Origin of the sequence: Bacillus cereus group sp. MYBK14-1 (genome assembly GCF_051916885.1) — a bacterium.
Taxonomy (GTDB): domain Bacteria; phylum Bacillota; class Bacilli; order Bacillales; family Bacillaceae_G; genus Bacillus_A; species Bacillus_A cereus.
On sequence record NZ_JBQAHM010000007.1, the window covers coordinates 57,259 to 172,601 of the forward strand.

Consider the following 115,343-nt stretch of genomic DNA (forward strand, 5'->3'; position numbering starts at 1 on the left):
CCTAACTTCTTTGCTCTAACTGGATTTTGAGGTGAGAGTCTTATTGCCCGTTCATGCGGGATAAAGTGAAACTGTAATAGGAGGGCATCCTCGACAATTATTAGCCTTCACCAATCGAGATAAAACGGAACCTTTGCGTAGTCTTAGCGTAATGACACGTATTTATGATATGATTATACGATGTGATAGCGCTGAAAGGGGAAGAACGATGATCTATTTTGATAATAGTGCGACGACGAAGCCATATCCAGAAGCTCTTCAATCGTATGTGACGGTTGCTGGGAAATATTTTGGTAATCCTTCTTCTATTCATTCGCTTGGAGGAGAGGCAGAGCGTCTATTAACACAATCAAGAACGATTGCAGCGCAGCTTCTTCGTGTTAAACCTTCTGAAATTATTTTCACATCAGGTGGAACAGAAGGGAATAACCTTGCGATTAAAGGGATAGCGATGAGGAATCGTTCGCGCGGCAAACATATCATTACAACAAATATTGAACACGCGTCTGTGTTTGAGGCATATAAGCAATTAGAAGAACTCGGGTTTGATGTAACATATTTACCGGTTAACGAGCATGGTGTTGTGTCGGTAGAAGATGTGAAACGAGCACTTTGTGAAGATACGATTCTTGTGTCAATTATTCATGTGAACAACGAAACTGGAGCAATTCAGCCCGTTGCTGAAATTGGAACGTTATTATCGAATCATCCGAAAATAAGATTCCATGTAGATCATGTACAAGGGATAGGGAAAGTACCGCTTGATTTATATGCTTCTCATATTGATCTTTGCTCAATATCTGGACATAAATTCCACAGTGTAAAAGGAACGGGTCTTCTTTATGTACGCGATGGCGTAAGATTAGATCCGATTTTATCAGGTGGTCAACAAGAGCTTAAGTATCGCTCTGGTACAGAGAATTTACCTGGCATTGTAGCGATGGTGAAAGCACTTCGCATGACAATGGAACAAGTGAAAGAAAAGGTAGCTCATTTGCAAAGTTTACAAGCAGAGCTTGTTCGTTTCTTTAAAGAGATGGAAGATGTAACGATTAACACGTCGCTTGCATATGCAGCACCGCACATTTTAAATGTATCATTTGTTGGTTTAAAACCAGAAGTAGTCGTTCATGCTTTAGAAGAACACGGTGTATATGTGTCAACGAAATCTGCTTGTTCTTCAAAAGCAAATGAAGTGAGCAGAGTGTTAGTGTCAATGGGAGTACCGCATGCAGCAGCTGCAAGCGCTATTCGTATTAGTTTGGCACCAGAAAACACAATGGAAGAAGTAAAACAATTTGAAGGTATTGTAAAAGAGACGATGCCAAAATTATATGAAGTGATGAGGTAAAGAAATTATGTTGAAATATGAATATATTTTAGTGCGTTACGGAGAAATGACGACAAAAGGTAAGAACCGTTCTAAGTTTGTAAGCACATTAAAAGATAACGTGAAGTTCAAACTGAAAAAATTCCCAAATATTAAAATCGATGCAACACATGATCGTATGTACATCCAGTTAAATGGTGAAGATCATGAAGCAGTCTCTGAAAGATTGAAGGATGTATTCGGTATTCATAAATTTAACTTAGCGATGAAAGTACCATCAGAATTAGAAGACATTAAAGAAGGTGCATTAGCAGCTTTCTTACAAGTAAAAGGTGATGTGAAAACATTTAAAATTACTGTACACCGTTCTTATAAGCATTTCCCAATGAGAACGATGGAATTATTACCTGAGATTGGCGGACACATTCTAGAAAATACAGAAGATATTACAGTAGATGTTCATAATCCAGATGTAAATGTACGTGTAGAGATCCGCAGTGGCTATAGCTATATCATGTGCGATGAGCGTATGGGAGCTGGCGGTTTACCAGTTGGCGTTGGCGGAAAAGTAATGGTACTTCTTTCTGGTGGTATTGATAGCCCAGTAGCAGCTTACTTAACGATGAAACGCGGCGTATCTGTGGAAGCAGTTCACTTCCATAGTCCACCTTTCACAAGTGAGCGTGCAAAACAAAAAGTAATCGATTTAGCGCAAGAGTTAACGAAGTATTGTAAACGAGTAACGCTTCACCTTGTTCCGTTTACAGAAGTGCAAAAAACGATTAATAAAGAAATCCCATCTAGCTATTCAATGACGGTTATGCGCCGTATGATGATGCGTATTACAGAACGTATTGCTGAGGAGCGTAACGCACTTGCAATTACGACTGGTGAAAGTCTTGGACAAGTAGCAAGCCAAACGTTAGATAGTATGCATACGATTAACGAAGTAACAAACTACCCAGTTATTCGTCCGCTTATTACGATGGATAAATTAGAGATTATTAAAATCGCTGAAGAAATCGGCACGTATGATATTTCAATTCGTCCATATGAAGATTGCTGTACTGTATTCACACCAGCAAGCCCAGCGACGAAGCCGAAACGTGAAAAAGCAAATCGTTTTGAAGCGAAATACGATTTCACACCATTAATCGATGAAGCTGTAGCGAACAAAGAAACAATGGTGTTACAAACGGTAGAAGTAGTGGCGGAAGAAGAAAAATTTGAAGAACTTTTCTAAAACCATAAATTACCATATCTAAAACGTGTATGAAGTCATGTTATTTATCACACTCTATACTCACAAGGAGGTGATATAACATGTCACGTAGCACAAATAAATTAGCGGTTCCTGGTGCTGAATCAGCATTAGACCAAATGAAATACGAAATCGCTCAAGAGTTTGGTGTTCAACTTGGAGCTGATGCAACAGCTCGCGCTAACGGTTCTGTTGGTGGTGAAATCACTAAACGTCTAGTTTCACTAGCTGAGCAACAATTAGGCGGTTACCAAAAATAATCCCATATGATGGCTTAGAAAGAGCGGGTTCTCCCGCTCTTTCTTTTTTGTGTTGTGTCGCTATTTGTCGGTAAGTCGATGTAATTTCGTTTACTAATTCGACAGAACTGAAAAATTTGTCAAAAGAAGAGGGTTCAAAATTAACTGAAAATTCTTTATTATATAAAGGAGGCATAAAGAAAAGGGAGGATATTTTATGAAGCGAGAAGAATTGTTGGCGCCACCGTCTTATAATTTAGTTTCTGAAATAGAGAAATATACAGGTGATAAAGGGAAGTTAGCTTTAATTTGGCAAGATGATAAAGGGAATCGAAGGGAAGTTACATACGCTGAATTAATGCAAGGTGCGAATAAAATTGGAAACGCTTTTATAAAAAGTGGTTTGCAAAAAGGGGACAAGCTTCTCATTATGATGCCGCGTTTAATTGAAGCGTACATGACGTATATTGCTGCTATTAAAGCAGGATTTGTCGTAATTCCAAGCTCGGAAATGTTACGTAAAAAAGATATAGAATATCGAATTGGACATGGAGAAGTAAAAGCGATAGTAAGCTATGAGCCGTATATTAGGCAGTTTGATGATATAGAAGCGATGGAATCTCTTCGAAAATTTGTCCTGAGCGAGCAGTCAGTAGATGGATGGGTTAATTTAAAAACAGCGTTAGAAACAGAGAGTGACATGTTAGAAATGGCGAAGACAGATAAAGAAGATATGGTCTTTTTATCTTACACGTCAGGAACGACAGGAAATCCAAAAGGTGTCGTTCATACACATGCGTGGGCATACGCTCATTTACGTACGAGCGCTCCAAATTGGCTCGGAATTGAAGAGAATGATATTGTATGGGCAACAGCTAGTCCAGGCTGGCAAAAGTGGATTTGGAGCCCGTTTTTAGCAACTTTAGGATCAGGGGCAACAGGGTTTGTATATCACGGTAAGTTTGAACCGAAAACGTACCTGAATTTATTAGACGATAATAAGGTGAATGTGCTTTGTTGTACACCGACTGAGTATAGATTAATGGCAAAGGTAGAAGATTTAAGTCAGTACAATTTAGAGGCATTACATAGCGCTGTATCCGCAGGAGAACCGTTAAATAGAGAAGTCATTGAAACATTCCAAAAGCACTTTCATATTACAGTAAGAGACGGCTATGGGCAAACGGAAAATACATTACTTGTTGGTGTAATGAAAGGGATGGATATTAGACCAGGATCAATGGGGAAACCAACGCCAGGTAACCACGTCGATATCGTAAATGAGGAAGGTACTCCAGTTAAAGTAGGCGAGGTTGGTGATATTGCAGTTCACATTGAAACGCCAGCCCTCTTTAAACAATATTACAAAGACGATGAACGTACAGCGATGCAATTCCGCGGTGATTATTATATTACAGGGGATAAAGCGAAGAAAGATGAAGACGGCTACTTCTGGTTTGAAGGGCGCGGTGATGATATCATTATTAGTTCTGGTTATACAATCGGGCCGTTTGAAGTAGAGGATGCTCTTGTAAAACATCCGTACGTAAGAGAATGTGCAGTTGTCGCAAGTCCTGATGAAATTCGTGGAAGTGTCGTGAAGGCATTTATCGTATTAAGAGAGAATATAGAAAAGAACGAAGAAACATTAATTCCAACACTCCAACAACACGTCAAAGAACTCACTGCACCATATAAATACCCTCGCAAAATTGAATTTGTAGATGAACTACCAAAAACGATTTCTGGAAAAATTCGCCGTATTGAACTTAGAAAACAAGAGATGGAGATTCCGTCAAAATAATTTTGAAAACAGTGAAGTAAATAGTTGAATGAAATGCAAAACAATGATAATATAAAAACGAACACAAGTTCGATTTTATAAACTTAAAAAAGAGGTGTCCGTATGATTTTAGGTATTAATCCGTACTTAGTTTTAGATGGTAGTGGGCAAGAAGCTGTACAGTTTTATAAAGAGGCTTTAGATGCAAAAGTAGAAGTTATGCAAACTTTTGGTGACATGCCTGAAAATCCAGAATACCCGATTCCAGCTGAAGCGAAAGAGCGCGTTTTACACGCTACTTTAAAAGTTGGTAATACGGATCTTATGATTTCTGATACATTCCCAGGTCAAGGGCATGCAATCGGATCTCAAGTAACAATCGCAATTCAAATTAGTAATGCAGAAAAAGCAAAAGAAGTATTCAATAAGTTACAAGAAGGTGGAGAAGTTATCATGCCACTTCAAGAAACATTCTGGAGCCCAGCATACGGACAAGTAAAAGATAAATTTAATATTGAATGGCAAGTTACAACATCTACTACTGAACAAAAGTAATTTTTAGAAAAGCACCATGTTTTGAAATGGTGCTTTTTTTTATACAATAAAAAATAAAGGAGATGGGATATATGGGAGAAATTTGGTATGGCGGCACCATTTACACAGTGAGAGAAGAAAATGAAAAAGTGGACGCTGTTTACATTGAAAACGGTACGATCGTTGATGTTGGAAGTAAAGAAGAGTTAGAAAACCAATATGCCGCGGTTACATTGCACGATTTAAAAGGCAAAACGATGATTCCAGGTCTCGTTGATAGCCACATGCACCTTATTGGGCATGGGGAGAGATTGCTTCGTTTAGATTTATCAAATTGCACATCTTATGGCGAAGTGCTTACTCTTGTTCAGAAGCGAGTGGAAGAAGCTCCAAAGGGCTCTTGGATTATTGGAGAAGGATGGAATGAAAATAACTTTACAGATACAAAAGATGTTCACGCGCGTGATTTAGATGAAATTTCGAAAGAACATCCCATTTTATTAAAGCGAGTTTGTCGTCACGTTACATGGGTGAATGCATACATACTGCAAGAAGCGAATATAACAGCAGCGACAGAAGATCCAAAAGGCGGGAAAATTGGTAGGGATTCATCAAATAAGTTAACAGGGCTTTTATATGAACAAGGGCAAGAATTAATTAAACATGTTCAGCCAGAAATTGATGAAGCTTATTTACAAAGAGCTCTGCAAACAGCGATTAAAGATTGCTGGAAATACGGACTTGTTGGCGGGCATACGGAAGATTTAAATTATTATGGTGGTTTTAGAAAAACATATAATGCGTTTTCTCACGTTATAAAAGAAATGCCATTTAAAGCCCATTTGCTCGTTCACCATGAAGTAGCACATGAACGAAAAGAATATGAAAATGAACATTGTATTGAATTTGGAGCAATGAAAATTTTCTCTGACGGTTCTTTTGGCGGAAGAACAGCATTATTAAGTGAACCATATGAAGATGCGAAGGAAACAAATGGAGTTGCGATTTTCTCACGTGAAGAACTTGCGGAATTAGTAAAGAAAGCACGAGATCTACATATGCCAGTTGCGATTCATACTATCGGTGACTTATCGCTTGAATATGTCATTGATGCACTCGAATTATATCCACCAGCAGAAGGGGTGCGTGACCGCATTATTCATTGTCAGCTTGCTCGTGAAGAGTTGATAGAAAGAATGAAAAACTTGCAAGCCATTATCGATATACAGCCAGTCTTTCTTTCATCAGATTTTCCGTCAGTCATTGAAAAACTAGGCGAGCACCGTCTTCGTTATGCGTACGCTTGGAAGACGTTACTGGAGGCAGGATTACACTGCAACGGTGGCTCAGATGCTCCCATTGAACAAGTAAATCCGTTTCTAGGCATATATAGCGCTGTTACACGTAGAAGTTTTATTGACGGTATATGCTATATGCCTGAGGAAAGATTAACGGTATATGAGGCTGTTTCTTTATTTACAACAGGAAGTGCCTATGCAATCGGAAAAGAAGCGAAGCGAGGGCAAATTACAAAAGGATATGAAGCAGATTTTACAATATTAGACCGCAATATTTTTGAAATTGAGGCAGAAGAAATAAAAGAAGTACAAGCAGAAATGACCGTAATAGATGGCCAAGTTGTCTATAGAAAAGATGCGTAAAAATATATGAGCGGTTTTCGGAATATATCGAATTACCGACAAAAACTGACAAGAATAACGGCCGGATAGTAAGAGAGTATTGTTCGCGTCAATCGGGGTAAATAAATAACCGCAGAATTATGGAATTCCATAATTCTGCGGTTATTTTAATCTTATAAAAACGTTCTCTGTACTTTTTCCCAGAAAGAATTGTTTTTTAATTTAACTGTTTTAATTTGTTTATCGCTTAAGCGTACAACAGCTTTTTCCACTTGTTTAATGCTAAGCGCTTCGTTATCCATGCCGATAACAGGATAATCGTTACCGTCTGGTCTTAGTTTTAAAGTTAATGTACGTTCGTGATTTAAAATGAAAGGTGAACCGAGCGTACGGTAAGTGTTGTTGTTTAAAGATGCTAGTTCGCTTACTTGGAAACATGGGATAAGCGGGTCAACAACTGCACCATGCAATGATTTATTGTAAGCAGTACTTCCTGTTGGGGTAGAAACAACTAAACCGTCCCCTCTAAATGTTTCGAAATATAAATCATCAACATGAACATCTACAACGAATGTTTTAATAATGCTAGAACGTAATGAGAACTCATTTAAACAATGGAAAGATGTACTGCCATCTACATCTACCTGAATTGTTGGATATTTTCGCACTTCAATTTCATTTTTTGTAATTTCTTGAAGGGCTGTATCAACGTGATCAATATGGAAATCGCAGTAGAACGAAATTTCATCTTTCGTAGAAATCCCTGCATATAAGCAATCTTCCCTAAAACCAGTTTTACGAACGGCTTGTAAGAAGGTTGCATCATCTCCAACACTGACGATAGCGTTTGCATTTTTTGGATGATCTAATATGGTAAATCCATTCTCTTCTAAAATACGATAGATTGGTTTCATTTTTTCAACGAGCGTTGCTTTGTCATCACCATAAAAGAAAAATAAATTGCGACGATCTGCCATTATGTATCCCTCCACTGCAGTTAAATTTTCTGTTTTTCGTGCTACATATCATTAGAGTCCGTTCCCTGATGATATGTTCAAATAATATATTTCGATATAAATTGTCAAAATACCTTTTTATTTTTAGAAAAATTTTTATATTCAATCTTATAAAACTCTGTTTAACGATGAATAAACTTGTCGATAATGGGTACGGAGTGAAAGGATGATACGTATGAAGTGGCTCGTAATTGGAATAATAATTCTTCTTCTTTTTATTTTGTTTATACTATTGTCGAAAATAAAGCTTAAGGTGACATTTTTATATTCAGAAATGGAAAAGCAATGTTTGCTTCAAGTGAAAATATGGATGATTCGATATACATTTGATGTGTTGGAAAGAATTGAAAAACAGCAGAAAAAGACAGGACAGAAAATCGAAAAAGCTGAAGAGGACGGCGGACTCGATAATAAAATTATGGCGCAACTTGACAGCATTGGTGAACTGATAAAAAAGCTTCAAGAAGTTCATACTATTGTTAAAGATTTTCTCAAACGAGTGAAAATCAATGGTTGGAAATGGCATACACAAATTGGAGCAGGCGATGCAGCTAGTACTGGAATTGTCACTGGATATGCATGGGGGACAAAAGGTATGGCTGCTGGAGTTGTCGGACAATATATGCATATTGTCGACGTACCAGAATTTGAAATTACCCCAGTTTTTCAAGGGAAAGGATTTGCATCAAGATGCGAGTTAACAGCATCTTTTCGTATATTCCGCGCTATAAAAACTGGCGTCAAATTACTCGTATTTATGAGAAGACAAAGATCTGGTATGACAGAAAAATCTGTTCAAGCATAGGGGGGATATAGAATGGACCATCCAATTCAAGGTTTAATGACAACAGCAATGCAGCATTTAAAACAAATGACTGATGTAAATACAATTGTTGGTGACCCGATTAAAGCGGCAGATGGAAGCGTAATTCTTACAGTTTCGAAAGTAAGTTTCGGATTTGCTGCTGGTGGAAGTGAATTTGGTAAAGTAGAACATTCAGGCCGTCATCCATTTGGCGGGGGAAGTGGTGGAGGAGTTTCTATTAATCCTGTTGCCTTTCTTGTTATAAATGGAGATGGTGTGAAAGTATTGCACTTAGATAAACAAACACACGTCATCGATAAAATAATTGAATTAGCGCCACAAGCTGTTGATAAAGTGAAAGAAATGATGGATAAACGAAAAGAAGATGATCCTGAATTTCAAATTTAACGAATAAAGAAGCTAATCAATAGGTTAGCTTCTTTAATTTTTTTGTAAATAAAGCGATTTTATTTGCATTATCGATAGGGACAAACTATCATTTACATTGTACATATTTTGTTTAAATAAGGGAGGATTTTCAAGTGGCAAACGTAACTTTTAAAGGTAATCCAATGACTTTAGTTGGAACAGAAGTTAAAGTTGGCGATCAAGCGCCAAACTTCCAAGTATTAGCAAACGACTTATCTCCAGTAAGTTTAGAAACATACAAAGGTGAAGTGAAATTAATTAGTGTTGTACCTTCAATCGACACAGGTGTGTGTGATGCACAAACACGTCGTTTTAACCAAGATGCAGCAGGTATTGAAAACGCGAAAGTATTAACAATTAGCGCTGATTTACCATTCGCTCAAAAACGCTGGTGTGCAGCAAACGGTTTAGAAAATGTTGTTACACTTTCTGACCACCGCGACCTTTCATTCGGTGAAGCTTATGGCTTAGTAATGAAAGAGCTTCGTTTACTTGCTCGTGCAGTATTCGTAGTAGATAGCAATGACAAAGTAGTTTACGCAGAATACGTAAGCGAAGGTACAAGCCATCCAAACTATGAAGCAGCATTAGAAGCAGCTAAATCTGCGAAGTAATGTGATGAAAATGACCTCTTATAAAGAGGTCGTTTTTTCTCATATATTGCTCTGTAACAGCATCGATATATGAGAAAAAACGTTATATCATATATAACTAAAGGGGAGCTCTTGATAGGAGGTCGCTTTTTCTTTTTGGAAAAAATCACTTTGTGGTATGATATAAGTTATGTGTAAAAAAGAGAAGGAGGAATGTACGTGAGTCAGACAGTAGAAACATTATTTTCTATTTTTGATTCTTCTGCGGTAGTTTTACGTAAAGAATTAGATGTAACATATTTAGAGGCGCTTGTAGAGACAGGTGATAACTTGTTTGAGGGAGCGATTTTACAAGAGGAATTATCCGAATCAGCAATTGAAAGGCTGAATCGTGAATATAGTACGTTTAATGAAGAAACATATAAAGGTGAAGAAATTCGTAAAGCATTTCAGTTAGCCATCTTAAAAGGAATGAAAGAAGGCGTACAAGCGAATCACGAAATGACACCTGATGCAGTTGGAATGTTCATGAGTTACTTATTCCATAAATTTATGCAAGGTCAAAACGAGATCACAGTTTTAGATCCTGCAATTGGAACAGGTAACTTAATGACTACAGTGTTTAATAGCGCCAAAGAAGGACTAACAATGAGTGGATTTGGTGTAGAAGTGGATGAAGTGCTAATTAAACTTGCTTTAGTAAATGCAAATTTACAAAAGCATGCAATCGAATTCTTCCATCAAGATGGACTAGCACCACTTTATATCGATCCTGTTGATGCAGTCGTTTCAGACTTACCGGTTGGTTATTATCCAAACGAAATCGGTGCAAGTGAATATAAATTAAAAGCAGATGAAGGAATGTCGTATGCCCATCACTTATTTATTGAACAAAGTGTGAAACATACGAAAGAGGGCGGTTACTTATTCTTCTTAGTACCAAACTTCATTTTTGAAAGTGACCAGGCACCAAAATTACATGCATTTATTAAAGAAACATGCTTTATTCAAGGGTTATTACAGCTTCCTGTTTCCATGTTTAAAAACGAGAAAAATGCAAAAAGTATATTTGTTCTCCAAAAGAAAGGCGCTAATGTAACAATGCCAAAACAGGCGTTATTAGTGGAGTTGCCTAAATTCTCTAACATGAAGGCGATGGAAGACATTATGGATCAATTAAATACTTGGTTTGCAACACATAAATAAAGCTGGGTATATGTAACAGCATTAGTGATTCATGTAGTACAGTTTTATATAATATGTCATATTTTTAAATATATACAAGATTTAACTGAATTTTTTTGAAATCTGTAATATATATTTTTTCTTGGTGTTACAATTTTTTCACTTGAAATATATGTCGGACGATGTTTAAATTAAAATCGTGAGTATAAAATTTGCTAATGATGAAACGTTTTCATATTTGGTGAATTTGATCAGATAAAATCGAGCGGTTTGTGGAAACATCCACACAACTACCAAGAGAAAAAGGGGCGAAAGACTAGATGTCAAAAATCATCGCGATTAACGCAGGAAGCTCTTCCTTAAAGTTCCAATTATTTGAAATGCCAAGTGAAACAGTATTAACAAAAGGTTTAGTAGAACGTATCGGTTTAGAAGATAGTATCTTCACTATTACTGTAGATGGCGAAAAACAAAAAGAAATTACAAACATTCCAGATCACGCAGTAGCAGTTAATATGCTTCTTAAAAAGTTAACTGAAAACGGAATCGTTAAATCTCTAGATGAGATTGGCGGTATCGGTCACCGTGTTGTTCACGGCGGCGAAAAATTTGCTGACTCTGTTTTAATTACTGATGAAGTATTAGCTGATATCGAAGAATTAAGCGATTTAGCACCACTTCATAACCCAGCAAACGTTGTTGGTATTAAAGCATTCCAAGAAGTATTACCAAACGTACCAGCAGTAGCAGTATTCGATACAGCATTCCACCAAACAATGCCGGAATCTGCATTCCTATACAGCTTACCATATGAGTACTATGAAAAATTCGGCATCCGTAAATACGGTTTCCACGGAACTTCTCATAAATATGTAACTGAGCGTGCGGCTGAATTATTAGGTCGTCCAATTGAAAGCTTAAGCTTACTTTCTTGTCACTTAGGTAACGGTGCAAGTATCGCAGCAGTAGAAGGCGGTAAATCTATCGATACTTCTATGGGCTTCACACCACTTGCTGGTGTAACAATGGGTACACGTTCTGGTAACCTTGACCCTGCGTTAATTCCATACATCATGGAAAAAACAGGCCAAACAGTAGAAGAAGTGGTTAACGTATTAAACAAGAAGAGTGGTATGTTAGGTCTTACTGGTTACTCTAGTGACCTACGTGACATCATTGCGAAAGAAGAAGAAGGCGACCACCGTGCGAAAGTAGCACTTGATGTATTCGTAAGCCGTATCCACAAATACATCGGTTCTTACACTGCTCGTATGAAAGGTGTAGACGCAATCATCTTCACAGCTGGTGTAGGTGAAAACAGTGCGATTATTCGTGAGCGCGTATTAGAAGGCCTTGAGTACATGGGCGTATACTTCGATGCAAAACGTAATAACGTATTCGGTGAAGAAGCATTCATCAACTTCCCACACTCTCCAGTAAAAATTATCGTAATTCCAACTGACGAAGAAGTTATGATTGCTCGTGACGTACTACGTCTTGGAGATATTGGTTAATATATGAAAAGAAAGACGAGATCCTATAGGATTTCGTCTTTTTTCTTTTGGATGTATTTTAAAACTCCATCTGGATATAATATTTTTTCTTTCTGAATGAATGCCGTAATAGGAATCCATTTCGCATACGCTACTGTTTCTTCATCTTGTATATTTAATATTTTCATTTCATATAGTGACGTGTCTAATAAACGCAAAGAATATAGTTGAATGATTTCATGACCAATGTCTCCATCGAGATGAAAGACATTTTCTAAACACCCTAAATAATTGGTGATTTCTATCTCCGTATGAAGCTCTTCTTTAAACTCCCGAATAACAGTATGTGCTGATTTTTCACCAAGCTCAATTGAACCGCCAAGAGGACGATAATATATTTCGCCTTCTGTATAATATTCTTGTACGAGAAGGCGATCTTGATGTACAGCAAGACCGAAAGCTTTTGCACGTGGATACATATAGAATCACTCCTTATTTGTTTTGTATAAGGACGATTATAATGTATGGTGTGATAAAAGTATCGTGTATTTAAGTGTGCGGTCTAACTGTAATTCCATCAAATAAGTCTTTCCAAAATGCTTCATTGTATTGGTATACATCCATAATAGGACATTTCATAACGCAAATACGTTGTAATCCCCAATCTTCTTGGGTGATAGTTGGTATATCGGCAGGAATTAGTAACAGGACAGAGAATGTATGTGTAACGATTTGAGATAAAATTTGTTCTAGGGAACATGCTTCTTCATATGTTCCTCCAGTTCGAATAAATAATATGGATTCTGCCGTTTCAATTGTAGCTAGAAAACGATTAATACGATGTTCATAGTTTAACTTAATTTCTGTATAAGAAGGCCAAGAAGTTGGTGTATTTACATCTGTTTTAAAGTCATGACAGGAGTCAATTTCATAAAGGTTGTCCCTTAATCTTAATTTTGCATCATCATCCCAAAATGAGATGAAGGATAAATTTTCGAAATTTAAAAAGCGGTCAAATCGATTTTGTAATAATACATTCACTTTTTCTAATGAGGGACTTAGCATAAAATCAATAACGCCAAAAAATGGTGATAATTCTAATTGATATAATGCCCAAGCGGGCCAGCAGTTTTGTCCTAAGCTGAATACCGCATTATATTCTTTTTTTATATCGGATAGATTCATGTGATTTATCTCATCCTTTTTGTTAATATTTTATGCCATTCAAAAATGGTATGTGAATAAAGATAGACAAGCATATTTGCAAAGAATAAGCAGAAATATGTTACAATAGAAAAAAATCGAACGAGGTGGTTGTTACGATGCGATCGAAGCGAGAACAAGCCATTTTAGACAATATAAAAGAATGGGAAGCGCAATTAGTTGAGCAAGAAGCGACCGATTTTCAAAAAGTGTTTGATAAATGGTTACATGCTACAGTTGCGAAATTACCTGAGAAAAAGCGAAAAGAATTCTTCACGAAAGCAGATGGATGGCTCTTTCATTTGCATGCATTTATTCAAAGTTCACAAGCACAGTTAGATGCACGTAATCGGATTTTAGGAACATCAAGGTTATTTGATGAATCGATTGAACAGCTTGAAGATTTGAAAGCATTATCTATTGATCAATTGACATACATAGCAGAGCAGCAAACAGCACGTCATCGTCTATATTCATTTGTACAAGGTGGGGCAACAGGTGCTGGAGGTTTATTATTATTAACGGCGGATTTTCCGGTTATGATCGCGTTAAATGTGAAGGCAGTCCAACTTATTGCAACATCATTTGGACATGATGTGAACAAGCCGTATGAAATGATGCTTGCGTTAAAGGTGTTTCATGCGTCATTACTACCAGGAAGACTTCAGCAATATGCATGGTACAATTTATTGCAAGAGCTGGAGCAAGAAGATTCGTTCTTTTACGAAGGAGACGAAGCAGTGCTACAAACAGCTTCTACTGAGGTTGTGTTAAAACAAATTTTGAAGACATTTTCGATTTATGCTCTTCGTCGTAAATTATTCCAAGGTATACCGGTAATTGGAATGGCAATTGGATCTACAGTGAATTATCGTTTAACAAGAAACGTTACTGAATTTGCAAATAGATTTTATCAAGTGCGCCATATAGTCGAGAAAGAAAAAAGAGCATAAAAAAAGCGAGAGGCCGAAGCCTTTCGCTTTTTTAATTCGTTGCATGTTTTTTGGACATTGGAACAGATACTGGCTGCTTTTCTGCTGTTTTTTCTGTTTTTGGATAATAAATTAAATCCAATGTTTTTGCCTGTACGGCAATCGAAAGAATAGTAAAAGCAATTTCTGTCCAATTTAAATAATATAATGAAAGCGCAAGAACAATCGCGTCAAAAACGAAGAAAATTTGCCCAATTGTAAAACGAGTTCGTTTACTTAATACAATTGTTAAAATATCGTCTCCACCGGTTGCACCGCCAAATCGTAATATAAAACCGAGTCCAATACCAGCTAACGCACCGCCAACTGCTGCAGCTATAAATAAGTTATTTGATAAATCTACCGTAAATGGAGAATAATTTTCCATAAAGGAATAAAATACTCCGAATGAAATTGAACCTAGGAATGAATAACCAACCATTTTTCTACCTAAAAATGAAGCGCACAGTAAAATAATTGGGATATCCATTAATACAGTTGAAATAGATGGTGAAATATCATAAAAGTTTTGAATGAATAGTGCAATTCCTACAAATCCACCTTCTGTTAAGTGGTTTTGGAAGTGAATGTGATATAGCGCTGCTGCTAAAATAAATGAACCGATTAAAACCATAAAAATTTCTTTAATAATTTGCCGACTTTGGATGTTCCTCATCGTTATTCCTTCTTTCCGTAGTTAGTAGTCCTTTTTGTGTTGTAAACTAACTACGAGCTCACATGTAGCTTTCAGTTAGTTTACGAAAAAACTAACTACGCTATATGTCGCTGAAGAAATAACGAATAATCCTCTCGTCCATCAATTCTCCCTACCTTCGTTTTAGTTTAAGTCTTAAAACGACTAAACAAAACGTGGAGTAGGATTCGTCATTTAGCAATCCTGCTCTTCTTTGTTTTGTTTAGTTAGTAACAATTAAGTCCTAAACAAAACGCTATGTGTAAGAAGAGTCTTTTTTTTGCCAAATTATCCTTCGGGCAATCATAATTTCCCCACTCTCGTATTTTTTTCGCTAGACTAAAGTATCTGAGCTGAAAAATACGCTACGTGTATGATTCGTCAATACGATGCCACATGCTCCTTCGAGCGATCATGATATCAAAATCCCTTCCTTCAAGATTTATACTATTATATCATACTTTTAAAAAATGTATGCGGATGGAAACCGACAATAAACGGAGGGAATCTACAAAAAATGTTATGTTTAAATATTTTTGTAGAAAAGCCTAAGTTATTTCGGAGGATTGGACAGTTTATAACGGTTTGTCCAATAAGTAAGAAAAAAGGGTTTTATTCCGTTGTGTTCTTTTCATCACTTTTATCTTTAAAAAACGCATCCCAACTAATCACACTTAAAAAAGTTAAAGTGATAATAACGAAAGCACGCATAATTTTTAAACCTCCTTTTGTACATAGTATATGAATCATTCGATTCAGAATGTGTCATTTTTTTACAAGTCTTAACTATTATGAGAGTATATTAATATAGATAGATGAAGGGGAGAGTGAAGGTATGCTAAAAGACATGTTCAAAAGAAAAGAATTAATATGCATTTCATGTCAGAAAAAAATTCAATATGAAGAAGAGCTTGTTGCTTTTGTAAAGTTGCCGAAAGAAAGAAGTATATTAGTTGGTCCATTCGATGTATGTTTGGCGAAAACAGCACAAGAAATATATTGTAAATCATGTTATGACAAAAAAAGCATGACCCAAAGTTATTGAGGGGCATGCTTTTTTCATTGGTGTGCTTTCCCCTCAGATACATTTTGAGTGAGTCGATACCAAAGCCAAAGGTCATTAATGATGGAAGCAAGATCGGCAATTTCTGAATTTAGTTTACAAGAAACTTCGAAGTCTTCTTCGTTATTTAAATAATGTTGTTTTGTATTAATATAGTGCTCAAGTTCTTTTATACGATCAGGAATTTTCCCGCGAACTTGTTCCCATTTTAGTAAAATAGCATGTTGCATTTTTTCGGGGATTTCTTCCCAGTCTTCTTGTAAATGTGGAATTTCAATTCCTAGATGTTCATCGTATAAGAAATACTTTTCCATAAATTCACCCCCGTTTTCCTGCTTATATTGTACATAAAAACAGAAAGAAGTTCGACGAAATTGTTTGAAAAAATTTGAAAATGACTCTTGATACATTTTGTGAAAGGTGGTAAAGTGTGAATTATTATAAAAGAAAATGAATATTTATTCTTTAGGGGGATGCAAAATGGAGAAGAAAAAAGTTGTATTAGCATATTCCGGAGGTCTTGATACTTCCGTTGCAATTAAATGGTTACAAGAGAAGAATTATGATATTATCGCGCTTTGTTTAGACTTAGGGGAAGGTAAAGACTTAGCATTTGTAAAAGAAAAGGCACTTTCAGTAGGTGCAATTAAATCATATATGATTGATGTTCAAGAAGAATTTGCAAACGAATATGCATTGATGGCGATGCAAGCACACACATTATACGAAGGGAAATACCCTCTTGTCTCTGCATTATCTCGTCCGCTTATTGCGAAGAAATTAGTAGAAATCGCAGAACAAGAAGGCGCAACTGCAGTTGCACACGGATGTACAGGAAAAGGAAATGATCAAGTTCGTTTTGAAGTTTCTATTCAAGCATTAAATCCTTACTTAGAAGTGATTGCACCTGTACGTGAATGGAAGTGGTCACGTGAAGAAGAAATTGCATATGCAAAAGAAAACGATGTACCAATTCCGATTAATTTAGATAGCCCGTTTTCAATCGATCAAAACTTATGGGGACGCAGCAACGAATGTGGAATTTTAGAAGATCCATGGGCAGCGCCGCCAGAAGATGCATATGAGATGACATTGGCATTAGAAGATACACCGAATAAACCAGAGTTTGTAGAAATCGGATTTGAAGCAGGCGTACCGACTACTTTAAATGGCACTGCATATTCACTTGCAGAATTAATTAAAACGTTAAATGCGCTTGCTGGAAAACACGGCGTTGGACGTATTGATCACGTAGAAAATCGTCTTGTCGGTATTAAATCTCGTGAAGTATACGAATGCCCAGCAGCAATGACGTTAATCACTGCGCATAAAGAGTTGGAAGATTTAACACACGTAAAAGAAGTAGCACATTTTAAACCAGTGATTGAACAGAAAATAACAGAACTTATTTATAATGGTTTATGGTTCTCACCTTTAAAACAAGCGCTTCATGCATTTTTACAAGAAACGCAAAAGAATGTAACAGGTACAGTGCGTGTGAAATTATTTAAAGGTCATGCGATTGTAGAAGGACGTAAATCTGAATACTCTTTATACGATGAAAAATTAGCAACATATACTGCTCAAGATGAATTTAATCATGATGCAGCAGTTGGATTCATTTCATTATTCGGTTTACCGACGAAAGTATACAGCCAAGTGAATCAAAAGAAGGTGGAAGCGTGAGCAAACTTTGGGGCGGACGTTTTACAGAAGAAGCGGAAGCATGGGTTGAAGAGTTCGGAGCATCCATCTCCTTCGATCAACAATTAGTAAATCAAGATATAAAAGGAAGTATTGCGCACGTCACGATGCTAGCAAAGCAGGGCATCGTGACGAAAGAAGAAGCAGAGAAAATAAAGATAGGTCTTCAATATTTATTGAAAGAAGCAAAAGAGAATAAGCTACAATTTTCAGTAGAAGCAGAAGATATTCATTTAAACATCGAAAAAATGTTAATTGAACAAATTGGCGAAGTAGGAGGAAAACTTCACACTGGCCGAAGTCGTAATGATCAAGTAGCGACAGATATGCATTTGTATTTAAAAGAAAAGGTAGAACATATTATAAAAGCTACAAAACAATTGCAAACTGTTCTTGTTCAACAAGCAGAAAATAATATTGAAACCATTATGCCGGGCTATACGCACTTGCAGCGTGCCCAGCCGATTTCATTTGCTCATCATATTCTCGCTTACTTTTGGATGTTAGAGCGTGATGTGAATCGTTATGAAGATTCGTTAAAACGTATTAACATTTCGCCATTAGGAGCAGGAGCGTTAGCTGGAACGACATTCCCCATTGACCGAGAGTATAGTGCGGAGCTTCTTGGATTTAATGGAATCTATGAAAATAGTTTAGATGCAGTAAGCGATCGTGATTTCATACTGGAGTTCCTAAGTAACTCCTCTATGCTTATGATGCACTTATCACGCTTTTGCGAAGAACTTATTTTATGGAGTAGCCAAGAGTTTCAATTTATTGAAATGAGCGATCAATATGCAACGGGAAGCAGCATTATGCCGCAAAAGAAAAACCCGGATATGGCGGAACTAATCCGTGGTAAAACAGGCAGAGTATACGGTAATTTATTCAGTTTACTCACAGTAATGAAAGGATTACCGCTCGCTTACAATAAAGACTTACAAGAAGATAAAGAAGGAATGTTTGATACAGTTAAAACAGTAGAAGGATGCCTTCATATTATGGCGGGCATGCTTGAAACGATGACTGTAAACAAAGAAAAAATGGGGCAAGCTGTGACGCAAGATTTCTCCAATGCAACAGAAATTGCTGACTATTTAGCGAACAAAGGACTACCATTCCGTCAAGCTCATGAAATTGTTGGAAAGTTAGTGCTATATTGCACACAAAAAGGAATTTATTTATTAGATGTCTCTCTTGAAACATATAAAGAAATGAGCTCCTTATTTGAAGAAGATTTGTATGAAGTGCTGTCACCATATGCAGCTGTAAAGCGTCGTAACAGTGCTGGCGGGACTGGGTTTGAACAAATCAAAAACGCTTTGGAGAAGGCGAAGGGGTTAACGAAAGAAGTTATTAAGAATTGAGTTGGGAAGTACGCCAGTCTAGTAAAGTCTGGCGTACTTTATTTTTTACTAGCATTTAAGTTACAATGTAGTAAAAAATAACAATTTAGGGGAAGTCTATGAAAAAAATAGTGTTGATCATTGTACTGTTAATTAGCTTAATTGCAAATGCTAAAGTGTTTCTTTTGGACAAATATATGTATGTTGGTGAAAAAGAAAAGCGAGAAGAAGCGGTTATCGCAACGATGTGGCATTTACAAGATAAAGGATATAAAGAAAGTGATATTTTATATATAAAACCGGCCTTTTATAGCAAAATGGATTCTTATGGTATGAATGTACAGTTTAAAGATGAACCAAATGAATCATATACATATAGAGTTTTAAAAGATGCGAAAACAAATAAACTAACTGTACACCAAGATAGCAATGAGTCTGGTGGTATGGGCGGGAAACATCAAGAGCTTAAATAAAGAAAGAAAACGACTGATGGCATTCGCCTGCAGTCGTTTTCTTTTAATCATACTTATGTCGATCTTCCGTAATTCGAATATACTCAATATCCATCAAATCACGAAGTAATGCACCATTACTTAGTTCAACGCCGTGCTTCTCTTTAAAATGAGTGCGAATCGTATCTAGCATTTCAATTTCTTTGCCGTTCACATCTAAAATAATGCGTTCAGAATCATCCATATAGCATCCTCCTTTTTTACACATATATATTTTGTCCGTCTATTTCTAAAAAATGTATGTTAACGTAATGTTAGGAAATAAGAAAGGGATGGAAAATGAGACGTATTTATTTTATAGGGCTAATTTTGTACACATTCATTGTATTACATGTTGCATTCCCAAATATCTTTTCATTTGAGGATTTAGAAACAGTACACGTTGCGATATTTATTTTTGCTCTATTTGTAGTAGATTGCTTTATTTCTATATGGCTTTCGAAAAGAAAAGATATACAAGGCAAAAAAGAAATGGAACGGAAAAAGAGAAAACGTTCCTTTTGGATGATGACATACTGTTTGTCTTTAGTGCTTACTGCTGCTTTTTTTAGTGAACATATTCCATTAGAAAGAGTAAATATTGGATTTGGAGCATTCGTATTCGCATACTATTTTTTTATGCACTTTCTTCCTTATATGAAAGAAAAGCGAGGAGAAGAGGAAAATCCGCTTGTAGAAGAAGAGAAAGAACAAGAGCATAAGAGAATAGAAGGGGATATAAAGAAACTTGGAGAACAAAAGTGGTATTTAAAATCAAAAATCATATACGTTCTTTGCTTTATTACGCCGCCAATTGGTTATTTGTATGTTTTCTTATTTCGTAAAAAAATGACAGAAGGTGCAAGGCGAACGTACTTAACGGTTGCGACGATTATGATGGCATTATGGTCTTTGAAGTTTCTTCCGCCTTATGTGTTGGCAATTACCGTTGTTGTCGTAGCATGTCTTTTGTTTATAGTGAAGTTTATAAAATGAAAAACACCAAGCCTATGTGGACTTGGTGTTTTATCTATAAATTAAAGCTCACCTTGCTCTTCATCACCACGAACAACAAGGACATCGCATTTCGCATAGCGAATAATATGTTCAGAGACGCTACCAATTAGGAAACGCTCAACAGCATTTAAACCAGTCGCACCACACATAATTAAATCTACTTTATGGTTTGGAGCGATTTCTTTTGAAATTTTTGATTTAGGATTACCGAATTCTAATACAGTTTCAATTTTTTCAAGACCAGCTTCAAGCGCAGTTTTTTTGTAGTCTTCTAATAGGTCTTCTGCAAATAGATTTGCACGTTCCGCAATTGCACGGCTATAAGCTTCTACTGCTGAGTATGCTTTTACATCAACGATATGAGCAATTGTTAATGTTGCATTGTTGCGCTTTGCGACTTGAATTGCTTTTTTAAAGGCTTTTTCTGCTTCTTTAGAACCATCCACTGCGATTAAAATATTTGTATATGTATTATTCATAGTAAATTCCTCCCAATCTGTTTTATAACTGTTTACAACTTAATTATAAAACAAATTTTGGTAACGTGCTTGCCAGAAACGTTACAGAATTTTGAAAACTCTGTTTCAATTCATTTTAGTTGTAATTGGAGCGAGAACTTGTTACATATGAAGTATAGCAATTTAAAAGGGGGCAGTTTTGTGAGACATGCGCTCATTACAGCCGGTACGAAAGGTTTAGGAAAGCAAGTAACAGAAAAGTTATTGGCTAAAGGCTATTCAGTAACAGTAACGTACCATAGCGATATCACGGCTATGGAAACGATGAAAGAAACATATAAAGATGTGGAAGAGCGTCTACAATTCGTGCAAGCGGATGTCACGAAAAAGGAAGATTTACATAAAATAGTAGAAGAAGCGATGAGCCGTTTTGGCAAAATTGACTTTTTAATTAATAATGCTGGTCCATATGTATTTGAACGAAAAAAGTTAGTTGATTATGAAGAAGATGAATGGAATGAAATGATTCAGGGAAATTTAACAGCGGTATTTCATTTATTAAAACTTGTCGTTCCGGTCATGAGAAAACAGAACTTTGGCCGTATTATTAATTACGGATTTCAAGGGGCGGATAGTGCACCGGGATGGATTTATCGTTCAGCTTTTGCCGCAGCGAAAGTAGGACTTGTTTCATTAACGAAAACAGTTGCTTATGAAGAAGCGGAGTATGGTATCACTGCGAACATGGTATGTCCTGGTGATATTATTGGCGATATGAAAGAGGCAACTATTCAAGAAGCACGTCAGCTGAAAGAGCATAACACACCGATTGGTAGATCTGGAACAGGTGAAGATATTGCAAGAACCATTTCGTTTTTATGTGAGGACGATTCCGATATGATTACCGGTACAATTATTGAAGTGACTGGTGCAGTGGATGTTATTCATAGACATCGATAGAATAAAATAAGATGAAGTTTCGAATAATTGGACAGTTTATCCATTGTGCTGAGAGGTGCGGATAATACTGTCCTTTAATATAAAATTAAATCTATCGGAAAACTCGTGTTATTTTTTTGTCAAATATTGAGATATTATGTTAAAATATAAGAGCGTAGAAAGCGCTTTAAAAAATGATTCAGGGGTCATTTCATAACTCAAGGGGGAACTAATCATGCGTATCGGTATTCCAACAGAAATTAAAAACAATGAAAACCGTGTGGCAATGACGCCAGCGGGAGCAGTACATTTAGTACAAAATGGTCACGAAGTTTTTGTTCAAAAAGGAGCAGGTTTAGGATCTGGCTTTACAGATGAAGAATACGTACAAGCTGGTGCGAAACTTGTAGAAACTGCTGAAGAAGCATGGAATCAAGATATGGTTATGAAGGTAAAAGAGCCAGTAGCAAGTGAATACGGCTATTTCCGTGAAGGCTTAATCTTATTCACATACTTACACTTAGCTCCAGAACCAGAATTAACGAAAGCATTAATCGATAACAAAGTTGCATCAATCGCATACGAAACAGTACAATTAGACAATCGTTCTTTACCATTACTTGCACCTATGAGTGAAGTGGCTGGTCGTATGTCTGCACAAATCGGTGCACAATTCCTTGAGAAAAACAAAGGCGGTAAAGGTATTTTACTTGCAGGCGTTCCAGGGGTAAAACGCGGCAAAGTAACAATCATCGGCGGTGGTCAAGCTGGTACAAACGCAGCTAAGATTGCAGTAGGTTTAGGTGCAGATGTAACAATCATTGACTTAAGTGCAGAACGTCTTCGTCAATTAGATGATATTTTCGGTAACCAAGTAAAAACATTAATGTCTAATCCATACAACATTGCAGAAGCTGTTAAAGAATCTGACCTTGTTATTGGAGCAGTATTAATTCCGGGTGCAAAAGCGCCAAAACTTGTAACTGAAGAAATGATTCAATCAATGGAACCAGGTTCTGTCGTTGTAGATATCGCGATTGACCAAGGTGGTATTTTTGAAACAACTGATCGTATTACAACTCATGACAACCCAACTTACGAAAAACATGGCGTTGTTCATTATGCAGTTGCTAATATGCCAGGTGCAGTTCCACGTACGTCAACTCTTGCGTTAACAAACGTAACAGTACCATATGCAGTACAAATTGCTAACAAGGGCTACAAAGAAGCTTGCTTAGGCAACACTGCATTATTAAAAGGTATTAACACATTAGATGGTTATGTAACATTCGAAGCAGTTGCGGAAGCTCACGGCTTACAATACGCTGATGCAAAAGAGCTTCTTGAAAAAGCTCCTGCTTTATCATAATAGAAATACATTTGAGACCTTCCTTTTCGTGAGGATGGTCTTTTTTATATGGAGAAATAACATGTGAATAATTGTTATTTATTGGTGTAAATCGATTTTTATTATGATAATTTAGAATTATATAATAAAAAGAGGGGATGCGATGGGGAGCAAAAAGAGGAAGAAAAAACAGGCAAAGAGACAAAGGTATATAAAGAACAAAAAGGAACAGAACATACCTTTTTCACAAAAAGTAGTCATTACGATAGAGAAAACATTTCGGTATATTTGTATGGCTCTGTATGTAATTTTGTGTATGTATTCATTTGGAGTGTTTTACAGTTTTGGGATAACTCCCAATATTATTGAGAGCATTCTAGAATTTATACTTGTTGTAATAGAATTAGCCTTATTCGTTATACTCTTTGCTACAGTATGGCCTAGTCATGAAAGTAAAAAAGATAGAAAAAGAAGCAAAAAATCTTCATACGCTTCAAGCTCATCAAGTGGATTCGGTGACTACAGTAGCAATGACTGTAGTAGCTCAAGTGATGGTGGAGGAGATTGCGGAGGTGGTGGAGATTAAGTTAGTTTTTTAGAAGAACGACTAATGAAAGGATGGGACGAAAGATGGAGACTGTGAACTTAATAGAATTAACAAAGGATATTAAAGATCAACATAAAAACTTCGTCGTTTCAAATATAAACAGTCATTGCTTACGAATCGCTGTATTTACTGGTGAATATGATTGGCACTATCATTCTAATTCGGATGAATTATTTATTGTGTTAGAGGGAGAATTACTTATTGATTTTGAAGATGGAGAAACAGCGGTTTTAAAGCCAAATGATTCAATCTTAATTCCAGCATGTAAGATTCATAGAACGAGAGCATTAAAGAGAACTGTAAATCTTTGTTTTGAACATATAGAGGCGGATACGATTAAAGTGGAGCAATTATGAAAAAATTATCCGTAGCCGAGTATAGAAAAATCCTTCCGATTTTAGAAAGTCATACAAAAACGACGACGTTTGCTTATGCGGTATGTGATCAAGTGATAGATGGTGAGGTTTTTGCAAACGAGAAATTAACAGCAGGATTAATTATTACAGCTAACGGTATCTATTATTTATTTGGTGATACTGATGATCAAAATTATAACGAAGAGTTATTTTCATATTTAAAAACAGCTATTGAGAAAACAGAGAAGAGATTTACACTCTTTACTTCAAGTGAAGATTGGGAAATGATGTTAGAAGAGCGTTTTAGTAATACACTTCGGAACATCCCGCGAATGAAATTTCAAAGAGTAACCTTTGAGGAGAGAAAACGAGATTTTAACAAAAATACATATGAAGTGAAGCGTATTGATAGAAGAGATATAGAGCGAAGCAGTGAATTTAAAGAGGAGTACTACAAAGAATATTGGGGATCAAAAGAAACGTTTTTGAATAGTGGTTTTGGATTTTGTATAGAACAAGATGGGATAATTGTAGCTGAATGTGTCTCGATATTTAGCGGGAATGGTTATGCTGAAATAGATATTGCAACACATGAAGCGCATCAAGGGAAAGGATTAGCTCAAGCTGTTGCAACACGGTTCATTGAACATTGCATGCAAAATGATATTATACCGAGCTGGGATTGTTATGTAGACAATATTCCTTCGCGAAAATTAGCTAGTAAATTAAGTTTTTATCATCCAATAGAATACAGTTTGTTTGTACGTAAGAAAACGGGGGAAGAAAAATGAATGTAGAATTAACGAGATTTAAAGTTAAGCCTGGTAAGAGTCATCGAGTAAATGAATGGATGCAGCTTCTGAATGACAATATGAAAGAAGTACTTTTGACATTAAACGACGAAAAGATGTACGTTGAGACAATTTTCCGGGAAATAAGAGATGGAGAAGAGTACTTATATTGGTATTCTGTGCAAGGAGAAGGTGGGGCTCTTGTCGAAAATTCTCATTATGAAATTGATAAAAAGCACTTGGAATTTTGGTATGAGTGTATTGATGAAGAAGCACCCTCTGTTGATATGAAAACAGAAGTCGTTATGATTCAAGATGTTGTGAAGGACGCGATGAAATAATAGAATAGTATTTCAGAGAAGCGCATCAAAATGGATGTGCTTTTATTATGAAACAATTTATAAAAGCTGCATTTGGATGTCTTTAAGTGAAAATAAAGAGGGATACTGAGAATATTTTAGGATAAACTATAAAGTGAAACTTTAATCAGTGTGGGGTTCATCCCCCATCTAACTTCTTGCTTCCGCTGAATTTTGATGTGAGGTCTTACTGCCCGTTAATGCGGGATAAAGAAATAAAAAACACCAAACCAAAAGACCTACCAATATACGTTGTAGTCGTAACAGGCAAAACAGAGGATTTACAAAGTTTACAAGGAGCACCATATATTAAGGCTGCTGTAAGAGGTGTAACAGTTGAGAAATATTGATTACAAGCAATTAATGTGAATAATCAGAAAATTTATGTTATAATATGGGAAAAGGAGGTTTATATGAGGCAAATACATGGAGCAATTTATATTTACATAACAATGTTTTTCGTGGCGGTATCCTATGGATTGGGGCACGTGTATTCGCATCCTATACTAACTTTTTTAAGCGGAGCATGTATGGCGTTTGCGCTTCTTGTCCACCTTTTCTCAGTTTGGATCGTGAAATTTCAATTAAATATTAGTGAAATAGAAGAAGGCACTTTTTGAGTGGCCTTCTTTTTTTAATAATATTTTGGAAGTTCTTGTAGCAATTTTTCAATTTCGCATTCTGTTTCTTCGCATATAGAAAGCTTGCGCAGTCTGAAAAATAAGCTGCGTAAGAAAGATTTTATATTTCCGTATAGAAACTCGTATGATTCAATATGTAATGTTTGTTTTTGAACGGGTAATTGAGCTACTAAATCACGAAGGGCTAATATGAGTGCTTCTTCCTTTAAGCCATTTTGTAGCATTGCGACAATCGGATAAACGATACGTTCATCTTCTTCATATTTGTAATAGATGGAATGAACACAAACTTTGTTTAATAAAGTTTGTAATATTTCTTCGTAATATAAAGTTTCCAGTTTAGGACTATTCACAAGCGCCTCAAATGTATCAGAAGCATGAGCGATACTATGTGCCCAGCCGTGTTTTTGCACATATCCCCGGAAATCATGTTCGTTGTTCATATATAGAATTAGTTGATCTTTTACATTTGAAATATCAGTCTGTGATAAGAAATTATGATTTGTATCAGCATCAATAATGAGGGCAATTAATAATGTTGTAAATGCTCGGGTAAATACCGCATCTTCATCATCTGAATGAATCTTATACAATAAATATTTTTCACCGATGCTTTCTAATAATAGTTTCTGTAATTGTGTGTGTGAAAGATATTCCTTCTTGATGAGATGAAAAAAAGTAGAGTAGATGAGTTTGTCCCTTAAATAGCTATCAGTATCGCCAATTTGCTCAAGCATATTGGAACTTAAAGAATCAATGTTAAGTGTGTTATCCAGTATGTAATTATTATTACGAATTTCTTCTAACTGTTGTTGTAACATATAAACCCCCTATTTTAGAAAATTCTGTATTTTAATAGTATAATAGAAGGAAGAAATAGACAATAAATAAGTGCATTTGAATGGAGGGGCATGATGAAGAGAGCGTTATTCTTTTTCATTAGTATTTTCTTTTTAGGAAGCTGCTCGATTTGGTATTTTACTTTTTCTAGCGAGAGCAAAAGTTGGACTGGACAATATAAAGGGCATATTAAGGATGACAGTGAAGATGGAATGTTTACGTTTCAATATAAGGGCGGGGATGGAAAGACAGAATTTAAAAACTTAGAGATTGCTATTAATGGAGCCTTTAGTACAATGACACAAACGTCAGAAGTTCATAGAGGAGCAAAGGTTGAAATGAAGTCTTCTTGTGTAAGTTGCGCGCCTATCTCTAAAGATGAACCTATAGAAGTTGTGATTAAATGGGATGATAAGTATGAGGAGAAGATGGTGTTAAATTTGAAATAGCCTAGAGTAAGGAGTTAAAAATGAATAGGCATATGAAAATTGTTATGTTTTTAAGTGTATTTCTAGTCGTATTATCAGCGTGTGATACAAAACAAGTAGAGCAAGTAACGGTAAAAGAAGTACCTAAAGAAGGGTATATCATATTAAGAAATGACACGATGTTTTTTGCCGATGATAAAACGGTTGAAACAAAAGTAGAGTTGCAACATTATATAGAACAACAAATGAATAAAGAGCATCCAGCACATATAGTCTTGAGCTTTAAGGACAAAGACGCATATAAACAGTTAAAAACAGGGGATAAAATAAAAGTATGGTTTTCTCAAATACTTGAAAGTTATCCAGCAAAAATGATTGTAGAGAAATTTGAAATAGTAGGGAAATAGAAAAAGGCAGCACTCCCGCTGCCTTTTTCTATTATTTTACAAATTGTAACTCTTTCGGGAATTTCGTTAAAATTTCTGATCCGTCTTTTGTGATGTAAATATCATCTTCAATACGAACGCCACCTACGTTTGGTACGTAAATACCAGGTTCGATTGTGAAGACCATACCTTCTTTTAATGGAGACTCGTTACCAGCTTTTACATCTGGATATTCGTGTACGCTAATTCCAAGTCCGTGACCAAGTCGGTGTGGGAAGAAGTCTCCGTAACCTGCATCTGCGATAACAGAACGAGCAGCGTTGTCGATTGCGCCAAGTGTAACACCTGGTTTACATGCTTCAACTGCTTGTAGTTGTCCAGCAAGTACAGTGTTGTAAATACGAGTTTGTTCTTCAGAAATCTCGCCGAATGCCACTGTACGTGTAATATCAGAGCAATAACCGTCAATGATTACGCCTAAATCAAATAGTACGAAATCACCGCGTTTCATTTTGTTTGCGCCAGGAATACCGTGTGGAAGAGCTGAGTTCGCACCTGCTAATACCATCGTATCAAATGACATTTTATGTATGCCTTTTGTTTTTAATTCGTGTTCAATAATTGCTAATACTTCTAGTTCACTACGATCTTCTTTAATTGCATTTACACCAACTTCAACAGCATAGTCCGCCATTTTAGCTGCTTCGCGTAAAATAGAAAGTTCTTTTTCATCTTTAATTAAACGAAGTTCGCGAACTTTCTCCTCAGCTGATTTGAAAGCTGCATTTGGGAATAATTTCGTTAATTCTTCGTAGCGCTCTACGTTTAAATGTTCTTTTTCAATTGCAACTGCATTTGCATTGATGCCGCGGTCTTTAATTGCTTTTGCAATCATATCCCATGGTCTGTCAGTATCAGTAAATCCGATAATTTCATGTGCCCAGCCAGCGTTACGTGCTTGACCTTCTTCCATTTTAGGGCAAATTAAAATAGGTTCTTTTTCTTGGAATACAAACATACCAAGTAATCTTTCGTGTGGTTCACAGTGGAAGTTTGTCATGTAGAAGACGTTTGGTGTAGAAGTTAAGAACGCAGCTTCTACGTTTTTTTCTTTTAGCCATTGCATTAAATTTTCTAATCTAGCATTCATCGATTGGCACCCCCGAGATATTTAATTACAAATATAACTTTAACTCGGAAGAAAGCGTTATGACAAGTAAATAGATGTTAGAAAAGACAGGGAATTGAAAAATCATGTAGAATACAAAGTGAGAATGTGAACAGGGGAGGAATGTAATAATGAAAGTATCTTATCATGGACATTCAGTTGTGAAAATTGAGGCGAATGGAAAAGTTATTTTAATTGACCCGTTTTTAACAGGTAATCCGAAAACAGATTTAAAAACTGAAGATGTAAAAGTGGATGCAATTCTTTTATCGCATGGACACGGTGATCATGTTGGAGATACAGTAGAACTTGCGAAGAAAAATAATGCAGTTGTTGTAGCGCCATTTGAACTAGCAACATTTTTAAGTTGGCAAGGTGTAAATACACACCCGATGCATATTGGTGGTTCACATGAATTTGACTTCGGAAAAGTGAAGTTTACACAAGCATTCCACGGCTCTAGTTATATTGATGAAGAAAATAAGACGATTACATATACAGGTATGCCAGCAGGTATTTTATTTACAGCAGAAGAGAAAACTGTATACCACGCAGGAGATACTGCACTATTCTCTGATATGAAGTTAATTGGGGAATTAAATAAAGTTGATCTAGCATTTTTACCAATTGGTGATAATTTCACAATGGGGCCAGAAGATGCTGTACTAGCGGCAAAATGGATTAATGCGAAAACTGTTGTACCGATGCATTACAATACGTTCCCAGTTATTGAACAAGATCCATATCAATTTGTAGAAAAGCTACAAAATTGTACAGGGAAAGTATTAGAAGCTGGAGAAAGTATTACACTATAGAAAAGAAACCCTTCATTTGAAAAGAAAAGTGAAGGGTTTTTTACGTGTGTAGGACAGCTTTTAATGCTTGTATTTGTTTTGGTGATTCTTCTCTTTTGGTACGTGGTTGTTCAGGTGTTTCATTCAATTCCATTGCAACTTTTTTCCCATCTACGAAAGCTAAAAATACAGCACCTACAACCTCTAAAAGTTTTTTCATCATGTGTTCGCTCCTTTGTTTTATTTCTTGTCTTAATTGTATAGGCAATTAAGTGGGCGAACTATCGAATGAGATGACAATAGCATTACATTGTTGTAATAGAATGACTGGTGGAATGTAAGCGTCATTTTGTTATAAAAAAAATAGTACAGGTATGCAAAGAGAGAGTGTAACAGTTTTGAAAATATAGTATACTAAAAGTACAACACATGAAGAATTTAGGGAAAAGAAAGTATGGTGAAACCATTTGGCTACCAAGCATAACCAAATTTTAGAACATATTAATAGCCTGCCAGTAGGCCATAAAATTTCTGTAAGACAAATTGCGAAAGATTTGAGTGTAAGTGAAGGGACCGCTTACCGTGCAATTAAAGATGCAGAAAATAAAGGATATGTTAGTACAATTGAACGTGTCGGAACAATTCGAATTGAACAAAAGAAGAAAGAGAATATCGAAAAACTGACATATGCAGAAGTCGTTAACATTGTCGACGGTCAAGTACTTGGAGGCAGAGAAGGACTACATAAAACATTAAATAAATTCGTAATCGGAGCTATGAAATTAGAAGCGATGATGCGCTATACAGAAGCTGGGAATTTACTCATTATTGGTAACCGTACCAATGCACATGAATTAGCGCTAGAAACTGGAGCCGCTGTATTAATTACGGGCGGATTTGATACGGAAGATCATGTGAAGAAATTAGCAGACGAATTAAAGCTGCCGATCATTTCAAGTAGCTACGATACATTTACGGTCGCAACGTTAATTAATCGTGCAATTTATGACCAACTTATTAAGAAAGAAATTGTACTCGTTGAAGATATTTTAACGCCAATTGAAGAAACGTTATATTTAAAGCCGAGTGATACAGTACAGCAATGGCATGCATATAACGAAGAGACAATGCACGGAAGATATCCAATTGTCGATGAAAGTAACAAAGTACTAGGAATCGTAACTTCAAAAGATATGATCGGAGTAGCGAAAGAAACACCAATTGATAAAGTAATGACAAAACACCCAATTACAGTGAACGGTAAAATGTCTGTCGCAGCTGCGGCACGTATGATGGTGTGGGAAGGAATTGAATTACTTCCTGTCGTTGAGGAAGGAAACAAACTGCAAGGTATTATTAGCCGTCAAGATGTACTTCAGGCACTGCAAATGATTCAACGTCAGCCACAAGTTGGAGAAACCATTGATGATATTGTAACGAATCAATTTATGACACCAAAAGAAGCGAAGAATGAGCATCTATATCAATTTTCGGTGACGCCGCAAATGACGAACTCAATCGGGACGTTATCGTACGGTGTATTTGCAACAATTGTGACAGAAGCGACAAATCGCGTCATTCGTGCGCAAAAGAAAAGTGATTTAATTGTTGAAAACTTAACGATTTATTTCGTAAAGCCGGTTCAAATTGATAATGTTGTATCTGTTCATCCGAAAGTATTAGAAATTGGACGTAAATTTGGTAAGGTCGATGTAGAGGTGCATCATGAAGGTAATGTTGTTGGAAAAGCATTACTTATGGTTCAGTTAATCGATAAATAAAAAGATGGAACAAATCGTTTTGATTTGTTCCATCTTTTTTTGTTGTTTTAAATTTGAAAGGCATGATTTTAGATGGGAGTTTTAGTGAAATATGTATGGGATGGAGTGGAAAAGTAATGTGAGAAAAGACGGAATAATAATTCAATTCAGTTGTATATTGTGTTATGATTATATTGTAAGAAAATGGAATCGCGAGAGGTGGTATGCATTATGTCGTCAGCCGTACTCTTTTTTGGTAGTATCGCACTATTTTACTTTCTTGTAATGATACCGATTCAATATTTATATTTACAAGGTTTACATGAAAAAAAGGAAAAGACAGGATTATCTCAGCGAGAGCTATATGAAAAAATGTCTTTTGGAGAAGAACAATTACATTTTCACGTACAAGGGAACCCATTTAATATACCATCTGCGTTTGTTGCGTATATGATTTTGAAAGTTAAGGGACGTAAAAAAGCATCACAATATTGATGCTTTTTTACGTTGCTTCATAGACTTCAGCTTCTTTAACTGCTAATGGCAAGAAATGTTTGTATTGGCGAAACCCGTTAAATACACTTGCACTACCAAATAGAACGAATAAAACACCAACGATAATACGAGCGGTTGAAAGTTCTAAAAAGAATTGGTTTATCCCGAAAAATAAAACGAATGAACCGAGTGCCATTGCGGATTTTCCTGAGAGCCAACCTTTCTCCATTGGGCGGTTTGTACGAAAGTATTTTGTTTTGTAAAAGAGGTACAACATAAATGAGACGATAATACAGAAGACTAATACTGGCATAATGAACACTCCCATCGCTTTGTGAAAAATAATAGAAAAGAAAAAGAAATATCTAAACTTTCTAACTTTTATTATAAAGCAATTGTTCGCATGTATGAAATACTTTCCGTTATAATGGAGGATAAAGTGAAGAAGTTGATTAAAAAGGAGATTATACATATGCATGAGCAAATTTTAGGAGCAATTAAAGAGTTTGATACAATTATTATTCATCGCCACGTGCGTCCGGATCCAGATGCGTTAGGTTCACAGGGTGGTCTTGGTACAATTCTACAAGAATCGTTTCCAGAGAAAAATATTTATACGGTTGGGTATAATGAGCCGTCACTAGCATACTTACGAGTAATGGATGATATTGAAGATAGTGTATACGAAAATGCGCTTGTTATTGTTTGTGATACTGCGAATCAAGAACGTGTTGACGATCAACGCTATACAAAAGGGAAGATGTTAATTAAAATTGATCATCATCCAAATGAAGATCCGTATGGAGATATTACGTGGGTAGATACGACAGCGAGTTCTACAAGTGAAATGATTTATGAGTTTTATAACTATGGAAAAGATAAAGGATTAAAAATAACAAAAGAAGCAGCCCGCCTTATTTTAGCAGGAATTGTTGGAGATACAGGTCGTTTCTTATTCCCGAATACGACAGCAAAAACACTTCGTTACGTAAGTGAGCTTGTTGACATGGGTGTGAAATTCACAGATTTATACAATGAGATGTATAAGACAAAAGAAAAAATTGCTCGTTTAAACGGTTATATTTTACAAAACTTTACGATGGTAGAAGAAGGAGCAGCTTACATTAAATTAACGAAAGAAGTATTAGAAGAGTTTGATGTACTTCCTTCTGAAGCATCTGGTGTTGTTGGAGCTCTTGGCAATATTGATGGATTAAAGGCGTGGGTTCTATTTTTAGAGGAAGACGACGTAATTCGTGTTCGTCTTCGTTCAAAAGGACCAGTTATAAACAAATTAGCAATGCAATATAACGGCGGGGGGCATCCGATGGCTTCTGGTGCGAAGGCATCTTCTTGGGAAGAAGCGGATCGTCTTTTTGCTGATTTACGTGAGATTTGTAAATAAGAGACTATATGTTAGAACGAAAAGAAGGAGCGGCGCTAAAGCCCTCCTTCTTTATTTTTCTTTCTCTATAGTAATGCTAATTTCAAGCACTGTATCAAAAGATATTGTATCGACTTTAAAACGGTATAGCCGATCGTAATGTTTGTACGTTTTATTTTCGATTACCTTTTTAAGTAGGTCTTTATTTTTTGCGATACTTTGAATGTTTTTCGTTAAAAGATGTTGGAGGTCATTATGGATAGATGTAGTCATATTTTCGAGTGTGAGATTGTCTAAATCGTATTTTTCTCGATTGATAAGTTTTATTTTAATCTCTTGAATGGTTAAGAGCCGTTTATTTTCAGTGTTCAATTTTTCTTGATCTTCGAGAAGGACGTGGAGCTTTGCTTCTTGTTTTTCTATAATTTCTCTTTGTTCTGCTATTTTACTAGCTTGTTCTTCTTGAAAAACACCGTATATGTACAAAAAAATAAACCAGCTCAACACGCCTCCAACAGCAGCCCCAGCTAATACTAAGTACCATCTTTTTGCTGTATTGGCACTTGGTACTCTCATACATGTTCCTGCGTTAGCCATTTAATAATAATGAGACCTGTTTGCATACCACCAGTTGCGAAAAAAATAAGGAGAATTTGCTTTACGATATCTTTCATATCTCCGCCAAAGAAACTTCTTTCAAAGCTATAAAAGGTATCGAATGTTCCGCCGATTGCTGCAACGAGTGCCCAAATTCTTAAATTTTGGGCGAATTGATTAATGTAAGTTAGAGCTGGTTTTCCGATAAGAAACGCACCAAATCCACCAATTAATGAACCGCCAAGTATAACCCCAAAGGCAATAAAATAACTAATAATAAGCAGAGAGAAAAAAGTATGTTCTCTTACATCCATCGTCATTCCCCTTTCTTCTTCATATATATGGACAAAGTATAAGAAGTATGTTTTGATTTCCGCTTTCCTCATCACCTATAATAAAAGTAGTCAAATAGGTAAAGAGAGGGTACAACAGTGAAGTTTGTGCATTTACAATGTCAAACCGTTTTTAGTTTATTAAAAAGTGCTTGTAAAATTGATGAGCTTGTAGTCAGGGCGAAAGAACTCGGTTTTTCATCGCTGGCTATTACGGATGAAAATGTTATGTATGGCGTTATTCCGTTTTATAAAGCATGTAAGAAACATGGTATACAGCCCGTTATTGGATTAACCGCTTCTATTTTTAGTGAAGAAGAAGAAAGGTCTTATCCGCTTGTATTACTTGCTGAGAATGAAATAGGCTACCAAAATTTATTAAAGATTTCTAGCAGTATTATGACAAAGTCCAAAGAAGGTATTCCTAAGAAGTGGCTTGCGCATTATGCGAAAGGATTAATTGCAATTTCACCAGGTAAAGATGGCGAAATTGAGCAATTATTACTAGAAGACAATGAGAGTCAGGCTGAAGAAGTAGCTCGCACGTATCAAAATATGTTTGGCCATTTTTATATGAGTTTGCAGCATCATGCGATTCAAGATGAGTTGCTTTTACAAGAGAAACTACCTGAATTTATTAGTAGGGTTAATATTCCAGTCGTTGCAACAAACGATGTGCGCTATATCAATCAAAGTGACGCGCTTGTTCACGAATGTTTACTATCTGTTGAAAGTGGAACGAAAATGACTGATCCAGATAGGCCGAGGCTGAAAACAGATCAGTATTATTTAAAGTCATCGGATGAAATGGAAGCACTATTTTCCCATGCGCCGGAAGCAATCCAAAATACAATAAAAATTGCAGAGCGTTGCCAAGTAGAAATACCGTTCCATGTAAATCAACTTCCGAAGTTTCCTGTTCCGTCTAATGAAACGAGTGATATATACTTGCGTCGTGTTTGTGAAGAAGGTTTGCGGAAACGATATGGTGAACCGAAAGAAGTGCATATAAAGCGTTTGGATCATGAATTAAATGTTATTTCTCGTATGGGATTTAGTGATTATTTCCTCATCGTATGGGATTTTATGAAGTATGCACATGAAAATCATATTCTAACAGGACCAGGTCGTGGATCGGCAGCTGGTTCACTCGTTTCATACGTATTAGAAATTACAGATATTGATCCAATTGAATACGATCTATTATTTGAAAGGTTTTTAAATCCTGAACGTGTGACGCTTCCCGATATTGATATTGATTTTCCAGACGTAAGACGTGATGAGATGATTCGCTATGTGAAAGATAAATACGGTCAGCTCCGTGTTGCGCAAATTGTAACGTTTGGTACGCTTGCAGCAAAAGCGGCAATTAGAGACATTGCCCGCGTAATGGGGCTTCCGCCGCGAGATATTGATATATTTTCAAAACTTATTCCATCAAAGCTTGGTATAACGTTAAAAGATGCATATGAAGAATCACAATCACTTCGTGAGTTTATACAAGGGAATCTTCTGCATGAGCGTGTATTTGAAATCGCAAAACGTGTAGAAGGTTTACCACGTCATACGTCTATTCATGCGGCTGGTGTTATTATGAGTCAAGAACCGCTAACAGGAAGTGTAGCAATTCAAGAAGGACATAACGATGTTTATGTTACGCAATATCCAGCCGATGCGCTAGAAGAACTTGGTTTGCTTAAGATGGACTTTTTAGGATTACGTAATTTAACGTTACTTGAAAATATTATAAAATTTATCGCGAACAAAACAGGGAAAGAAATCGATATAAGAAACTTACCTCTTCAAGATGAAAAGACGTTCCAATTATTAGGGAGAGGGGATACAACAGGTGTATTCCAGCTTGAGTCGGGTGGTATGCGAAATGTACTTCGCGGGTTAAAACCGAATGAGTTTGAAGATATCGTAGCTGTTAACTCGTTATATAGACCAGGACCGATGGAACAGATACCGTCTTTTATTGAATCGAAACATGGAAAAAGAAAAATTGAATATTTACATCCGGATTTAAAGCCAATTTTAGAAAGAACATACGGCGTCATTGTATACCAAGAACAAATTATGCAAATTGCATCGAAGTTAGCTGGTTTTTCGCTCGGAGAAGCAGATTTACTGCGCCGTGCGGTGAGTAAAAAAAATCGTGATATTTTAGATCAGGAACGTAAGCATTTCGTCCAAGGATGTTTGCGAAATGGTTATGATGAGACATCCGCAGAGAAAATTTATGATTTAATTGTAAGATTTGCGAATTACGGTTTTAACCGAAGTCACGCTGTAGCTTACAGTATGATCGGATATCAGCTTGCCTATTTGAAAGCGAATTATACGCTGGAATTTATGACGGCATTATTATCAAGCGCAATTGGAAATGAAGATAAGATTGTACAGTATATACGAGAAACGAAGCGGAAAGGTTTTCACGTTTTGCCACCGTCTCTTCAGAGGAGTGGCTACAACTTCCAAATAGAAGGGAATGCGATACGTTACAGTTTACTTTCGATCCGAAATATTGGAATGGCTACAGTGACGGCATTATTAGAAGAACGAGAGAAAAAAATGTTCGAAGATTTATTTGAATTTTGTCTTCGTATGCCGTCAAAGTTCGTAACGGAGCGTAATTTAGAAGCTTTCGTCTGGTCGGGATGTTTTGACGATTTTGGTGTTTCGAGAACGAATTTATGGAAAAGTATTAAAGGGGCGTTAGAGTACGCGAATCTCGCACGTGATTTAGGAGATGCTGTTCCAAAATCAAAATATGTACAAGGAGAAGAGTTATCTTTTATTGAACAACTAAATAAAGAGAAGGAAGCACTTGGCTTTTATTTATCAAGTTATCCGACAGCGCAATATGTGAAGTTAGCAAAAGAATTAGAAATTCCATCTCTCGCTCAGGCGATGCGACACAAGAAAAAAGTACAAAGAGCTATTGTGTATATAACAAGTGTGAGAGTGATTCGTACGAAAAAGTTTCAAAAGATGGCATTTATTACATTCTGTGATCAAAATGATGAAATGGAAGCGGTCCTCTTCCCGGAAACGTATATACATTTCTCGGATAAGTTGCAAGAAGGAGCAATTGTTTTAGTTGACGGTACGATTGAGCTAAGAAATCATAAGCTGCAATGGATTGTAAATGGACTATATCCGCTAGAGGAAATGGATGTTTATGAAGAAAAGAAAGACGCATCTGTTTACGTGAAATTGCCGTCTCAGTATGAGAAAAAGCTTTTAAATCAGGTTACGAAAATATTGTTCGACTATTCAGGTTTTGCGAAAGTACTAATTTATTATGAAAAGGAACATAAAATGGTACAATTATCTCGGAGTTTATCGATTCATCCAAGTGAAGAATGTTTAGGAGCACTTCGTGAAATTGTCGGGGAAGAAAATGTAGTTGTGAAAATATAATGGACAATTTCCCTACACTTCGATTATTATAGTAGTAGTGTTCGTGGTCAGACCACTTGGAGAAATTGATATCAGCAAGAATAATTTGAGGAGAGTGGATAGTTTGTCAACACTTCGTGAAGAAGCACTTCACATGCATAAAGTGCATCAAGGAAAATTAGAAACTGTATCAAAAGTAAAAGTAGAAAATGCAAAAGATTTAAGTCTTGCATATTCTCCAGGGGTTGCAGAACCTTGTAAAGAAATTTATGACGATAAAAGTAAGGTATATGAATATACGATGAAGGGAAATATGGTAGCAGTTGTGACAGATGGAACAGCTGTACTTGGTCTTGGTAACATTGGACCTGAAGCATCTCTTCCAGTAATGGAAGGTAAAGCTGTATTATTCAAGAGCTTTGCTGGTGTAGATGCATTCCCAATTGCCTTAAATACAAACGATGTAGATAAAATTGTTGAAACTGTAAAATTAATGGAGCCAACTTTTGGCGGCGTTAACTTAGAAGATATCGCAGCACCAAACTGCTTCATTATTGAAGAGCGTTTGAAAAAAGAAACAAATATTCCTATCTTCCATGATGATCAACACGGAACAGCTATTGTAACAGTAGCAGGTCTTGTAAATGCACTGAAATTAGTTGGAAAGAAAATGTCTGACATTAAAGTTGTCGCAAATGGCGCAGGTGCAGCAGGTATTGCAATTATTAAACTTTTATATCGCTATGGTGTACGCGACATTATTATGTGTGACCGTAAAGGCGCAATCTATGATGGTCGTCCTACAGGTATGAATCCGGTGAAGGATGAAGTTGCAAAATATACAAATAAGAATCGTATAGAAGGTTCTTTAGCTGATGTTGTACAAGGTGCGGACGTATTCATTGGTGTATCTGCAGAAGGTGCATTAACAGAAGAGATGGTTCGTACAATGAATGACGATGCGATTATTTTTGCAATGGCGAATCCAGTTCCAGAAATTATGCCAGAATTGGCAAAAGCAGCGGGCGCAGCTGTTGTTGGAACAGGTCGTTCTGACTTCCCGAACCAAGTAAATAATGTACTGGCGTTCCCTGGTATTTTCCGCGGTGCACTTGACGTACATGCGACACAAATTAACGAAGAAATGAAGATGGCAGCTGTACAGGCTATTGCTGAGCTTGTAGCAGAAGATGAGTTAAATGCAGACTATATCATTCCGGCACCATTTGACGCGCGTGTAGCGCCTCAAGTAGCGGCTTACGTTGCAAAAGCAGCAATGGAGACAGGAGTAGCTCGCCGTCAAGTAGATCCAAATGAGATCGCTGAAAAAACAAAACAATTAGCGCTGATTGGTAAAGAATAAGCGAGGAATTTCCATTGACATCATCAAATACAAAAGTATATCTCGAAATTGTAAAAAAAATCCGTTCCATTATGGAAGAGGATGGTTTGGTGGCGGGGGATCGTTTGCCGTCTGAGCGTGAGTTAAGTTCACGCTTAAACGTAGGACGTTCCTCTGTAAGAGAAGCATTGCGTGCTTTAGAACTGGTAGGATTGATTGAAACGAGACGTGGTGAAGGGACGTTTATTCGAAACTTTTATGATAACGGTCTTGTACAATTAATTGCTCCGTTCTTATTGCAAGATGAGAAAACAATTCGTGATTTATTACAAACGAAACGATTACTTGAGAAAGATATGATTCGAATTGTATGTAATTTACCGAAAGAAACGTTTTCTAAAGTACTAAGTAGATTACACCAAGTACTTGAAGCAAATGAAAGCTCAGTCCCAACGCTTCATCAAACGTTCTTTAAAACACTTATTGAACAAGTCGATAATTATTTACTATATCGCATTTGGATGATCGTAAATGATTACGTAGCAACTCTTTCTTGTAAAGTTTTAAGAGATTCTATCGATATGTATAGAAAGCTTTATGCTACTTTGGAAGAAAAACAAGAAAATGATGCACTAAAAATTTACGATGAATTAGTAGAGAATATACAGTTTCACTCGTAATGTATAAAATTTGTCGAAATGACCATGACACGTTATGACAAACATTCTACCGCTTAGCGGTTAAAGTTAAACGTAAAGAGTGAGGTTATTAGACAGATTGAGAAGATAAGGCTAACATCAAACTTTGGTGTTAGCCCCATTTTCTTCTTACGCTAACCTTAGCTCTCAACGAAGGGGGTCAAATTGTGCTAAGAGATTTATTCGTGAAAAAGAAAAAGTACGCTGCAATACCTTCAGAACAAGTACGAAAAGATGTACCAGATGGCGTTATGACAAAATGTCCGGAATGTAAAAAAATCATGTATACGAAAGAACTTCTAAAAAATTTAAAAGTATGTGTGAATTGTGGATATCATCATCCTATGAATGCATGGGAACGTCTTGATAGTATATTGGACGAAGGGTCATTCCGTGAGTATGACAAAGAAATGGTTTCATTAAATCCACTCGAGTTTCCAGGTTATGAAGAGAAACTAGAGAGCGATCGTAAGAAGACTGAATTGAACGAAGCGGTTGTAACTGGTGAAGGAACAATTGATGACATGCTTGTTGTTGTTGCAGTAATGGATTCTCGTTTTCGAATGGGGAGCATGGGCTCTGTAGTAGGAGAAAAAATCGCCCGTGCGGTTGAAAAGGCGTACGACTTACAAGTTCCATTTATTATCTTTACTGCTTCGGGTGGTGCCCGTATGCAAGAAGGTATATTAAGTTTAATGCAAATGGCAAAAACAAGCGTAGCTTTGAAAAAGCATAGTAATGCAGGAGGATTATTTATTTCTGTTATGACTCACCCAACGACGGGCGGGGTTTCAGCGAGTTTCGCTTCACTTGGTGATTATAATCTTGCAGAACCAGGTGCACTTATCGGATTTGCTGGTAGACGTGTAATTGAACAAACGGTGCGTGAGAAACTACCAGAAGATTTCCAAACGGCAGAATTCTTACTAGATCATGGTCAATTAGATGCGGTGGTGCATCGTGATGATATGAGAGAATCACTTCGCAAGATTTTAGAAGTTCATCAAGGAGGGGAAATGGCTGTATGGCAGAGCTAGAATTTGAAAAACCAGTTGTTGAGCTAAGAAATAAGATTCGTGAACTGAAAGACTATACGAAAAACAGCCAGATGGACTTCAGTGAGGAGATTCGTATTTTGGAAGAAAAGCTAGAAAATTTAGAGGAAGATATATACGGCAATCTGAAAGTATGGGACCGTGTTCAAATTGCTCGTCATGCAGAACGACCGACAACGCTCGATTATATTGAGCACTTATTTACTGATTTTTTCGAATGTCATGGAGATCGTCTATTTGGCGATGATGCAGCGATTGTCGGCGGCATTGCGAAATATAAAGGGATGCCTGTAACTGTAATTGGGCATCAGCGCGGAAAAGATACGAAAGAAAATATTCGCCGTAACTTTGGAATGCCTCATCCAGAAGGATATCGAAAAGCATTACGTTTAATGAAGCAGGCGGAAAAGTTCAATCGTCCTATTATTTGTTTTATTGATACGAAAGGAGCTTATCCTGGTAAAGCTGCTGAAGAACGTGGTCAAAGTGAAGCTATCGCCCGCAATTTATTTGAAATGGCAGGTTTAACGGTACCTGTTATTTGTATCGTTATCGGCGAAGGTGGTAGTGGTGGTGCGCTAGGCCTTGGAGTTGGAGATTACATTCATATGCTAGAAAATTCCACTTATTCTGTTATTACACCAGAGGGTGCAGCGGCAATTCTTTGGAAAGATGCAGGAAAAGCAAAGGAAGCTGCAGAGGCAATGAAAATTACAGCAGCAGATTTGAAAGAATTAGGTGTGATTGACGAAATTATTCCAGAAGCAAGAGGCGGAGCTCACCGTAATATTTTGAAACAGTCAGAAAATATAGACTTAATGATTCGAAAAACTTTTGAACAATTAAACGGAATTTCGAAAGATGAATTAATCGAAAAACGTTATGAAAAATATATGAAAATTGGGCAAGTTTCGTTTTCAAACGCTTCCATTTGGATAAAATAAGAAAAGCGTGCGTTCCACTTCGCGAATGCACGTTTTTATTATGAAAAGACACATCTTCTCCATTGTATTTTTATATTTTTTCGTGTTATTTTATTATAAGGCAAATAATCTTTATGAGGTGAGTACAAATGAAACGTATTGGTGTATTAACAAGTGGTGGAGATTCACCTGGTATGAATGCTGCCATTCGTGCAGTTGTTCGTAAAGCGATTTTCCATGATATTGAAGTATATGGTATTTACCATGGATACGCTGGATTAATTTCTGGTCACATTGAAAAATTAGAACTTGGTTCTGTTGGCGATATTATCCACCGCGGTGGTACAAAATTATATACAGCAAGATGTCCTGAGTTTAAAGATCCAGAAGTACGACTAAAAGGTATCGAGCAATTAAAGAAACACGGTATCGAAGGACTTGTTGTTATTGGTGGAGATGGTTCTTACCAAGGCGCTAAAAAATTAACTGAACAAGGATTCCCATGTGTTGGTGTACCAGGTACAATCGACAATGATATCCCTGGAACAGACTTCACAATTGGTTTCGATACAGCTTTAAACACTGTTATTGATGCAATTGATAAAATTCGTGACACAGCTACATCTCATGAACGTACATATGTTATCGAAGTAATGGGACGTCACGCTGGTGATATCGCATTATGGGCTGGTTTAGCTGATGGTGCGGAAACGATCTTAATTCCAGAAGAAGAGTATGACATGGATGATGTTATCGCTCGTCTGAAGCGTGGTAGTGAACGTGGTAAAAAACACAGTATTATCGTTGTAGCTGAAGGTGTTGGAAGTGCAATTGACATCGGTAAGCACATTGAAGAAGCAACAAACTTTGATACTCGTGTAACTGTATTAGGTCACGTACAACGTGGTGGATCACCAAGTGCACAAGACCGTGTATTAGCAAGTCGTCTTGGCGCAAGAGCAGTTGAATTATTAATTGCTGGTAAAGGCGGACGTTGTGTAGGTATTCAAGATAACAAACTTGTTGATCATGACATTATCGAAGCGTTAGCTCAAAAGCATACAATCGATAAAGACATGTATCAATTATCTAAAGAATTATCCATCTAATCGGCGTAATGTCAGATATTTGGGAACGGTTTCATAATTTTCGGAGGTGCAATATGCGTAAAACTAAAATTGTATGTACTATAGGTCCTGCTAGTGAAAGTATTGAAAAATTAGAGCAATTAATCGAAGCAGGTATGAACGTTGCTCGTTTAAACTTCTCTCATGGTAGCCATGAAGAGCACGGAGCTCGTATTAAAAACATTCGTGAAGCTTCAAAGAAAACTGGTAAAACAGTTGGTATCTTACTTGATACAAAAGGTCCAGAAATCCGTACTCACGACTTCGTAGACGGACAAGCTGAGCTTGTAACAGGTGCAGAAGTAGTTCTTTCTACTGAGCAAGTATTAGGTACTGCAGAGAAGTTCTCTGTATCTTATGCTGGTCTTTATGACGATGTAGACCCAGGTTCTCGTATTCTAATCGATGACGGTCTTATCGAACTAGAAGTAATCGAAAAAGCTGATGGAAACATCCGTACAAAAGTTCTTAACAGCGGAACTGTAAAAAATAAAAAAGGTGTTAACGTACCAAACGTAAGCATTAAGCTTCCTGGTATCACTGAAAAAGACGTAAAAGATATCATCTTCGGTATCGAGCAAAAAGTTGATTTCATTGCAGCTTCATTCGTACGTAAAGCGTCTGACGTATTAGAAATCCGTGAATTATTAGAAGAGCATAACGCTCAATACATCCAAATCGTACCAAAAATCGAAAACCAAGAAGGTATCGACAACATCGATTCAATCTTAGAAGTTTCTGACGGTTTAATGGTAGCTCGTGGTGACATGGGTGTAGAAATTCCACCAGAAGAAGTACCGTTAGTACAAAAACGTCTAATTAAAAAATGTAACGTGTTAGGTAAACCAGTTATTACTGCAACACAAATGTTAGATTCTATGCAACGTAACCCACGTCCAACTCGTGCGGAAGCAAGTGACGTAGCTAACGCAATCTTCGATGGTACAGATGCAATCATGCTTTCAGGTGAAACAGCTGCTGGACAATACCCAGTAGAAGCAGTAACAATGATGGCTAACATTGCGGTACGTGTTGAAAAATCATTACAATATGAAGATATGTTCAAAAAACGTATTAAAGAGTTCACTCCAACAATTACAGATGCAATTAGCCAATCTGTTGCACATACAGCACTTGCTCTTGATGTAGCTGCAATCGTAGCTCCAACAGAAAGTGGATATACTGCGAAAATGATCTCTAAATACCGTCCAAAATCTCCAATCGTAGCTGTAACATCTGACGAGCAAGTAGGACGTCGTCTTGCACTTGTTTGGGGTGTACAAGCATTTATGGCTGAGAAGCGCGCAGCTTCAACTGACGAAATGTTAGATACAGCAATTCAAACAGGTATGGATGCAGGCCTAATCGGACTTGGAGATACTGTAGTGATTACTGCTGGTGTTCCAGTTGCTGAAACTGGTACAACAAACTTAATGAAAATCCACGTTGTTGGTGAAGAAATTGCTAAAGGACAAGGAATCGGTCGTAAAGCTGCAAAAGGTAAAGTAGTTGTAGCAAAAACAGCTGCTGAAGCTGTAGCGAACGTAAACGAAGGTGATATCCTTGTTACAACAAGCACTGATAAAGATATGATTCCTGCAATCGAAAAAGCTGCAGCTTTAGTTGTAGAAGAAGGTGGCTTAACAAGCCATGCAGCTGTTGTAGGTGTATCAATCGGTATTCCTGTTATCGTTGGTGTAAACGGCGTAACAGCAACTTTAAAAAATGGCCAAGAAGTAACAGTTGATGCAGCACGCGGAATTGTTTATAATGGACATGCGGAAGTGCTATAAGTAATACGGAGAGAAGGATCGGAGTCCTTCTCTTTTTTTTTTTTTTTTTTTACACAAAAACGAGATAAAATTAGCTTAAAGCGCCTAGAATTGCTTTTAAAAGCTGTTTGTTATGGGTTTTAATATGAAAGGGTATCTATATTTCATATGATGTATATAGGCATTGTGAGGGCGTTAAAAGTGAGATGTGAGAGAGGTGTAGAACTATGAAGTGGTTACTATTCTTGTTTATTTTAATACCGGCGATTGAGATTACGGTCTTAATTGGATCAAGTCATGTAATAGGTTTATGGTCTACGTTCGCTATGATTGTATTTACAGGTGTTGTAGGTGTGTATTTGGCGAAAAGACAAGGGTTTAAAGTGCTTGGAGAGATTCAATCTAAGTTGAATAGAGGGGAAATGCCAGGTGAGGCGGTACTAGATGGTATTTTTGTATTTGTAGGAGGTATTCTCTTAGTGCTTCCTGGGTATGTGACAGATATGCTAGGGTTTATCTGCGTGATCCCTATTACGAGAGCTTTATTGAAGCCGCTTGTTATGAAGTGGATGGAATGGAAATTTAGAAAGAATTCTACTATTATTATTCAGAAATAGCACTTAGATTGTAGAAATCTAAGTGCTATTTTTTGTCTTGTAAAAGGAGAGGAACTTGCTGATTGAAGCTTTGTTTTACCGCGCTATTTGTGGGGTGGAATTTCTATCTCAAAGCTGGGCTGCTCGTAAGTGTCTGATGTGGGGCGAATGATGAGTGGGGATGAACAAAACGTTCGCTTATTATATTTGCTATATAATTTTCGTTTGAACTCTTGTGTGTACTTCGATTAAACTTGTGATTTTTTAGTGCTATTAATTTAGATGAATAAGATGGAGGGAAACACTGCTAAATTAAAGTTTTGTTTTCTTATATAGAGGAACGATTGGTGTAAAAAATTCATATAAAAAGGCGGAGATTGTTAGTTGAAGTCTTATTTTATGCTATTTTGTATATTTATTCATTTACATAAAAAGTAATAAATGTAAATGATAATTATAAAATAAATAGAATAAATATGTAAAAACACCACGGAATATGCGTTTTTCATGCAAAAAAACAAGAGAATTATCTTTTTTGAGTGCAATTCTCTTGTTTTATGTAATAAGTATGAAAAATAAGTACAAGGAATAATCAGTGGGAATTTCCCACTGATTACATGTAAGTTTTTTGTTGTGTATGAATTAGAAACTATTATTTTGAAGGTGAACCTTTAATATATTTCCACAAGTCATGGAAGACATTAGCTTTGTGTAATGTATTAAGTAGTACTAAGGTGACTGGGCCGATGATTAATCCTAAAAAGCCAAAAAGTTTAAAGCCGACAAATAGAGCGACGAGTGTTGCTAATGGATCGAGACCGATGTTAGATGAAAGTACTTTCGGCTCCATAATTTGTCTTTGGACAATCACGACGATGTATAAAATGAGAAGACCAATGGCGAATGCGGTATCGCCAGTGAAAAATACGTATATAACCCATGGAACAAAGACTGCGCCTGTTCCTAAATATGGTAGTAAATCTACAACCCCTGTAATAATCGCGATAGTAATGGCGTATGGTACGCGTAATATTAAAAGCCCGATTAGTACAATGACAGTTGTCATAGATACGAGTGTAAGTTGTGCTTTCACAAAACCAAACAAAGCTTTTCTTAAGTCGACAAAAATAGTTTTTCCATAGCCATGTACACGATTCGGTAGCAATTTTCTTGCTTTCTGAGCAAGACGGTGCCAATCGTAACTAATGAAGAAAGTGGCTAATAAAATGAATACAAGGACAGTTAAAGTTGTTGGCAGTGCACTAATGAAATTCGTTAACCCGCTTATAATGGCGGTTAAAAGTTCTTTCATTTGTGTTGTCGCTTCTGTTCCTAAGTTTTGAATGTTTTGTGTAATTGTATAGCGCTGTGGTTCTCCAAGATGATTAAATTTAGAGATTAAATCATCGTAGAGAGGCATAATATGATTAAGTGCAAATTGCTGAGCGAATGTAACGATATCTGGAAACTTTACTGTAACAAGTTGTAGTAAGTATGTTGTGGCAGATATTGCTTCAGTCACAAGATATGTAACAAGTCCAACGATAGCTCCAAATACGAGAATTAAGCTAACGAGTACTGCTAGTGCGCGAGGAAATTGTAGTTTTTGATTAAGGAAATTGACGACAGGATTAATCAAATAAGCAAATGCAAAAGCGATAATAAAAGGATAGATAAGCCCTGACATGTATAGTAATACATAGAACCCAGCTACCGTTGCTACAATGACAAATATGAGTCGCAATATCATATATAGTAAGTTTCGGTTCAAAGATGTATACCTCCCATTCCAATTTGGATTATCCTAATTCGTTCAACTTATAACGAGTGTGCCCCACTGATTAAAGTTTCACTTTATGTTATAGTGGAATGATGGATTTTTCCTGCTTTTTCAGTATGTGAGTGACTGTGAAAGCTTGGTGTTGATGCTTCTACTATATGGTAAAAACTTCATTTTCTCTTCTTTTTATTTTACTTGTTTCTAATTAGAAAAGAAAGAAGAGACGTCTGTTTTTTAAAATGTATACACGCTTAAATTTTTATGGTGAAAGTCTCAATTTATCATTTTAAAATACATAAAAAATGAAGTGATTCATGTTGAATAGGCATCGATATATCATGTATAACGATAGGTTTAAAGGTATTTTTGTTTGGAAATGAGTTCATTATTTTCAGAAAGGAAGTGCAAACATGATTAGTCAGTCAACGTTATTTTTATTCATACTACTTATTATAGGACTTATTGCGAAAAACCAATCGCTTACTGTGGCTATTGGTGTGTTATTTTTATTGAAGTTTACGTTTTTAGGAGATAAGGTCTTTCCTTATTTACAAACGAAAGGAATTAACCTAGGTGTAACGGTCATTACAATAGCGGTGCTCGTACCGATTGCGACGGGGGAAATAGGTTTTAAACAACTTGGAGAAGCGGCAAAATCTTATTATGCGTGGATTGCTTTAGCTTCAGGTGTAGCGGTCGCTTTGTTAGCGAAAGGCGGCGTACAATTGTTGACAACGGATCCCCACATTACAACTGCGCTTGTTTTTGGGACAATTATAGCGGTTGCGCTATTTAATGGGGTTGCTGTTGGTCCGTTAATTGGGGCTGGAATTGCCTATGCGGTTATGAGTATTATACAAATGTTTAAATAAGGAATTTTATAGTAATATAAAATTTTTGAATTCTTTCTGTTCACAAAAGTCAGATAATTGTTTATAATAGGATTAGAAACTTTGAAAAGTTACATAACAGCAGAGACTTTACACCAGATAAAATAAAAACAACATAAAACAATTTTATAATGATATTGTTTTATGTTGTTTTTATCATAAAACTCTTCGGAATTAATTTTCCTCACTAACTTGTTGTTTTGAGCGTGAGGATTCGGGGAGACATTCACGCTCATGCTTTCCATGTAAACAATGGACAATAAGAGGGGAACATCGCAACAAATTTGCATGATCGTGCATTTTGCTTGCCTAAAGAGTGAACGGGCGTTCATAATTCAAAAGGGGAGCAAATAGATATAAGGAGCAAGGTTGGGAGAATTTTCAGGAAAAGGAGAGAATGTCATGACTGTTATTCGAGGTTTAGAAGGGGTAGTAGCAACAACATCATCTGTGAGCTCTATTATTGATGATACATTAACTTATGTTGGGTATAATATTGATGATTTAGCTGAGAATGCTACGTTTGAAGAAGTAGTGTACTTATTATGGCACCGCAAGCTTCCTAATGAAAAAGAACTAGCAGAATTTAATGAAATTGTATCAGAATACTATAAAGTTCCAGGTGAGATTTTAACATATTTGAAACAAGTAGATTTAAAAATTGCACATCCGATGTCTGTTTTACGAACTGCAATTTCCATGCTATCATTATACGATGAGAGCGCTGAAATTATGGACGAAAAGTCCAATTATTTGAAAGCGGTTAAATTACAGGCGCAAGTAGGAACTTTAGTTGCTGCTTACGCGAGAATCCGTAAAGGTTTAGATATTGTTGAGCCAAGAAAGGATTTATCATTAGCTGCAAACTTCTTGTACATGTTAAATGATCGCGAGCCAAATGAAGTTGAAATTGAAGCTTTTGATAAGGCGCTTGTACTTCATGCAGATCATGAGTTAAACGCTTCTACATTTACTGCACGTGTTTGCGTAGCTACACTTTCAGATGTATATTCTGGTATTACAGCAGCAATCGGTGCATTAAAAGGTCCTCTTCACGGTGGGGCAAATGAAAATGTAATGAAGATGTTAACTGAGATTGGTGAAGAAGAAAATGTAGAGTCATATATTCATAATGCTCTTCAAAATAAAGTGAAAATCATGGGCTTTGGCCACCGTGTGTATGAGCAGGGTGATCCACGTGCAAAACACTTACGTGAAATGTCTAAGAGATTATGCGTGCTTTTAGGAGAAGAGAAATGGTATAATATGTCTATCAAAATTGAAGACATTGTAACAAAAGAAAAAGGTCTTCCACCAAATGTTGATTTCTATTCAGCTTCTGTATACCATTGTTTAGGAATTGACCATGACTTATTTACACCTATTTTTGCAATTAGCCGTATGTCAGGCTGGTTAGCTCATATTCTAGAACAATATGAAAACAACCGTTTAATTCGTCCGCGTGCTGATTATAATGGACCAACGCATCAAGTGTATGTTCCAATTGCACAACGATAAGCGAATAACACTATTTTGATAGTGAAAATACGCTTTCAAAAGTCTGATTTTTTCGGAAAGATGTAATGATTAGAATATTTTAATTTGACTAACGGTTTGAACTGAGGGGTTATTCCCTCAGTTTCATACATATGAAATTTCAAACATGGGGGTTATCACATTGACGACAGGTGAAAAAATTACTGTAACTAATGGTGTTATGAATGTACCAAACAATCCGATTATTCCATTTATCGAGGGAGATGGAATTGGTCCTGATATTTGGGCAGCTGCATCTCGCGTACTAGAAGCAGCAGTTGAAAAAGCTTATGATGGTGAGAAGAAAATCGTTTGGAAAGAAGTGCTTGCAGGGGAAAAAGCATTCAACCAAACAGGCGAGTGGTTACCAGAAGAAACTTTAAACTTAATTCGTGAATATTTAATCGCGATTAAAGGTCCACTTACAACTCCAGTTGGCGGTGGTATTCGTTCTCTAAACGTAGCACTTCGTCAAGAATTAGATTTATATGTATGTCTACGTCCAGTTCGTTATTTTGAAGGTGTTCCTTCACCTGTAAAACGTCCGGAAGATACTGATATGGTTATTTTCCGTGAAAATACAGAAGACATTTATGCTGGAATTGAATATGCGCAAGGATCTCCAGAAGCAGAAAAAGTTCTTGCTTTCTTAAAAGAAGCAATGGGTGTTAATAAAATCCGCTTCCCAGAAACATCTGGTATTGGTATTAAGCCAATTTCAGAAGAAGGGACAAAGCGTCTTGTTCGTGCTGCAATTCAATATGCAATTAACGAAAAACGCTCTTCTGTTACATTAGTTCATAAAGGAAACATTATGAAATTTACAGAAGGTGCTTTCAAAAACTGGGGTTACGAAGTAGCGGAACAAGAATTCGGCGACAAAGTATTTACTTGGGCTGAATACGATCGTATCGTTGAAAAAGATGGTAAAGATGCAGCGAATAAAGCGATGGCAGACGCTGAAGTGGCTGGAAAAATCATCGTAAAAGATTCTATTGCAGACATCTTCTTACAACAAATTTTAACTCGTCCACGTGAGTTCGATGTTGTTGCAACAATGAACTTAAATGGTGACTATATCTCTGATGCACTTGCTGCACAAGTAGGTGGAATTGGTATTGCACCTGGTGCAAACATTAACTATGTGACTGGACATGCTATCTTTGAAGCTACACACGGTACAGCTCCAAAATATGCAGGTTTAGATAAAGTAAATCCATCTTCTGTTCTTCTTTCAGGTGTATTATTATTAGAACACTTAGGATGGAACGAAGCTGCGAAATTAGTAACTGCTTCTGTTGAGAAAACAATTGCTTCAAAAGTAGTAACTTATGATTTCGCACGCTTAATGGAAGGTGCAACAGAAGTGAAATGTTCTGAGTTCGCTAATGAACTTATTAAAAACATGGATGTAGCGATAATCAAAAACGCATAATTAAAGCGGGGGGTAAATTATGACAATCAAACGCAAGAAGGTTTCAGTCATCGGTGCAGGATTTACAGGAGCAACAACGGCATTCTTATTAGCACAAAAAGAACTTGCAGATGTTGTATTAGTGGACATTCCACAACTGGAAAATCCAACAAAAGGGAAAGCGTTAGATATGTTAGAAGCGAGCCCAGTACAAGGTTTTGATGCTAACATTATTGGAACATCTGATTACGCAGATACTGCTGATTCTGACGTTGTCGTTATTACAGCAGGTATTGCACGTAAGCCTGGTATGAGCCGTGATGACTTAGTAGCAACAAACTCTAAAATTATGAAAAGTATTACGCGCGACATTGCAAAACATTCACCAAATGCAATTATTGTTGTGTTAACAAATCCAGTTGATGCAATGACATATTCTGTATTTAAAGAAGCAGGATTCCCGAAAGAGCGTGTAATCGGCCAATCGGGTGTATTAGATACAGCTCGTTTCCGTACATTCATCGCACAAGAATTAAATCTTTCTGTAAAAGACATTACAGGATTTGTTCTTGGCGGACACGGTGACGACATGGTACCTCTTGTGCGTTATTCTTATGCAGGCGGTATTCCGTTAGAAACGTTAATTCCGAAAGAGCGTTTAGAAGCAATCGTAGAACGTACACGTAAAGGTGGCGGTGAGATTGTAGGCTTATTAGGAAACGGTAGTGCATATTACGCACCAGCAGCTTCTTTAGTTGAAATGACAGAAGCAATCTTAAAAGATCAACGCCGTATATTACCAGCTATTGCGTACCTTGAAGGTGAGTATGGTTATAGTGACCTTTACTTAGGGGTACCAGTAATTCTAGGTGGTAACGGAATTGAAAAAATTATTGAATTAGAACTTCTTGCAGATGAAAAAGAAGCGTTAGATCGCTCTGTAGAATCTGTACGTAATGTAATGAAAGTTCTTGTTTAATAATTGAATAGTAGTGAAAAAGATTCGGGATTCCGAATCTTTTTCTACTATTTACCGAATTGTTTTTTTGAAATAATATGAAAACGCTATCATTTGTAATATCCTATAATGAAACTGTAGATTTATACTATACATTGCCCTCATCATAGTAAATTTCGGATAAGGTATCGCTTTTAGTAGGATAATAAGGTGAAAAAATCGGAGGGGGTTGTAACATGTTAAAGAAAAAAGTTCAAATTGGTCGTAAAATGGATGAAATTACAGTAGGAGAGAAATTATCTATCACTGAAAAAATTGAGGATAAAGATTTGTTATTGTACTTAGGGTTAACGAATGATGCCAATCCATTATATATTCAGCATGATTACGCATCCCAAACTCCGTATGAAAAGCCGATTGTACCAAGCATTATGCTAACGGGAATGATTACAACGGCGGTTACGAAATATTTACCGGGTCCAGGAAGTCATATTACGAGAAAGGACCTTACATTCGTGAAACATGTTCACCATTATGAAACGTTACAAATCCACTTTGAAGTTGTGGCTGTTTCTGAGGAGGAACATACAATTGATATGCTTGTATCTGCTCATGATGAAAAAGGAGAAACTGTTGTGAAAGGTTCATTAACAGTAACGCCACCTTTTAAATCAGTTTCTATTATGGAAAAAGCATTAGATAATTTTTAAAAAGATGAAAATATGAATAGCGCTAGCATACCTTTAATAAGGATGCTAGCGCTATTTTTAGTTGAAGAACCCTTCTTTGAACCCTTCAGCAAATTCTGAGCACCCCGTTTTAATCGTATCCCAGCTCGGAGCGTTAAAAGCAAGGATACATGTGACTGCTAAAGATAGAATGGATAGTATTAGTCGCATAATAGATTCTATATATTATTAATTTATATATTAAGATTAATAATATAATTATCGGTAATTGAAGTCAATTAAAGGAGTGGTTTTTTAGGTGAGGTGGAAAAGAGAAGACGTGATCTTTGAAACGGTAAGAGAAGCTGAAGTGTGGGCAGACGGGGTTGCGAATGAAATGTACGGGAGAGTATTTGATGGATATGAAACACCAGATTATAAAATAGCGTATGCTCTTTCGTTTTTCCTAGCACAAAATCAAGATTTTATAGTTCATACGGAAGTGAGCTTTAAAGAAGAGAGAGCAATCTATAAAGTTTGGCAAAATCCTGTGTAGTTGCAGGTGAATCGTAATTACTTCTATTTTCTCAATTCTACACAAACGATCTCCATGAATAGACAATTATATTGAGAGGGACCTTGTTTTCTAGTATGATGAGAATAACGGGGAAAATACTAGGATGAAGAAGGTTTCAAGTCTATAACTTGGAGGAAAAGAATGAACAATCGTATTTTAGTAGTTGATGATGAGGAATTTATCTTAACTTTAATCGAATTTAATTTACAACAAGCTGGGTTTGAAGTTATAACAGCGATGGATGGAGAAATGGCGCTTCAAAAAGCGACAACAGAACGCCCAGATTTAATTATATTAGATTTAATGCTTCCGAAAATGGATGGTATGGAAGTGTGTAAAGAATTACGATTGCAGCGCGTTATGACGCCGATTTTAATGTTAACGGCAAAAGATGATGAGTTTGATAAGGTGCTAGGCCTTGAACTTGGGGCGGATGATTATATGACAAAGCCATTTAGTCCAAGAGAAGTTGTTGCTCGTGTGAAGGCGATTTTGCGTCGTACGAAATTACAACAAGAAGAACAAGTTGCAGAAGCGCCAGATGAAGATAGCATCACAATTGCAGAACTTAAAATTTTACCGGAATTTTATGAGGCTTATTTCCAAGGAAGAAAGCTTGAATTAACACCAAAAGAATTTGAACTACTTGTGTATCTTGCGAAAAATAAAAGTCGCGTGTTGACACGTGATCAATTACTAAGTGCTGTATGGAATTACGATTTTGCTGGTGATACACGAATTGTTGATGTTCATATTAGCCATTTGCGCGATAAAATTGAACAAAATACGAAAAAACCGACGTACATTAAAACGATACGTGGTTTAGGATATAAATTAGAGGAGCCAAAAGGGAATGAATAAATTTCGTTCCAGGCTTCTTTTTACATTTGTTTCTCTTATTGTATTTATTTTAGTTGGACTAGGTTTATTACTAGAAACTGTGTTTGAAAACTACTATATAGATCATGCTAAAGAGAGAATGGTAAAAGAGACAGAGTATGTTGCGACGTTAGCAGAAGAGCAAGGTTTTGATAATGTCTTAAAAAACCCATACATATTTGAAAAGTTAGAAGAAAAAATACCAGCTTCTATCGTATTTTTGGATGAAAAAAAGAAAGTTCAATATAGAAAAGGACAAGAATTGGCATTTAGTCCAGAGACGATTAAAGAACTTTCTTCGGAAGTGGCAAAACAACGAAGTAAAGTGATTACGAAAGAAACGGATCGAAAGAATGAATTTTATCATGCGGTGTTCGTTCAAGATGTAGAAGGAAAACAAGGATATATTTTGGTGAAAAGTATAATTGATCCTTTAAGAGACGTACATCAAAAAACGTGGGGATTATTAATTATCGGATTTGTCATTGCTTGTCTCGTAGTTGTATTTTTAGGTATGAAAATTACAGGGCAATATATTAGGCCAATTGAATCGGTTACGAAAGTTGCAATTGAATTGGCAAAGGGCAATTATAAAGCACGTGCATACGAAAGTCATTCGGATGAAACAGGGATGCTGAGTAAAGCGATTAATATTTTAGCTCGAAATTTACAAGAGATGACACTTGAACAAGAAATGCAGCAAGATCGTCTGCATACGTTAATTGAAAATATGGGAAGCGGAATGATTTTAATTGATAGCCGAGGATATATAAACCTTGTAAACCGCTCTTATAAGGAAACTTTCCACGTAACAGATGAAGAATATTTAGATCGCTTATATTATGAATCGTTTCATCATACAGAAATTATTGAGCTTGTAGAAGAAATCTTTATGACAGAAGTGAAAGTGCGTAAACAAATGTTATTGCCACTTGGAATTGAACGGAAGCATTTCGAAGTATATGGAGCGCCGATTATCGGGACAAACCATGAATGGAAAGGGATTGTTCTCGTATTCCATGACATAACAGAGTTAAAGAAATTAGAACAAATGAGAAAAGACTTTTTAGCGAATGTTTCTCATGAATTAAAGACACCGATTACTTCTATTAAAGGTTTTTCAGAAACACTCTTAGACGGAGCGATGGATAATAAAAAATTCTGCGAACATTTCTTGCACATTATTTTAAAAGAAAGTGAGCGCATGCAAGGATTAATTGAAGATTTATTAGATTTGTCGAAGATCGAACAACAAGGATTTAAATTAAATATGGGAACCGTTGATATGAAGGGGCTGCTTGAAGATATTCATATGGTACTTGATAATAAAGCAGGAGAAAAAGAAATCTCTTTACAAGTTAATGTATTAAAACGTGCCTCTGTTATTGGAGATCCAAGTCGTTTGAAACAAATCTTTATTAATTTAATTAATAACGCAATCGTATATACACCGGCTGGAGGCGTTGTTTCAGTAGAGTTAGCGGAAGATAAATATAATGCTTATATAAAAGTATCGGATACTGGAATTGGTATTAGTAAAGAGGAAATTCCGCGTATTTTTGAACGTTTCTACCGGGTGGATAAAGCAAGAAGTAGAAATACTGGTGGTACCGGCCTTGGATTGTCGATCGTAAAGCATTTAGTTGAGGCGCATCAAGGTACGATTACAGTAGATAGTGAAGTTGGAGAAGGGACAACGTTTACAGTTGTTTTACCGAAATCAGCAACTGAAAAATAGGATGAAGGATGTTTACAATATATTAACAATGGCTTAATTAAATATTAATAAAGCTCTGTTAATATAATACATGAAAACCCCTTCATCCAAGGAGTAATTTTGGACGAGAATAGTTAAGCTGTTCTCGTCACTTCCCTTTATGCCAATATAAGTCTGTTTTATATATGAAAGAAAATAGCCGTTATTTTTCTTCTCTCTATTAGTCATGTTAATATAGAGAGAGGAAAGGAACGGTTTTTTTCTGTGAAAAAAATCATTTCAAATTTGTATGGGGAGGTTTCAATTTTGGAAAAAAAGGTCGTATTAGTAGATGGTAATAATATCGCGTATCGTGCTTTCTTTGCACTACCGCTTTTAAATAACGACAAAGGTATACATACGAACGCAATTTACGGTTTTACAATGATGTTAATGAGAATATTAGAGGAAGAAAAGCCAACTCATATGTTAGTGGCGTTTGATGCAGGCAAAACAACGTTCCGTCATAAAACGTATAGTGAGTATAAAGGAGGACGTCAAAAGACTCCGCCTGAGTTATCAGAGCAATTCCCGTTTATTCGTGAGATGCTTGATGCATTCAATGTACCGCGTTATGAATTAGAAAATTATGAAGCGGATGACATTATGGGAACGCTAGCGAAAGAAGCGAGTGAACAAGGCGCAAGTGTAAAAGTTATTTCAGGAGATAAAGACTTACTTCAACTTGTTTCTGATAACACGCTTGTATGTATTCCTCGAAAAGGGATTACGGAAGTAGACGAATATACGAAAGAAGCTTTATTTGAAAAATACAGCTTATCACCAAAGCAAATTATCGATATGAAAGGTTTAATGGGAGACCAATCAGATAATATTCCAGGTGTACCAGGAGTTGGTGAAAAAACTGCGATTAAATTGTTAACACAGTTTGGAACGGTTGAAGAAGTGTATGAAAATATAGATCAAGTAAGCGGGAAGAAATTAAAGGAAAAGCTGGAAGCAAATAAAGACCAAGCTCTTATGAGTAAAGATCTTGCAACCATTATTACAGACGCACCGATTACTGTGCATGTGGATGATATGGCGTATAAAGGATATGAGCCAAGTGATGTCATTCCAATGTTCGAGAATTTAGGATTTACATCTCTTTTAAACAAATTAGGTGTTACGCCAGAAGAAACGGCTCCAGCTGAATTAGATGATATTACATTTGATATTGTAGAAGAAGTTACAGAAGAAATGCTTCAGCAAGATAGTGCGCTTATCGTTGAAGTACAAGAAGATAATTATCATAAAGCAGACATTCAAGGTTTCGGCATTCGAAATGAAAATGGATGTTACTTTATTCAGACAGATATTGCACTTAAATCAGATGCTTTTAAAGAGTGGCTTGCAGATGGAGAAATGAGAAAGTATACATTTGATGCGAAGCGTGCGATCGTTGCGCTGAAATGGAACGGTATAGATATGCAAGGGATTGACTTTGATCTATTAATCGCTGCTTACTTACTTGATCCAGCTGATACAGATAAAGATTTCCGTACTGTAGCGAAAATGAAAGAAACGCATGCTGTGAAATCTGATGAAGAAGTTTACGGAAAAGGTGCGAAGCGTGCTGTTCCAGAGTTAGAGATAGTAGCGGAGCATGTAGCTCGTAAAGTGCATGTATTATATGATGTAAAGCAAACATTCGTTGAAGAGTTAGAAAAGAATGAGCAATATGAACTGTTTACAGAGTTAGAATTACCACTTGCACGTGTATTAGCTGATATGGAAGTAAAAGGTGTAAAAGTTGATACAGAACGTCTTCGTAATATGGGAGAAGAACTTGCAGGTAGATTAAAGGAAATGGAACAGGAAATTTATAAGCTGGCGGGAACAGAATTTAATATTAATTCACCGAAGCAGCTTGGTGTGATTCTGTTTGAGAATTTAAACTTACCGGTTATTAAGAAGACGAAAACAGGTTATTCTACGTCAGCTGATGTACTAGACAAGCTGATGAATCACCATGAAATTATTCCAAATATTTTACATTACCGTCAATTAGGGAAACTCAATTCAACTTACATTGAAGGTTTACTGAAAGTTGTACATGAAGATTCATCTAAAATTCATACTCGCTTTAATCAAGTGTTAACGCAAACAGGTCGATTAAGTTCAACGGATCCGAACTTGCAAAATATCCCGATTCGATTAGAAGAAGGAAGAAAGATTCGTCAGGCATTTGTTCCATCAGAAGAAGGATGGATTATGTATGCGGCTGATTATTCACAAATTGAACTTCGTGTATTAGCTCATATTGCAAATGATAAAGGGCTAGTTGAAGCGTTCCAACATGACATGGATATTCATACAAAAACAGCTATGGATGTATTTGGCGTTGAAAAAGATGAAGTAACTTCAAATATGAGACGACAAGCGAAAGCTGTTAACTTCGGAATTGTGTATGGTATTAGTGATTATGGTCTTTCACAAAACTTAGGAATTACAAGAAAAGCAGCAGCGGAATTTATTGAAAAGTATTTAGAAAGTTTCCCTGGTGTACAAGAATACATGGATGACATCGTAAAAGATGCGAAGCAAAAAGGATATGTGGCTACCTTATTAAATCGTCGCCGTTACATTCCGGAAATTACGAGTCGTAATTTTAACTTGCGTAGCTTTGCTGAGCGTACAGCTATGAATACACCAATTCAAGGTACTGCAGCAGATATTATAAAAAAAGCGATGATTATTATGGCAGATCGTTTAGAAGAAGAAGGATTACAAGCTCGTCTTCTATTGCAAGTACACGATGAATTAATATTTGAGGCACCAAAAGAAGAAATTGAAAAATTAGAGCAGCTTGTACCTGAAGTAATGGAACATGCGATTGAACTTGCAGTTCCGCTGAAAGTTGATTATTCTTACGGTCCAACTTGGTACGACGCAAAATAAGGAAGTGATGAAATGCCTGAATTACCAGAGGTTGAAAACGTCAGACGGACACTTGAAAATCTTGTAACAGGAAAAACGATTGAAGATGTTATTGTTACTTATCCAAAAATAGTGAAACGACCGGATGATGCAGAAATCTTTAAAGAAATGCTAAAAGGCGAGAAGATTGAAAATATAAAGCGAAGAGGAAAGTTTTTGCTTTTATATGTAACGAATTATGTCATTGTTTCACATTTGCGTATGGAAGGTAAGTTTTTATTACATCAAGAGGATGAGCCGATTGATAAACATACGCACGTCCGTTTCTTATTTACAGATGGAACGGAATTACATTATAAAGATGTGAGAAAGTTTGGTACGATGCATCTCTTTAAGAAAGGTGAAGAAATGAACCAAATGCCTCTTGCTGACTTAGGTCCGGAGCCATTTGATGCTGAAATGACACCGCAGTATTTACAAGAAAGATTACAAAAGACAAATCGTAAAATAAAAGTTGTGCTACTGGACCAGCGTCTTTTAGTAGGGCTTGGAAATATATATGTAGATGAAGTTTTATTCCGTTCTCAAATTCATCCAGAACGAGAAGCTTCGTCTTTAACAGTAGAAGAAATTGAGCGAATTTATGAGGCTACCGTTACAACGTTAGGCGAAGCAGTAAAGCGTGGCGGAAGTACAATTCGGACGTATATCAACTCACAGGGGCAAATTGGTTCGTTCCAAGAACTCCTAAATGTATATGGGAAAAAGGGAGAGCCGTGCGTAACTTGTGGCACGATATTAGAAAAAACAGTTGTTGGCGGGCGAGGAACGCATTACTGCCCAATTTGTCAGCCTAGAATATAGAAAAGAGATAACATCGGATAGGCATTTGTCATATACATACAGCAGAGCTATGTATAAGGGAGGAGCTTACCGATGTACCTTTATTTATCTCTTATTTTATTAGCTTTTACATTAAGCTTAGATAGCTGTAGTGTAGGGCTAACATATGGTTTAAGAAGCGTAAGAATTCCACTAAGATCAATTATAATTATCGGAATGTGTTCAGCGGCTGTTATGCTTGTTTCAATGGGAATTGGACATATGATCGCGAAAGTATTTTCACCTGTTATCGTAACGCGTATCGGTGGGCTTGTTCTTATTGGAATAGGGATTTGGGTATTATATCAATTTTTTCGAAGTGAGAAAAAAGAAGAACCGAAGCAAGAGGAGAAGGTCTGGAAATTAGAGATTGCCTCGCTAGGCCTAGTGATTCAAATTTTACGGAAACCGACTGTTGCAGATTTTGATAAATCAGGCACCATTTCTGCAGGAGAAGCATTACTTCTTGGTATAGCTCTTTCTGTAGATTCATTTGGTGCCGGAATTGGTGCATCTTTATTAGGGTATGCACCCGCTATGATGGCGATATTAGTTGCAGTTATGAGTTCTTTGTTTTTATTTATTGGAATGAAACTTGGAACGGTTTTATCAAATATGAAGTGGTTACAAAAATTTACATTCCTGCCTGGAGTATTACTCATCATTATTGGAATTTGGAAAATGTAAGTATGGGCGTGGAACATTAGTTTCGCGCCTTTTATTATGAGGAGGATTATTATGACAGTAGTAATTGGATTAACGGGAGGCATTGCAAGCGGAAAAAGTACAGTGTCTCAAATGTTTCGTGAACTGAGCATACCAGTTATTGATGCAGATATTATCGCAAGAGAAGTTGTAGAGCGAGGAAAACCAGCATATAACAAAATAGTAGAAGTATTTGGAACGGAAGTGTTACAAGAAGATGGAGAATTAGATCGTCCAAAACTAGGAAGTGTCGTTTTCTATAATGAAGAAAAACGATTGCAGTTAAATAAAATTGTTCATCCTGCAGTGCGTGAGGAAATGAATAGGCAAAAGGAAATGTACATAAAAGAAGGTATGCAAGCGGTTGTGTTAGATATTCCTCTCTTATTTGAAAGCAAATTAACAAGTCTCGTTGACCGCATTTTAGTTGTAGCGGTTAAGCCGCATACGCAATTAGAACGTTTAATGAAACGAAATAACTTTTCAGAAGAAGAAGCAACAGCTCGTATTCAATCTCAAATGCCGTTAGAAGAAAAAATGAAAAATGCAGATGAAGTGATAAATAATGATGGCACAATTATGGGAACGAAAACACAATTGCAGGTAATTTTAAAAAAGTGGAACATTATTGACTAAAAAATTGTGAAATTAATGAAAATGCTTAGTGACATATCCCCTTTTTGTGTTATACTATTATTAGGATTGGAGATAAATAGTATAACGCATTCAAGGGGGATAACATATTATGACTCGTGTGGCAATTAATGGATTTGGACGTATTGGGAGAATGGTATTTCGTCAAGCAATAAAAGAAAGCGCATTCGAAATTGTAGCAATCAATGCAAGCTATCCATCTGAAACGTTAGCACACTTAATTAAATATGATACAGTTCATGGCAAGTTTGACGGAACAGTAGAAGCATTTGAAGATCACTTATTAGTTGATGGAAAAATGATTCGCCTTTTAAACAACCGCGATCCAAAGGAATTGCCTTGGACAGATTTAGGTGTTGAAGTTGTAATTGAAGCAACTGGTAAATTTAATTCGAAAGAAAAAGCAATTCTTCACGTTGAAGCTGGAGCGAAAAAAGTTATTTTAACAGCGCCTGGTAAAAATGAAGATGTAACAATTGTAGTTGGTGTGAACGAAGACCAATTAGATATTACAAAACATACTGTTATTTCAAATGCATCTTGTACAACAAATTGTTTAGCGCCTGTTGTGAAGGTGTTAGATGAGCAGTTTGGAATTGAAAACGGTTTAATGACGACAGTTCACGCTTATACAAATGACCAAAAAAATATTGATAACCCACATAAAGATTTAAGAAGAGCACGTGCTTGCGGACAATCAATCATTCCGACAACGACAGGTGCTGCGAAAGCGCTAGCAAAAGTTCTTCCACATTTAAACGGAAAACTTCATGGTATGGCACTTCGTGTACCAACACCAAATGTGTCTCTTGTTGATTTAGTAGTAGATGTAAAACGCGATGTGACAGTTGAAGCTATTAACGATGCATTCAAAACTGTTGCAAACGGTGCGTTAAAAGGTATTGTAGAATTCAGCGAAGAGCCTTTAGTATCTATCGACTTTAATACAAATACACACTCAGCTATTATCGATGGTTTATCTACAATGGTAATGGGTGATCGTAAAGTGAAAGTACTTGCTTGGTATGATAACGAGTGGGGCTACTCTCGTCGTGTTGTAGATCTTGTAACATTAGTTGTTGAAGAGTTAGCGAAACAAGAAAATGTGCAACACATTTAAGTGAATAAGGGAGGAGAGGGCAAGGCAATATTTGCCCTCTTTTTTTAATTTTTTCTGAAAAGGAAAAAAATTATATAAGTATATTTTAAAAAGTGGACATACCACGAAACGTTGTGATTACTGCATTTGTGAATCGTTTATTTTTTTTAGGGAAAAGTAAAGAGGAAAATATGACAGAAAATCGAAAAAACTGTTGTTGCAAAATGAAAATAAACAAAGTATACTAACACTCGTAAACTTAAGAGCTGAGGTACGTAGTCACTACTTAAAGGGTTAGGACCTCTCTGGACTAACTTTCCCCCGTGGTAGTGGAGCAAGCCAAATTGCAAATTAGTTTTCAATTCGAACAGTTAGAATAAATTTACAAGGGGGAACTGTAGAATGGATACTATGGATACGATGGGTCGTCACGTGATCGCTGAACTTTGGGATTGCGATTTCGACAAGCTTAATGACATGCCGTATATTGAACAATTATTTGTGGATGCAGCACTAAGAGCTGGTGCTGAAGTGCGTGAGGTTGCTTTCCATAAATTTGCACCACAAGGTGTAAGTGGAGTAGTAATTATCTCAGAATCACATTTAACAATTCATAGCTTTCCGGAGCACGGTTACGCAAGTATTGATGTTTATACTTGTGGGGATCGTATTGATCCAAATGTTGCTGCAGAATATATTGCAGAAGGTTTAAACGCGAAAACGCGTGAGAGCATCGAGCTTCCTCGAGGCACTGGTAGCTTCGAAATTAAGCAGAGAGAAACAAAAGCTCTTTAAAAAAGAACATAATTGATTTAAAATGTAAAGAGGTGTATAATGCACCTCTTTTTTAGTTTATAAAAAAGGGAAAATATAACGTACTCGTTAGTTGAATAAATTGGACTCTTGCAAATGAGGTAGTGCCCTATATACCATCTTATTTTTAAGGATGAGATGATAAAGTGATGCGCTGGAACTTAAAGTGGTAAGAGAGTTAGAATGAGTTATATAATATTGTATATATATTTTAGGTGAAGTGAGTAGAGAAAAATAAAGAGTATAGTGTAAAGGAGTGAATGAATTGCGTTGTCCATCCTGTTCTCATAATGGTACAAGAGTGTTAGATTCGCGTCCGGTAGACGAGGGGCGCTCTATTCGAAGAAGGAGAGAGTGTGAAAGCTGCTTAAGTCGCTTTACGACCTTTGAAAGGGTAGAAGAGTCACCTCTTATCGTTGTAAAAAAAGAAGGCACACGAGAAGAGTTTAATAAAGAAAAGATTTTACGCGGTTTAATTAAAGCGTGTGAAAAAAGACCAGTATCTTTAAGACAATTAGAAGAAGTAACACAAAGCGTGGAACGTGAACTGCGTAATTTAGGTATATCAGAAGTGAAAAGTGATATGATTGGTGAAATTGTTATGGAAGAACTTCGCGATATTGATGATGTTGCTTACGTACGTTTTGCTTCTGTATATCGTCAATTTAAAGATTTAAATGTATTTATTGAAGAATTAAAAGATATACTGCAAAAAGAAAGAGAGTAGAAGTTGTATTTTATTCTCTTTACATACCGTAAGTAATAGGATAAGAGAGCTAGAAGCGCAAGCTAATAGCTCTTTTTCACTAAGAATTTATATAATGAAGATAGAACGAATGAAGTAGAGGATAGATTGGATGAGAGAAAGGAAAAGCAAGAATGGAAAAACAGTCATGGATGGAGCTATTGCCGATTGATCGTTATAAAGTAAGTGCGAAAGGACTACTGCACAATTACGACCGAAAAGTGTTAACGATGTTGTATCAGCCGTTAATAGGTAGTAGAGCTTTTAGCTTATACATGACACTATGGGGAGAGCTTGAGCAAGATCGTGTATTTGGAAAAGAGAATACGCATCATTCCCTTATGGTGACTATGCAAATGCAACTTCCTGAAGTATATGAGGAACGAGTAAAGTTAGAGGCAATTGGGCTTTTGAAGGTATATATTAAGAAAGAAAAAGATATTCGAATGTTCATATATGAGTTGCAACCACCTTTATCTCCGAAGCAGTTTTTTGATGATATTGTTTTAAGTATCTTTTTATACAATCGATTGAGCAGGACAAAATATAATCAAGTAAAGCAATATTTCTTAGAAGAAGAATTTGATTTTGCTTCTTATGAAAATGTTACGCGTTCTTTCAATGATGTGTTTGGTTCGTTTAATCCAGGACAACTTGAGCATGCGCAAGAAGACCTTCGTATTCCAAAAACGACAACTATGCCAAGTAACGAGAAGGGAGACGCTCCGAAAGTTTGGAATGATTTCTTTGATTTCTCTTTATTTGTAGATGGATTGTCCGCTCTTGTTCCTAAAAAGGCGATTACAGATCAAGTGAGAGACTGCGTTATAACACTTGCTTACGTGTATGGTGTAGATGTGTTATCGATGCAAAATATCGTTCTTGGTGCAGTGACAGAGATGCAAACAATTGATATGGAAAGGCTTAGAAAAGGAGCGCGCGATTGGTATCAATTTGAAAATGGTCAAGCATTACCGGTATTAAGTGAAAGAGTACAGCCTCATGCTGCACGTACGATGAAAGAGAAAGAGCCTTCATCGCAAGAGGAGATGCTAATAAAGCAGCTAGAGGAAATCTCACCAAAACAACTATTGAAAGAGATTTCTGGTGGTGCAGAGGCAACGAAAGCGGACTTGCAAATCGTTGAAGATGTCATGATTAATCAAAAATTGACACCAGGAGTTGTGAATGTACTTATTTATTACGTTATGCTACGCTCAGATATGAAACTTGCGAAAACGTATGTCGAGAAGATTGCTGGGCATTGGGCACGTAAAAAGGTCGGTACAGTAGCGGACGCGATGGCGTTAGCGAAAGAAGAGAACCGTCAATATCAAGAGTGGGCTGAGACGAAGAAAAAAGGCCGTACGGCGAAGAAAATGGTGCGGAAAGAAATGGTGCCAGATTGGCTTAAGGAAGAAGAGCCGAAAGAACAAGAGAAAGAAACAGTGAAGAAAGATGTAAGTGTAGAAAAAGATGCAAGTACGCTAGAAGATGAACGAAAACGACTAGAAGAAGTGTTAAAAAAATATAAGCGTGATTAATAGAAGAGAATGAACGCTCTTTGAGGTGAGAAAATGGAGCATATTCAAAATTCATTTGCAAAATTAATGGAAAATGAAAACTTTAAAAATAGATATGAAGTATTAAAGGCAGAAGTAATGGCGCATCCGCGTGTGAAAGAATTTATAGATGAACATAAGGGTGAAGTAACGACTTCTATGATTGAGCGCAGTCTTGTGAAGTTATATGAATATATTGGACAAAGTGTAGGTTGCGTGGATTGTCCGGATTTAGGCTCATGTAAAAATATGCTACAAGGGTACGAGCCAAAGCTTGTTATTCAAGGGAAGATGATTGATATTCAATACGATCGCTGCGTTAGAAAAGTAGCGCATGACGAGAGAAAGAAATATGAAAAACTTGTTCAAAGTGTATATATGCCAACGGATATTTTACAGGCAACTATGGAAAACTTAGATCCTTCTGATTTAAATGCACGTATCGATGCTATTGGTGCAGCGAATGAATTTTTAAGTACATATGAACCAGGTAAAAAAGCACAAGGTTTATATTTGTACGGTAAATTTGGTGTAGGAAAAACGTATTTGTTAGGAGCAATAGCGAACGAGCTTGCTCGAAAGAAAATAAGTTCGATGCTCGTATACTTCCCGGAATTTTTACGTGAAATTAAAAGTTCAATTCAAGATAATTCGATTGGTGAGAAGATTGATGCGGTTAAACGCGTACAAGTTTTAATGTTAGATGATATCGGGGCAGAAGCGATGTCAAGCTTCGTCCGTGACGATGTACTCGGTGCAATCTTACAATTCCGTATGTTAGAAAACTTACCGACGTTCTTTACGTCTAATTTTGATTTTAAACAACTGGAACACCATTTAACGTATACGCAGCGTGGCGAGGCTGAAGAAATGAAGGCAGCACGTATTATGGAACGAATTAAATATTTAGCGAAACCAATTCCGATTGGTGGGAAAAACCGTCGTCATAAGTAAAAGAGCAAGCTGAGAAGCTTGCTCTTTTGTATTATAGTGATATTTTCTTTTCAAATATGAGGTCGAAATATTCAGGTTGTCCAGAACTGCCAATCGTAGGGGCAACAATCTGTACGAACCTCCAGCCATTTCTAGCATGTTCTTGAATAATTTCTTGGTAGTCTTCAGCTGGTTTTGAGCGAGTGAACCCCCAATGTAATTCGATTTTTACGAATTTATATTCAAACATTCTGATACCTCATTTTATTGATGAGTAAAGTATACAATAAAAATTCATAGTAGCTTGTATCATTTTTTTCTCCCTCCCTTAATATATATAAAATTAGCAAGCCATATTGAGTGGATTTTCTAACGATAGGAAATGTAATTCTACTAAGAGTGAACTTCACGCGGAACGGACTCTTATAGGATTTGTAACGTATAGATACAGTCCTTTAGAGCGGGGATAAAAGGGGGGACAAAAGTGATTGAAATTTGCTTCGAAGAAAAAAATGATGCTATGTACGTATATAGACAATTGCTGAAAAGAGCGGAAGTATTATATAAGGAAACGAGTGTGTATTTACAGGAACAAAAAGTGGTGATTCACATACCAGTACGTGAATCGAATTATATTGAAAAGATCTTATTGCCAGTAATGGTGTATTTCATTGTGAATGTGAAACAAAATGAGTGGATTTATACGATTTTAAAAGAAAAGTTTTTTTATGAAGAACAAGAAGAGTGTCATCAAATATTGCACATGGCACATGAGATTTTAAAGGGAAGAAGAAAAGGTGTAGCTCAGGATTTAACGCGTAACGCATTTGAGTCATATATTAAGTCTTCTTTAAATAATTGGCTTTGTGATCCGCTCTCATTCTCGTTTTCATCATATATCCGTTTTCGTCTTCGTACATATAGGGAAATGGTGGCTAAACTTGCGGAAGTGGCAATTGATGAATATAAGATGGAGCAAGAATACCAAATGTTCATTGAGACGCTTCGGCAACAAGTAAGTAGCCGTAAATCACGTTTGTCTTGCATGCATCTTATTTTTGATGAAAGCTTTATCTTTTATGATGATAAAGGTAGGCGTTTAAAACAGGAGAAGTTGGTCCAATATATAGATGAGGAATTATTAAAGCAAAATGATGTATATATTGATACGAAAGTAATTGCGCCGCTTCTTTCTATTTCGCCCAAAAAGATTTATTTATATACGAAAGAACAAGACCATAATATGATAATTACTTTGCGAAATGTGTTCCAAGAACGGGTCCAATTACATGGATTACATGATTTTGAGCGCAATGTGAAAAATTTAAAAAATAAAGGTAACGCCCTTGATTTTCTAAGTTTTTGAGCATATAATTACCTACATAAATGAAATATATTGAAATGTCATGATGAGGACATGAGTAGTTTTCTACGATTTTCAGAGAGGGAAGCCTTAGGGTGTGAGCTTCCTAGTACGGGATTATTACTTACCACCTCTAAACTTTAGCAGTGAACGGTTTTTCTAGTAATTGCTAACGGACAACACCGTTATGTTGAACTTGAGCAATTAACAATTATGTTAATTGGAACAAGGGTGGAACCACGAATTCAACACTCGTCCCTTTTTACGGGATGAGTGTTTTTTATTTTGAGAAAAAGAGGAGTGACCAGTGATGGCAGATGTAGTTAAAATTACTTTCCCTGATGGAGCTGTGAAGGAGTTTCCAAAAGGCGTAACAACTGAAGAAATCGCAGCTTCTATTAGCCCAGGCTTAAAGAAAAAAGCTGTAGCTGGAAAATTAAACGATGAGATGATCGATCTTGTTACACCAATCGAAGAAGATGGTGCAGTTTCTATCATTACATTAGATTCTGAAGATGGCCTATATATTTTACGCCATTCAACAGCCCACCTTTTAGCACAAGCGTTAAAACGTTTATATAAAGATGTTAAGGTTGAGCTCGGCATTGGTCCAGTAATTGAAAATGGCTTCTACTACGATATTGATATGGAAGAAGCAATTACAGTTGAAGACTTCAAGAAAATCGAAAAAGAAATGCAAAAAATCGTGAACGAGAACTTGGAAATCGTTCGTCATGAAGTACCACGTGCAGAAGCAATTCGTCGCTTTGAAGAAATCGGCGATGAGTTAAAATTAGATTTAATTAACGATCTTCCAGAAGATGCAGTTATTTCAATCTATGAGCAAGGCGAATTCTTCGACCTTTGTCGTGGTGTTCACCTTCCATCTACAGGGAAAATTAAAGTGTTTAAATTATTAAGCGTTGCAGGTGCTTACTGGCGCGGCGATAGCAATAATAAAATGCTACAACGTATTTACGGTACTGCATTCGTTAAAAAAGCGGAATTAGATGAGCACTTACGTATGCTTGAAGAAGCGAAAGAGCGCGATCACCGTAAATTAGGTAAAGAATTAAAACTATTTACTAATAGCCAAAAAGTAGGACAAGGTTTACCACTTTGGTTACCAAAGGGTGCAACAATTCGTCGTATTATCGAGCGTTATATCGTTGATAAAGAAGCAAGCTTAGGCTATGATCACGTATATACTCCAGTACTAGGAAGCAGAGAGCTTTATGAAACTTCTGGTCACTGGAACCACTATCGTGATGGCATGTTCCCATCAATGGAAATGGATAACGAAGAATTAGTTCTTCGTCCAATGAACTGTCCTCATCATATGATGGTTTATAAAAATGATATTCACAGCTACCGTGAATTACCAATCCGTATTGCGGAACTTGGAACAATGCACCGTTATGAAATGTCAGGTGCGTTATCTGGATTACAACGTGTACGCGGAATGACTTTAAACGATGCGCATATTTTCGTTCGTCCAGATCAAATTAAAGAAGAGTTAAAACGTGTTGTAAACTTAACTCTAGAAGTGTACAAAGATTTCGGTTTAGAGAACTACTCATTCCGTCTATCTTACCGCGACCCAGCAGATACTAAAAAGTATTATGCGGATGATGAGATGTGGGAAAAAGCACAAGGTATGTTAAAAGAAGCTATGGATGAAATGGGTCTTGATTACTATGAAGCTGAAGGTGAAGCGGCATTCTACGGTCCAAAACTTGACGTTCAAGTTCGTACTGCTCTTGGAAAAGACGAAACACTTTCAACTGTACAATTAGACTTCTTGCTTCCAGAACGCTTTGAATTATCATACGTTGGTGAAGACGGTAAACAACATCGTCCAGTTGTAATTCACCGTGGTGTTGTATCAACTATGGAACGTTTTGTAGCCTTCTTAATTGAAGAATACAAAGGTGCATTCCCAACATGGTTAGCTCCAGTTCAAGTACAAGTAATTCCAGTTTCTCCGCAAGTACATTTAGACTATGCGAAGAAAGTACAAGACGAATTGCGTCGTGCTGGTATCCGTGTTGAATTAGACACTCGTGAAGAGAAGATCGGTTACAAAATCCGTGAAGCACAAATGCAAAAAATTCCGTACATGCTTGTAGTAGGTGACAATGAAGTAACTGAAAACGGCGTAAACGTACGTAAATATGGTGAACAAAAATCAGAAACAATCGCATTAGATGCTTTTGTTGACATGATTAAAGTAGAAGGAAAACGATAAGAAAAAGCCGCGGTATACCGCGGCTTTTTTATGTAATATACTTGAGAAAAATTAGAAAAAATAACCATGTAACACTTATCATAAAAAAGTATTGCAAGTATGTTAGTTGTTTGTTACAATATTTCTTGTTGTTAGTAAAACACATCGCGTCTTCTTGACAGACGTCATGTCCTATGATAAACTCATCAAGGATAATAGAATATTGTTTTGTGGAACAAGTAGAAGCACCCGCTTCTCACCTGATGGACGCATTCGCAGTTAACAGGTAAATGTATTTCTTACTTAAGATTTTACAAGTGTGGGTGTTGTATGCCCGCACTTTTTTTGTTCGGGTTCTATGACTACAAAATATGTTCTGAGAAAACCTTGGAGGTGGCTTACTATTAGCAAGGATATGATGATTAACGAGCAAATTCGTGCACGTGAAGTACGTTTAGTTGGCGCAAATGGCGATCAACTTGGAATCAAGTCTCGTAATGACGCTTTAGACTTAGCTGCAAATCTTAATCTTGATTTAGTATTAGTTGCTCCAAATGCGAAACCGCCAGTATGCCGCATTATGGACTACGGTAAATTCCGCTTTGAGCAACAGAAGAAAGAAAAAGAGCAGCGCAAAAATCAAAAAGTAATTAGCATGAAAGAAGTTCGTTTAAGTCCAACAATTGATGAACACGACTTTAACACAAAACTTCGTAATGCTATCAAGTTTTTAGAGAAAGGCGACAAGGTTAAAGCATCAATTCGCTTTAAAGGACGTGCCATTACTCATAAAGAAATCGGTCAACGTGTTTTAGATCGCTTCTCAGAAGCTTGTGCTGAAGTTAGCACAGTTGAATCTAAGCCTAAAATGGAAGGACGCAGTATGTTCTTAGTTTTAGCACCGAAAAACGATAAGTAATAGATAGAGGAGGAAATACCTATGCCTAAACAAAAAACTCATCGCGGCGCTGCAAAGCGTTTCAAAAAGACTGGATCAGGTAAACTGAAACGTTCTCACGCTTACACAAGCCATTTATTCGCTAACAAATCTACAAAAGCTAAACGTAAACTACGTAAAGCTGGTGTAGTAAGCGCTGGTGACTTCAAACGCATTCGTCAAATGCTTGACAACTTAAAATAAGTTCGGCTGATATATAGAACAATTAGGAGGTAATATTATGCCAAGAGTAAAAGGTGGTACAGTTACTCGTCAACGTCGTAAAAAAGTAATTAAATTAGCGAAAGGTTACTACGGTTCAAAAAATACATTATTCAAGGTTGCTAACCAACAGGTTATGAAATCTCTAATGTATGCATTCCGTGACCGCCGTCAAAAGAAACGTGACTTCCGTAAATTATGGATTACACGTATCAACGCAGCAGCTCGTATGAATGGTCTTTCTTACAGCCGCTTAATGCACGGTCTTAAAAATGCTGGCATCGAAGTTAACCGCAAGATGCTTGCTGACTTAGCTGTTCATGACGAAAAAGCTTTCGCTGAATTAGCAACAGTTGCAAAAAACAACATTAACTAATTAATTAGTTGAAACCTTAGAAGAATTTTCTTCTAAGGTTTTTTTATTTGTATTCAAATAGAAGTTAGAAGTGAAAGAAATTCTAAAGATTAACGGCTATGTTGTTATCAATATGACAAAATCAATATAAAAGTTATAGCAGTATAGAAGAATATACATATGAAGTCAGGAGAATACTCCTGGCTTTTTTCAATTCTGCTCGTTTGGAAAGAAGAGTATCTTTCCTAGCTGAAACGACACTGCTATAATGGAAAGATGATATGGAACTTTCATCAGATGAACAATTTAAGAGCGATGACTGAAACGTATTTGTAAATTAAGGACAAGCTATTTTATAAAGAGTTAGATAGCTGACTTATTCATAAGAACTGAAACATAATAATGAACTTTGAGATGAAACAACATTGTTGCGTAAAATGCGATGTTGGAGGAGGACAATAGAATGGACTTACTACAACTATTTAAATTACAAAAAGAATTAGATGACCGTATTGCAAAAGAACATGACTTACAACCGAAAAAATTGTTAAAAGAAAAAATGTTAGCTCTTCTTGTAGAAATTGGAGAACTTGCAAATGAAACACGTTGTTTTAAATATTGGAGCAACAAACCAGCATCAGAACGTGAAGTAATATTAGAAGAATACGTAGATGGTTTGCATTTTATTTTATCAATCGGAATTGATTTAGGTATTGATAAAAACTTCCTATTCTATAAATGTGCACAGACGAATAAAACACAAGTGGAAATTTTCTTAGACACATATGCGAAAGTAATTCGTTTTACAGATCAACCATCTATTACAAACTATATTGAATTATTTACGAGCTATCTTCGACTTGGACAAGCACTTGAATTTGAACAAGAAGAGATTGAAAAAGCATATTTAGATAAAAATGAAGTAAATCATCAGCGTCAAACACAAGGATACTAATTTAATTTTTGAATATTTCAATTTAATTATTGTATAATGAATTGACTGAAGAAAAAGGAGGGTGTTGGCAATGACAAAATTAGACGCGACATTGACAATGCTAAAAGAATTAACAGATGCACGTGGTATTGCTGGTAATGAGCGTGAACCACGTGAAGTAATGAAGAAATATATTGAGCCGTTTGCGGACGAACTTTCTACTGATAATTTAGGGAGTTTAGTTGCGAAAAAAGTAGGGGAAGAAAACGGCCCGAAAATTATGGTTGCAGGTCATTTAGATGAAGTTGGATTTATGATTACACAAATCGATGACAAAGGTTTCCTTCGCTTCCAAACGGTTGGTGGCTGGTGGTCACAAGTTATGCTTGCGCAACGCGTGACGATTGTAACGCGTAAAGGAGATGTAACAGGTGTAATTGGTTCAAAACCACCGCACATTTTACCTCCAGAAGCTCGTAAAAAGCCAGTTGAAATTAAAGACATGTTCATCGATATCGGTGCTTCTAGCCAAGAAGAAGCGATGGAGTGGGGCGTACGACCAGGAGATCAAGTTGTACCTTACTTTGAATTCCAAGTGATGAAGAATGAAAAAATGTTACTTGCAAAAGCATGGGATAACCGAATCGGTTGTGCAATTGCAATTGACGTATTAAAACAATTAAAAGATGAAAAGCATCCAAATGTTGTATATGGCGTTGGAACTGTACAAGAAGAAGTTGGTCTTCGTGGCGCAAAAACATCTGCGAATTATATTAAACCAGATATCGCGTTCGCAGTAGATGTTGGTATCGCTGGAGATACACCGGGTGTAACGTCAAAAGAAGCACAAAGTAAAATGGGCGATGGACCACAAATCATTTTATATGATGCTTCTGTTATTGGACATACAGGTTTACGTGATTTCGTAGTTGATGTTGCTGATGAATTACAAATCCCGTATCAATATGATTCAGTAGCAGGCGGAGGAACGGATGCGGGTGCGATTCACATTGCTGTAAATGGTATTCCTTCTATGGCAATTACAATTGCAACGCGCTATATCCATTCTCATGCGGCAATGTTACATCGTGATGATTATGAAAATGCAGTGAAGTTAATTGTAGAAGTTATTAAACGTCTTGATAAAGAGGCTGTACATAACATTACATTTAATTAATAGAAAAAGCGAAGGAGCTTCTCCTTCGCTTTTTTATGTTTTAAAAAGGCCTTTCTAATCCTGCAGCAGTATGAGCCCCTAAAATAATTAAACGAGTTAATTGCATCGCCATAAAATGCGGGGTATATATCATCCCTCTTTTTAGCCATGACATAATCATTCCTAGGTGGGCACCAGTAACATAACTAATGAGAATATCGCGTGGAACCATTAGTTTTTCATCGTTAGGTTGTGAAATAGAGAGGCTTAATGTTAAATGCGTTTGAATTGCTTTCATCATCTTATACGTATAGTTTCCAGCAGCTTTATCACCAAGCATGACGTTATAGAAGTTAGTGTTTTCTGCAATATGTTCGAACAAGGCCAAAAAACTTGGATGTGGCGAATCAAATGTTAGTTGGAAATCTTCTTTATTTCTATTTCTCGGTTTAATTACTTCAGTTAGCTTTTCTAACATTTCTTCAATGCTTTTGTCTAGTAAGTCATATTTATCGTGGTAATGGCTATAAAATGTAGCGCGGTTTACAGGAGCGCGTTCTGCGATATGTTGCACAGTTACATTTTCAAAGCCTTTTTCGCCTACTAAAGCGACAAAAGCATCCTGTATGAGTTGTCTCGTCCGTTTTACACGTGGATCATTTGTATTTTTAATAGACATTTTTATTTCCCCTCGTTTAATTTTCTATACTTAAACAACATATTGGTATTATATTGTTGTTTAAACGACATTTCATACGTGAATTGTCGGTTGTAGATTCAAAATAATTATTTATAATTATAAACGATAGTCCTTCAGAAATCAGCACCGCTCGCAGGTAGATAAATTTCGATTTACGCTGCAGATGGTGTGATTTTTTTGTTAAAAGGTTAATATAATTAACAATTAAACAATCTAAACAATAAGGACATAAATAGTTTAGAAAAAAATTATATGCGATATAAGGAGAGGAATGCAATGAATCAGTTTCGAAGAATGGTAATTATCAACATTATCACATTAATTGTACTAGTTGGCGGCGGTATTGGCGGTTATTACTATTACAATCAAACGGAAAATTACTTAAAAACAGACAATGCAAAGATTGATGGAAAGGTAATTCCGGTTGCTTCACCAGTAGCAGGTAAACTAACTGACTGGAAAGCTGAAGTAGGAAAAAATTATAATGAGAACGATAAATTAGGTACTGTTACTGTAGCGGCAGCTAATGGAGAACAAACAGTAGATGTAACAATTCCACAAAATGCAACAGTTGTACAATCAAACGCGACAACAAATGCTTTCGTTGGAGCGGGTAGCCCGATTGCTTATGCATTTGATATGAACAATTTATGGGTAACAGCAAACATTGAAGAAACAGATGTTGATGATGTTCAAAAAGGTCAAGATGTAGATGTGTATGTAGATGCATACCCAGATACAACGTTAACAGGAAAAGTAGAACAAGTTGGCTTAACAACAGCGAATACATTCTCTATGTTGCCATCAAGCAACGCAACAGCTAACTATACGAAAGTAACACAAGTAGTACCAGTTAAAATTTCTTTAGATCATAGCAAATCAGTAAATATTGTTCCTGGCATGAATGTGACAGTTCGTATTCATAAGTAAGGGGGAGATGAGATGTCCTCAATTGTAATTGCAGGATATGCACTATTTTGTATAATCGTCTTCTTCCTTGTAAATCGTCTTTTACGAAAGAAAAAAACGAAAATGGGAGAAGAACAAGTCCCAGCCGTAAGTAAAATAGAAGTAAGTAAAGTTGAAACAGAAGAGAAAGAAATTGAACGAAAGCAAGAATCGGAAATTTCTAATGTAGTTGAGTTAGAAACAGGAAAGCAAGAAGAAGTAAAACAAGAAAAAGAAGTGCCGAAAAAACAAATGTCTATGCCTGTAGAGAATGTGAACGTAAAAGCAGTTGTAGCTGTATTAATTCTAGGCATGTTCGTTTCTATTTTAAACCAAACAATCATTAATGTTGCATTACCTCCGTTAATGAATGAATTTAATGTATCAACTTCAACAGCACAATGGTTAATTACAGGCTTCATGCTTGTAAATGGTATTTTAGTACCGATTAGTGCCTTTTTAGTTTCACGATTTACGTATCGTAAATTATTCGTAGCAGCAATGTTATTCTTCACGGTAGGATCTATCATTTGTGCTACTTCAGGAAACTTTACAATGATGATGACAGGTCGCGTAATTCAAGCAGTTGGTGCGGGTATTTTAATGCCGGTTGGTATGAATATCTTCATGACGTTATTCCCGCCTCATAAACGCGGAGCGGCGATGGGATTACTAGGTGTAGCGATGATTTTAGCACCAGCTATCGGACCAACTGTAACAGGTTGGGTGATTGAAAACTATAGCTGGAACTTAATGTTCTATGCGATGTTTATTATTGGTTTAATTATTACGTTCCTATCTTTAAAATTCTTTACACTAGCTCAGCCGGTGTCTAAAACGAAATTAGATATATTCGGTGTGGTTAGTTCAAGTATTGGACTAGGAAGCTTATTGTACGGATTTAGTGAAGCTGGAAATAATAGTTGGACTAGTGCAGAAGTCATTATTTCACTTGTTATCGGTGTAATTGGTTTAGCGTTATTTATTTGGAGAGAGTTAACAACGGACAATAAAATGCTTGATTTACAAGTATTTAAATATCCAGTATTTACTTTTACTTTAGTAATTAATGCAATCGTTACGATGGCATTATTCGGAGGTATGTTATTGCTTCCAGTATATCTGCAAAACATTCGTGGCTTTACGCCAATTGAATCTGGTTTACTACTTCTTCCAGGATCATTAATTATGGGGATCATGGGACCAGTAGCGGGTAAATTATTCGATAAATATGGTATTCGTCCATTAGCGATAATTGGATTGGCAATTACGACGTATGCGACATATGAATTTACAAAATTATCGATGGATACACCGTATAGCGTTATTATGACGGATTATATTATACGTTCAATTGGTATGTCATTCATTATGATGCCAATTATGACAGCTGGTATGAACGCGCTGCCGATGAAATTAATTTCTCACGGTACAGCAACGCAAAATACGTCAAGACAAGTAGCTGGTTCAATTGGAACAGCGATTTTAATTACACTTATGACGCAACAAACAACTGCCCACGTAGCAGATTACGGCAACATGTTAACAACATCAAACCCAATTTTAGTTGATAAAGTACACGGCATGGGTCAAAGCTTAGCGGCCTTAGCTGGATCAGCTCAAGCAGGAGACGCGATGAGCACACAACTATTATATGGACAAATTTCAAAGCTATCTGCAATTAACGGTATTAACGATGCCTTCTTAATCGCAACGATACTTGCAGGTATCGCTTGGGTGTTATCGTTCTTCTTACAATCAGGCAATAAACCAAATAGAAAAGCAGGGAATTAATTTCCTTGCTTTTTTGTTTTCTTATACAAGGATTCAATTAGATATAGAATGAATCACCTGCAGACATGAGAACCCAGAAAATAACCCCCAGTAGTCCCGCAGTAAAAATAATAAATCCTATGTTGTGTATACTTTTACATTGTGCTTGTAATCCATTTATCCTCGCTAATAAGACAATTAAAGAAATTAAAATTAGTATAAAGAAGTTGTTATAAAAAGAGTAAAGAGAGGTATCATCATGATACCTCTCTTTATCCTAAGAATGCTAACATATTATTCATAATATGAAATAACATAGCTGGAATAATGGATTTTGTTTTCAGGCGTAATATTTAAATATTACATATAAAGGTGTATTTTTCATAAAATAATAAAAGAGGTATCACCCTGTAGTGATGCCTCTTTCTCATTGATAACTATGTTCTGTCTTGTTATTCAATTTTGCTTGCTCTATTTGCAATTCACGCTCTACCAATCGATCTAATTGCTGAATTGCTTTAAGTGCTTTTTCATAAGAAATTGTTCGATAATGATGCGCTCCGCCCGGTTCTTCATCTGCTTCGTCTGCCCATTTAATAATATTTTGAAGAGATGTTCTTTCAATTTCTTGTTCCACTAAGAAAGAATCTGTATGAAGAAGAATTGCAATAGAAATTTCTTTTGCTAGTTTTGGATGTTCTCCTAATCTAATAAGTAATTTATGTGCTCTTTCAGCGCCTTTAATTGCATGGATATCATTCTTTTTATATAAGTCATAATCCCATTCGCCGCCTGTGTACCACGTATGATGTCCGATATCATGAAGGAAGCCAGCTTTTGTGGCAGCATCGACTGAGGCGTGATGCTTTTTGGCTAGGTGAAACGCATGGTAAGCGACAGCGATCGCGTGGACCATTCCAGAACGGTTTACGTATTTTTGTGTAATGTGGTGTTTAAAAATTTGTTCAAGCGTAATACGGTGCATAAAACATTCACTCCTTTTATCTTATGGTGCATATGAAGAAAAATCGATCGGTTTAAATGTATTTTGAACATTGTACTCCATCATAGTTCGTTAGTAAAGTAGAAATGTTTAGGAGAAGAAAAAATTTTTCTGCAAAAAAATCACCTTAGCTTATGCAAAGGTGATTTTCAAATTGCTTATTTTTTTAATCCTTGCTCTAGTGTTTCTAACATTTCGTGCTTTTCATTTTCATCAGCGTTTTTCCAAATGACTTCAAATAAAACGCCAAGACCTGGAAGCATTTTTTCTTCACCGCTTTGAATTGCATCGACGATTGTTTCTTGTAATTGATCTTGTGAATTTCCAGATACATTCGCTAATACGGCACCGCGTAAATTAAAACTCATTGCTTTCACCTCTTCTTCAGAATTGAAACTGACGTTAGTTTTTGTTCTTTTTTATGTAAATATGTATGAAAAATAGGCTATAATGATAAGACAAGAAGAGAGGGAAATACATATTATGAAAAACATTGATTCAGTACAAAATCCGCGTGTAAAGCAGTGGAAAAAGCTGCAAACGAAAAAAGAACGCGATAAAAAAGGTTTATTTTTTGTAGAAGGATTCCACTTAGTCGAGGAAGCTTTGAAGACAGGAATTGTAACAGAACTTATCGTTTCAGATCAGACAGACCTTCCGAAAGATTGGACAGTTAATGATGTGGAAATGTACATCGTACCTGAGGCGATTGTAAAAATACTTCGTGAAACAGAAACGACGCAAGGTGTATTTGCTGTTTGTGAGAAGCATGAGAAAGAAGTAGCTCTTACTGATGGGAAATTCCTTTTATTAGATGGCCTGCAAGACCCAGGTAATTTAGGAACAATTATTCGTACAGCTGATGCAGCTGGTATTCACGCCGTTGTGCTTGGAGAAGGTTGTGTTGATGTTTACAATAGTAAAGTACTCCGCTCTACACAAGGCTCTATTTTCCACTTACCAATTGTAAAAGGGAACTTAGAAGAATGGGTAGACAAGTTAAAAGAAAATAACGTTCCTGTATATGGAACAGCTCTTGAAAATGGAGTTCCGTATGGTGAAGTAACGCCGGCTGGCAGTTTTGCATTAATTGTAGGAAATGAAGGAAATGGCGTACGCCAAGAAATTCTTGCAAAAACGGATCAAAACTTGTATATTCCGATTTACGGCGGGGCAGAATCATTAAATGTTGCGGTTGCAGCAGGGATTTTAACGTATTATTTGCAAAGCCCGGTTGCGAACAAATAAAAAACTTCTTATAATAAGTTGAAGTACATTATATTAAAAGTTAAATAACGAAAAACGTTGATAGAGAAGAGTAGCTTACAAAATCGCCATATAGGGAGAGAATGTCGTAGACTGAAAGCATTCTTATGGTAGACGAAAGTGAATTCACCTCTGGAGTTGACGCCAGGACCATGTATATGTAAAGGCGTTCCGGTCAGAATTGATCGTTATAACTAATGAGTGGGCAGACATGTTCTGTCAATTTAGGGTGGTACCGCGAATTTACCTCGTCCCTTTTTGGGAGCGAGGTTTTTTTATTTTTAAAATTAGGAGGGTTCCAAAATGGAAGCACGTTTAAAAGAGCTAAAGCAAAAAGCGTTAGAGCTTATTGAAGAAGCGAAAGAGCTGAAAGGCTTAAACGACGTACGCGTAGCGTATTTAGGAAAAAAAGGTCCAATTACAGAAGTATTACGCGGCATGGGAAAATTATCAGCAGAAGAGCGTCCACGTATGGGAGCATTAGTAAATGAAGTACGTGAAGCGATTCAAACGCGTCTAGACGACAAAATTAGTAACTTAGAAAAAGCAGTAATTGAAGCGAAATTAGCTACTGAAACAATTGATGTTACATTGCCAGGTCGTCCTGTTGAAACAGGTTGTCACCATCCGTTAACGGCTGTTGTTGAGCAAATTGAAGATGTATTCATCGGTATGGGTTATGAAGTAGCTGAAGGAACAGAAGTAGAAAAAGACTACTACAACTTCGAAGCACTAAACTTACCGAAAGATCACCCAGCGCGTGATATGCAAGATACATTCTACATCACAGAAGAAACGTTACTACGTACACATACATCTTCTGTGCAAGCACGTACGATGGAAAATAATAAAGAAAAAGGCCCAATTAAAATTATTTGTCCTGGTAAAGTGTATCGCCGTGATGACGACGATGCGACGCATTCACATCAGTTCATGCAAATTGAAGGTCTTGTAATTGATAAAAACATTCGTATGAGTGACTTAAAAGGTACACTGCAAGTATTCGTGAAAAAGATGTTCGGTGAAGATCGTGAAATCCGTCTTCGTCCAAGTTTCTTCCCATTCACAGAGCCATCTGTAGAGATGGATATTTCTTGTATGATGTGTCATGGCAAAGGCTGCGGCACTTGTAAAGGAACTGGCTGGATTGAAATTCTAGGCGCAGGTATGGTTCACCCGAACGTACTTGAAATGGCTGGTTATGATTCAAAAGAATATCAAGGTTTCGCATTCGGTATGGGCGCAGAGCGTATCGCAATGTTGAAATACGGAGTAGATGACATTCGTCATTTCTATACAAATGATGTACGTTTCTTACAACAATTCAAACGAGCGTAAGGGAAGGAGAGGATAAGTATGTTCGTATCATATCGTTGGTTACAAGAGTATGTAGATATTAAAGATGTAACAGCACAAGAACTAGCAGACAAAATCACGAAAAGTGGTATTGAAGTAGAAGGCGTTGAAGTATTAAATAAAGGTGTAAAAGGTGTTGTAGTTGGTCACGTATTAGAATGTGAAAAACACCCAGAAGCTGATAAATTAAGCAAATGCTTAATCGATATCGGTGAAGAAGAGCCAGTTCAAATTATTTGTGGAGCTGCTAACATTGCAAAAGGTTTAAAAGTACCAGTTGCAAAAGTTGGAGCTGTACTTCCTGGTAACTTCAAAATCAAAAAAGCAAAACTACGCGGTGAAGCTTCTCACGGTATGGTTTGTGCTCTTCAAGAGCTTGGTATTGATGGGAAGTTAGTTTCAAAAGAATACGCAGATGGTATCTTCATCTTCCCAAGTGACGCTGAAGTTGGTGCAGATGCACTTGAAATTTTAAACTTACACGATGAAGTACTTGAGCTTGGCTTAACACCAAACCGTGCAGATTGCTTAAACATGTTAGGTGTTGCTTACGAAGTAGCTGCTATTTATGGCCGCGAAGTAAAACTTCCAGCTATCGACTTACAAGAAACAGCAGAAAAAACTTCTGATTATATTTCTGTAAGTGTAGAAGCGAAAGAAGAAAACCCATTATACATTGCAAAAATGGTTAAAAACGTAAAGATTGGTCCATCACCAATGTGGATGCAAACTCGTCTTATGGCAGCTGGCATTCGTCCAATTAGCAACGTAGTTGATATTACAAACTACATTTTAATGGAATACGGTCAACCGTTACATGCATTCGATTACGATAAATTAGGTTCAAAAGAAATCGTTGTTCGTCTTGCAAAAGAAGGCGAAAAAATTGAAACGTTAGATGATCAAGAGCGTACATTACAAAGCCACCACCTTGTAATTACAAACGGCACGAAAGCTTTAGCTGTTGCTGGTGTAATGGGCGGGGCGGATTCTGAAGTTACAAATGAGACAGTAAACGTTCTAATTGAGTCTGCATACTTTGCAGGTCAAACAGTACGTCGTACATCAAAAGACTTAGGTCTTCGTAGTGAATCAAGTGCACGTTTCGAAAAAGGAATCGACCCAACACGTACATTTGAAGCAATTCAACACGCAGCTGCTTTAATGGCGAAATATGCTGGCGGTGAAGCACTTGAAGGTGTAGTAGAAGCTGACAACTTACAAGTACAAGAGCGTACAGTATCTGTTACTGCTGAAAAAGTAAACCGTGTATTAGGTACAAATATTTCTGCGAGTGAAATGGGTACAATGTTCACAAACTTGAAATTCCCATTCACAGAAGTAGAAGGAACATTCCACGTGAATGTACCAGCACGTCGTCCTGATATTACAATTTCAGAAGACTTAGTAGAAGAAGTGGGCCGTCTATACGGTTATGACCACATTCCAGTTACATTACCTTCTGGAACGATGACTCGTGGTAAATTAACATCAGCACAAACGAAACGTCGTAAAGTACGCCGCTTCTTAGAGGGTGCTGGTTTATATGAAGCAATCACATATTCATTAACAAGCGCTGATAAAGCGAAACAATATATGGTTGAGCCAAACGAAAAGGCGCCTGTAGGTCTTGCACTTCCAATGAGTGAAGAACGTAGCCAACTTCGTTTAAGCTTAGTACCGCAATTACTAGAAGCAGTTTCATACAATGTCGCTCGTAAAAACGACAGCGTTGCTTTATACGAAGTAGGTTCTATCTTCTTACCGACAGAAGAAGGAGAACTTCCGAAAGAAGAACAACATCTTGCAGGTGTTATGACAGGTCTTGCTCTTCACCATGCATGGCAAGGTGAGAAGAAAGTAGTAGACTTCTTCGTTGTGAAAGGTGTACTAGAAGGACTATTCGACGTACTTGGCGTTGCAAACCAAATCACATATGCACCAGCAAAACGCGAAGGTATGCACCCAGGCCGTACAGCTGACATCGTATTAGATGGCGAAGTAATTGGTTTCATCGGTCAATTGCACCCAGAAGCAGAAAAACAATTAGATGTGAAAAATACATTCGTATTTGAATTATCTCTTGTAAAAGTATTCGGTGCAGACGCTGAAGAAACTTACTACGCAGCAATTCCACGTTTCCCATCTATGACACGTGACATGGCTGTTGTAGTAACAAAAGAAACAAAAGCTGGTGAAATGAAGCAAGTCATTGCTGAAGCTGGCGGAGAACTTCTGAAAGACGTAACACTATTCGACTTATACGAAGGTGAAAAAATGGAAGAAGGCAAGAAATCACTTGCATTCTCTATGACTTACTTCGATGCAGAACGTACATTAACAGACGAAGAAGTAACAGAAGCACATAACCGTGTACTAACAACGGTAGAAGAGAAATTCGGTGCGGAGTTACGTAAGTAATTAGAAAATTGCCGGATATATTCCGGCAATTTTTTTATTGGGTTAGTTGTCGGACACTGTCGGTAAGTCGATATATTACAAAAATCGCTCATATATTTTCCGACACCTTGCATCTTTCTCTCGAATGTAGTACATTAATTTTAGTTTAACAAAATGAAAGACGATGATAAGGAAAAGTAGTATATACTATAATCCAAAGCGAGTCAGGGACGGTGAGAGCCTGATGAGGCGGTATATGTGAAGAACACCTTGGAGTTGCTAACCGAAATTGAATCTTGTATTCAAGAGTAGACTTAGACGGGAATCCGGCCTGTTACAAACCGGGAAGTATGTATTACATACGAGTTAAAGTTGGTCTTTATGACAAATTGGGTGGTACCGCGAAGTTTAACCTTTCGTCCCTTTATGGATGAAAGGTTTTTTTGTATTTAAATATATGAGCAAAGGAGAATTTCACTATGGAAAACACATTAGTAAAAAGTCTGTATAGAGATACAGAAAAGTATGCAGATCAAACAGTACAAGTATCAGGGTGGATTCGTAACTTACGTGATTCAAAAGCATTTGGTTTCATCGAATTAAACGACGGTAGCTTCTTCAAAAGCGTTCAAATCGTTTTCGATACAGAATTAGAGAACTTCAAAGAAATTGCAAAACTTCCACTTAGCTCTTCAGTTAAAGTAGAAGGTAAAGTAATTGCAACGCCTGGAGCGAAGCAACCATTTGAAATTAAAGCAGAAAAAATTGATATCGAGGGCTTATCAGATTCTGATTACCCACTTCAAAAGAAGCGTCATACATTTGAATACTTACGTACAATCGCTCACTTACGTCCAAGAACAAATGCATTCTCTGCAACGTTCCGCGTACGTTCTATCGCAGCATTTGCGATTCACCAATTCTTCCAAGAGCGTGGATTCGTACATGTTCATACACCTATCATCACTGGTAGTGATACAGAAGGTGCTGGCGAAATGTTCCGCGTAACAACGCAAGATTTAAATAACCTACCAAAAGGTGAAGACGGAAAAGTTGATGAGTCAAAAGACTTCTTCGGTAAAGAAACAAACTTAACAGTAAGTGGACAGCTGAACGCTGAAGCTTATGCATTAGCATTCCGTGATGTATACACATTCGGACCTACATTCCGTGCGGAAAACTCAAACACAACTCGCCACGCTGCTGAGTTCTGGATGGTTGAGCCTGAGATTGCATTCGCTGAACTAGGGGACGTAATGAACCTTACAGAAGATATGCTGAAGTATGCAATGAAATACGTATTAGAGCATGCACCAGAAGAAATGGAATTCTTCAACAGCTTCGTTGATAAAACAGTTCTTGAGCGCATGAACAACGTAATTAACTCTGACTTCGGTCGCATCACTTATACAGAAGCAATTAAAGTGCTTCAAGAATCAGGTGCTGATTTCAAATACCCAGTAGAATGGGGAATTGACTTACAAACAGAGCACGAAAGATACTTATCAGAAGAAATCTTCAAACGCCCTGTATTCGTAACTGACTATCCGAAAGACATTAAAGCATTCTACATGCGTTTAAATGAAGACGGTAAAACAGTAGCTGCTACTGACCTTCTAGTGCCTGGCATCGGCGAATTAATCGGCGGAAGCCAACGTGAAGAAAGAATGGACGTTTTAGTAGACAGAATTAAAGAATTAGGTATGAACGAAGAGGATTACTGGTGGTACTTAGAACTTAGAAAATACGGCGGTACAAAACACGCTGGATTCGGTCTAGGTTTCGAGCGCTTCCTAATGTACATCACTGGCATGGCTAACATCCGTGACGTAATTCCATTCCCAAGAACTCCAGGTTCTTCTGAGTTCTAAAATGTGAAAAAAGCGAGAGGATTTCCTCTCGCTTTTTCTTTTGCATAGTTTATTACCCTGTAGCAAAAAGTAACGCGAAGGGGTGAATATAAATGAGTAAAAAAGTGAAAAAAGATCATTCAAGATCGGGCCTAGGTTCTCCAGAAGTAGAAGGACAAGGAACGACGACACATGAAACAGGTTCACATAAAGTACCTTCATCAAATAAGAAGCAGAAACGAAGCTAACATAAAAAAGGAGAGTCTTGGCGACTCTCCTTTTTTCATGTATTACATCTTCTTATCGTTAATTTCTTTTGTAATCTTATTTATGTCTTTGCCTAATCGATCTAAATAGAAAAACCACAGTAAACTCATGAACACGTAATAGATGGCCATCACGCCAAGATTATCAGATATATTTTCGAATGTGGATTTAGTAGTGAAAAAAGCTCCTCAAATGGTAGAAATAGTGAAGTAAGAAAGTGGGCCTACGAGGTGTACGAAAACATATAATATCTTTTTAACTTTTACAGCGTTCATATGAAAAACCTCCTTTTTCTAATCATACATTCAAGTTCCTCACAGAAGTGTTGTAGTTTTGCTGGATTATGTATTAACGAGCGAGCATCGTGTTTCCCGATAAATCTTCGAATCCGAAAGTTTAATAAGAAAGAGCGACCATAACGCTCTATTAGATCGTTGAACGCTCGTTGTTCACTTAGTAGCTGAATGTTTTCCCTAATTTCAAACTGCCTTTCGTGTGGATCGCCTAGTAAAATATTTAGAATCATTTGTAGAAGTAGCAATGGGGATCTCCTCCTATGTTAGAATAATCTGTATATTATAATTATAACAAAACTATAAGGACAATAGTAGGGTGAAACAAAAAACAGGAGTTTGTAGGCTCCTGTTTTTGTCGATACTATTTTAATAAGCGAAGCGCCTTCTCCGTATTAGCGAAATGCAGTTTCACAAACTCAGGTAATCGTTCTTTACCAAGCTTTTGAATTAATTTAGCAGCAGCGATATCAACTTGTTTACCAGCACCTTTTGGAAGTGGCATACCAGCTTTTTTACTTAGTTCGTCAAACTGTTTTACGAATGAGTAGCGAGCTAAAATGGAAGCGGCGGCAACAGCTAAATGAACACTTTCACCTTTCGTAGCGAAGTAAACATTTTCACGCTGTACCTGTTTTTGTTTTGCTAAATATTTATAGTATGTATCAGGTTGTGTGAATTGATCGATTAAGACGCCTTCAGGTTTTGTAGGTGCCATTTTAGCTAATAAGTTTGTAATAGCTTTATTATGTAGCAAGGCTTTTAACTTACCTTGGTTGTTTCCTTTATCAAATAGCTCGTTATATTTTTCGTTATGAAGGACAAGAGAGCTATAAGGAACAACGTGTAGAAGTTGTTTCGCAATGGCAGTAATTTGATCGTCATTTAAGTTTTTAGAGTCTTTTACACCAAGTTCTTTTAGTAGTGGAATTTGCTTTGCATCCACATATACAGCAACGACTGTCATCGGTCCGAAGAAATCACCAGTACCAACTTCATCAGACCCTACAATAGACATTGTACCGATGGAAGCAGGCGGTGCATAACGGTGTGAATCAACAGATTTTTTTGCAGCTGTTTTCGGTGTTTGAGAGACAGTTTGCCAACGAGAAGCTTCTGCTTCAGCGCGGCCTCCTTGGAACATTACTTTTCCAGATTTATACGCTGTAATCGTGCAAGATGGTACCTTTGCCATGAAGATCCCGCCTTGCGGAGTTTTCGGGCTAAGCGAATGTTTATATTGTTGTTTCATGTCTTCAATTACTGTAGAATTTGTTTGAATTACGATAGAATTTGACATAATGGTCGCCCCTTTTTTTATATTGTTATTTTTATCATATCGGATTGTTCTTTCTGTTTCCATATTATGAAGGTTCATGGTATGATAAACTTTAGGATTCTGTACGTGATTGGAGGCCGGTGAGTTGTCACAACAAAAGGGAAAGAAAAGTCGAATTAATGTAGAAATCTATGGTCAGCAATATTCAGTTGTTGGCGATGAAAGTACAAGTCATATCCGCATGGTAGCAGCGATTGTGGATGATAAAATGCGCGAACTCAATGCCAAGAATCCTTCGCTTGACACGAGTAGACTAGCGGTATTGACGGCGGTAAACGTCATACACGATTACATAAAATTAAAAGAAGAACATGAGAAATTGAAAGAAAGTATGACAAAAAAAGGAATGGAATAACATGATTGATATTATTATCATTTTACTGCTTGTTATGGGATTTTTCCTCGGCTTACGCAGAGGGTTTATTCTGCAACTTGTAAAGTTAACAAGCTTTATTATCGCATACCTTGTTGCATACTGGTACTGTAAAGATTTAGCGCCAGCACTTGCGAAATTTATTCCGTATCCATTTGATAAAAACGTATCTGTTCCAGAATGGATTGATGCAAATAATATTGAGACAGTATTTTATCAAGCGCTTGCGTTTATCATATTGTTTATTATCACTAAAATTGCACTTTCATTACTTGGTAATTTGTTAAATATGTTTGCAGAAATACCGGTTTTAAAGCAAGTAAATGCGTTTGCGGGGGCAATCCTCGGATTTTTAGAAGTATATATTATTTTGTTTGTCTTAATTATCATTGGAAACATTCTTCCGATTGAACAAGTACAAACACCATTACAAAAATCATCAATTAGCAAAATAATTGTAGACGATACACCGATTCTATCTGAAAAGGTGAAGGAACTATGGCAGACAGGTAGCAGAGTATAACTTCTCTTTTTTCGGAAAGAGAAGTTTTTTTCTATGAAAGAAAGGCGGGGCAATGATGAAAGTAAATAAAAAACAAGTTATCAAATTATTAGAGACAATCGGGCTTTTTATGGAATTAAAGGGCGCGAATCCATTTAAAATATCTGCATTTCGTAAAGCGGCAGCAGCATTAGAAAGTGATGATCGTAGTCTTTCTGAGATTGAAGATTTCACGAAGATTCCGGGCATTGGAAAAGGAACAGCAGCCGTTATACAAGAATATATAGAATTGGGAACATCTGAAGTATTACAAGAACTTGAAAAAGAAGTACCAAGTAGCTTATTGCCGTTATTAAAACTACCAGGTCTTGGTGGTAAAAAGGTGGCTAAGTTATATAAAGAGCTAGGCGTTATTGATATGGAGACGTTAAAAGCTGCTTGTGAGGAAAATAAAGTACAAGCTTTAGCTGGTTTCGGTAAGAAGACAGAAGAGAAAATATTAGAAGCAATCGATCAAGTAGGCTCTCGTCCAGAGCGTTTACCAATTGCGATGGTATTGCCTATTGCCGGGGAAATAGAGGAGAAATTGTCGAATATTGCTGAAGTAATTCGTTTCTCTCGCGCTGGTAGTTTGCGCCGTGTTCGTGAAACAGTGAAAGATTTAGATTTTATCATTGCAACGACAGAACCAGCAGCGGTACGTGAGCATTTACTACAATTTGATAATATGATTGAAGTAATAGCAAGTGGAGATACGAAAGTTTCTGTCCGTCTTCAATATGAATATGATATTTCAATTGATTTCCGTTTAGTAAAACCAGAAGAGTTTATTACAACTCTTCACCATTTCACAGGATCAAAAGATCATAACGTAAAAATGCGTCAAATCGCAAAAGATAAAGGCGAGAAAATTAGTGAGTACGGTGTAGAGAACTTGGAAACAGGTGAAGTGAAAACATTTGAGACTGAAGAAGACTTCTTTGCTCATTTCGGTTTGCCATTTATTCCGCCAGAAGTGCGTGAAGATGGAAAAGAAATTGAATTAATTAAAGAGTATCCGAACTTAATTCAGTTTTCCGATATACAAGGTGATTTACATATGCATACAACTTGGAGTGACGGTGCTTTTTCTATTGAAGAAATGGTACAAGCGTGCCGTGCTCGTGGATATAAGTTTATGGCGATTACTGATCACTCGCAATACTTAAAAGTGGCGAACGGTTTAACGAAAGAGCGTCTTCGTGAGCAAGCGAAAGAAATTGAACGTATGAATGAAAAGTATCCAGACATTACAATTTTACGCGGAATTGAAATGGACATTTTACCAGATGCCTCGCTTGATTTTGATGATGAAGTATTAGCAGAATTAGATTATGTCATTGGAGCGATTCACTCTAGCTTCTCACAAGACCGTGAAACGATTATGAAGCGTCTACGTACTGCACTTGAGAATAAACATGTCACAATGATTGCCCATCCTACAGGACGTCTTCTCGGGCGTCGTGAGGGTTATGATGTAGATACAGATTTATTAATTGAACTAGCAAAAGAGACAAATACAGTTTTAGAATTAAATGCGAATCCGAACCGTCTAGATTTAAGCGCGAAATTATTAAAACAAGCACAAGATGCTGGTGTGAAAGTAGCGATTAATACGGATGCTCATACGCTTGAAATGTTAGAAGATATGGAAACAGGTGTAGCAGCAGCACGTAAAGGTTGGATTCAAAAAGATAACGTGATTAACACGTGGGATATTGAACGTTTATTAGACTATATTAAACGTAATAAGTAATACAAGGGGGACCTGCAACATGTTAGAAAGAACGTTGCGTGTATTAGAATACAATAAAGTAAAAGAACAATTACTTGAACATACAGCATCTTCACTTGGTCGTGACAAAGTGAAGCATTTAGTGCCGAGCACTGATTTTGAAGAAATTGTAGAAATGCAAGATACAACGGATGAAGCAGCGAAAGTTATTCGTTTAAAAGGTAGTGCACCATTAGGTGGTATTACGGATATTCGCTCAAATGTGAAGCGTGCAAAAATTGGGAGTATGTTAAGTCCAAATGAATTACTTGATATTGCAAATACGATGTATGGTAGTCGTAATATGAAACGCTTCATTGAAGATATGGCTGATAACGGTGTCGAGCTTCCGATTTTAGAAACTCACGTCGCTCAAATTGTATCTTTATATGATTTAGAAAAGAAAATTACAAATTGCATCGGTGACGGCGGTGAAGTAGTCGATAGCGCAAGTGATAAACTGCGTGGTATTCGTACTCAAATTCGTACTGCGGAAAGTCGTATTCGTGAAAAGTTAGAAAATATGACGCGCTCTTCAAACGCGCAAAAGATGCTGTCTGATTCGATTGTAACGATTCGTAACGAACGTTACGTAATCCCAGTAAAACAAGAATATCGCGGCGTATATGGTGGTATTGTTCACGATCAATCGGCTTCTGGACAAACGTTATTTATTGAGCCACAAGTCATTGTAGAATTAAATAATGCACTGCAAGAAGCACGTGTGAAAGAAAAACAAGAAATCGAACGCATCTTATTAATGTTAACAGAAGAAGTGGCAGTAGAAGCGGATATCGTTTTATCAAACGTAGAAGTAGTTGCAAATCTTGATTTCATCTTTGCGAAAGCTTTTTATGCGAAGCGAATTAAAGCGACAAAGCCGATTGTAAATAACGAGCGTTACATGGACTTAAGACAAGCACGCCATCCGCTTATCGATCCAGAAATAATCGTGCCAAATAACATTATGTTAGGTAAAGATTTCACGACAATTGTTATTACAGGACCGAATACAGGTGGTAAAACAGTTACGCTGAAAACAGTTGGTATTTGTGTGTTAATGGCGCAATCTGGCCTTCACATTCCAGTAATGGATGAGTCAGAGATTTGTGTATTCAAAAATATCTTTGCTGATATCGGTGATGAGCAATCGATTGAACAGAGTTTAAGTACGTTCTCCTCACATATGGTGAACATCGTTGATATTTTAGAAAAAGCTGATTTTGAAAGCTTAGTTTTATTCGATGAATTAGGTGCTGGAACAGACCCGCAAGAAGGGGCTGCACTTGCCATTTCAATTTTAGATGAAGTATGTAATCGGGGTGCTCGCGTTGTTGCAACGACGCATTATCCAGAATTAAAAGCATACGGATATAACCGTGAGCAAGTTATTAATGCGAGTGTTGAGTTTGATGTAAATACATTAAGTCCAACTTATAAATTATTAATCGGTGTACCAGGCCGTAGTAATGCCTTTGAAATTTCGAAACGTCTTGGATTATCTGATCGCGTTATTGAGCAAGCACGCAATCACATTAGTACAGATACGAATAAAATTGAAAATATGATTGCGAAGTTAGAAGAAAGCCAGAAGAACGCAGAGCGTGACTGGAACGAAGCAGAAGCGCTTCGCAAACAATCTGAGAAACTTCATCGTGAGTTGCAACGTCAAATTATTGAATTTAACGAAGATCGTGATGAACGATTATTAAAAGCGCAAAAAGAAGGAGAAGAAAAAGTCGAAGCTGCAAAGAAAGAAGCAGAAGGCATTATTCAAGAACTTCGTCAATTGCGTAAAGCACAGCTTGCAAATGTGAAAGACCACGAGCTAATTGAAGCGAAGAGTCGTCTAGAAGGCGCAGCGCCAGAGCTTGTTAAGAAACAAAAAGTAAATGTGAAAAATACTGCACCGAAACAACAGTTACGTGCAGGTGATGAAGTGAAAGTATTAACGTTCGGTCAAAAAGGTCAACTACTTGAAAAAGTAAGCGATACAGAGTGGAGCGTACAAATCGGTATTCTGAAGATGAAAGTGAAAGAATCTAATATGGAATACATTAACACACCGAAGCAAACAGAGAAAAAAGCAGTTGCAACGGTAAAAGGTAGAGACTATCACGTTTCATTAGAACTTGATCTTCGTGGTGAACGATTTGAAAATGCAATGGCGCGCGTTGAGAAATACTTAGACGATGCCCAGCTTGCAAGCTATCCTCGCGTATCAATCATTCACGGTAAAGGGACAGGAGCACTTCGCCAAGGTGTACAAGATTACTTGAAGAAGCATCGCGGTGTAAAAACCTTCCGTTACGGTGACATGGGCGAGGGAGGCCTAGGCGTAACAGTTGTCGAATTAAAATAGAAAACAACGAAACAAAGGGGAAACCATTATATGTTTATGGACAAACTTGCAAAAGTATTGTTAGCTTGTTGTGGAATATTTTTGGTGATTGGGGTTATTTATTTAGTTGTTTTTGCGAAGTGAAAAAGCGTCAATCGTGGCAGAATGATATTGCCATAGATTGACGCTTTTAATATATGTGAAAAGGAATAGAACATGAAAATCAACCAATACATAAGCGAAGCAAAATTATGCTCCAGACGTGAAACAGATCGTCTCATTAAAGCTGGACGCGTGGCTATTAACGGCGAAATATGTACGCACGGTGCACTCGTAAGCGATGGTGATAGGGTAACGATTGATGGGCAAGTTATTGTAAAAGAAGAGAAAGAAAAAGTGTATATCGCATTTCATAAACCAGTCGGAATTACTTGTACAGCAGCCGATCATATTGAAGATAATATTATTGATTATATCAATTACCCAGAGCGAATCTTTCCAGTTGGGCGATTAGATAAAGCATCAGAAGGACTTATTTTATTAACGAATGACGGCGGCATTGCGAATCAAATTTTACATGGTGATCATGAGCACGAGAAAGAATATGTTGTCACAGTCGATAAACCTTTTACGGACTGGTTTATTGATGAGATGTCCCGCGGTGTAAAGATTAAAGATGGAATGACGAAGCCGTGCAAAGTGACAAGAGTCGATCAATCAACATTTCGTATCGTTTTAACGCAAGGAATGAACAGGCAAATTCGTAGAATGAGTCGTGCTTTCGGATTTACTGTAATAAAGCTAAAGCGAGTACGCATTATGAATATAGAGCTAAATGAGCTTGAAGTTGGAAAGTGGCGGAGCGTTACAGCTGAAGAGTTAGAAATTTTAATAGGGCAGTTATAGGGAGGAAAAATTTTCTCCCTATATTTTTTTGTCAGAAAAAATAAAACTATTGATTTTTTAAAAAATAGCCCATATAATAAAAAACAACAAGTTTCGACAAGATATTTTATAAAAGTAATGATGAGGACATGAGTTGTATTTTACGATTCTCAGAGAGGGAAGCCTTAGGCTGTGAGCTTCCTAATACGAAAAGACAAGCTTACCACCTCTAAACTTCAAGAGTGAACTGCATACATGATGCATTGTAATTCTTGGCGGATAAAACCGTTATCAATTTACACGAGCTATAAAATGAGCTTATTTCGTTATAAATTCATTTTATTAGAATAAGGGTGGAACCACGATTTCAACACTCGTCCCTTTATTAGGGACGGGTGTTTTTTGCGTTCTTTTACGGGGAAGTATGCTTGAAAGAGGATATGTGACGGATTTTAATTCAGAATATTTTGTTAATTTATTATTTTAGGAGGTTAGTAGAAATGAAATCATCTTTAAAGTTTTCAGAGATGTTTGCAATAAGTTTAATGTTATTTGCACTGTTTTTTGGTGCGGGTAATATGATTTTTCCACCAGCATTAGGACAAGGCGCTGGAACAGACGTATGGATTGCGTTGTTTGGTTTTATCGTAACAGGCGTTGGACTACCTTTATTAGGAGTAATTGTTATAGCTTTAAAGGGAGATATTAATGAGCTAGCAGGACGTGTACATCCTATATTCGCACTTGTTTTTATCACTGCAATTTATTTATGTTTAGGCGTATTCGTAAGTGTGCCGCGTACAGGAACAGTAGCTTATGAGATGAGTATTGCACCGTTTTTACCAAGTGAGATAGCTGGTCAGTCATATCCACTTGTTATCTTTACACTTATTTTCTTTGCAGTCACTTTCTATTTAGCTTTAAATCCTTCGAAATTAGTGGGTCGTATTGGTAAAGTGCTAACTCCAATATTATTAGCTGTTATTGCAATTATCGTAGGTAAAGCACTTATTACACCAATTGGAGAATTTGGTGCACCGACAGAAGCGTATAGTGCTCCTCTCTTTAAAGGATTTATTGATGGATATTTAACTTTAGATGGACTTGCGGCACTGGTATTCGGAAATGTTGTAATTCATGCGTTAAAAGAAAAAGGCATTACAAATAAAAACAGTATTGCAAAAGTAACAATCTTTGCAGGATTTATTGCAGCGCTTGGTCTACTACTTGTGTATTTAGCACTTGCTTATCTTGGAGCTTCTAGTGTGTCACTTGGAATGGGCGCAAACGGAGGAATTATTTTAACAAATGTCGTGAATCATTTATTTGGTAGCTACGGAACTTTATTACTAGGGATCGCAATTACAGCAGCATGTTTAACAACTTCTGTAGGTATTGTTGCAGCTTGTGGTGATTACTTCTCTTCCTTATTACCAAAGCTTTCTTATCAAAAAGTCGTTTTCATTTTCTGTGTATTAGCATTTATGGTAGCAAACCTTGGGTTAACTCAGTTAAATGCATTAGCATTACCAATCTTAATCGCAATTTATCCAATTGGAATCGTACTTATCGTATTATCACTTGTTGAAAACTACGTTCGTCTTCCATTAGCGATGTATGTGGGCGGGATTGTAGGAGCATTTGCAATAAGTTTCTTTGATGGGTTACACAATGCAAACCTTCAAATTGCAGCGCTAGCACCTATTTTAGATAAGATTCCATTATATAGTGTAGGAATTGGTTGGTTAGTTCCAGGTATAATCGGTATAGGATTTGGTTATATAGTTTCTAAGTTTCAAAAGCAGGAAATTGCTGTAGAAAAATAGAGAAAAGAGGCTTTCTATAATAGAAAGTCTCTTTTTTTGTAAAAAAAGCCGCATATAGAGAAATTTAGATATTAAAAATTTTATACGTAATATAGTTGACAAAAAATTTATGAGTAGGCTAAGATTGACTTAGTTGTGGAAATATTGGAAGGGAAGTGAGGGAAACGGGGTTTCTATAACTATAGTGTTGTTATGGGAAGAGGTGAAAGAAGAGGAGAAGAGAAAGTTTATTTTTTTTGACTTACATTGAGAATGATAATCAATAAATACGTTTTATAATTTTTTCTCAGTTTCTATGCCTTCGTATAAGGAATAGGGTGAGATATTATTTTTAATATTAAATGAGAATGATAATCAATAATGCTTATGTTACATAAAAGAATGCTAATTAAATAATAGGTAGAAGAGATTATTTTTTTCTTATGAATTGAGAATAATTATCATTTTCGGAAAAAGTGAAATGAAAGATAACCAAGGAGGAAACAAAAAAAATGAAAAAGGTTTCTGTATTACCCGCTTTTATTATAACGTTCGTATGTATGCTAGCTTTTCTTGTAATGCCATACGGGAATGCTTCAGCAAAACTAGCTGATGGTACTTACGATATTAATTACGTAATTCAAAAAGCGGAAAATGATTCAGCTTCAATGGCAAATGACTATTTTGAAAAGCCGGCAAAATTAATAGTGAAAAACGGTGAGATGAGAGTACAAGTTCCGATGAATCATAGTGCTTGGATTACAGAATTTAAAGCACCAGAGAACGGAAATTTTGTTGATGCGAAAGTTGTTAATAAAGATGAATCGGCAGATAAAAGAACAGTAGAGTTTAAAGTAGATGATTTATCCAAACCGGCAGCTGTAAAAATTCATGTTGTTGTACCAAGTGCAAACTATGACCACCACTACACAATTCGTTTTGCTTTTGATGCAAATGTAAAAGCTGTAGGTGGCGATAATGGCGTAGCTGCTACAACAAAAAATAATGATCAAGCGAAAACAGATACACAAGTAAAAGAAGAGAAAACAAAAGTAGAGAGTAAGGAAACAGCTAAAGAAGTGAATAAAGAAACAAAAAATGAAAATGGAAAAGCTGAAAAAACAGATAACCCAAAAACAGGCGATGAAGCACGTATTGGATTGTTTGCAGTGTTAATTCTTATTTCAGGTGCTTTCTTAATTCGTAAAGTGAAATTGAGTAAATAAATCTTTTGAAGGGTGATGAATATATGTTTAAACAATTTAAAATGATTATTGCCGTATTTGCTGTTTTATTTACATTTATCGCAACACTAGGTTTACAAGATGCAAAGGCTGCTACAAAACTAGCTGATGGAAAATATAATATTGCTTTTACTGTATGGAAAGGCGATAAAGATGAATCGTCTAGAATGAATAGTTATTTTGAAAGCCCAGCAACATTAACAGTTAAAAATGGAAAACAATATGTTTCATTTAAAGTGAAAGATAGTGCTTCTATTAAAAGTTTCCAAGTAGAAAAAGATGGTCAATTTGTAGAAACAACCGTGTTAAGTGAAAATAAAAAAGATAATACTAGAGTTGTAGAATTTGAAGTTGCTGACTTGTCAAAAAAACTAAATGGCAAGGTGAAAATTAATATTCCAATTATTAATTATAATGCTTCGTATGATATTCGCTTTGTATTTGATGGGAACAGTATTAAATAATTTTCAAAAGGGAGAGTCGTTCCATTGAACAGGTATACAAAAATTATTGTTGCTATGTTTTTAATGATATTTACATTCGTATCAACATTACAACCACTTGCAGTTCAAGCAGCTACCAAGTTGGCTGACGGTGAATATTCAATTGGCTTCAAAGTTTTAAAAGATACATCAGATGAAGAATCGATGATGAATCAATATTCAGTAAGTCCGGGAACTTTAAAAGTGAAGGATGGGAAAAAGAAAGTATCCTTTACATTAACAAATAGTTCATGGATTACGAAATTTGAAACAGAAAAAGCAGGTAAGCTAGTTGCGACAAATGTAATTAGTGAAGATAAAGAAAAAGATACAAGAGTAGTAGAATTTGATGTAGAAGATGTAGAGAAGGTATTAAATGCAAAAGTAAAAGTAGATATTGATTTTTTAAATTATCATCATGAGTACGACGTTCGTATTGCATTTGATCAAAATAGCATTACACCAATTCATGTAGAAAAACCAAATGAAAAAGAGGACCCAGCTAATAAGCCAGATCCAAATGAAACTACCGATCCAGGTCAGAAGCCCGACCAAAAGCCTGACCCAGATCAACAACCAAATTCTAACACAATTACAGATGGTGCGTACAGCATTCCATTTAAAGTGTTAAAAGATCAAACAGATGAAGAATCTAAGATGAATAGTTACATGGTAAATCCAGGAGTATTAAAAGTAGAAAACGGTAAGAAAAAAGCAATTGTAACACTAAAAAGTAGCTCATTAATTAAAAATTTCCAAACGGAAAAAGATGGCGCATTTGTTGATGCAAAAGTAGTGAGTGAGGATAAGGAAAAAGATACAAGAGTAGTAGAGTTTGAAGTAAACGATTTATCTAAAAAACTAAATACAAAAGTATTTATCGAAATGGCATCAAGAAATTATAAGCAAATGCATGATGTACAACTTTTATTTGAACAAGATAAACTTGAACAAATTAAAAATGAAGAGAAAAAACCAGAAGTAGAAAAACCGGAAGCAGAAAAACCGGAAGCAGAAAAACCAGAAGTAGAAAAACCAGAAGTAGAAAAACCGGAAGCAGAAAAACCGGAAGCAGAAAAACCAGAAGTAGAAAAACCGGAAGCAGAAAAACCGGAAGCAGAAAAACCAGAAGTAGAAAAGCCAGATGAAAATAAAAAACCAGATGCTGAAACAATTAAAGATGGTGAATACAGCATCAATTTCAAAGCATTAAAAGATCAAACAGACGAAATTTCAATGATGAACACATATACAAAAAGTCCAGGTGTGCTAAAAGTAAAAGATGGTAAGAAGTATGTATCATTTACGTTAACGAACAGTTCTTGGATTACAAAATTTGAATTTGAGAAAAATGGTTCGTTTGTTGATGCACATGTAATAAGTGAAGATAAAAAAGCTGATACACGCGTAGTGGAATTAGAAGTATCAGATTTATCAAAAAAGTTAAATGCAAAAGTAAAAGTAGATATCGATTCAATGAATTATCACCATTTTTACGATATTCAATTTGCATTTGATAAAGGTAGCATTAAGCCGTTAGATAGCCAAGGCGGAAACAACAACCAAGGCGGAAACAACAACCAAGGCGGAAACAACAACCAAGGCGGAAACAACAACCAAGGCGGAAACGACAACCAAGGTGGAAACAACAACCAAGGTGGAAACAACAACCAAGGTGAAAACAACAACCAAGGTGGAAATGATAACCAAGATAATAACACAACAATTGATCCAAAAGCTCTTAAAGATGGTGAATACAGAATTGGCTTTAAAGTGTTAAAAGATCAAACAGATGAAATCTCAATGATGAACACATACACAAAAAGCCCAGGTGTATTAAAAGTAAAAGATGGTAAGAAATACGTATCGTTTACATTAACAAATAGTACATGGATTACGAAATTTGAATTTGAGAAAAATGGTTCTTTCGTTAATGCAAAAGTGTTAAGTGAAAATAAAGAACAAAATACAAGAGTAGTAGAAGTAGAAGTAAACGATTTGTCTAAAAAATTAAATGCAAAAGTAAAAGTAGATATTGATTCAATGAATTATCACCATTTTTATGATGTTCAATTTGTATTTGATCAAGACAGTATTAAAGCCTTAGGGAACCAAGGCGGAAACGACAACCAAGGCGGAAACAACAACCAAGGCGGAAACGACAACCAAGACGGAAACAACAACCAAGGTGGAAACAACAACCAAGGTGGAAATAATAACCCGAAAGTAATAGTTGATCCGAAAAATTTAGTAGATGGCCAATATGATATTACATTTAAAGTATTAAAAGATAAAACAGATGAGATTTCAAAGATGAATGACTATGTTGTAAATCCAGCGAAATTAATCGTAAAAGATGGTAAAAAATATATTGAGATGACGCTGAAAAATAGTGCGTGGATTACGAAATTCCAAACGGAAAACAATGAACTATTCGCTGATGCGAAAGTAGTAAGCGAAGATAAAAATGTAAATACGCGAGTAGTACAGTTTGAAGTAGAAGATCTATTTAAAAAATTAAACGCAAAAGTAAAGGTAGACATCGATGAGATGAACTACCATCATTTCTACGATGTGCAAATTCAATTTGATACAAATAATATCGGCGCGTTAGGAACTCTTAAAGAGGAACCGAAAAATGAACCGAAAAATCCAGTGACTACACCGAAAGTAGATAATGTAAAAACAGTAGGTACTCCTGATTTTAACCGAAATGCAGATGGTCAGAAGAAAAAAGAAGATACAAAAAATGATTCGAAAAAAGAGAAAAACTCAAAAACTGCAGATACAGCACAACTTGGTTTATATATGGTGTTACTGCTAGGTTCACTTGCTTTACTAGTTCGTAAATATAGAGCAGGTAGATTGTAATTTTTGGAGTCTTGATGCATATTCGCGTGCATCAAGACTTGTTTCATATTGTATGGAAAGGAGTGGTGATTGAGAGTGAAGAAAATTGCAAGTGTACTAATGGCTATCATTTTGTTAATGAGTATAGCTGGGTGCTCATCACCAAAAAAAGAAACAGCAAAGCAGGTAAAGAGTGAGAGTAAAGAGCGCGTTGTTGCAACAACAGTGGCTGTTACTGAAATTATGGATGCGTTAGAAGTAGATTTAGTTGGCGTTCCAACAAGCTCTAAAACTTTACCGAAGCGATATAAAGGTTTACCTGAAGTTGGGAATCCAATGAGTCCAGATATGGAAAAGGTAAAGTCATTAAAGCCTTCAGAAGTGTTATCTGTGACAACACTTGAATATGAATTAAAGCCAGTTTTTGATGGTGTGGGTATGAAAGCAAACTTTTTAGATTTAACGAGTTTGAAAAATATGCAAAGTTCTATTAGCCATTTAGGTAAGAAATATGGGCGTGAAAAACAGGCCGAAGCAGTAGTAACTAAATTAGATAAAAAGGTTGCTAGCATTCAAAAAGAAGTAAAAGGAAAGAAAGAACCGACAGTACTTATTTTATTAGGTGTGCCGGGAAGTTATTTAGTAGCAACAGAGCATTCTTATATTGGAGATTTAGTGAAACAACTAGGTGGTAAAAATATTGTGCAAGGTGAACAAGTAGAATATTTAGCTTCTAATACAGAGTATTTAAAGAAAGCTGATCCAGATATTATTTTACGAGCAGCTCATGGTATGCCTGATGAAGTTGTAAAAATGTTTGATAAAGAATTTAAAACAAATGATATTTGGAAACACTTTGCTGCGGTTAAAAATAACCGTGTTTACGATTTAGAAGAGCGTTTATTTGGAACGACAGGCAATTTAGCAGCAATTGAAGCGTTAGATGAATTGAAAAAAATGATGTATCCGTGATGCATTTTAATATAAAGGAAGAGTAGAATGAATAAAAAAACTTGGAGTTTCCTCATTGTTACTGCATTGCTTATTGTTATGACATCATTGTCAGCGATGAAAGGGAGTTTAGAAGTAGGTATTGTTGAACTTGTACAAGGGATATTTACAGGTGGAAATGAAGATGTTGAAGTCATTAAAGATTTACGTTTCCCGCGTATTATTATTGCGTTGTTCACTGGAGCGGCTCTCGCTGTTTCAGGTGTGCTTTTTCAAGCTGTTATGAAAAATCCACTCGCCGATGCTGGGGTAATCGGTATATCTTCAGGAGCAAGTTTTATGACACTCGTTATTATTACGTTGTTTCCGCAATTCTTTTTCTGGACACCCGTATTCGCCTTTTTAGGTGGTGCGCTTGCATGTTATCTCGTTTATTCGTTTTCATGGAAATCAGGATTAAGCCCGCTTCGCATTATTTTAATTGGTATTGCCATTAATGCAATGTTTACTGGATTAAATGAATCATTCGTTACGATTTGTGGGTATTTTATTAAGAGTATTAAGCAAACGACGACTTCTAATATAACAATGAAGACGTGGGGCGATGTAGAAATAATGGTGACTTATGGAACGATTGGTCTTATTCTTGCTCTGTTCGTAGGAGCTTGGTGTAACTTATTATCGCTACAAGATAAGACTGCGAAAAACTTAGGCTTGCACGTGACGAGAGTTCGTCTTATTATTTCTGCCATTGCAGTACTCTTAGCGGCAGTATCAACAGCGATTGCAGGTGTTATTGCTTTTGTAGGATTACTAGTTCCGCATATTTCAAGACAATTAGTCGGTTCAGACCATAAAGTATTAATTCCATTTTCTGCGCTTGCAGGGGCGTTATTAATTTTGACGGCAGATACAATTGGAAGGTTAATTGTGCCACCTAACGAAATTCCAGCAGCAACAATTATGGCGGTTATTGGTGGTCCATTCTTAATATTTTTGCTTAGAAAGAGTGATAAAGTTCATGGAAATTAAAAATGTAACCTTTTCATACGATAACGTAACAAATCGTTTAAAGTCTGTTAGTAGTGAAATAGAAATTGGGAAAATTACAACAATCATTGGACCGAATGGATGTGGGAAATCAACATTACTTAGTGTCATGTCTAGAAACCACGCTCCTAGCAGTGGAGAAGTAATACTTGATGGGAAAGCGATTGGTGAATATAAACCGAAAGAGTTTGCTAGAAAGCTAGCAGTTGTCCATCAACAAAATGAGGCTCCAGCAGATATTACAGTGGAAAAGCTAATAAGCTTCGGGCGTATGCCATATAAAAATATATTCTCTCCGCAAACAGATGAAGATAGAGAAGCGATTGAGCGTGCACTAGTATGTACGAATTTACAAAGTAAGCGTGATAAGCCAATTTATGCTTTATCTGGTGGAGAGAGGCAGCGAGTTTGGATCGCGATGACATTAGCTCAAAATACACCAATGCTCTTCTTAGATGAGCCGACCACATATTTAGATATTTACTATCAGTTAGAAATATTAGAGTTAGTGAAAGAGTTAAATGAAGTGCATGGACTAACGATTGTAATGGTATTACATGATATTAATCAAGCCATTCGTTATAGCGACCATATTATCGTTATGAAAGATGGAGAAATCATTACGAAAGGTATTCCTAATGATGTAATAACAGAAGAAATGGTTAAAGCAATATATGGTGTAGATGTCATTGTAAAGCAGGATGAAGATACCGGATTGTACATGGTACCTATGGGAATCTAAAGGCTGAGCATAATCCGTTTTGAGGTGATAATTTGAATAGTAAGAAAGGACGGAAAAAGAATTCTTTTTTTCAACGCATACTTACAATTGTGTTTTTAGGAATCTTTTTCTATTCAATGTATGAGTTGGGCGGGATTTTCATGGATTATTATGAAAATCGTAAAGTAATGGCTGAGGCACAACATATTTATAAAAGAAGTCCAATGGAAGAAAAATCAGAAAATGGAGAGGTACGTAAACAGTTTCAGGATCTCCAGAAAATTAATCCAGAGATAGTCGGATGGATTACGATGGATGATACACAAATTAATTATCCAATCGTTCAAGCAAAAGATAATGATTACTATTTATTTCGTAATTATAAAGGTGAAGATATGAGAGCGGGAAGCATTTTTATGGACCATCGTAATGATGTGAAATCTCAAAATCGAAATACGATTTTATATGGCCATCGTATGAAAGATGGTTCTATGTTTGGTAGTTTAAAAAAAATGTTGGATGAAGACTTTTTTATGTCTCATCGTAAATTATATTACGATACATTATTTGAAGGATACGACGTTGAAGTTTTTTCAGTATACACGACAACAACGGACTTTTATTACATTGAAACGGATTTTGGAAATGATGCGGCATATGCATCGTTCTTAAAGGAAATTCAAGAAAAATCACTGTACAAAACGGATACGGAATTGACGGCTAATGATGAAATCGTAACACTTTCTACTTGTGATTATGCTCTTGATCCAGAGGCTGGAAGGCTAGTTGTACACGCAAAATTAGTAAAAAGAAATTAAAGAAAAAAGTATAGAATATGAGAAGTGATAGATAACGCTTCTCATATTCTATACTTTAAAAAAGGACTGTTCTTACTGTGCTGCAGCCATTGGCATACGTACAACTTTTACATCATAGTAAGCAATTTTATTATCAAGAATATATTCTGGCATTCCGCCTTGATGTGAGTGAGCATCTTTAAATGCAGCGCTCTTTGTCCAACCTTGGAAATCTTCTTTTGCATTCCAGCGAGTGCTAATTGTTACTTCATCATAATCAACTGTATTTTGTGTTAAAAGAACTTCTAGACCTAAAAAGCCTGGCATCGTTTCAACTTTACCTACTTTATTAAAACGCTCAATTAATTTATGCCCATTTCCCTTTGTAATTTTAGCTGTATTTGTAACAATAATCATGTTTATTCCTCCTATAAATGTAGCTATATTTTCAAGAACTCATATACATCAAATGATAATGAAAATCATTATCATTGTCAATGGTAAATGTGAAATATATAAGTTTTTTTCTATTATTTTGGACAGTGAGATTTTCATTTCAAAACATAGTAAATATGTGGCGGTTAAGTGCGAGAATGAGCTAGTTGTACTAGCAAAGCAATAATATGGTATAGTGAAACGAGGCTGTTTTTTCAGTCTCGTTTTTCAAATGCTTTCTGTAGAGAAAGCATGCAAATGGAAAGGAAGTTATTATATGCGATTAGAAGTAACTGTAAAAATAAAACCGAAATTTATAAAAGAAATTAAAAGTGGATATCCGCTTATTTTAAAAGATGCGATTCAAAATTTAAATGATGTTCGTGAAGAAGGAACAATCATCAAAGTAGTAGATGAGAAGAACAACTTTGTCGGAAAAGGTTATTATGGAAAGCAAAATAAAGGATACGGCTGGATTTTAACGAGAAAAGAGAGTGAACAAATTAATCAATCTTTCTTTGAAAGTAAAATCAAATCTGCCCTACATAAACGAAAGCAATTTTATAAATCAAGTGATACGACAGCATTCCGTGTGGTGAATGGTGAAGGTGATGGTCTTGGAGGACTAATTATCGATTATTATGATGGCTACTACGTAGTAAGTTGGTATAGTGAAGGGATTTACACTTTCAGAGATGAGATTATAGCCGCTCTTCAAAAAGTAGCAAACTTTAAAGGTATTTATGAGAAAAAGCGTTTTGATACGAAAGGGAAATATATTGAGGGTGATGATTTCGTAGCAGGAGAGCGCGGCGAGTTCCCACTTATCGTAAAAGAGAACGGTGTGAACTTTGCGGTTTATTTAAATGATGGGGCAATGGTTGGTGTATTTTTAGATCAACGTAACGTTCGAAAACAAATTCGTGATAAATATGCAAAGGGAAGAACAGTGTTAAATATGTTCTCTTATACAGGTGCTTTCTCTGTATTTGCAGCGCTTGGCGGAGCAAGTAAAACGACGAGTGTTGACCTTGCAAATCGTAGTTTAAGTAAAACGATTGAGCAGTTTAGTGTAAATGAAGTTGATTATGAAGCACAAGATATTATTGTAGAAGATGTATTTCTTTACTTCAAATATGCAGCTAAGAAAAAGATGAAATTTGATATGGTCGTACTTGATCCTCCAAGCTTCGCCCGCTCAAAAAAATATACATTTAGTGCAGCAAAAGATTATAAAAATTTATTAAAAGAAACAATTGCTATTACAGAAAATAACGGTATTATCGTTGCTTCTACAAATTGTAGCGCATTCGATATGAAAAAGTTTAAAGGCTTTATCGATACAGCCTTTAAAGAAATGAATGGCAAATATAAAATATTAGAAGAACATTCTTTACCAGAAGATTTCCGTACCATTGATCAATTTAAAGAAGGAGACTACTTAAAAGTAGTTTTCATCGAGAAAATTAAAGGTTAATAAAGAAAAGGAGCTCGAGTTTACTTGAGCTCCTTTTCTTATTGAACGATATTTTGTACTCTACCGACTTGTCCGTCCTGCAATCGCACTTTAATGCCATGCGGATGGGAAGGGGAGTTTGTTAAAATATCTTTTACAATTCCACGTGTTAATTTGCCTGTTCGTTGATCTTGTTTTAATACAATATCAACTTCAAGACCGGGCGCGATATTAGAACGTTTTTGTCCGTTCATTTACACACCTGTACGTCTACGTTGGTTGTTTGTTTTCTTTGTTTGTTGGTTTTGTAATTTTTTCGTTTCTTGGCTTTGATTTTTTGCATTTTGACCATTTCCATTTCCTTGCTTTTTCTTAGCAAGTTGTTCGCGCATTAAATCAGCTAAGCTTACTTTTTTGTTTTCTGACATGATAAGTCTCCTTTATATAAAGTTAATTATGAACAATCGTAGTGAATTTCATCATATCATTGTTAAGGAAGGAAGGGAAGTTGGTTTGAAAATTCATATATTTGTTTCAAGTCTGTAGTAGTTACGATACAATTGAGTTGTTAACGTTTGTAAAAAGGGGATAGACATATGTCACATCATATTTTATTAGTTGAAGATGATCTCTCAATTCAAGAGATGGTGGAAAAGTATTTGATAAAAGAGGGCTTTCAAGTAACAATTGCGTCTGATGGAGAAGAAGGCGTGAACACATATTTAAAAGGTTCATTTGATTTGATTATCCTCGACATTATGATGCCGAAGCTAGATGGCTTAGAGGTTGTACGAATCATTCGAGAAAAAAGTGCTGTTCCGATTTTAATGATGTCGGCAAAAGATACAGATGTTGATAAAGCTGTTGGATTAGGACTTGGAGCAGATGATTACATTTGTAAGCCATTTTCTATGATTGAATTAGCTGCACGTGTAAAGGCAGGTATTCGAAGATCTACGAAATATTCGGCTACAGAAACAACAGAAAAGATGATTCAAATTGGTGATTTAACGATTGATCCAATTAATTTTACTGTGGAAAAAAACGGGAAGCCTCTCAAACTTACTTTAAAAGAATTTGAGATTCTAAAATTGTTTGTAAAAAATCAAAATCGTGTATTTACAAAAGCACAAATATATACACTAATTTGGAACGAAGAGTATTACGGTGACGATAACGTTATTAATGTTCATATGAGAAGGTTGCGTGAGAAAATCGAAAGTGATCCATCTAATCCAGAATATATTAAAACGTTATGGGGTATCGGCTATAAGTTGGAAGTGATGTAATATGGTCAATTTGTTAATAAGTATTATTTTTATATTGTTATGTGTCATTTACATACAATATAAAATGAGAAAAAATAGTAGTAAAAATTTACGATACACATATGAAAAGTTAGAAAGTATTGTAAATGACAAAACAGGCGAGACGTTACTCGTTATGACAGATGATCTAGAATTGCAAAAATTATTAGTGGCAATTAATCAATTATTAGATGCAAAACAGAAAACGAATGCAGATCATGCAAAAGTAGAAATTTCGATGAGAAAAATGCTTTCAAATATTTCGCATGACTTGAAAACACCACTAACAGTTATTCTTGGATATACAGAAATGTTAAATAAGGATAAAACGATAAATAAAGAAGAACAACAAATATTACTTGAAAAAGTGCATACGAAAACACTAGAAGTGATGGAGTTAATTCATAAGTTTTTTGACTTGGCAAAATTAGAATCTGGTGACAAAGCAATTGAAATGACAAAAGTAAATATGAATGAAGTTTGTCGTGAGAAGATTTTATCTTTTTATGATTTAGTGACGGCGAAAGGGTTTCAAGTTCATATTGATATACCAGAAAGAAATATATATGCACTTGGAAATGTAGAAGTATTAGGTAGGGTATTGAACAATTTAATATCAAATGCAATTACATATGGAGACGATGGAAAGATACTGGGTATGACGTTAAGAGATGATGAAACGAATGTGTATATAGACGTATGGGATACAGGAAAAGGGATTGATGAATCTCATATTGATAAAGTGTTTGAGCGTATGTACACACTTGAAGATTCGAGAAATAGATTGTACCAAGGAAGCGGTTTAGGGTTAACGATTACGAAAAGACTGGTGGAAGCGATGGATGGAAAAATCCATCTTTCTAGTAAACCGTATGAAAAAACAATTTTTACAATTGTATTAACAAAGATACAGTTTTAGCTTGTAGAGCAGTAGATTCTACAAGCTTTTTTTCAGCGTAAGGAATTTGTAAGAAACGGGTAAGAAAAAAGAGATTTCCGTTGTCTATTATAGAAATATAGAGTATTGCGAAAGGGGAAAGTAACATGACATATATATTAAAAACAAATCAGTTAACGAAAGTGTTTAAAGGGAAAGAAGTTATTTCCGGTGTTAACATGCATGTGAAAAAAGGAGAAATTTACGGTTTTTTAGGACCAAACGGTGCTGGTAAAACAACGATTATGAAAATGATTACAAATTTAATAAAACCGACGAGCGGTGAGATTGAAATTTTCGGTGAGAAGTTAACAGATACATCTTATGAAGTATTAAAGAGAATGGGGACGATTATTGAATATCCAATCTTTTATGATAAATTAACGGCGAAAGAAAACTTAGAATTACATTGTGAATATATGGGCTATTACGATAAAAATGAAATTGACCATGCTTTACATTTAGTGAAGCTGCAAGGTATAGATAATAAAAAAGTAAAAGATTTTTCATTAGGAATGAAACAACGACTCGGTATTGCAAGGGCAATCGTAACAAAGCCAGAATTACTCATTTTAGATGAACCCATTAACGGTTTAGATCCAATTGGTATTAAAGAATTAAGAGACTTATTTAAAATGCTCTGCAAAGAATATGGCATTACATTATTAGTTTCTAGCCATATTTTAGGTGAGATGGAATTAATGGCGGATACAATTGGTGTCATTCAAAATGGAAAACTAATAAAAGAAGTTTCAATGAAGAGTATTAACGGAAAACAAACAGAGTACATTGAAATTACTGTTCCTGATGTGAAGCGTGCAGCTTATATTTTAGAAGATAAACTTGGTATAAAAAACTACAAAATAATGAGTGGAAACATGATTCGGGTTTATGAAGTGGCGGTGACACAGCAAGCCATTTCCAAAGCACTTATTATGAACGATGTGGAAATTGAAAGTATTAATAAGAAACATAGTTCCTTAGAAGAATATTTCTTAAATGTAATGGATGGAGAGGGCATTCATGCTTAATGGACTGTGGCTGAACCTGGTAAGTGGATTTATCGTAATGCTAGTAAGTGGAATTTTATATTATAGAAAACCAGAGCGGAAATGGTTGTTAATCCTACTAGTGATAGGAATGTTAAGCTTCGTTACTGCTGGAATTAGAATGTTAGCAGCGTAGAGACAGGTATATAAAGAATGGAGGCGTGGTTTATATGTTTAAATTAATGAAGCTCGAATGGAAGAAACATCAATTATCTAGTTACTTTAAAAGTGTAGCAATTTGTATTATAGCAATTTTCGCTGCAGTAAGCCTTATGGCATGGGGAATGAAAGCCGAGGGAGACGTGCTCTTCTTTGACTTCACACAGAACATGGCTTTAGTAAATATTTTTATTAGGATAACATTCATTATTTTTAGTTCAGTCATTTTATCACGTTTAGTAATTGATGAGTATAAGAACAAAACGATACAACTATCATTTATGTATCCGCTACAAAGGAAAATGCTAATGAGTGCGAAATTAACAATTGTTTTCTGTTTTTGTTTTGTGAGCACGATTATCGCGACTTTCATTATTAGCTTGCTCGTATATTTTGTGAGTCCAATGATGGGACTGATTGAAACACCTGCTACGATAGGTGAAATAATAGCTATGGTTCCAGGTACTATTATAAGTGCATTTATGATATCTGGTATAAGTTTAATTCCTTTATTTTTTGGAATGAGAAAGAAATCGACACCGACAACGATTACTTCAGCAGTAATAATTGGCTTGCTGATTAGTGGTAACTATGGTCCTGGAAACGGTCAAGTAAGTATGTTTGATTTTATAGCTATCCCAATCGTGCTCTGTTTATTAGGAATTTTCATTAGTTATCTATCGTTTCGTAAAATCGACAAGATCGATGTGGCGTGAAGCAAGCTTAAAACGAAAACGAACTGGGGTATGAATAGTGAAAAAAATAATAGTAATTGCAATATTATTCATTACAATTGCTAGTGCGGTTTTTGGTTTTAAGATATTTCAGGGGAAAGATTTTAAGAAAGAAAAGTCTTTTGAGATAAATAATATAAAAGAAATAGAAGTAGACAATGAAAACTGGAATCTTGAATTTAAAAGTACAGACGCTAATAAAATAATAATTTCCGCTCAAGGTGAACAAGCAGATAAAGAGATAGATCCCGTCAAAATAGAAAATGATGAAAATAAAATTATGGTTAAGCAAAAACAAGAGGCGAACAAATTTTTTAATGGTTTTACGTTTAGGAAGAAGAATAGTATATGTATAGCTATTCCGAAGAAAGAAATAGATAAAATTGTATTAAATAATAAATCAGGTGATGTGAAAATAAGAGATATAGTAGTAAAAAGTATCGTGACGAAAGGCAAATCTGGGGATGGAATGATTGTAGGACTATCAGCCGAGAAAGGTGAATTCATATCGCAAAGTGGAGAGTTAGTTGTAAAAGATAGTTCAGTACAAGAATTAAATATAAAGTCTACGACTGGTGATAACTATATAACAAATGTAAGTAACTCAAATATGAACATCACTTCAACATTTGGGGAAGTATTGCTGAAAGATATGACAGAAGGAAAATCATTATTTATAGAAACAAAATCAGGGGATATTGGCGTACGGTATAAAGGTGTCCCGGCATCATTGAAGCTTATGGCTAAAAGTAATTCGGCTGACGTAATAGTGGATTTAAAAGGACTTAAGAAAGATAAAAATACAGAAAAAATAAAAGTAGGAACGATTGGTGATGCAAAAAATGAAGCGAAGATTTTAAGTGAAACAGGAGTCATTTATATTGATTAAATCTTAGGAGGAAGGAGGACACTATCATGCTACATTTAATGAAGCTAGAATTGAAAAAGTTTAAGCTTGGTTGGTACGTGAAGAGAGCAATTATTGCAAATATTGTTATACTGGCATTAATGATCTTTGTGAGCATCATTGCTCAAGTAGAAGGTGATGCAGAAATAAGGAATCCAGAGACGATATTGTTAATGGCTAGCACAATAGTAAGAGCAACGTTTATTGTTTTTGGTAGTGTATTAATCGCAAGGCTAATAATTGGTGAATATAAAAATAAAACAATACTACTTATGTTTTCTTACCCTATTAATCGGAAGAAAATGATGGCTAGTAAGTTGGCTATTACAGCGATAGTAACATTTATAACAGTTATTGTATCTAACATTTTAGTAGTAGGAGTTTTCTTTGGTATAGATAGCTATTTTTCAATTCTTCCTAATTCATTTACAGTAGATCAATTGATGCAAGAAGGAATAAAACTAGTTCCTTTAGCCATTGCAACTGCGGGGATGAGTTTAATCCCATTATATTTCGGAATGCGTAAACGCTCCGTGCCAACTACAATTGTTTCATCTCTTATCGTTGTCACAATTGCAATGAATGGCAACCCAGAGTTTTCTACAGCAACTTTTCTTCCCCTTCAACTAGCACTCGCAGCAATTGGAGTTGTGATTGCGTATTACGGCATTAAAAATATAGAGAAGGAAGATATAGCAGTATGATAAGAATACGTAAAAGGAGTTGGTGTTATACTAACTCCTTTTTTGTATATGTATGCTTCGTTACTACTCTGTAAATTTGGAGTGTTTGCTTAAATACGCTTGTACTTCTGGAGAAATATTAAAGTTATTAGGACTTTTATATTCGATAGTAAACTCTCCGTCTTTATTTGTTTCAAAGGCGATTGCATAGCTATTCATTTTAGCATCGTAAGAAGTGTTTTTGACTTCTGCATCTAGATTAAAATATTTTGTAATATACTCTTTTGATTCCGTAATTGCTGTTTGTTTTCCCCAAGGGGTACCATAATAGGTGAAATAAAGAGATACACTAATAACTCCAATAATAGAAGTTAGTAAAATAGTTCCCATAGCTATTTTTTTATTTTTTGTATTCAATTTGGTTACCCCTCTTCGTAATATGTATTCATTTTAACCTATATATTCCATAAAACAACCATTTAGAAAAAATAGTTTCACATGAAACAAGTTACAGAAAAAGACAAGATGTGTAAACACCTTGTCTTTTTTGTCGTTACATTTTAGGAGCTTCCATTCCAGCCGCAGCCCATTCTTCTTTTGCGGGGCCATATACGCCAGGAACTGTTAAGCCGGCTTGTCGCATTAAAACCGTCATTTGCCCGCGGTGATGATTTTGATGATTAATAAGTGTCATTAAAAATATAGAATTCGGCATAGGGCGACCAAAGAAGTCATTAATAGTTGCTAAATCTTTATTAGTCCATTTACTTTGAAGTGCTTCAACAAAAGCCGCATTCACTTTACGGTACTCATCTGCAATTGTTTTTGCAGAAGTTGGGACAGGATAATCTTTCGTTTCTCCTTCAAACTTTAGCCCTGTGCCAGATAGTATAACAGGAATTGCCGTCACGATATGCCAAGCGACTCTTCCTAACGTCCAATGTCCAGGTGCAATTTCTTGTGATAAAGATGCATCGGTTAATGAATCAAGCATTTTCTGAGTAGACTCTGCTTCGTATGTCCATGATTGCAAGAAGCCTTCAATTGTTTGGTACATTATTGTTATCCCCCTCTACTTATGTTCATAGATTAAGTTCGAGAAGAAATGACAAGTTCCCTTTATGTTTTAATAATGGTATTTAAAATTTTATATATAAATTTTATGATACTATTGAGTGTATATAGAATTATATTAATTCAGGGGGATATTATGAAAAGATTGATTTTAGGAATCATAATTTTATTTTTAATGGTAGGATGTAGCAATGAAACCTATAAAAAAGCAATGGATCAAGGGAAATTGGCGTTAGCGAGTAAAGAATATGACACGGCAGTAGCATCATTTGAGCTAGCATTAGAAGAGAAAAAGGATGATAAAGAAGCAAAGGTATTAAAAGACCAAACTACTAAGATGATAAGTTCGATAAAAGAGAAATCGAGTGGAAATATAGAACAAGCAATAGGTTTGTTTCAAGAAGTAGAAAAGATGAAAGATGGTTCCGCAATCCTTCAAAGTCAAGCGAAAGAACAAAAAGATTCGCTCATAGAGCATAAAGAGTTAAAAGGTCAATATATAGGTCAATTGGAAAAGGCAGAGAAGTTAAAGAATGATAAAAAGTATGAAGAGGCTAAAGGGATAGTAAATAAAATTGTTAACGATACTGGCCAAAATCAACAATTTATTTCGGAAAATCAACGGGCCGAAGAGCTGAATAAGCAAATAGATGGCTTACTAACTCAACAAGCAGAAGTTAAGAAAAAAGAGGAAGAGTTAAAAAATGAAAAGAAAAAAGAGGCTGATATTGGAAAGTTAAAGGGGTCTTGGATGTCATCAGAAAGTACAGACAGGCCAGTTGGGTTGGAAATAGAATCTATTAATAGTGAGAAAACAGGCGGAGAATTTATGGAACATAATATTTTTGGGAAAGGGACTACTATAGGAGACTTTCGAATATTAAGTGTGGACCAAGGGATTATTTCTGTAGAGCTTGTATTTTTAGTGGGGGAAATAAAGCATAAGGCTGATTTGAAAATTGAGGAGAACACATTAACTGTATATCATGAGTTTATGGGGAGTACTGAATCTGTGAAATTAGTGAGATCAGAGTAATTTATCCCGCTATTCACCTGCAGTAAAATTCCCACCTCAAGATTCGGCTGGAGCAAAGAAGTTAGGTGGGAGATCCACTGCTCATAAAAGCCCAATTGGTTTGGGGTAATAATCAGTGGGGATGAAGAACCCCCCCACTAATTAAAGTTTCACTTTATTTAGTATATAAAAAGGAGGCTTCTAACAAGAAGCCTCCTTTTTAATTAACTTTCTTCCCACTCTTCCTCATCAACCATAAGAAATAAGGTGCTCCAAGTACAGCGACGACAAGACCAGAAGGAATTTCTTTCGGATATGCAATTGTTCGGCCGAGTAAGTCAGCAATGGAAAGAAGAATTGCTCCAAACAGTGCTGAGCAAACGAATAGTCTTTGATGGTTCATACCAACAACAATTCTTGCTAAGTGAGGTGCGACAAGGCCTAAAAAGGCAATTGTACCGACAGCAGCGATATTTACTGACGCAAGTAGTGTCGCTAGCACAATTAGAGCAAGACGTGTTTTATTTACTGGTTGCCCAAGTCCAGTTGCTAAATCGTCTCCCAGTACGAGAACGTCAAGTTGTTTTATTAAGAAAAAGATAATGAATACAAGAATTAGAGATGGATATAGAATGATATTTTCTAAGTGATTCCACCCTCTTGCATACGTACTGCCAGATAACCATGTTAAAGCAGCGGCAACATTCAAATTGGCTCTAACGATAAAGATTTGAATAATTGCTGAGCCAAGCGCAGAAATACCAATCCCTATTAAAGCGAGAGCTGTTGGACTAAATCCTGATTTCCAAGAGAAGAAGAGGACAATTCCAACTGCAAGTAGTCCGCCAATAAATGCACCAATTGGTAGGAAGAAACCAGGAAGTGCAGGAAAGACATACATAATCGTTAAAGCACCGACACCAGCTCCCGATGAAATACCAATAATAGAAGGATCGGCAAGTGGGTTTCGTAATATACTTTGGAAAACAAGCCCACTTATTGCAAGGCATGCGCCAGCAATAGCAGCAACGAGCATTCTTGGTAAACGAAGATTCATCATCATATTTTTGTCAAATTGTGTTAATTGACCTGATATAACATTAGTAATGCTTTCGATATAAGCGTTACTACCGATTGTAACACCAAGAGCAATCGTCACAATACAAAGTGTGATAGATATAATGATTACCTTTTTATAAGAGTAATAGCGGGAACTAGCTCCAGCTGCATTCGCACCGTTATCATTCATATATTGTTTCGATTTCATCATTCGATACACTAAGTAAATAAGCCAAGGAGATCCAATCATTGCTGTGACTGCCCCAACAGGAAGTTCTGCACCGGTTGGATCTATTAATCTACCGACAACATCTGCTCCAAGCAATAATACTGCCCCCCATAAGAAAGAAGAGAGAAGAAGAGTAAAGTGTTGACGGTATCCGATAAGGCGCATTAAATGAGGTGCAACTAAGCCGACAAAGCCAATTGGTCCAACAACAGTAACAATTACTGCTGTTAAAAAGATTGCAGCAATGAAGGCGATAAGACGTGTTACTGCTGTTTTTTCACCAAGAGAAATAGCAACATCATCACCAAGTAAGAGAATGTTGAGTTTACGAGACATAAATAGTAAAACTAGGAAAGAAATAATGATAAATGGAAAAGCAAATTGAACGCCATCCCAGTTATTTTGAATAAGAGAGCCAGCTCCCCATAAAAATAAACCAGCTGTTTCATTTTCATAGAAAAGCTGCATCGTTCCGGTAAAGGCAGAGAGCATTAATGTAACGACCATACCAGCTAATGCCATTCTAAGTGGGGTTCCCTTTTTTCCACCAGAAATACGGTATACAAATAAAGCAGTAATAGCACCGCCGATAAATGTGAACAGAAGAGAATTAATTTGTAAATCTTTCGGTAAGAAAATTGTAGCCGCTACTAGAAAGAAATATGCGCCAGAGTGAATACCCATTGTACTGGATTCAGCAAGTGGATTTTTCGTTAACGTTTGTAAAATAACCCCTGATGCAGCAAGAGCGCCTCCAGCTAAAATGGCAATTACAGCTCTAGGTAATCGAAGCATAATTAAAGTTTGATGTTCTAGTGATTGGTTCGGTGAGATAAGAGCATCAATAATCATACTATAGGAAATGTTTGCTTGACCTTGTCCGATATGAATAAAGAAAAGGAGGAGCAAGAGAGCTGCTCCTCCTCCGAATACAAGACTTGCTCGAAGTGTATGTTGTAAGCTATTCATTGTGTAATCACTTCTTCGCTGTCATTACATCTGCTACTTGTGTTGCTAAAGATGTTGCAGACTCAGGACCACCGAAAATCCAAGTGTCGCCTTTTAATTTATACATTTTGTTTTCTTTTTTGAACTTTAATTCTTCCCAAGCAGGGTTGCCTTTTAGTTGCGTGTCAAAAATGTTATCTTCATCCGCTACAATGTAAATGAAGTTTGAATCTTGTACACTTTGTAATGATTCTACAGTTGTTTGTTTAAAACCATCTGGCTCAGATTTTCCTGCTTCAAAAGTATTTGTTAGACCTAATTTTTTTGTAACTTGTAAAGCTAAAGAATTGTCAGTTAAGATACGGAATGTTGGTACGTTTTTAGCAGTAAATGCTTGTGCCATTGCGATGTTTTTATCTTTTAAGTCTGCTTTCTCAATTTTTGCTTTTGCATCAGCGAATGCTTTATCCATATCAGCTAATACTTTTTTACCTTCTTCTTCTTTTCCAACTGCTTTTGCAATTTGTTTAAATGTTTCTGTCATTTCAGCAAAGTGATCGTTATTGCTTGTTGATGGATCAAACATAACTGTTGGTGCAATTTGCTCTAATTCATTTTTAATTGCTTTACCACGGAATGAAGCTGTAATAATTAAGTCTGGTTTTAAACGGCTAATTTCTTCTAAGTTTGGTTGTTGACGTGTCCCTACATCTACAACATCTTTACTCGGTTTTGTTTTTGTATTTACCCATTTATTATAATTCTTAATGTCTGCCATCCCTACTGGCTGAACACCAAGTGCTAATAAGTCTTCAGAATATACCCACTCAAGTACAACTACTTTTTTTGCTGGTTTATCTAACTTCGTTTCCCCTTCAGCGTGTTTAATTGTTAGAGCTTGATTTTTATTGTCCGCTTTTGTTTCTTTTTTCTCCTCTTTTTGCTGTCCGCATCCAACAGCGAATAGAAGAACTACTATGAAAATACTGAGAATTTTCTTCATCTTCTGCCCCCAAATT

At 36.2% G+C, this 115,343-nt stretch carries 118 protein-coding genes, 3 pseudogenes and 5 other annotated features; of the genes and pseudogenes, 91 read left to right on the forward strand and 30 right to left on the reverse strand.

Annotated features, from left to right (window positions below):
- The first annotated feature begins 208 nt into the window (after window positions 1-208).
- The 6 genes from ACTFR3_RS18615 (at window position 209) to ACTFR3_RS18640 (ending at window position 6,808) form a co-directional block, all read left to right on the forward strand.
- Window positions 209-1,351 carry a cysteine desulfurase family protein gene (locus ACTFR3_RS18615; RefSeq protein ID WP_440044679.1) on the forward strand — a complete coding sequence of 381 codons (1,143 nt, stop codon included), beginning with the start codon at window positions 209-211 and terminating at the stop codon, window positions 1,349-1,351.
- 7 nt (window positions 1,352-1,358) lie between these two features.
- Window positions 1,359-2,573 (forward strand): tRNA uracil 4-sulfurtransferase ThiI, encoded by a 1,215-nt coding sequence (gene thiI / locus ACTFR3_RS18620; protein ID WP_000922337.1) that lies wholly within the window; start codon window positions 1,359-1,361, stop codon window positions 2,571-2,573.
- Between the two features lie 80 nt (window positions 2,574-2,653).
- On the forward strand, window positions 2,654-2,851 hold the full coding sequence (locus ACTFR3_RS18625) for an alpha/beta-type small acid-soluble spore protein (RefSeq protein WP_000091640.1): 198 nt from the start codon (window positions 2,654-2,656) through the stop codon (window positions 2,849-2,851).
- Window positions 2,852-3,047: 196 nt separating this feature from the next.
- Entirely contained in the window at window positions 3,048-4,634 is a 1,587-nt protein-coding gene (gene mbcS / locus ACTFR3_RS18630; protein WP_000817774.1) for an acyl-CoA synthetase MbcS, read from the forward strand.
- Window positions 4,635-4,736: 102 nt separating this feature from the next.
- Complete coding sequence (locus tag ACTFR3_RS18635; protein ID WP_440044681.1) at window positions 4,737-5,168, forward strand: VOC family protein; 432 nt, start codon at window positions 4,737-4,739, stop codon at window positions 5,166-5,168.
- A gap of 71 nt (window positions 5,169-5,239) precedes the next feature.
- Window positions 5,240-6,808, forward strand: a complete 1,569-nt coding sequence (locus ACTFR3_RS18640) for an amidohydrolase (protein WP_440044682.1) — start codon at window positions 5,240-5,242, stop codon at window positions 6,806-6,808.
- Between the two features lie 152 nt (window positions 6,809-6,960).
- Here the strand turns inward: ACTFR3_RS18640 and ACTFR3_RS18645 are convergent, their stop codons facing one another.
- Window positions 6,961-7,764: an NAD kinase gene (locus ACTFR3_RS18645; protein ID WP_000785177.1), complete on the reverse strand. Its 804-nt coding sequence runs from the start codon at window positions 7,762-7,764 to the stop codon at window positions 6,961-6,963.
- A 205-nt stretch (window positions 7,765-7,969) separates the two neighbouring features.
- On the opposite strand from ACTFR3_RS18645, the gene ACTFR3_RS18650 reads away from it, so the two are divergent.
- The 5 genes from ACTFR3_RS18650 (at window position 7,970) to ackA (ending at window position 12,329) form a co-directional block, all read left to right on the forward strand.
- Window positions 7,970-8,608: a DUF2953 domain-containing protein gene (locus ACTFR3_RS18650; protein ID WP_002164419.1), complete on the forward strand. Its 639-nt coding sequence runs from the start codon at window positions 7,970-7,972 to the stop codon at window positions 8,606-8,608.
- A gap of 12 nt (window positions 8,609-8,620) precedes the next feature.
- A complete protein-coding gene (gene ytfJ, locus ACTFR3_RS18655) occupies window positions 8,621-9,016 on the forward strand; it encodes a GerW family sporulation protein (RefSeq protein WP_000350003.1) in 396 nt (131 codons plus the stop codon).
- Window positions 9,017-9,150: 134 nt separating this feature from the next.
- Window positions 9,151-9,651, forward strand: a complete 501-nt coding sequence (gene tpx, locus ACTFR3_RS18660) for a thiol peroxidase (protein ID WP_000024525.1) — start codon at window positions 9,151-9,153, stop codon at window positions 9,649-9,651.
- 198 nt (window positions 9,652-9,849) lie between these two features.
- Window positions 9,850-10,836, forward strand: coding sequence for a class I SAM-dependent methyltransferase (locus tag ACTFR3_RS18665; protein ID WP_000084367.1), 987 nt, complete (start codon window positions 9,850-9,852; stop codon window positions 10,834-10,836).
- A 299-nt stretch (window positions 10,837-11,135) separates the two neighbouring features.
- Window positions 11,136-12,329 (forward strand): acetate kinase, encoded by a 1,194-nt coding sequence (gene ackA / locus ACTFR3_RS18670; RefSeq protein WP_000034574.1) that lies wholly within the window; start codon window positions 11,136-11,138, stop codon window positions 12,327-12,329.
- Window positions 12,330-12,352: 23 nt separating this feature from the next.
- Here the strand turns inward: ackA and ACTFR3_RS18675 are convergent, their stop codons facing one another.
- Together ACTFR3_RS18675 and ACTFR3_RS18680 are read right to left on the reverse strand one after the other, a co-directional pair.
- Window positions 12,353-12,787: an NUDIX hydrolase gene (locus ACTFR3_RS18675; RefSeq protein ID WP_000283500.1), complete on the reverse strand. Its 435-nt coding sequence runs from the start codon at window positions 12,785-12,787 to the stop codon at window positions 12,353-12,355.
- A 70-nt stretch (window positions 12,788-12,857) separates the two neighbouring features.
- Window positions 12,858-13,493 carry a DUF1796 family putative cysteine peptidase gene (locus tag ACTFR3_RS18680; protein ID WP_001053729.1) on the reverse strand — a complete coding sequence of 212 codons (636 nt, stop codon included), beginning with the start codon at window positions 13,491-13,493 and terminating at the stop codon, window positions 12,858-12,860.
- Window positions 13,494-13,630: 137 nt separating this feature from the next.
- Between ACTFR3_RS18680 and ACTFR3_RS18685 the strand changes: the two genes are divergently transcribed.
- On the forward strand, window positions 13,631-14,464 hold the full coding sequence (locus ACTFR3_RS18685; protein ID WP_001256850.1) for an EcsC family protein: 834 nt from the start codon (window positions 13,631-13,633) through the stop codon (window positions 14,462-14,464).
- A gap of 31 nt (window positions 14,465-14,495) precedes the next feature.
- Here the strand turns inward: ACTFR3_RS18685 and ACTFR3_RS18690 are convergent, their stop codons facing one another.
- Window positions 14,496-15,158: a YitT family protein gene (locus tag ACTFR3_RS18690; RefSeq protein WP_440044683.1), complete on the reverse strand. Its 663-nt coding sequence runs from the start codon at window positions 15,156-15,158 to the stop codon at window positions 14,496-14,498.
- 853 nt (window positions 15,159-16,011) lie between these two features.
- Between ACTFR3_RS18690 and ACTFR3_RS18695 the strand changes: the two genes are divergently transcribed.
- On the forward strand, window positions 16,012-16,221 hold the full coding sequence (locus ACTFR3_RS18695) for a hypothetical protein (RefSeq protein WP_000910274.1): 210 nt from the start codon (window positions 16,012-16,014) through the stop codon (window positions 16,219-16,221).
- Between the two features lie 14 nt (window positions 16,222-16,235).
- Here the strand turns inward: ACTFR3_RS18695 and ACTFR3_RS18700 are convergent, their stop codons facing one another.
- Window positions 16,236-16,553: a hypothetical protein gene (locus ACTFR3_RS18700; protein WP_000417218.1), complete on the reverse strand. Its 318-nt coding sequence runs from the start codon at window positions 16,551-16,553 to the stop codon at window positions 16,236-16,238.
- A 166-nt stretch (window positions 16,554-16,719) separates the two neighbouring features.
- Here ACTFR3_RS18700 and ACTFR3_RS18705 point away from each other — a divergent pair, with 166 nt between their 5' ends.
- From ACTFR3_RS18705 to ACTFR3_RS18715, 3 genes are all read left to right on the forward strand, one after another.
- Window positions 16,720-17,925 (forward strand): argininosuccinate synthase, encoded by a 1,206-nt coding sequence (locus ACTFR3_RS18705; RefSeq protein ID WP_000412315.1) that lies wholly within the window; start codon window positions 16,720-16,722, stop codon window positions 17,923-17,925.
- Entirely contained in the window at window positions 17,922-19,310 is a 1,389-nt protein-coding gene (gene argH, locus ACTFR3_RS18710; RefSeq protein ID WP_000041246.1) for an argininosuccinate lyase, read from the forward strand. The genes ACTFR3_RS18705 and argH overlap by 4 nt, the downstream gene beginning before the upstream one ends.
- A 98-nt stretch (window positions 19,311-19,408) precedes the next feature.
- Entirely contained in the window at window positions 19,409-19,762 is a 354-nt protein-coding gene (locus ACTFR3_RS18715; RefSeq protein WP_000725032.1) for a DUF3139 domain-containing protein, read from the forward strand.
- A gap of 43 nt (window positions 19,763-19,805) precedes the next feature.
- Here ACTFR3_RS18715 and ACTFR3_RS18720 read toward each other — a convergent pair whose 3' ends face one another.
- The gene (locus ACTFR3_RS18720) at window positions 19,806-19,985 is read right to left on the reverse strand and encodes a hypothetical protein (RefSeq protein ID WP_000342760.1); all 180 of its coding nucleotides are present in this window, start codon (window positions 19,983-19,985) and stop codon (window positions 19,806-19,808) included.
- Between the two features lie 95 nt (window positions 19,986-20,080).
- Here ACTFR3_RS18720 and ACTFR3_RS18725 point away from each other — a divergent pair, with 95 nt between their 5' ends.
- Complete coding sequence (locus ACTFR3_RS18725) at window positions 20,081-20,776, forward strand: hypothetical protein (RefSeq protein ID WP_001252878.1); 696 nt, start codon at window positions 20,081-20,083, stop codon at window positions 20,774-20,776.
- 41 nt (window positions 20,777-20,817) lie between these two features.
- Here ACTFR3_RS18725 and ACTFR3_RS18730 read toward each other — a convergent pair whose 3' ends face one another.
- Window positions 20,818-21,276 (reverse strand): universal stress protein, encoded by a 459-nt coding sequence (locus tag ACTFR3_RS18730; protein WP_001066673.1) that lies wholly within the window; start codon window positions 21,274-21,276, stop codon window positions 20,818-20,820.
- Between the two features lie 147 nt (window positions 21,277-21,423).
- On the opposite strand from ACTFR3_RS18730, the gene ACTFR3_RS18735 reads away from it, so the two are divergent.
- The 7 genes from ACTFR3_RS18735 (at window position 21,424) to ACTFR3_RS18765 (ending at window position 26,275) form a co-directional block, all read left to right on the forward strand.
- On the forward strand, window positions 21,424-22,215 hold the full coding sequence (locus ACTFR3_RS18735; RefSeq protein ID WP_002024902.1) for an SDR family oxidoreductase: 792 nt from the start codon (window positions 21,424-21,426) through the stop codon (window positions 22,213-22,215).
- A 214-nt stretch (window positions 22,216-22,429) separates the two neighbouring features.
- Window positions 22,430-23,563 carry an alanine dehydrogenase gene (ald, locus tag ACTFR3_RS18740; RefSeq protein ID WP_001219403.1) on the forward strand — a complete coding sequence of 378 codons (1,134 nt, stop codon included), beginning with the start codon at window positions 22,430-22,432 and terminating at the stop codon, window positions 23,561-23,563.
- Window positions 23,564-23,705: 142 nt separating this feature from the next.
- Window positions 23,706-24,128 (forward strand): hypothetical protein, encoded by a 423-nt coding sequence (locus tag ACTFR3_RS18745; RefSeq protein ID WP_000534945.1) that lies wholly within the window; start codon window positions 23,706-23,708, stop codon window positions 24,126-24,128.
- A gap of 44 nt (window positions 24,129-24,172) precedes the next feature.
- Window positions 24,173-24,505, forward strand: coding sequence for a cupin domain-containing protein (locus ACTFR3_RS18750; protein WP_000450925.1), 333 nt, complete (start codon window positions 24,173-24,175; stop codon window positions 24,503-24,505).
- Window positions 24,502-25,296 carry a GNAT family N-acetyltransferase gene (locus ACTFR3_RS18755; protein WP_000736743.1) on the forward strand — a complete coding sequence of 265 codons (795 nt, stop codon included), beginning with the start codon at window positions 24,502-24,504 and terminating at the stop codon, window positions 25,294-25,296. Before ACTFR3_RS18750 ends, ACTFR3_RS18755 begins: the two co-directional genes overlap by 4 nt.
- Complete coding sequence (locus tag ACTFR3_RS18760) at window positions 25,293-25,637, forward strand: DUF6176 family protein (protein WP_001100217.1); 345 nt, start codon at window positions 25,293-25,295, stop codon at window positions 25,635-25,637. The genes ACTFR3_RS18755 and ACTFR3_RS18760 overlap by 4 nt, the downstream gene beginning before the upstream one ends.
- Window positions 25,638-26,068: 431 nt before the next feature.
- On the forward strand, window positions 26,069-26,275 hold the full coding sequence (locus ACTFR3_RS18765; protein WP_001248908.1) for a hypothetical protein: 207 nt from the start codon (window positions 26,069-26,071) through the stop codon (window positions 26,273-26,275).
- Between the two features lie 14 nt (window positions 26,276-26,289).
- Here the strand turns inward: ACTFR3_RS18765 and ACTFR3_RS18770 are convergent, their stop codons facing one another.
- Window positions 26,290-27,117 (reverse strand): DUF2785 domain-containing protein, encoded by an 828-nt coding sequence (locus ACTFR3_RS18770; protein WP_000941475.1) that lies wholly within the window; start codon window positions 27,115-27,117, stop codon window positions 26,290-26,292.
- Between the two features lie 93 nt (window positions 27,118-27,210).
- On the opposite strand from ACTFR3_RS18770, the gene ACTFR3_RS18775 reads away from it, so the two are divergent.
- Window positions 27,211-27,585, forward strand: coding sequence for a hypothetical protein (locus ACTFR3_RS18775; RefSeq protein ID WP_000816717.1), 375 nt, complete (start codon window positions 27,211-27,213; stop codon window positions 27,583-27,585).
- 20 nt (window positions 27,586-27,605) lie between these two features.
- Window positions 27,606-27,971, forward strand: coding sequence for a DUF3221 domain-containing protein (locus ACTFR3_RS18780; protein ID WP_001079377.1), 366 nt, complete (start codon window positions 27,606-27,608; stop codon window positions 27,969-27,971).
- A 31-nt stretch (window positions 27,972-28,002) separates the two neighbouring features.
- Here the strand turns inward: ACTFR3_RS18780 and pepQ are convergent, their stop codons facing one another.
- Window positions 28,003-29,100, reverse strand: a complete 1,098-nt coding sequence (pepQ, locus tag ACTFR3_RS18785) for a Xaa-Pro dipeptidase (protein ID WP_000994026.1) — start codon at window positions 29,098-29,100, stop codon at window positions 28,003-28,005.
- Window positions 29,101-29,249: 149 nt separating this feature from the next.
- Between pepQ and ACTFR3_RS18790 the strand changes: the two genes are divergently transcribed.
- Window positions 29,250-29,933: a metal-dependent hydrolase gene (locus ACTFR3_RS18790; protein WP_000868927.1), complete on the forward strand. Its 684-nt coding sequence runs from the start codon at window positions 29,250-29,252 to the stop codon at window positions 29,931-29,933.
- A gap of 40 nt (window positions 29,934-29,973) precedes the next feature.
- Here the strand turns inward: ACTFR3_RS18790 and ACTFR3_RS18795 are convergent, their stop codons facing one another.
- Window positions 29,974-30,135: a hypothetical protein gene (locus ACTFR3_RS18795; RefSeq protein ID WP_000976303.1), complete on the reverse strand. Its 162-nt coding sequence runs from the start codon at window positions 30,133-30,135 to the stop codon at window positions 29,974-29,976.
- Between the two features lie 244 nt (window positions 30,136-30,379).
- Here ACTFR3_RS18795 and ACTFR3_RS18800 point away from each other — a divergent pair, with 244 nt between their 5' ends.
- Complete coding sequence (locus ACTFR3_RS18800) at window positions 30,380-31,693, forward strand: CBS domain-containing protein (RefSeq protein ID WP_000201572.1); 1,314 nt, start codon at window positions 30,380-30,382, stop codon at window positions 31,691-31,693.
- Window positions 31,694-31,903: 210 nt separating this feature from the next.
- Window positions 31,904-32,167 carry a DUF3949 domain-containing protein gene (locus ACTFR3_RS18805; protein ID WP_000093045.1) on the forward strand — a complete coding sequence of 88 codons (264 nt, stop codon included), beginning with the start codon at window positions 31,904-31,906 and terminating at the stop codon, window positions 32,165-32,167.
- A 7-nt stretch (window positions 32,168-32,174) separates the two neighbouring features.
- Here ACTFR3_RS18805 and ACTFR3_RS18810 read toward each other — a convergent pair whose 3' ends face one another.
- Entirely contained in the window at window positions 32,175-32,480 is a 306-nt protein-coding gene (locus ACTFR3_RS18810) for a YtpI family protein (RefSeq protein WP_001144776.1), read from the reverse strand.
- 159 nt (window positions 32,481-32,639) lie between these two features.
- On the opposite strand from ACTFR3_RS18810, the gene ACTFR3_RS18815 reads away from it, so the two are divergent.
- Complete coding sequence (locus ACTFR3_RS18815; protein ID WP_000545136.1) at window positions 32,640-33,572, forward strand: DHH family phosphoesterase; 933 nt, start codon at window positions 32,640-32,642, stop codon at window positions 33,570-33,572.
- A gap of 51 nt (window positions 33,573-33,623) precedes the next feature.
- On the opposite strand, the gene ytrI is transcribed toward ACTFR3_RS18815, so the two are convergent.
- Window positions 33,624-34,127: a sporulation membrane protein YtrI gene (ytrI, locus tag ACTFR3_RS18820; RefSeq protein ID WP_001265736.1), complete on the reverse strand. Its 504-nt coding sequence runs from the start codon at window positions 34,125-34,127 to the stop codon at window positions 33,624-33,626.
- Window positions 34,124-34,537: a YtrH family sporulation protein gene (locus tag ACTFR3_RS18825; RefSeq protein WP_002005839.1), complete on the reverse strand. Its 414-nt coding sequence runs from the start codon at window positions 34,535-34,537 to the stop codon at window positions 34,124-34,126. The genes ytrI and ACTFR3_RS18825 overlap by 4 nt, the downstream gene beginning before the upstream one ends.
- Window positions 34,538-34,579: 42 nt before the next feature.
- On the opposite strand from ACTFR3_RS18825, the gene dnaE reads away from it, so the two are divergent.
- The 8 genes from dnaE (at window position 34,580) to ACTFR3_RS18865 (ending at window position 45,419) form a co-directional block, all read left to right on the forward strand.
- A complete protein-coding gene (gene dnaE, locus ACTFR3_RS18830; protein ID WP_440044684.1) occupies window positions 34,580-37,906 on the forward strand; it encodes a DNA polymerase III subunit alpha in 3,327 nt (1,108 codons plus the stop codon).
- Window positions 37,907-38,039: 133 nt separating this feature from the next.
- Window positions 38,040-39,248 (forward strand): NAD(P)-dependent malic enzyme, encoded by a 1,209-nt coding sequence (locus ACTFR3_RS18835; RefSeq protein ID WP_161508111.1) that lies wholly within the window; start codon window positions 38,040-38,042, stop codon window positions 39,246-39,248.
- A 14-nt stretch (window positions 39,249-39,262) separates the two neighbouring features.
- Window positions 39,263-39,907 carry a FadR/GntR family transcriptional regulator gene (locus ACTFR3_RS18840; RefSeq protein ID WP_440044686.1) on the forward strand — a complete coding sequence of 215 codons (645 nt, stop codon included), beginning with the start codon at window positions 39,263-39,265 and terminating at the stop codon, window positions 39,905-39,907.
- Window positions 39,908-40,092: 185 nt separating this feature from the next.
- On the forward strand, window positions 40,093-40,962 hold the full coding sequence (gene accD, locus ACTFR3_RS18845; RefSeq protein WP_000942856.1) for an acetyl-CoA carboxylase, carboxyltransferase subunit beta: 870 nt from the start codon (window positions 40,093-40,095) through the stop codon (window positions 40,960-40,962).
- Window positions 40,950-41,924: an acetyl-CoA carboxylase carboxyl transferase subunit alpha gene (accA, locus tag ACTFR3_RS18850; protein WP_000818804.1), complete on the forward strand. Its 975-nt coding sequence runs from the start codon at window positions 40,950-40,952 to the stop codon at window positions 41,922-41,924. Before accD ends, accA begins: the two co-directional genes overlap by 13 nt.
- 128 nt (window positions 41,925-42,052) lie before the next feature.
- Window positions 42,053-43,012, forward strand: a complete 960-nt coding sequence (gene pfkA, locus ACTFR3_RS18855) for a 6-phosphofructokinase (protein WP_000821157.1) — start codon at window positions 42,053-42,055, stop codon at window positions 43,010-43,012.
- 53 nt (window positions 43,013-43,065) lie between these two features.
- Window positions 43,066-44,823, forward strand: a complete 1,758-nt coding sequence (gene pyk / locus ACTFR3_RS18860; RefSeq protein WP_001232673.1) for a pyruvate kinase — start codon at window positions 43,066-43,068, stop codon at window positions 44,821-44,823.
- Window positions 44,824-45,029: 206 nt separating this feature from the next.
- Window positions 45,030-45,419: an FxsA family protein gene (locus tag ACTFR3_RS18865; protein ID WP_000871628.1), complete on the forward strand. Its 390-nt coding sequence runs from the start codon at window positions 45,030-45,032 to the stop codon at window positions 45,417-45,419.
- Window positions 45,420-46,050: 631 nt separating this feature from the next.
- Here ACTFR3_RS18865 and ytvI read toward each other — a convergent pair.
- On the reverse strand, window positions 46,051-47,169 hold the full coding sequence (ytvI, locus tag ACTFR3_RS18870; protein ID WP_001081388.1) for a sporulation integral membrane protein YtvI: 1,119 nt from the start codon (window positions 47,167-47,169) through the stop codon (window positions 46,051-46,053).
- A gap of 419 nt (window positions 47,170-47,588) precedes the next feature.
- Between ytvI and ACTFR3_RS18875 the strand changes: the two genes are divergently transcribed.
- The 17 genes from ACTFR3_RS18875 (at window position 47,589) to dnaI (ending at window position 66,150) form a co-directional block, all read left to right on the forward strand.
- Window positions 47,589-48,050 carry a DUF441 domain-containing protein gene (locus ACTFR3_RS18875; protein WP_000625507.1) on the forward strand — a complete coding sequence of 154 codons (462 nt, stop codon included), beginning with the start codon at window positions 47,589-47,591 and terminating at the stop codon, window positions 48,048-48,050.
- Between the two features lie 387 nt (window positions 48,051-48,437).
- Window positions 48,438-49,586 (forward strand): citrate synthase, encoded by a 1,149-nt coding sequence (gene citZ, locus ACTFR3_RS18880; RefSeq protein WP_000503652.1) that lies wholly within the window; start codon window positions 48,438-48,440, stop codon window positions 49,584-49,586.
- A gap of 160 nt (window positions 49,587-49,746) precedes the next feature.
- Window positions 49,747-51,039, forward strand: a complete 1,293-nt coding sequence (gene icd, locus ACTFR3_RS18885; RefSeq protein WP_000206898.1) for an NADP-dependent isocitrate dehydrogenase — start codon at window positions 49,747-49,749, stop codon at window positions 51,037-51,039.
- A 19-nt stretch (window positions 51,040-51,058) separates the two neighbouring features.
- Window positions 51,059-51,997 (forward strand): malate dehydrogenase, encoded by a 939-nt coding sequence (gene mdh / locus ACTFR3_RS18890; RefSeq protein ID WP_000153230.1) that lies wholly within the window; start codon window positions 51,059-51,061, stop codon window positions 51,995-51,997.
- A gap of 215 nt (window positions 51,998-52,212) precedes the next feature.
- Window positions 52,213-52,686 carry a MaoC family dehydratase gene (locus ACTFR3_RS18895; protein ID WP_000914180.1) on the forward strand — a complete coding sequence of 158 codons (474 nt, stop codon included), beginning with the start codon at window positions 52,213-52,215 and terminating at the stop codon, window positions 52,684-52,686.
- Window positions 52,687-52,963: 277 nt separating this feature from the next.
- The gene (locus ACTFR3_RS18900; protein WP_001267383.1) at window positions 52,964-53,200 is read left to right on the forward strand and encodes a hypothetical protein; all 237 of its coding nucleotides are present in this window, start codon (window positions 52,964-52,966) and stop codon (window positions 53,198-53,200) included.
- Window positions 53,201-53,362: 162 nt separating this feature from the next.
- Entirely contained in the window at window positions 53,363-54,082 is a 720-nt protein-coding gene (phoP, locus tag ACTFR3_RS18905) for a two-component system response regulator PhoP (RefSeq protein WP_001065220.1), read from the forward strand.
- Window positions 54,075-55,838 carry a sensory box histidine kinase PhoR gene (gene phoR, locus ACTFR3_RS18910; protein ID WP_001032102.1) on the forward strand — a complete coding sequence of 588 codons (1,764 nt, stop codon included), beginning with the start codon at window positions 54,075-54,077 and terminating at the stop codon, window positions 55,836-55,838. Before phoP ends, phoR begins: the two co-directional genes overlap by 8 nt.
- Before the next feature lie 285 nt (window positions 55,839-56,123).
- A complete protein-coding gene (polA, locus tag ACTFR3_RS18915) occupies window positions 56,124-58,757 on the forward strand; it encodes a DNA polymerase I (RefSeq protein ID WP_440044687.1) in 2,634 nt (877 codons plus the stop codon).
- 12 nt (window positions 58,758-58,769) lie between these two features.
- The gene (gene mutM / locus ACTFR3_RS18920; protein WP_001114478.1) at window positions 58,770-59,600 is read left to right on the forward strand and encodes a DNA-formamidopyrimidine glycosylase; all 831 of its coding nucleotides are present in this window, start codon (window positions 58,770-58,772) and stop codon (window positions 59,598-59,600) included.
- A 72-nt stretch (window positions 59,601-59,672) separates the two neighbouring features.
- Window positions 59,673-60,305, forward strand: coding sequence for a sporulation membrane protein YtaF (gene ytaF, locus ACTFR3_RS18925; protein WP_440044689.1), 633 nt, complete (start codon window positions 59,673-59,675; stop codon window positions 60,303-60,305).
- 51 nt (window positions 60,306-60,356) lie between these two features.
- Window positions 60,357-60,959 (forward strand): dephospho-CoA kinase, encoded by a 603-nt coding sequence (gene coaE / locus ACTFR3_RS18930; RefSeq protein WP_048656144.1) that lies wholly within the window; start codon window positions 60,357-60,359, stop codon window positions 60,957-60,959.
- 109 nt (window positions 60,960-61,068) lie between these two features.
- Window positions 61,069-62,097, forward strand: a complete 1,029-nt coding sequence (locus ACTFR3_RS18935; protein ID WP_000198974.1) for a glyceraldehyde-3-phosphate dehydrogenase — start codon at window positions 61,069-61,071, stop codon at window positions 62,095-62,097.
- A gap of 390 nt (window positions 62,098-62,487) precedes the next feature.
- Window positions 62,488-62,871, forward strand: coding sequence for an adenosylmethionine decarboxylase (speD, locus tag ACTFR3_RS18940; RefSeq protein ID WP_002003660.1), 384 nt, complete (start codon window positions 62,488-62,490; stop codon window positions 62,869-62,871).
- A gap of 283 nt (window positions 62,872-63,154) precedes the next feature.
- On the forward strand, window positions 63,155-63,616 hold the full coding sequence (nrdR, locus tag ACTFR3_RS18945) for a transcriptional regulator NrdR (protein WP_001203687.1): 462 nt from the start codon (window positions 63,155-63,157) through the stop codon (window positions 63,614-63,616).
- 152 nt (window positions 63,617-63,768) lie between these two features.
- Window positions 63,769-65,178: a replication initiation and membrane attachment family protein gene (locus ACTFR3_RS18950; protein ID WP_440044690.1), complete on the forward strand. Its 1,410-nt coding sequence runs from the start codon at window positions 63,769-63,771 to the stop codon at window positions 65,176-65,178.
- A gap of 33 nt (window positions 65,179-65,211) precedes the next feature.
- Window positions 65,212-66,150 carry a primosomal protein DnaI gene (gene dnaI, locus ACTFR3_RS18955; protein WP_000400104.1) on the forward strand — a complete coding sequence of 313 codons (939 nt, stop codon included), beginning with the start codon at window positions 65,212-65,214 and terminating at the stop codon, window positions 66,148-66,150.
- Window positions 66,151-66,181: 31 nt separating this feature from the next.
- On the opposite strand, the gene ACTFR3_RS18960 is transcribed toward dnaI, so the two are convergent.
- Complete coding sequence (locus ACTFR3_RS18960; protein ID WP_017674348.1) at window positions 66,182-66,379, reverse strand: DUF4177 domain-containing protein; 198 nt, start codon at window positions 66,377-66,379, stop codon at window positions 66,182-66,184.
- A gap of 234 nt (window positions 66,380-66,613) precedes the next feature.
- Between ACTFR3_RS18960 and ytxC the strand changes: the two genes are divergently transcribed.
- The 7 genes from ytxC (at window position 66,614) to ACTFR3_RS18995 (ending at window position 73,344) form a co-directional block, all read left to right on the forward strand.
- Window positions 66,614-67,495 (forward strand): putative sporulation protein YtxC, encoded by an 882-nt coding sequence (gene ytxC, locus ACTFR3_RS18965; protein WP_061457748.1) that lies wholly within the window; start codon window positions 66,614-66,616, stop codon window positions 67,493-67,495.
- Between the two features lie 31 nt (window positions 67,496-67,526).
- Window positions 67,527-67,755: a binding site (T-box leader), on the forward strand.
- 47 nt (window positions 67,756-67,802) lie between these two features.
- On the forward strand, window positions 67,803-69,740 hold the full coding sequence (gene thrS, locus ACTFR3_RS18970) for a threonine--tRNA ligase (RefSeq protein WP_000786083.1): 1,938 nt from the start codon (window positions 67,803-67,805) through the stop codon (window positions 69,738-69,740).
- Between the two features lie 210 nt (window positions 69,741-69,950).
- Window positions 69,951-70,071: a sequence feature (ribosomal protein L20 leader region), on the forward strand.
- A gap of 63 nt (window positions 70,072-70,134) precedes the next feature.
- Window positions 70,135-70,638, forward strand: coding sequence for a translation initiation factor IF-3 (gene infC, locus ACTFR3_RS18975; RefSeq protein ID WP_000973215.1), 504 nt, complete (start codon window positions 70,135-70,137; stop codon window positions 70,636-70,638).
- A gap of 21 nt (window positions 70,639-70,659) precedes the next feature.
- Window positions 70,660-70,860, forward strand: a complete 201-nt coding sequence (gene rpmI / locus ACTFR3_RS18980) for a 50S ribosomal protein L35 (protein ID WP_001125945.1) — start codon at window positions 70,660-70,662, stop codon at window positions 70,858-70,860.
- A gap of 37 nt (window positions 70,861-70,897) precedes the next feature.
- Window positions 70,898-71,254, forward strand: coding sequence for a 50S ribosomal protein L20 (rplT, locus tag ACTFR3_RS18985; RefSeq protein WP_001138362.1), 357 nt, complete (start codon window positions 70,898-70,900; stop codon window positions 71,252-71,254).
- Window positions 71,255-71,696: 442 nt separating this feature from the next.
- The gene (locus ACTFR3_RS18990) at window positions 71,697-72,188 is read left to right on the forward strand and encodes a dUTP diphosphatase (RefSeq protein ID WP_000365050.1); all 492 of its coding nucleotides are present in this window, start codon (window positions 71,697-71,699) and stop codon (window positions 72,186-72,188) included.
- Window positions 72,189-72,258: 70 nt separating this feature from the next.
- Window positions 72,259-73,344, forward strand: coding sequence for a M42 family metallopeptidase (locus ACTFR3_RS18995; protein WP_000163555.1), 1,086 nt, complete (start codon window positions 72,259-72,261; stop codon window positions 73,342-73,344).
- Window positions 73,345-73,384: 40 nt separating this feature from the next.
- On the opposite strand, the gene ACTFR3_RS19000 is transcribed toward ACTFR3_RS18995, so the two are convergent.
- The gene (locus ACTFR3_RS19000) at window positions 73,385-74,002 is read right to left on the reverse strand and encodes a TetR/AcrR family transcriptional regulator (RefSeq protein WP_000023672.1); all 618 of its coding nucleotides are present in this window, start codon (window positions 74,000-74,002) and stop codon (window positions 73,385-73,387) included.
- A gap of 297 nt (window positions 74,003-74,299) precedes the next feature.
- On the opposite strand from ACTFR3_RS19000, the gene ACTFR3_RS19005 reads away from it, so the two are divergent.
- Together ACTFR3_RS19005 and ACTFR3_RS19010 are read left to right on the forward strand one after the other, a co-directional pair.
- Window positions 74,300-74,953, forward strand: coding sequence for an HlyD family secretion protein (locus tag ACTFR3_RS19005; protein ID WP_001071419.1), 654 nt, complete (start codon window positions 74,300-74,302; stop codon window positions 74,951-74,953).
- A gap of 12 nt (window positions 74,954-74,965) precedes the next feature.
- Entirely contained in the window at window positions 74,966-76,765 is a 1,800-nt protein-coding gene (locus ACTFR3_RS19010; RefSeq protein WP_000095295.1) for a DHA2 family efflux MFS transporter permease subunit, read from the forward strand.
- Window positions 76,766-76,802: 37 nt separating this feature from the next.
- Here ACTFR3_RS19010 and ACTFR3_RS19015 read toward each other — a convergent pair.
- From ACTFR3_RS19015 to sspI, 4 genes and pseudogenes are all read right to left on the reverse strand, one after another.
- Window positions 76,803-76,958 (reverse strand): annotated as a pseudogene (locus tag ACTFR3_RS19015) (DNA-binding protein); the annotation flags it as partial.
- A gap of 58 nt (window positions 76,959-77,016) precedes the next feature.
- A pseudogene (locus ACTFR3_RS19020) lies at window positions 77,017-77,097 on the reverse strand (CPBP family intramembrane glutamic endopeptidase); the annotation flags it as partial.
- Between the two features lie 74 nt (window positions 77,098-77,171).
- Complete coding sequence (locus tag ACTFR3_RS19025; protein WP_000554786.1) at window positions 77,172-77,729, reverse strand: HD domain-containing protein; 558 nt, start codon at window positions 77,727-77,729, stop codon at window positions 77,172-77,174.
- 176 nt (window positions 77,730-77,905) lie between these two features.
- A complete protein-coding gene (gene sspI / locus ACTFR3_RS19030; RefSeq protein ID WP_000009509.1) occupies window positions 77,906-78,115 on the reverse strand; it encodes a small acid-soluble spore protein SspI in 210 nt (69 codons plus the stop codon).
- An 82-nt stretch (window positions 78,116-78,197) separates the two neighbouring features.
- Between sspI and ACTFR3_RS19035 the strand changes: the two genes are divergently transcribed.
- From ACTFR3_RS19035 to ACTFR3_RS19055, 5 genes are all read left to right on the forward strand, one after another.
- Complete coding sequence (locus ACTFR3_RS19035; protein WP_002026395.1) at window positions 78,198-78,995, forward strand: TrmH family RNA methyltransferase; 798 nt, start codon at window positions 78,198-78,200, stop codon at window positions 78,993-78,995.
- A gap of 48 nt (window positions 78,996-79,043) precedes the next feature.
- Window positions 79,044-79,272 (forward strand) — a binding site (T-box leader).
- Between the two features lie 44 nt (window positions 79,273-79,316).
- The gene (pheS, locus tag ACTFR3_RS19040; protein ID WP_000388219.1) at window positions 79,317-80,351 is read left to right on the forward strand and encodes a phenylalanine--tRNA ligase subunit alpha; all 1,035 of its coding nucleotides are present in this window, start codon (window positions 79,317-79,319) and stop codon (window positions 80,349-80,351) included.
- A gap of 18 nt (window positions 80,352-80,369) precedes the next feature.
- Window positions 80,370-82,790, forward strand: coding sequence for a phenylalanine--tRNA ligase subunit beta (gene pheT, locus ACTFR3_RS19045; protein WP_000498186.1), 2,421 nt, complete (start codon window positions 80,370-80,372; stop codon window positions 82,788-82,790).
- A gap of 154 nt (window positions 82,791-82,944) precedes the next feature.
- Window positions 82,945-83,196, forward strand: a binding site (T-box leader).
- A gap of 52 nt (window positions 83,197-83,248) precedes the next feature.
- Window positions 83,249-84,640 (forward strand): asparagine--tRNA ligase, encoded by a 1,392-nt coding sequence (asnS, locus tag ACTFR3_RS19050; protein ID WP_000432177.1) that lies wholly within the window; start codon window positions 83,249-83,251, stop codon window positions 84,638-84,640.
- A gap of 92 nt (window positions 84,641-84,732) precedes the next feature.
- Complete coding sequence (locus ACTFR3_RS19055; RefSeq protein WP_000039588.1) at window positions 84,733-84,867, forward strand: YuzL family protein; 135 nt, start codon at window positions 84,733-84,735, stop codon at window positions 84,865-84,867.
- Between the two features lie 42 nt (window positions 84,868-84,909).
- Here ACTFR3_RS19055 and ACTFR3_RS19060 read toward each other — a convergent pair.
- The 3 genes and pseudogenes from ACTFR3_RS19060 to rnhC all read right to left on the reverse strand — a co-directional run bounded on the left by ACTFR3_RS19060 (window position 84,910) and on the right by rnhC (window position 86,479).
- Window positions 84,910-85,161: pseudogene (locus ACTFR3_RS19060) on the reverse strand (hypothetical protein).
- A complete protein-coding gene (locus ACTFR3_RS19065; RefSeq protein ID WP_000925539.1) occupies window positions 85,158-85,427 on the reverse strand; it encodes a hypothetical protein in 270 nt (89 codons plus the stop codon). Before ACTFR3_RS19065 ends, ACTFR3_RS19060 begins: the two are co-directional and overlap by 4 nt.
- 116 nt (window positions 85,428-85,543) lie before the next feature.
- Window positions 85,544-86,479, reverse strand: a complete 936-nt coding sequence (gene rnhC / locus ACTFR3_RS19070) for a ribonuclease HIII (protein WP_033695585.1) — start codon at window positions 86,477-86,479, stop codon at window positions 85,544-85,546.
- Window positions 86,480-86,603: 124 nt separating this feature from the next.
- Here rnhC and zapA point away from each other — a divergent pair, with 124 nt between their 5' ends.
- The 13 genes from zapA to srtB all read left to right on the forward strand — a co-directional run bounded on the left by zapA (window position 86,604) and on the right by srtB (window position 102,353).
- Entirely contained in the window at window positions 86,604-86,873 is a 270-nt protein-coding gene (zapA, locus tag ACTFR3_RS19075) for a cell division protein ZapA (RefSeq protein ID WP_000082701.1), read from the forward strand.
- A gap of 1 nt (window position 86,874) precedes the next feature.
- Window positions 86,875-87,414: a CvpA family protein gene (locus tag ACTFR3_RS19080; RefSeq protein ID WP_000565409.1), complete on the forward strand. Its 540-nt coding sequence runs from the start codon at window positions 86,875-86,877 to the stop codon at window positions 87,412-87,414.
- A 55-nt stretch (window positions 87,415-87,469) separates the two neighbouring features.
- Window positions 87,470-89,188: a DNA polymerase/3'-5' exonuclease PolX gene (polX, locus tag ACTFR3_RS19085; protein ID WP_139846864.1), complete on the forward strand. Its 1,719-nt coding sequence runs from the start codon at window positions 87,470-87,472 to the stop codon at window positions 89,186-89,188.
- A gap of 19 nt (window positions 89,189-89,207) precedes the next feature.
- On the forward strand, window positions 89,208-91,568 hold the full coding sequence (locus ACTFR3_RS19090) for an endonuclease MutS2 (RefSeq protein ID WP_000893715.1): 2,361 nt from the start codon (window positions 89,208-89,210) through the stop codon (window positions 91,566-91,568).
- A gap of 195 nt (window positions 91,569-91,763) precedes the next feature.
- The gene (locus tag ACTFR3_RS19095; protein ID WP_000700716.1) at window positions 91,764-92,453 is read left to right on the forward strand and encodes a 23S rRNA pseudouridine(2604) synthase RluF; all 690 of its coding nucleotides are present in this window, start codon (window positions 91,764-91,766) and stop codon (window positions 92,451-92,453) included.
- 108 nt (window positions 92,454-92,561) lie between these two features.
- Window positions 92,562-92,817, forward strand: a binding site (T-box leader).
- Window positions 92,818-92,932: 115 nt separating this feature from the next.
- The gene (gene brnQ6, locus ACTFR3_RS19100) at window positions 92,933-94,258 is read left to right on the forward strand and encodes a branched-chain amino acid transport system II carrier protein BrnQ6 (RefSeq protein ID WP_000842635.1); all 1,326 of its coding nucleotides are present in this window, start codon (window positions 92,933-92,935) and stop codon (window positions 94,256-94,258) included.
- A gap of 491 nt (window positions 94,259-94,749) precedes the next feature.
- Window positions 94,750-95,463 carry a heme uptake protein IsdC gene (gene isdC / locus ACTFR3_RS19105; RefSeq protein WP_000757944.1) on the forward strand — a complete coding sequence of 238 codons (714 nt, stop codon included), beginning with the start codon at window positions 94,750-94,752 and terminating at the stop codon, window positions 95,461-95,463.
- Window positions 95,464-95,486: 23 nt separating this feature from the next.
- Entirely contained in the window at window positions 95,487-95,945 is a 459-nt protein-coding gene (locus ACTFR3_RS19110; RefSeq protein ID WP_000476164.1) for an NEAT domain-containing protein, read from the forward strand.
- Window positions 95,946-95,969: 24 nt separating this feature from the next.
- Window positions 95,970-98,834 (forward strand): NEAT domain-containing protein, encoded by a 2,865-nt coding sequence (locus tag ACTFR3_RS19115; RefSeq protein ID WP_440044691.1) that lies wholly within the window; start codon window positions 95,970-95,972, stop codon window positions 98,832-98,834.
- 69 nt (window positions 98,835-98,903) lie between these two features.
- Window positions 98,904-99,785, forward strand: a complete 882-nt coding sequence (gene isdE / locus ACTFR3_RS19120; protein ID WP_033685303.1) for a heme ABC transporter substrate-binding protein IsdE — start codon at window positions 98,904-98,906, stop codon at window positions 99,783-99,785.
- 27 nt (window positions 99,786-99,812) lie between these two features.
- On the forward strand, window positions 99,813-100,796 hold the full coding sequence (locus ACTFR3_RS19125; protein ID WP_001036848.1) for a FecCD family ABC transporter permease: 984 nt from the start codon (window positions 99,813-99,815) through the stop codon (window positions 100,794-100,796).
- Window positions 100,786-101,556 (forward strand): ABC transporter ATP-binding protein, encoded by a 771-nt coding sequence (locus tag ACTFR3_RS19130; protein WP_000403758.1) that lies wholly within the window; start codon window positions 100,786-100,788, stop codon window positions 101,554-101,556. Before ACTFR3_RS19125 ends, ACTFR3_RS19130 begins: the two co-directional genes overlap by 11 nt.
- A 32-nt stretch (window positions 101,557-101,588) precedes the next feature.
- Window positions 101,589-102,353 carry a class B sortase gene (gene srtB, locus ACTFR3_RS19135; protein ID WP_001086126.1) on the forward strand — a complete coding sequence of 255 codons (765 nt, stop codon included), beginning with the start codon at window positions 101,589-101,591 and terminating at the stop codon, window positions 102,351-102,353.
- A gap of 72 nt (window positions 102,354-102,425) precedes the next feature.
- Here the strand turns inward: srtB and isdG are convergent, their stop codons facing one another.
- Window positions 102,426-102,749: a heme oxygenase gene (gene isdG, locus ACTFR3_RS19140; protein WP_000587818.1), complete on the reverse strand. Its 324-nt coding sequence runs from the start codon at window positions 102,747-102,749 to the stop codon at window positions 102,426-102,428.
- Between the two features lie 295 nt (window positions 102,750-103,044).
- On the opposite strand from isdG, the gene ACTFR3_RS19145 reads away from it, so the two are divergent.
- The gene (locus ACTFR3_RS19145; protein ID WP_001235507.1) at window positions 103,045-104,244 is read left to right on the forward strand and encodes a class I SAM-dependent rRNA methyltransferase; all 1,200 of its coding nucleotides are present in this window, start codon (window positions 103,045-103,047) and stop codon (window positions 104,242-104,244) included.
- A gap of 38 nt (window positions 104,245-104,282) precedes the next feature.
- Here ACTFR3_RS19145 and ACTFR3_RS19150 read toward each other — a convergent pair whose 3' ends face one another.
- Window positions 104,283-104,477: a YwbE family protein gene (locus tag ACTFR3_RS19150; protein ID WP_001014310.1), complete on the reverse strand. Its 195-nt coding sequence runs from the start codon at window positions 104,475-104,477 to the stop codon at window positions 104,283-104,285.
- Window positions 104,478-104,651, reverse strand: coding sequence for a hypothetical protein (locus tag ACTFR3_RS19155; protein ID WP_001293578.1), 174 nt, complete (start codon window positions 104,649-104,651; stop codon window positions 104,478-104,480).
- 168 nt (window positions 104,652-104,819) lie between these two features.
- On the opposite strand from ACTFR3_RS19155, the gene ACTFR3_RS19160 reads away from it, so the two are divergent.
- From ACTFR3_RS19160 to ACTFR3_RS19190, 7 genes are all read left to right on the forward strand, one after another.
- Complete coding sequence (locus ACTFR3_RS19160; protein ID WP_000018056.1) at window positions 104,820-105,512, forward strand: response regulator transcription factor; 693 nt, start codon at window positions 104,820-104,822, stop codon at window positions 105,510-105,512.
- A 1-nt stretch (window position 105,513) separates the two neighbouring features.
- The gene (locus ACTFR3_RS19165) at window positions 105,514-106,449 is read left to right on the forward strand and encodes a HAMP domain-containing histidine kinase (protein ID WP_000247686.1); all 936 of its coding nucleotides are present in this window, start codon (window positions 105,514-105,516) and stop codon (window positions 106,447-106,449) included.
- A gap of 125 nt (window positions 106,450-106,574) precedes the next feature.
- Window positions 106,575-107,498 (forward strand): ABC transporter ATP-binding protein, encoded by a 924-nt coding sequence (locus ACTFR3_RS19170; RefSeq protein ID WP_000221069.1) that lies wholly within the window; start codon window positions 106,575-106,577, stop codon window positions 107,496-107,498.
- Window positions 107,491-107,652 (forward strand): hypothetical protein, encoded by a 162-nt coding sequence (locus ACTFR3_RS19175; RefSeq protein ID WP_000931817.1) that lies wholly within the window; start codon window positions 107,491-107,493, stop codon window positions 107,650-107,652. Before ACTFR3_RS19170 ends, ACTFR3_RS19175 begins: the two co-directional genes overlap by 8 nt.
- A gap of 34 nt (window positions 107,653-107,686) precedes the next feature.
- A complete protein-coding gene (locus ACTFR3_RS19180; RefSeq protein WP_000475552.1) occupies window positions 107,687-108,391 on the forward strand; it encodes an ABC transporter permease in 705 nt (234 codons plus the stop codon).
- A 37-nt stretch (window positions 108,392-108,428) separates the two neighbouring features.
- The gene (locus ACTFR3_RS19185; RefSeq protein ID WP_000720988.1) at window positions 108,429-109,298 is read left to right on the forward strand and encodes a DUF4097 family beta strand repeat-containing protein; all 870 of its coding nucleotides are present in this window, start codon (window positions 108,429-108,431) and stop codon (window positions 109,296-109,298) included.
- Between the two features lie 26 nt (window positions 109,299-109,324).
- Window positions 109,325-110,020, forward strand: a complete 696-nt coding sequence (locus ACTFR3_RS19190) for an ABC transporter permease (protein ID WP_000902926.1) — start codon at window positions 109,325-109,327, stop codon at window positions 110,018-110,020.
- A gap of 63 nt (window positions 110,021-110,083) precedes the next feature.
- On the opposite strand, the gene ACTFR3_RS19195 is transcribed toward ACTFR3_RS19190, so the two are convergent.
- Both ACTFR3_RS19195 and ACTFR3_RS19200 read right to left on the reverse strand, forming a co-directional pair.
- A complete protein-coding gene (locus ACTFR3_RS19195) occupies window positions 110,084-110,416 on the reverse strand; it encodes a YfjL-like protein (RefSeq protein WP_001093296.1) in 333 nt (110 codons plus the stop codon).
- Between the two features lie 136 nt (window positions 110,417-110,552).
- The gene (locus ACTFR3_RS19200) at window positions 110,553-111,056 is read right to left on the reverse strand and encodes a DinB family protein (protein ID WP_000284980.1); all 504 of its coding nucleotides are present in this window, start codon (window positions 111,054-111,056) and stop codon (window positions 110,553-110,555) included.
- A gap of 153 nt (window positions 111,057-111,209) precedes the next feature.
- On the opposite strand from ACTFR3_RS19200, the gene ACTFR3_RS19205 reads away from it, so the two are divergent.
- The gene (locus ACTFR3_RS19205) at window positions 111,210-112,109 is read left to right on the forward strand and encodes a hypothetical protein (RefSeq protein WP_000825580.1); all 900 of its coding nucleotides are present in this window, start codon (window positions 111,210-111,212) and stop codon (window positions 112,107-112,109) included.
- Between the two features lie 199 nt (window positions 112,110-112,308).
- Here ACTFR3_RS19205 and fhuB read toward each other — a convergent pair whose 3' ends face one another.
- Together fhuB and ACTFR3_RS19215 are read right to left on the reverse strand one after the other, a co-directional pair.
- Window positions 112,309-114,345 carry a Fe(3+)-hydroxamate ABC transporter permease FhuB gene (fhuB, locus tag ACTFR3_RS19210; RefSeq protein ID WP_001087088.1) on the reverse strand — a complete coding sequence of 679 codons (2,037 nt, stop codon included), beginning with the start codon at window positions 114,343-114,345 and terminating at the stop codon, window positions 112,309-112,311.
- A 7-nt stretch (window positions 114,346-114,352) separates the two neighbouring features.
- The gene (locus ACTFR3_RS19215) at window positions 114,353-115,327 is read right to left on the reverse strand and encodes an ABC transporter substrate-binding protein (protein WP_000722826.1); all 975 of its coding nucleotides are present in this window, start codon (window positions 115,325-115,327) and stop codon (window positions 114,353-114,355) included.
- Window positions 115,328-115,343 lie beyond the last annotated feature (16 nt).

Coding starts and splice junctions, on each gene's coding strand:
- ACTFR3_RS18615 (WP_440044679.1), top strand. CDS start 209: ATGATCTATTTTGATAATAGTGCGACGACGAAGCCATATCCAGAAGCT.
- thiI (WP_000922337.1), top strand. CDS start 1,359: ATGTTGAAATATGAATATATTTTAGTGCGTTACGGAGAAATGACGACA.
- ACTFR3_RS18625 (WP_000091640.1), top strand. CDS start 2,654: ATGTCACGTAGCACAAATAAATTAGCGGTTCCTGGTGCTGAATCAGCA.
- mbcS (WP_000817774.1), top strand. CDS start 3,048: ATGAAGCGAGAAGAATTGTTGGCGCCACCGTCTTATAATTTAGTTTCT.
- ACTFR3_RS18635 (WP_440044681.1), top strand. CDS start 4,737: ATGATTTTAGGTATTAATCCGTACTTAGTTTTAGATGGTAGTGGGCAA.
- ACTFR3_RS18640 (WP_440044682.1), top strand. CDS start 5,240: ATGGGAGAAATTTGGTATGGCGGCACCATTTACACAGTGAGAGAAGAA.
- ACTFR3_RS18645 (WP_000785177.1), bottom strand. CDS start 7,764: ATGGCAGATCGTCGCAATTTATTTTTCTTTTATGGTGATGACAAAGCA.
- ACTFR3_RS18650 (WP_002164419.1), top strand. CDS start 7,970: ATGATACGTATGAAGTGGCTCGTAATTGGAATAATAATTCTTCTTCTT.
- ytfJ (WP_000350003.1), top strand. CDS start 8,621: ATGGACCATCCAATTCAAGGTTTAATGACAACAGCAATGCAGCATTTA.
- ackA (WP_000034574.1), top strand. CDS start 11,136: ATGTCAAAAATCATCGCGATTAACGCAGGAAGCTCTTCCTTAAAGTTC.
- ACTFR3_RS18675 (WP_000283500.1), bottom strand. CDS start 12,787: ATGTATCCACGTGCAAAAGCTTTCGGTCTTGCTGTACATCAAGATCGC.
- ACTFR3_RS18680 (WP_001053729.1), bottom strand. CDS start 13,493: ATGAATCTATCCGATATAAAAAAAGAATATAATGCGGTATTCAGCTTA.
- ACTFR3_RS18685 (WP_001256850.1), top strand. CDS start 13,631: ATGCGATCGAAGCGAGAACAAGCCATTTTAGACAATATAAAAGAATGG.
- ACTFR3_RS18690 (WP_440044683.1), bottom strand. CDS start 15,158: ATGAGGAACATCCAAAGTCGGCAAATTATTAAAGAAATTTTTATGGTT.
- ACTFR3_RS18695 (WP_000910274.1), top strand. CDS start 16,012: ATGCTAAAAGACATGTTCAAAAGAAAAGAATTAATATGCATTTCATGT.
- ACTFR3_RS18700 (WP_000417218.1), bottom strand. CDS start 16,553: ATGGAAAAGTATTTCTTATACGATGAACATCTAGGAATTGAAATTCCA.
- ACTFR3_RS18705 (WP_000412315.1), top strand. CDS start 16,720: ATGGAGAAGAAAAAAGTTGTATTAGCATATTCCGGAGGTCTTGATACT.
- ACTFR3_RS18715 (WP_000725032.1), top strand. CDS start 19,409: ATGAAAAAAATAGTGTTGATCATTGTACTGTTAATTAGCTTAATTGCA.
- ACTFR3_RS18720 (WP_000342760.1), bottom strand. CDS start 19,985: ATGGATGATTCTGAACGCATTATTTTAGATGTGAACGGCAAAGAAATT.
- ACTFR3_RS18725 (WP_001252878.1), top strand. CDS start 20,081: ATGAGACGTATTTATTTTATAGGGCTAATTTTGTACACATTCATTGTA.
- ACTFR3_RS18730 (WP_001066673.1), bottom strand. CDS start 21,276: ATGAATAATACATATACAAATATTTTAATCGCAGTGGATGGTTCTAAA.
- ACTFR3_RS18735 (WP_002024902.1), top strand. CDS start 21,424: ATGAAGTATAGCAATTTAAAAGGGGGCAGTTTTGTGAGACATGCGCTC.
- ald (WP_001219403.1), top strand. CDS start 22,430: ATGCGTATCGGTATTCCAACAGAAATTAAAAACAATGAAAACCGTGTG.
- ACTFR3_RS18745 (WP_000534945.1), top strand. CDS start 23,706: ATGGGGAGCAAAAAGAGGAAGAAAAAACAGGCAAAGAGACAAAGGTAT.
- ACTFR3_RS18750 (WP_000450925.1), top strand. CDS start 24,173: ATGGAGACTGTGAACTTAATAGAATTAACAAAGGATATTAAAGATCAA.
- ACTFR3_RS18755 (WP_000736743.1), top strand. CDS start 24,502: ATGAAAAAATTATCCGTAGCCGAGTATAGAAAAATCCTTCCGATTTTA.
- ACTFR3_RS18760 (WP_001100217.1), top strand. CDS start 25,293: ATGAATGTAGAATTAACGAGATTTAAAGTTAAGCCTGGTAAGAGTCAT.
- ACTFR3_RS18765 (WP_001248908.1), top strand. CDS start 26,069: ATGAGGCAAATACATGGAGCAATTTATATTTACATAACAATGTTTTTC.
- ACTFR3_RS18770 (WP_000941475.1), bottom strand. CDS start 27,117: ATGTTACAACAACAGTTAGAAGAAATTCGTAATAATAATTACATACTG.
- ACTFR3_RS18775 (WP_000816717.1), top strand. CDS start 27,211: ATGAAGAGAGCGTTATTCTTTTTCATTAGTATTTTCTTTTTAGGAAGC.
- ACTFR3_RS18780 (WP_001079377.1), top strand. CDS start 27,606: ATGAATAGGCATATGAAAATTGTTATGTTTTTAAGTGTATTTCTAGTC.
- pepQ (WP_000994026.1), bottom strand. CDS start 29,100: ATGAATGCTAGATTAGAAAATTTAATGCAATGGCTAAAAGAAAAAAAC.
- ACTFR3_RS18790 (WP_000868927.1), top strand. CDS start 29,250: ATGAAAGTATCTTATCATGGACATTCAGTTGTGAAAATTGAGGCGAAT.
- ACTFR3_RS18795 (WP_000976303.1), bottom strand. CDS start 30,135: ATGATGAAAAAACTTTTAGAGGTTGTAGGTGCTGTATTTTTAGCTTTC.
- ACTFR3_RS18805 (WP_000093045.1), top strand. CDS start 31,904: ATGTCGTCAGCCGTACTCTTTTTTGGTAGTATCGCACTATTTTACTTT.
- ACTFR3_RS18810 (WP_001144776.1), bottom strand. CDS start 32,480: ATGCCAGTATTAGTCTTCTGTATTATCGTCTCATTTATGTTGTACCTC.
- ACTFR3_RS18815 (WP_000545136.1), top strand. CDS start 32,640: ATGCATGAGCAAATTTTAGGAGCAATTAAAGAGTTTGATACAATTATT.
- ytrI (WP_001265736.1), bottom strand. CDS start 34,127: ATGAGAGTACCAAGTGCCAATACAGCAAAAAGATGGTACTTAGTATTA.
- ACTFR3_RS18835 (WP_161508111.1), top strand. CDS start 38,040: ATGCATAAAGTGCATCAAGGAAAATTAGAAACTGTATCAAAAGTAAAA.
- accA (WP_000818804.1), top strand. CDS start 40,950: ATGGCAGAGCTAGAATTTGAAAAACCAGTTGTTGAGCTAAGAAATAAG.
- pfkA (WP_000821157.1), top strand. CDS start 42,053: ATGAAACGTATTGGTGTATTAACAAGTGGTGGAGATTCACCTGGTATG.
- pyk (WP_001232673.1), top strand. CDS start 43,066: ATGCGTAAAACTAAAATTGTATGTACTATAGGTCCTGCTAGTGAAAGT.
- ACTFR3_RS18865 (WP_000871628.1), top strand. CDS start 45,030: ATGAAGTGGTTACTATTCTTGTTTATTTTAATACCGGCGATTGAGATT.
- ACTFR3_RS18875 (WP_000625507.1), top strand. CDS start 47,589: ATGATTAGTCAGTCAACGTTATTTTTATTCATACTACTTATTATAGGA.
- mdh (WP_000153230.1), top strand. CDS start 51,059: ATGACAATCAAACGCAAGAAGGTTTCAGTCATCGGTGCAGGATTTACA.
- ACTFR3_RS18895 (WP_000914180.1), top strand. CDS start 52,213: ATGTTAAAGAAAAAAGTTCAAATTGGTCGTAAAATGGATGAAATTACA.
- phoP (WP_001065220.1), top strand. CDS start 53,363: ATGAACAATCGTATTTTAGTAGTTGATGATGAGGAATTTATCTTAACT.
- phoR (WP_001032102.1), top strand. CDS start 54,075: ATGAATAAATTTCGTTCCAGGCTTCTTTTTACATTTGTTTCTCTTATT.
- mutM (WP_001114478.1), top strand. CDS start 58,770: ATGCCTGAATTACCAGAGGTTGAAAACGTCAGACGGACACTTGAAAAT.
- ytaF (WP_440044689.1), top strand. CDS start 59,673: ATGTACCTTTATTTATCTCTTATTTTATTAGCTTTTACATTAAGCTTA.
- coaE (WP_048656144.1), top strand. CDS start 60,357: ATGACAGTAGTAATTGGATTAACGGGAGGCATTGCAAGCGGAAAAAGT.
- ACTFR3_RS18935 (WP_000198974.1), top strand. CDS start 61,069: ATGACTCGTGTGGCAATTAATGGATTTGGACGTATTGGGAGAATGGTA.
- speD (WP_002003660.1), top strand. CDS start 62,488: ATGGATACGATGGGTCGTCACGTGATCGCTGAACTTTGGGATTGCGAT.
- ACTFR3_RS18950 (WP_440044690.1), top strand. CDS start 63,769: ATGGAAAAACAGTCATGGATGGAGCTATTGCCGATTGATCGTTATAAA.
- dnaI (WP_000400104.1), top strand. CDS start 65,212: ATGGAGCATATTCAAAATTCATTTGCAAAATTAATGGAAAATGAAAAC.
- ACTFR3_RS18960 (WP_017674348.1), bottom strand. CDS start 66,379: ATGTTTGAATATAAATTCGTAAAAATCGAATTACATTGGGGGTTCACT.
- thrS (WP_000786083.1), top strand. CDS start 67,803: ATGGCAGATGTAGTTAAAATTACTTTCCCTGATGGAGCTGTGAAGGAG.
- infC (WP_000973215.1), top strand. CDS start 70,135: ATGATGATTAACGAGCAAATTCGTGCACGTGAAGTACGTTTAGTTGGC.
- rpmI (WP_001125945.1), top strand. CDS start 70,660: ATGCCTAAACAAAAAACTCATCGCGGCGCTGCAAAGCGTTTCAAAAAG.
- rplT (WP_001138362.1), top strand. CDS start 70,898: ATGCCAAGAGTAAAAGGTGGTACAGTTACTCGTCAACGTCGTAAAAAA.
- ACTFR3_RS18990 (WP_000365050.1), top strand. CDS start 71,697: ATGGACTTACTACAACTATTTAAATTACAAAAAGAATTAGATGACCGT.
- ACTFR3_RS18995 (WP_000163555.1), top strand. CDS start 72,259: ATGACAAAATTAGACGCGACATTGACAATGCTAAAAGAATTAACAGAT.
- ACTFR3_RS19000 (WP_000023672.1), bottom strand. CDS start 74,002: ATGTCTATTAAAAATACAAATGATCCACGTGTAAAACGGACGAGACAA.
- ACTFR3_RS19005 (WP_001071419.1), top strand. CDS start 74,300: ATGAATCAGTTTCGAAGAATGGTAATTATCAACATTATCACATTAATT.
- ACTFR3_RS19010 (WP_000095295.1), top strand. CDS start 74,966: ATGTCCTCAATTGTAATTGCAGGATATGCACTATTTTGTATAATCGTC.
- ACTFR3_RS19025 (WP_000554786.1), bottom strand. CDS start 77,729: ATGCACCGTATTACGCTTGAACAAATTTTTAAACACCACATTACACAA.
- sspI (WP_000009509.1), bottom strand. CDS start 78,115: ATGAGTTTTAATTTACGCGGTGCCGTATTAGCGAATGTATCTGGAAAT.
- ACTFR3_RS19035 (WP_002026395.1), top strand. CDS start 78,198: ATGATAAGACAAGAAGAGAGGGAAATACATATTATGAAAAACATTGAT.
- pheS (WP_000388219.1), top strand. CDS start 79,317: ATGGAAGCACGTTTAAAAGAGCTAAAGCAAAAAGCGTTAGAGCTTATT.
- pheT (WP_000498186.1), top strand. CDS start 80,370: ATGTTCGTATCATATCGTTGGTTACAAGAGTATGTAGATATTAAAGAT.
- asnS (WP_000432177.1), top strand. CDS start 83,249: ATGGAAAACACATTAGTAAAAAGTCTGTATAGAGATACAGAAAAGTAT.
- ACTFR3_RS19055 (WP_000039588.1), top strand. CDS start 84,733: ATGAGTAAAAAAGTGAAAAAAGATCATTCAAGATCGGGCCTAGGTTCT.
- rnhC (WP_033695585.1), bottom strand. CDS start 86,479: ATGTCAAATTCTATCGTAATTCAAACAAATTCTACAGTAATTGAAGAC.
- ACTFR3_RS19080 (WP_000565409.1), top strand. CDS start 86,875: ATGATTGATATTATTATCATTTTACTGCTTGTTATGGGATTTTTCCTC.
- polX (WP_139846864.1), top strand. CDS start 87,470: ATGAAAGTAAATAAAAAACAAGTTATCAAATTATTAGAGACAATCGGG.
- ACTFR3_RS19090 (WP_000893715.1), top strand. CDS start 89,208: ATGTTAGAAAGAACGTTGCGTGTATTAGAATACAATAAAGTAAAAGAA.
- ACTFR3_RS19095 (WP_000700716.1), top strand. CDS start 91,764: ATGAAAATCAACCAATACATAAGCGAAGCAAAATTATGCTCCAGACGT.
- brnQ6 (WP_000842635.1), top strand. CDS start 92,933: ATGAAATCATCTTTAAAGTTTTCAGAGATGTTTGCAATAAGTTTAATG.
- isdC (WP_000757944.1), top strand. CDS start 94,750: ATGAAAAAGGTTTCTGTATTACCCGCTTTTATTATAACGTTCGTATGT.
- ACTFR3_RS19110 (WP_000476164.1), top strand. CDS start 95,487: ATGTTTAAACAATTTAAAATGATTATTGCCGTATTTGCTGTTTTATTT.
- ACTFR3_RS19125 (WP_001036848.1), top strand. CDS start 99,813: ATGAATAAAAAAACTTGGAGTTTCCTCATTGTTACTGCATTGCTTATT.
- ACTFR3_RS19130 (WP_000403758.1), top strand. CDS start 100,786: ATGGAAATTAAAAATGTAACCTTTTCATACGATAACGTAACAAATCGT.
- isdG (WP_000587818.1), bottom strand. CDS start 102,749: ATGATTATTGTTACAAATACAGCTAAAATTACAAAGGGAAATGGGCAT.
- ACTFR3_RS19145 (WP_001235507.1), top strand. CDS start 103,045: ATGCGATTAGAAGTAACTGTAAAAATAAAACCGAAATTTATAAAAGAA.
- ACTFR3_RS19150 (WP_001014310.1), bottom strand. CDS start 104,477: ATGAACGGACAAAAACGTTCTAATATCGCGCCCGGTCTTGAAGTTGAT.
- ACTFR3_RS19155 (WP_001293578.1), bottom strand. CDS start 104,651: ATGTCAGAAAACAAAAAAGTAAGCTTAGCTGATTTAATGCGCGAACAA.
- ACTFR3_RS19160 (WP_000018056.1), top strand. CDS start 104,820: ATGTCACATCATATTTTATTAGTTGAAGATGATCTCTCAATTCAAGAG.
- ACTFR3_RS19165 (WP_000247686.1), top strand. CDS start 105,514: ATGGTCAATTTGTTAATAAGTATTATTTTTATATTGTTATGTGTCATT.
- ACTFR3_RS19170 (WP_000221069.1), top strand. CDS start 106,575: ATGACATATATATTAAAAACAAATCAGTTAACGAAAGTGTTTAAAGGG.
- ACTFR3_RS19175 (WP_000931817.1), top strand. CDS start 107,491: ATGCTTAATGGACTGTGGCTGAACCTGGTAAGTGGATTTATCGTAATG.
- ACTFR3_RS19180 (WP_000475552.1), top strand. CDS start 107,687: ATGTTTAAATTAATGAAGCTCGAATGGAAGAAACATCAATTATCTAGT.
- ACTFR3_RS19190 (WP_000902926.1), top strand. CDS start 109,325: ATGCTACATTTAATGAAGCTAGAATTGAAAAAGTTTAAGCTTGGTTGG.
- ACTFR3_RS19200 (WP_000284980.1), bottom strand. CDS start 111,056: ATGTACCAAACAATTGAAGGCTTCTTGCAATCATGGACATACGAAGCA.
- ACTFR3_RS19205 (WP_000825580.1), top strand. CDS start 111,210: ATGAAAAGATTGATTTTAGGAATCATAATTTTATTTTTAATGGTAGGA.
- fhuB (WP_001087088.1), bottom strand. CDS start 114,345: ATGAATAGCTTACAACATACACTTCGAGCAAGTCTTGTATTCGGAGGA.
- ACTFR3_RS19215 (WP_000722826.1), bottom strand. CDS start 115,327: ATGAAGAAAATTCTCAGTATTTTCATAGTAGTTCTTCTATTCGCTGTT.